Below are 115343 nucleotides of genomic sequence, written 5' to 3' on the forward strand. Positions count from 1 at the left end.
TCTACTGATTCCCAAACTGGATGCAAGTTGAGATTGTGATAACCCCTGACTTTCTCTTTTTCTTTTAATTTAATAGGTGAAAACATTTGTTCTCCTTTGTAAGTTTATTAACTAACAAAAGAATACCATAGCTGCTGGAAAAAATCAAGAGTTAATAAACCCCAAAGATTTAAAATAATCATAAACTGCGCTAAATTTGTACTTATATTGTTAGGAAATCATGACTGAAGAATGCTAAAACTTTTGAAAAAATATTAAGAACAAGAAGATAGAGAATATAAAAAAGGATCGTTATTTTTTAATTGACGATCCAATAGACTTTATTTTAAAAATCTAACTCTACAAACCATTTTGATTAGTTAAATCTTTCAATCTTTCTTCTCCAGATTTAAGCATCTCTTTCTCCACTTGATTCCATTCTCCAAATAGTAAATCATGAAGAACTGTTGCTGCTGAAGTTGTATTTTCTCCTGAATCATATACACAACTTCTATCTCGTTGGTAAATTTGAATTCTTTCAAAAATAGCTAGTTCTTCCAATTGCCGTGTATTATCAACTAGATGATTTACAATGAAATCATGATGTTCTTTTGGAGTTGCGCGTGCTTGATTTGGATTGATAGCGTACAGTTCTTCGTATCGGATAAGAGTGCTCAGATAGGACAGCTTAGGCTTTGTCGCAATCAAGGCTAATTGTACTTCATATCCCTTACTTTTCAAGAGTTGTGCCGTTTTCTTTGGAACGTCAACCGTTCGTAAAGTTCCCTCTATCAAAAGATTGTATCCCAAATGACTCAATTCTGTTACTAAAGACTCTACCATTTCTCCTGCAAAATATTTGGTGTATTCTACACTATCTTTGCCATATTCTTGCTGCAGTTCTAAATAGTGTGGATGTTGAGAGCGAAAACTATCGCCATCTATGATAACAATATTTCCTTGAAATTCTTTCTGTTTAATACGATGAATTGTAGTCTTACCAGCACCACTTTGCCCTCCAAGCAAAATCGCTATAGGTTGCTTACTGGACTTTTTTCCTCTTGTCAGAGAACGAAGATTCCGTGCTAGAGCATGTTTGAATTCACTATCAGTATAATCTTGGATTTCCATTAGGCTACCATCCGTTTTTCAGATATCTCTAACATGCGTTCAATTCCATCCAAATAGCCACTATATCTCTCTATTTCATCAAAAGTTTCTACCAAATAGATATTCGTATGAATCAAGTCAGATAGATCATCACTCATTAAAATCCAAGGATTAGATTCATCATCAACGCTAATTCCCTGACTATCTTGATAACGATAGAGTCGAGATAATAGATTAGCACCTCGTTCTTTCACAATTTCAATTTTTAAAGTCAATTCATAATCTTCAACAGGATTGAGCATTTTATCTTCTCCTACAATATCGACATAAGATACATTAAACTTCTGACAAATGATGTCTATTAATTCGGTAGAGACTGAACTCGTTCCATTTTCATAACGACTCAGACTATTTCGTGAAATACCTACAATCCGTGCAAATTCGGGTTGTGTTAAGTCATGTGTTTTACGTAAGGATTTTATGTTCTTTCCAATCATGACAAACTCCTTTATTTTTATAATACAATTATAGCATAAAAAAGCATAACGCACCAATTTTGGTGCGTTATTGACTATTTTTCCTAAATCTCTCTAAATTCTTCTCCAATTGTTCTTTATGAAGTTGGTTCTTAGCTTCCTTTAATGTGTCGTCCAAAGTTTCTTCTCTGTAAGCTGCTTCTGTTTTTAGTTGTTGTGATTCTTGGTTTGGAGTGAAAATGATATCTAGCAGTCGATCTATTTTTTCAAGATCTTGGACAGACATATCAGATAGTCTATGAATCAGCTTTTTAAATACATCACTATTGTCGTGATTTTTCTTAAAAAATGTTGTAAACATCTATAACCTCTCAAAAAAAGCAGCCTATCAGGACTGCTTAGTGTAATTCGGAAATCGCATCATAAATGGACTGCAATTTCTTATTGTCTTTATTCTTTGTGTCGATCAACGTATGTAGCTCTTCAATTTTCTTTTGACTACTTTGAATATCGCTATTGTTATCTGCAATCAGTCTTTTAAGATGTTGCTGATAACTTGTAGTGATATCTGTCTCTGTTCCTGTTCTAACCTCTGTAACTTTGGGTTTAGAACTAGGATTTGATTCTGTCACAGGTGTTTGTTTTCGCTTTTGAAAAGCTGCTTCATAATTTACATCATTACCTCCTTGATGATTTCCAAATAAGGCCGCAATTTTATCTGGATCTTCTTGATTTTCTGATTTACTCTCTAATGGTTGATTAAAATTCCAATCTTTTGTCATTCACTCATTTCATCCTTTCTAAATTCAGAATCATCGAATTGTCTTTCTTTACCAAAGGCATGGTCAAGAGCTTCTTCAAAACTCATGTGACTAATGCTTTGACGCCTTTTGAACGTCGCAAACATCGCTGTCTCCAGTTGCTCTTTGTAAGCAGCGAGTTTTTCTGTCTCTCTTGCTACCTTGCTTTCTTGCCTAGTGACCTTTTCTTCTAAGCGTTCAATAATGGTCATATACGATCCTCCTTCATTCTAATATTAGCTAAAACATCTTGATTTTGTTATCACAATTCTAAACATTGAGAGATTTGTCTTACTGGTTGATTCCCCAATGTCTCTTTTGCAGTCTCGATCATCAATTGTAAATCTGATTTCTTTTCTCTAAGGACATCATTCCAGTCTACTTTTTCTTTCCCTGATTCATTATCAGGGAAATCCAGGAAAACAGGCAATCCTGATTGAGATAACTTATCAGAAAAATCTTTTCCAGCATCATCACAATCTACCGCCAGTGTCAACAAATCAGGATGATTATCAAAATAGCTGGTGGTATCACGAATTGTATTGATCAAAGACAATAACTTTGAAGGTATTACTGTATCTAAAAATTCCAACTTCTGATTTTCTTCAGCTATCAGTCGTAAAGTTTGATAAGCAACAACAGACCTTTTTAATCCCTCCATAGATACCAAACGAACATCAGTTAGACTTTGTTGATGAAGTTCGTAATAGCTCATCAAGTCGATAAACGATTCACAAAAGACCAGTCTATTTGGTTTACCAATATCAAAGGATATTCCAACATGTCCATGGCTTCCTTTTAGAATCGTTTTTAACCTCTCTCTAGGAAGAGAGTGTTTCTTATATATCCCTTGTAAGCTTGCTGCCTGCAGCTTGTGACGATGATCAAAGCTTTTAAAAACAATAACAGGTTCAACAGTTTCATTTGTTTTCCAACTAGCTTGTGCTATCAAACCTTGTTGAATCATCTTTTCTATGATTTCTTCTGAGATTCCTCTACATTTTGTTAAGTAATATCTGGCCAGACTACAGTTAGAATCTTCTACTCTCTTTAAAGGATAATAAAATGGTCTCTCTCTTTTTTCTTGAACAGCTTCTTTTTGAAAAGGTTCTTCAGAAAGAAAAGCTAGAGCTTCTTTAAAGGAAATTCCCTTAACAAGTCGAACAAAATCAATAACATCACCTTGAATATCTCTTGAAAACCATTTAAAAGTATTGGTAGTTGAAAAAATTCGGAATGAATCGTGTTCAGGATGTTCATAGACACTGCTCGAAACTTGTTTAAAGGAGATACCTAAACGATTGGCTACATCAAGAATTGAAATTTGCTTACATTCTTCTATTTCCATGCAATATCATCATTTTGTCGTAGTGTTTGGCAGTGATGGAACAGATGAGGATTCTTCCAAAGTTTTGGGAGTGGCCTTATCCAAATCATCTAACCCAGATTTCCAAACCTGTACTTGGTTGACCAATAACTTACCTGGTAGTTTCGAATAAGACAACTTAACCGTTCTGGTTTCTGTCTGATTGGTCTTTGATTGGTTGGCGTTCTTTAAATCAGATACATAGGTTACATTATAAGAGACCATGGCAATGGCTTGATTCGTAGTCTGATTGACAAAGATATCTGCTTTTTCAAAATGATAATCCAAAATATAATCCTTATACACTTGGTTCATGGCATCATTTTGACTTGACAATTCTTGAGAATAAGCCGATTCAGTCATATAAGGTTGAATACGTGTATTATTTTCTCCGAGCTTTTCTTTCGTATAGTACTGCGTCAAAAATTCTTTTACAGTATCCGATGACAAAATGCTGGCTTTATCTTCTGCTTGTTTGTCCTCTACAAGTTTAGCTGCAGCCAATTCGATTTCTTTGCGATTTTGTTTAGCAGTAGAATGTTGACCAGCAGTATATCCCATCATGAGAATAAAGCTAGTTGCAGCCACTGCTCCAACACTAATTAAGGCTTTAGTTTTGACTTTATTTAACATCTTAGACCTTCTTTCTATAAAAACTAGGTCAAGAATAACAAAAACAACTTGTAAGTTTTATCACACCACAACGAAAGGTGATTCCTACATTTCAGGCGCAAAATCGTACAGTTCAGAGAAAAATATCAAAACCAGCTGTCTTCAGCTTATAATATAAACATGAACAAATTAAAAGAAGAAAATTTGAGAAGAGCTCTTTCTCATATTGAACGACATAAACGAGCCATAAATACAAGTAATAATAGTGATGATAATGATTTTCATAAATTATTACTCCAATTTAGCTATGAAGTATATGAAAGAATCATGGCTAATAAAAAACCTTATCCGAATTTAGATTCAGATAAAGTCTTTTAACTACCTAAAAAGTTCACATTTTTTCCTTATTCATTGAGTTAATGAAGCGCCAACTGAATCCTAGAACCAACATCAGATTGATGAAAAGGTACACAGCCGTAAAACTAGTTAAACCATGTTGTCTGATATCATCAAAATATAAACTAGGTTCAGTAAAGAACAAATAAATTCCATAGACCTCTACGAAAATAAGAAAACTGACAAAACCAATCAGGAAAAGTCCACTGGCAATAAGAAAGAGTCTCCATAAAAGAATGAGAATTCCTCCTACTGCTAAAAAAATTACTGGGATAAGGAGTAAATCATTCATGACTTTCTCCTCTCTAGTCAATCAATTGACGATAATGGGTGGCAAGAGAGGAATCAAATTCCTCTAGCTTTTGAACTAAGTCCAAATACTCCTCTTTTTCATGTTCTTCAAAGTCCACACCTCGATGATTCTGAAGAGCGATTTCCAATTGGCTAGTAAGTTCTCGTTTGGAAAAGCTGTAATCCCCTGTCACTTCCTCATAATGTTCCTTTAACTCCTTGTAGGCTTGATATTCTTCAGGTGTTTGAAATCCCTGTACTAAGGCCTCTTCTAACTGATAATAGGTATCTTCCATCATAATTGTTACCTCGTTTCTTTCTATCTTTATTCTACCGCGCTTTTCTTTTCTTGTCCGCTATTTATATCTATTTTTTAATCTAATTCAAAAGAAAGTTGTTCCTGCTTTTCATTTCCTTTTTCGTGGAATTGTCTTAAGGCCTGATCAATAATATCTAAATCCGTTTCTGTTTCGATCAATGGCGCGAGTACATCGTATTCGGCCTTTTTAGTTTGATAATCCTCTTCCTTTGGAAAATTTTTCTCAATTTCAACTTTAGCAGTAGTCCATTTATCCTTTAATTCATCCAATAAGTTCTGAGTTTTCACTTGGTCCTCTTTAATGTGATCAATCGTATGCTGAAGTCTTTGAATTGTTCCCAAAGGAGAATACAAATCTAAACTGACAGAATACTGATTTTCTCCTACAATCTTAACGGAGAAGGTTTCAGGAAGAGGTTGATTTGTTGGAAGACTAAGCATTTTAATGTCAAATCCTCGATAGCTTGCTAGGGTACGAAATTCTTTGCTGTCAGCTTGATTATGACGGATAAGACGGTGTAGGGATTCCCCTGCTTCAGATCGTTGGTCAAAAGCTTGCTTACCTACCGTCATAGAAAATGTCTGGTCTTTCGACATTTCAGACTGTTGAATGTCGCCTTCATACTTGCTTAATCGTTTCTTAAGAATGGGCATATTTTCTTCACAGTAAGAGATTGTATGACGATAGTGGTCCTTGCTGCGTTGAAAGGCGCGTCTTTGATTTTCTAATAGAGTTAGATCATTCTCTAGTTCCATCTTATATTTTAGATATGGATTACCTGTTGCTAGTGCCTTAAAATCAGAAGCTGTCATAGTCTGTTCATCAATGTCTTCTGCAGCACGAATCGGCTCCTTAGAAGTCATAATCTGCTTAATATAGCGGAGTTTGTTCTCCTGAGTTGCCCAAAGATAATTATCAAACGAACCTTTGGTAATATAGTGGTAAATATCCACTTCCTTGTTTTCATTTCCCTGTCGGATAATCCGTCCATTGCGTTGCTGAATGTCACTTGGTCTCCACGGTACATCCAGGTGATGAACTGCTTTCATCTTGCTTTGAACATTTAAACCTGTTCCTCCTTTTTCAGTTGAGGCAAGGAGAATCCGCACCTCTCCTGCATTGACCTTTCGAGACAAACTATTCTTCTTTTCATCACTATTGGCATCATGTACAAAGGCAATTTCCTTACTAGGAATTCCTCTATCAACTAATAAAGCCTTTATTTCAGAATAGACATCAAAGCCATTATCCTTTTTCTTAGGTGTGCCAATATCTGAAAAAATCATCTGAGTAGCCTTATTTTCCATTCCTTCACGATAAATTCTTTCAACATTATCCACTACCTGAAGCAGTTTATGATTGTCTGCTAGACTATAGCTAGAGTCCAATAAACGCATATCAATAGCTAGTTTCCGTGCCTCACCTGTTATCTTTAACATGTTATCCTGACTCGGATCAACTGTTCCACATTTGACCATATCTGACCTCATAACTAATTCTTCTAAATAGAGTTTCTGGTTTTCAGTTAACTCACTCTCAATAGGGATAATATGAGCTTCTGGAACAGGTAAATCCAACATATCTTGTGTTTGAATGTCGGCTGTTTCTTTATAGATTTTCATCAACTCAGGTAGATTGACAAACTTTTTAAATCGTTTCTTAGGTTGGTACTTATCCCCTGTAGGAGCTAATTCCATAGAGTTTTGAATTTCTCCAAAAGCACCTACCCAAGAGTCAAAATAATCAACTTGATAGCGTTTTAAGATATCTGGTTGAATGTAGTTCATCATAGTATATAACTCACTAATAGAATTGGAAACAGGTGTTCCTGTCGCAAAGACAATGTTTTTAAAATCATGTTCTTCCTGAATCTGTCGAACCTTCATTTCCATATCCACATTCTTCTTAGACGTTGTATTGGTAATCCCTGCTACATTTCCAAGTCCAGTAATTGGACGTATATTTTTAAAGTGATGTGCTTCATCCACAAAGAGAAAATCAATTCCTAAGTTCTCAAAATCAATAAAACTATCACGATTAAAGCGTTGGAGTTCTTCCAATTGTCTCTCAAGACCACTTATTGATTGCTCTGCTTCTTTAACGGTGTACTTATTTTCAGAATGTGTTTTAATCTCTCGTAGTTCATTGAGTTTGTCCTCGATATAATTCATCTGTCTTTCCTTACTGACAGGGATTTTTTCAAATTGAGAATCCCCAATGACAATGGCATCGTAATCTCCTGTAATGATACGTGACACAAATTGTTTTCTTCTCGCCTTCACAAAATCTTTCTTAGTGGTCACAAAGACTTTTTTAGTAGGGAAAAATTTCATGATTTCTTGGCCAAACTGAGCAGACAAACTAGAGGGCACCACATACAAGGGCTTATGAACCATCCCCAACTCCTTTAATTTAAACCCAGCACCAAGCATGGTCAAGGTCTTTCCTGAACCTACCTCATGAGCTAATAAAGCTCTTTTTTCTTCTACGATTCTTTGAATAGCATTCTCTTGATGAGGACGAAGACTGATGTTTTGTGCCAAGCCATCAATGACTAGATGGCTACCATCATACTCTCGACTAACTGTTCGATTATAAAGACGATTATAGCTTTCCTCAATGACCTGTTGGACTTCTGGATACCGTGAGACAAATTCTTGAAAGAGCTCTTGTAAATGCTGCTCTTTTGCTCTTAGAACAGAGGTTTTTTCCAAATCTGTGATAGTCTTTTTCTTTTCCCCTTCCGTAACAGTCATGGTAATCGTCGGTTGGTTCGAATTAAGTAAATTCTCAAAAATCTTTCTTCCTGTATCATAACGTGACCCACTAACTCCAAGACTACTATCTTTGGCACTTGGATAGCGATAAACAAATGATGTCCTTAAATGAACCTGGCCATCGACAGGATTCACTTCAATGACTTGTTCAACATCTGGCGAAGACAATTCAAATTCACGATTGGTAAAACATTCAAAGGCAAATTTACCATAAACGGATTGAGGAATCCAACGTGACCCTATTTTGAACTCAATATCTGCCAGATGAATCCGTGGAGGGCGAACAGATTCTAACAAATCTAAAGCATGAGACCAGTCAAATTCTTGGTTGTTTTCATCTACTAATAGTTGAACTACTTCTATCTTATTGAGAATATCTCCTGACAAAAACTGGTTCTTAGAAAGATATTTTCTTTCCCCTCTTAAATAACTTTCTGGATCCATTAAAACCTGGTCACCTAACTCATCTAAAATAGCAGCTTGGCTATGTTCGGGATAAATTGATACCATATAGTCTAAATCAACTCCTCTACCATCCGATAAACTGGAGTTTAAGGCATCTAAAGCCGTTGATACTCTTGTAATCTCTCTCTCTGGTCTAACCAATGCTTTCTCAAAGGCTAAAGATTTTTTATATTTTACTTTCTGGTCTTTAGAATCGATGTATTCATCTTCTAAACTTGCTAGTAAAGAATACTTATCGTCACTATCAAATAAGTTCCGATTGACTGAGGCATTCAAGTATCCAAATTGACTTACAAAGCGGTCATAGTTATGATTGAGTTTACTAAGTAACACCTGAAATTCTGTCCGACTATAATCTTGATGACGTTGAATTTCAATTAAGGATTGATAGGTCTCTCTCAAATCAACCATGCCCTTAATGCGACTAATATCCTTATCCGATAAGGGACTTTCATAAAAGACAGTTTTTTTGAACAGTCCCTTATATTTCCCTCTTTTACTCGCTTCTTCTGACTTGTAAACATCTAGTGCTTCCTCTTCTGTCAAATGAAGTTGCACGAATCGGTCTATTTTATGTTCAGACAAAGAACTGTCCCAAGCTTTAAAATCTCCCTTCTCATCTACATAATAACTAATTTCGTCTACTTTTGAACTTTTCCGAATGCCATGCGTATCTCGGTAATAAATTTGATTTCCCTCATATCCAAAAGAATAGAGCGCTAAGTCCTCACGTATACGACTTGGGATAGAATTATCCACTTCTTCTTGGATAAAAACAGGTGCTTTCAAAGAATTGTCAATTTGTTTAGGTGCTTCCACATTCTCGAATGCTTTCATTATTTCAGTAGCTAATGTTTCTGATTCCCCCTTAACATTGAGGGTTCCTCCATTAAAATTACGTACTTCATATTCACCCAAAACTTGTGTATTGTATTTCCCATCAAAATAAGGATTGATCCAGACACGCTTATCCTCCTCAAAGGGAATAGAACCACTAAAAACAAGTTCCTCTTCATTAAGATTCTTTGCTTGATTCTTTTGAAAGAAGAGGAGATCTGTGGTCACTCGAGTACCTGCAATCTTTTTAAAAGCCGTATCCGGCAAACGAACTCCCCCTAAAAAATGAGTGTTGGTTTTAATCTCTTGTAAGACATTATCTGTCCGCTTATCCATTGTCCCGATAGATGAGATAATCGACACTTGTCCTCCGTCTCTTACTAAATCAAGTGAGTGTTTGACAAAGTAATCATGAATCATATAAGGTTTATCATAGTTTTTATCGGCAATGCGAAAATTTCCAAATGGAACATTCGTTAAGACTAAATCAAAACTATTATTTTGATAGGGAACTTCTTCAAATCCTCGCACTTCAATGTGGACATTTGGATGGAGTTGTTTTGCGATTTCGCCTGTCACACTGTCTAATTCAACCCCATAGAGTTCTGATTTATCTCGTATACTTCTAGGCATAGCCGCAAAGAAGTTCCCAGTCCCCATAGAAGGATCTAATATCCTTCCTCCCTCAAAACCATCATCCAGTAATTTTTGCCAAATCTGGCGAATAATCATTGGGTCTGTATAATAGGCTGTGAGAGAACTTTGTTTCATGGTCGAGTATTCTGATTTACTTACTAAACTCTTAAGAGTTAAACGTTCTGCTTCATACTTTGGATTGAGTTCATCGAAAAATTCATTGGCAAGACCACCCCATCCAACATACTTAGCTAGTAGTTCTTGTTCTTCTGGATTCGCTTGTCGTCCCTCTTTTTCTAATCTTTTAACAAGGTCAATTGCAGCGATATTCGTTTCAATTTTTTCTCGATTTGTCTTAGGGTAAAAGTCCTCTAAATCATCTGGAAAAACGAAATCTTGAACAGGGATATCCAACTCTTCTATACTTGAAATAAGAGTTTCTGTTTCCTTATCCTTTTCATTTTCTTCTTCCAGATAGGAAAACAAATCTATTTCCTGACTTTCACTTGATGAATCAATCTCAATCTCTGAATCTTCTTTTTCAAGTTCTACAAGAGACAATACTTGTTCAATCTCTTCCAAACTGTTCAAGTATAAGATAGGATTTTCTTCAAATAACTGGTTGGAATCATTGAATAGCTCTAGGCGAACTAAGTCATTTAACTGGGCATTTTCAATCGAAACCAACTGAAATACTTGACCTTTATAACTTACTTGTGAACCGATTGGATATTCCCTCAAAGCTTCTTCTACAATTTTATCTACTTTAGATAGGGAATGAACTTCCACATTTTCTTCTACCTGGTCAATATTATCTAAAGGTAAGACCGCTTCCTCTACTTGCTTAGATTTTTCGCTTCTAGCCTTTACATCATCAAAATGAGTAATAATCTTCAGCTTTTGTGTCAGTGGTAGTTGTTGGTAGTTTCCTTCATGATGGACAAGATCCGTAACGGTATCTAAAGTAGCCATCAATTCTGAACCCAAATAGGCTAGAACATCTCCCTCTTTTTCTTCAAAATGAATCTCAAGAACCTCTTTTTCTAGTTCTTTGGAATCAACCATTAGAAGAAATTCCTCTATATCTCTACTAATGCGGTCAGATAGATTATTCGCAACCCGATAAACATTGACTAAATTGACCTCCTGATTCTGATGACATACAAGCTCACTTAATGGTGTTAGCTTTTCTTTTTCAGATTGGATGTAAAATCGAGTGGAAAGGTTATAGGTTGCGACTTCCAGAACTAAGTTTTTCTCAAAATTACTTAATTGAGATAATTTACCTAGACCCGCTTGCCCAAAATTTCTTGTGTAACTTTCTAAATCTTGGTCATTATTTTCAGAACTGGCCTCTAGGAAAGAAACAATATCTTGATGAAACGAATAGACATGAGGTATCTCTTCTATCTTACCCTCTTCAGCCAAAAAACTCTCTACCAAGTCCTGCCATTTCTCATCAAAATGTTGCGCTTGATATCGAAGAAATAGGTCCATTTTCTCCCTATCTTTTGGAATTGTTCCACGAAACATAGCCAATAATTGCATTACTTCCATACTCGCTCCTTTCATCTATACGAAAATAGGAGAATCACATGATTCCCCTACAACTCTATCTCCATTTCAACCTCTTGAGGACTGGTTTCTAAATCACTAGACAAAAGAGAAACGGTATCTGTTCTCATGTAGTAAGTATATAAGTCTTCTAGGTCTTGTTGATTTTCAATCCCTGTTTCAATACTAATCAGAGCCTGTATAAATTCCTTGTAGTGACTCTCCATCATATCTGAAATCTTTTGTTTCATTTCCATAAATACTGAGGATGGTTCAGTTAAACTTGTTTGGTTTATGTTTTGTAAATCCTTTTCTAAGGGATTTGTTCCTTCTTCTACTTCCACTAAATCTGAACGTCCATCACCATCAGAATCTGCGCTAAGAGGATTGGTTCCTAGCGCCAATTCTTGAGCATCAGTTAGTCCATCTTGATCCGAATCACGTTGATAAATGGCTTCCATATACTTCCTTCTTTCCTAGTTAATCTTTTTTCACTCCAATCCTACCAAATATTCCTTGAAAGAAGTATCACAACAAAAAAGAGAACGAGCCAAAACTGCGTTCTCCTGAAAATGATAAAACATTACTATTAAAATAGATTACATGTAAAACTCTAATCAGGCAGAGCCTGCTAACTCATGACAGAAAAAGATGTTTAGCCTATAGTGCTGGCATTAAAAAATCCTCACACATCACGCAAGGAAATCGCTAAATAAAACAGGCTTTGACCATGTCGGGATTAATTGCAGCACATTCCAAGGATCCAGCTTTTTCTTTTTTTATAATCGAATTTCCCAAAGAGTAAGCAAGATGAAGGCCGTCATTGCTTATGCTCATAAGATTCTCAGAATCATTTACAAACTACTTTCTGCCAAGCATACTTATCAAAAAGAGAAGGGGCTAGGACTGAGGAAACAGTTCTAACGCCAAAACTAAAAAATTTCAATTACACGCTAGTACAGGAATTGATTTTTTACGCTTTCTTACTGTTTTTTTAGAAAAAAATAGCATAAAAATCTAGTTATCCGCATAAAAACTGGACTTATCACACTTTATCAAGGTCAAAACCACTCAATTTACTACTAATTTACTACTTATGAATGAGCTTTGATACGACGATTTATCCTTGAAAAGTGAAGATATAAAGATACTTCCAATAAAATTTGAATATTTAATAGGTAGACACTTCAAAAAATGAGGTGTCTATTTTTTTACCCGATTTTGAAAGGAAGTGAACTTATGAAAACAAAAAATCAAGAATCAAAAGGTCGTTCCCCACTCTTTAAGACCATCAAACATTCATTCAGCCAATAAAAAAGAAAGGATAGGTAAAAATATGGAACTTAAATTTGTGATTCCCAACATGGAAAAAACATTCGGCAATTTAGAATTTGCTGGCGAGGATAAAGTCGTTCAGCGAAGAATCAACGGACGGCTAACTGTCTTATCAAGAAGCTATAATCTCTATTCTGATGTTCAAAGAGCAGATGATATTGTGGTGGTGCTTCCTGCTGAAGCTGGCGAAAAACATTTCGGCTTTGAGGAACGTGTGAAGTTAGTCAATCCACGTATTACCGCAGAGGGCTACAAAATCGGCACTCGTGGTTTTACAAATTACCTTTTACATGCTGACGACATGATAAAAGAATAAAGAAAGAGAGGAAAAATGATGAGATTAGCAAATGGCATTGTATTAGATAAAGACACGACTTTTGGAGAATTGAAATTCTCTGCTCTACGTCGTGAAGTGAGAATCCAAAATGAAGACGGGTCGGTTTCAGATGAAATCAAGGAACGTACCTATGACTTAAAATCCAAAGGACAAGGACGCATGATTCAAGTAAGTATTCCTGCCAGCGTGCCTTTGAAAGAGTTTGATTATAACGCACGGGTGGAACTTATCAATCCCATTGCGGACACCGTTGCTACTGCCACCTATCAAGGAGCAGATGTTGACTGGTATATCAAGGCAGACGATATTGTGCTGACAAAGGATTCTAGTTCATTCAAAGCTCAACCACAAGCAAAGAAAGAACCGACACAAGACAAATAGTCGCTAGGTAGAAAGGAGACTTTTTCGCATGAAACAGCGTGGTAAAAGGATTCGCCCATCTGGTAAAGATTTAGTCTTTCATTTTACGATAGCGTCACTCCTGCCTGTTTTCCTGCTGGTTGTCGGACTGTTTCATGTGAAGACAATCCAGCAGATCAACTGGCAGGATTTTAACCTATCACAAGCAGATAAGATTGACATTCCCTATTTAATTATCAGTTTCAGTGTCGCAATTCTTATCTGCTTGCTGGTAGCGTTTGTATTCAAACGGGTTCGCTATGATACGGTTAAACAACTTTACCACCGTCAAAAACTGGCAAAGATGATACTTGAAAACAAGTGGTATGAATCTGAACAGGTCAAAACAGAGGGTTTCTTTAAAGATAGTGCTGGTCGTACAAAGGAAAAGATAACCTACTTCCCTAAAATGTATTATCGACTTAAAAATGGCTTGATACAGATACGGGTGGAAATCACGCTGGGAAAATATCAAGACCAACTCTTACACTTGGAAAAGAAATTAGAGAGTGGCTTGTACTGTGAGCTGACGGATAAAGAGTTAAAGGATTCCTATGTGGAATATACTTTGCTCTATGACACCATAGCCAGTCGTATTTCTATTGATGAAGTAGAAGCTAAAGATGGTAAACTTCGCTTAATGAAAAACGTATGGTGGGAATATGATAAGCTCCCTCATATGTTGATTGCTGGTGGTACAGGTGGCGGTAAAACTTACTTTATACTGACACTGATTGAAGCCTTGCTTCATACAGATTCAAAACTGTATATTCTTGACCCGAAAAATGCTGACCTTGCGGACTTAGGTTCTGTGATGGCAAATGTCTACTATAGAAAAGAAGACTTGCTTTCTTGCATTGAAACATTCTATGAAGAAATGATGAAACGTAGTGAGGAAATGAAGCAGATGAAGAACTATAAGACTGGCAAAAATTATGCTTACTTAGGTCTCCCGGCACACTTCTTAATCTTTGATGAATACGTCGCTTTCATGGAAATGCTGGGAACAAAAGAAAACACCGCAGTTATGAATAAGCTGAAACAGATTGTCATGTTAGGTCGTCAAGCTGGCTTCTTTCTAATACTGGCTTGTCAACGTCCAGACGCAAAATATTTAGGCGACGGAATCCGTGATCAGTTTAATTTCAGAGTGGCTTTAGGTCGTATGTCTGAAATGGGCTATGGCATGATGTTTGGCAGTGACGTACAAAAGGATTTCTTCTTAAAGCGAATCAAAGGTCGTGGCTATGTTGATGTAGGAACAAGTGTCATATCAGAGTTTTATACTCCCCTTGTACCAAAAGGATATGATTTCTTGGAGGAAATTAAAAAGTTATCCAACAGCAGACAGTCCACGCAGGCGACGTGCGAAGCGGAAGTCGCAGGTGTGGACTGATCTTGCTGGCTGGTGTGGCAATAGCCACGCCAGCACTTAACCCCCCGTATCTAACAGGGGGGTACAAATCGACAGGAAACAGTCAAAAAAACATTAGAAAATCCTTTGGTTACAAGGGATTTACAAAATTTCAGCGTATGTCAAATGGGCTTTAAAAGTTGACATACGCCTTTTTGATTGGAGGGATTTTTACTGAATGAACAAACTTGGTTACAGCATTTAAAAGAAAAACGCTTGGCTTATGGACTATCTCAAAACCGTTTAGCTGTTGCGACTGGTATTACAAGGCAGTATCTAAGCGATATTGAAACAGGAAAAGTCAAGCCATCAGAGGATTTACAGCAGTCCCTTTGGGAAGCTCTGGAACGCTTCAATCCCGACGCTCCCCTTGAAATGCTGTTTGATTATGTAAGGATTCGCTTTCCGACAACAGACGTACAGCAGGTGGTCGAAAACATCTTACAACTGAAACTGTCCTATTTTCTTCATGAGGACTATGGTTTCTATTCTTATTCAGAGCATTATGCTTTAGGCGACATATTCGTCCTTTGCTCCCATGAACTGGACAAAGGAGTTCTGGTGGAATTGAAAGGTCGTGGGTGCAGACAATTTGAAAGCTATCTTCTGGCACAACAAAGAAGCTGGTATGAGTTCTTTATGGACGTTTTGGTGGCTGGCGGTGTGATGAAACGCCTTGACCTTGCCATTAACGATAAGACAGGGATTTTGAATATCCCTGTACTCACTGAAAAGTGCCAACAGGAAGAATGTATCTCCGTCTTCCGCAGTTTTAAAAGCTATCGCAGTGGCGAACTGGTACGCAAAGAGGAAAAGGAATGTATGGGAAACACCCTCTATATCGGTTCATTACAAAGTGAAGTTTATTTCTGTATCTATGAAAAGGACTACGAGCAGTACAAGAAAAATGATATTCCCATTGAAGACGCAGAAGTAAAAAACCGTTTTGAGATTCGATTGAAAAATGAGCGTGCCTATTATGCAGTCCGTGATTTACTCGTCTATGACAATCCAGAGCATACCGCCTTTAAAATTATCAATCGGTATATCCGTTTTGTAGATAAAGACGATTCCAAACCTCGTTCTGATTGGAAACTGAATGAAGAATGGGCTTGGTTTATTGGGAACAATCGTGAACGATTAAAACTAACCACAAAACCAGAGCCTTACTCCTTCCAAAGGACGCTGAACTGGCTATCTCATCAAGTTGCCCCGACCTTAAAGGTTGCGATTAAACTTGATGAAATCAACCAGACGCAGGTTGTAAAAGACATTCTCGACCATGCGAAACTGACAGACCGACACAAGCAGATTTTGAAGCAACAGTCAGTAAAAGAACAGGACGTGATAACAACAAAAAATAACTCAAATACAAATTCATTGAATATAGAGAGGAGAACATTTTTATGAATTTTGGACAAAACCTTTATAACTGGTTTCTATCAAACGCTCAATCACTGGTGCTTTTAGCAATCGTTGTGATTGGCTTGTATCTTGGCTTCAAGCGTGAGTTTAGCAAACTGATTGGCTTTTTAATTATTGCGATTATTGCGGTTGGCTTAGTCTTCAACGCTGCTGGAGTAAAAGACATTTTACTAGAGCTATTCAATCGCATTATTGGTGCTTAAATAAAACCGTTCTTTTGTGGAATATAAGTGGTTTTCTTATGTTCCGCAAAGGAATGGTACACCAAACGAAGTGCGGTAGGGATTTTTGAATCTCTACAAAGAAAGGACGTGAATATATGGACGATATGCAAGTCTATATTGCGAATTTAGGCAAATACAATGAGGGCGAATTGGTCGGTGCGTGGTTTACCTTTCCCATTGACTTTGAGGAAGTCAAAGAGAAAATCGGCTTGAATGATGAATATGAGGAATACGCCATTCATGACTACGAGTTACCCTTTACGGTTGACGAATACACTTCCATTGGCGAACTCAATCGACTATGGGAAATGGTATCGGAATTACCCGAAGAATTACAATCGGAGCTATCTGCTCTGCTCACTCATTTTTCAAGCATTGAAGAACTAAGCGAACATCAAGAGGATATTATCATTCATTCCGATTGTGATGATATGTATGACGTGGCACGCTACTACATTGAAGAAACGGGTGCTTTAGGCGAAGTACCAGCTAGTCTTCAAAACTATATTGATTATCAAGCCTATGGTCGGGATTTAGACCTTTCAGGAACGTTTATCTCAACCAATCATGGGATTTTTGAAATCGTCTATTAAATCTGTCGGTACATTACTACTGGCAGATTTTCTATTTTACGGGGTGGCTCAATCAGCTACCCCTATTTTTTATGAAAGGATTGATTACATGAAGAAAATACGAAGCTATACCAGTATCTGGTCTGTGGAAAAGGTACTGTATTCTATCAATGATTTTAGACTTCCGTTTCCCATAACCTTTACGCAAATGACATGGTTTGTCGTGTCACTCTTTGCAGTGATGATACTTGGCAACTTGCCCCCTCTTTCCATGATAGAGGGAGCATTTCTCAAATACTTTGGGATTCCTGTGGCTTTCACATGGTTTATGTCTACAAAAACTTTTGATGGTAAAAAGCCTTATGGATTTTTGAAGTCTGTCATTGCTTATGCACTGCGACCAAAGCTGACCTATGCAGGAAAAAAAGTAACGCTTGGCAGAAACCAGCCACAAGAAGCCATTACAGCAGTTAGGAGTGAATTTTATGGCATATCCAATTAAATACATTGAAAACAATCTCGTCTGGAATAAAGACGGGGAATGTTATGCTTACTATGAGCTTGTTCCTTACAATTACTCATTTCTAAGTCCAGAACAGAAAATACAAGTGCATGATTCTTTCAGACAGCTTATCGCACAAAATCGTGATGGCAAAATTCATGCTTTACAAATCAGTACAGAATCCAGCATACGTTCTGCACAAGAGCGTTCCAAAAATGAAGTCACTGGCAAGCTCAAAGCGGTTGCCTATGACAAAATCGACCAACAGACAGACGCTTTAATATCCATGATTGGCGAAAATCAAGTGAACTACCGTTTCTTTATCGGCTTTAAGTTGCTTCTCAACGATCAGGAGTTTTCTATGAAAAGTCTTACCGTTGAAGCAAAAAATGCTTTGTCTGATTTTGTCTATGATGTGAACCATAAGCTGATGGGCGATTTTGTTAGTATGAGTAATGATGAAATCCTGCGTTTTCAGAAGATGGAAAAGCTCTTAGAAAATAAAATCTCTCGTCGTTTCAAAATCCGCAGGTTAGATAAGGACGACTTCGGCTATCTGATTGAACACCTTTACGGACAGACAGGCACTGCCTATGAAGAGTATGAGTACCATCTATCAAAGAAAAAGCTGGATAATGAAACGCTGATTAAATACTATGACTTGATTAAGCCTACTCGCTGTTTGGTGGAAGAAAAACAGCGATATTTGAAAATCCAGCAGGAAGATGAAACCGTCTATGTAGCTTACTTTACCATTAACAGCATTGTCGGAGAACTGGACTTCCCGTCCTCTGAAATCTTCTACTACCAGCAACAGCAATTTACATTCCCGATTGATACGTCAATGAATGTGGAAATTGTAGCGAATCGTAAAGCCCTATCTACTGTCCGCAATAAAAAGAAAGAACTGAAAGACTTGGATAACCACGCTTGGCAAAGTGATAATGAAACCAGCTCCAATGTGGCGGAAGCTCTGGAAAGTGTGAATGAGCTGGAAACCAATTTAGACCAAAGCAAGGAATCTATGTACAAGCTGTCTTATGTGGTAAGGGTATCAGCAAATGATCTTGACGAACTCAAACGTCGTTGTAATGAAGTGAAAGATTTTTATGACGATTTAAGCGTAAAACTGGTACGACCATTTGGGGATATGCTCGGCTTACATGAAGAATTTTTACCTGCCAGCAAGCGTTATATGAATGATTATATTCAATACGTGACCTCTGATTTCCTCGCTGGTTTAGGTTTTGGTGCTACTCAAATGCTGGGGGAAAATGAGGGGATTTATGTTGGCTACAGCTTAGATACTGGACGCAATGTCTATCTGAAACCTGCTCTTGCCAGTCAAGGGGTTAAGGGTTCAGTAACCAATGCGTTAGCGTCGGCTTTTGTTGGTTCGCTGGGTGGTGGTAAATCCTTTGCGAATAACCTTATCGTCTATTATGCGGTGCTTTATGGGGCACAAGCAGTGATTGTAGACCCAAAAGCAGAACGTGGCAGATGGAAAGAAACCTTGCCAGAGATTTCCCATGAAATCAATATCGTCACTCTGACTTCTGATGAGAAAAACAAAGGCTTACTTGACCCTTATGTGATTATGAAAAATCCCAAAGATTCTGAATCACTGGCTATTGATATTCTGACATTCCTTACGGGGATTTCCTCTCGTGATGGGGAACGCTTCCCAATCCTTAGAAAAGCCATTCGTGCAGTAACCAATAGTGAAGTACGAGGGTTGATGAAAGTGATTGAGGAATTACGGGTTGAGAATACGCCACTAAGTACCAGTATAGCCGACCATATCGAAAGTTTTACAGACTATGACTTTGCACATTTATTATTCAGTAATGGTTATGTGGAGCAGTCTATCAGCTTAGAAAAACAACTGAACATTATACAGGTTGCGGACTTGGTACTTCCCGACAAGGAAACTTCCTTTGAGGAATATACCACTATGGAGCTTTTATCCGTTGCTATGCTGATTGTCATTAGTACCTTTGCTTTAGACTTTATCCATACAGACCGAAGCATTTTCAAGATTGTAGATTTAGACGAAGCATGGAGCTTTTTACAGGTAGCACAAGGAAAAACACTATCTATGAAGCTGGTTCGGGCTGGTCGTGCTATGAACGCTGGGGTATATTTCGTGACCCAAAATACAGACGACCTCTTAGATGAAAAACTGAAAAATAACCTCGGCTTAAAATTTGCATTTCGTTCCACTGACCTTAACGAGATTAAAAAGACCTTAGCCTTTTTTGGTGTAGACCCAGAGGACGAAAACAATCAGAAGCGATTGCGTGATTTGGAAAACGGGCAATGCCTTATCAGTGATTTATATGGTCGTGTCGGTGTGATACAGTTCCACCCTGTATTTGAAGAACTGCTCCATGCCTTTGATACCAGACCACCTGTGCGAAAAGAGGTGTAAATGTGAAACCATCAATAGTAAACAGAATAAAATCAAACTGGACGCTGAAACGTCTAGGTAAAGTGGCAATGACAGTGGCTTTCACACTTGTGATTGCCATTTTTCTTTTAGCCATGCTGGGAACGGTGGTTCAAGCTGCGGGCTTGGTAGATGATACGGTCAATGTGGCAAATGAATACAGCCGATACCCACTTGAAAACTATCAACTGGATTTTTATGTGGATAATAGCTGGGGCTGGCTTCCGTGGAACTGGTCGGACGGGATTGGAAAACAGGTCATGTATGGACTATATGCCATTACCAATTTTATTTGGACAATCAGTTTGTATGTTTCCAATGCGACAGGTTACTTAGTACAGGAAGCCTATTCCTTAGACTTCATTTCCGCTACAGCAGATTCCATTGGTAAGAATATGCAGACCTTAGCTGGTGTGAGTGCAAACGGATTTTCAACAGAGGGTTTCTATGTTGGATTCCTCTTACTCTTGATTTTGGTTCTTGGGGTTTATGTTGCCTATACGGGACTGATAAAGAGAGAAACCACAAAGGCAATTCATGCCATTATGAATTTTGTGCTGGTGTTTATCCTATCGGCTTCCTTTATTGCCTACGCTCCCGACTACATTAAAAAAATCAATGACTTTTCATCAGACATCAGTAATGCCAGTTTATCACTTGGCACGAAGATTGTCATGCCCCATTCCGATAGTCAAGGCAAGGACAGCGTGGACTTAATCAGAGATAGCCTGTTTTCCATACAGGTTCAGCAACCGTGGCTACTGCTTCAATACAACAGTTCAGACATTGAAAGTATCGGTATTGACCGTGTGGAAAGCCTGCTCTCCACCAGCCCAGATTCCAACAATGGCGAAGACAGAGAAAAAATTGTTGCGGAAGAAATTGAAGACAGAAGCAATACCAATCTAACCATTACAAAGACCATTAACCGTTTAGGTACAGTCTTCTTCCTATTTGTCTTCAATATTGGGATTTCCATATTTGTATTCCTATTAACAGGAATCATGATTTTCTCGCAGGTACTTTTTATCATCTATGCTATGTTTCTGCCTGTGAGCTTTATTTTAAGCATGATTCCATCATTTGATGGTATGTCAAAACGAGCCATAACAAAGCTCTTTAATACCATTTTGACACGAGCTGGAATCACATTGATTATTACGACAGCATTTAGTATTTCAACCATGCTCTATACCTTATCGGCTGGTTATCCGTTCTTTTTGATTGCTTTTCTACAGATTGTGACCTTTGCAGGAATCTACTTCAAGCTGGGCGATTTAATGAGTATGTTTTCTCTACAGAGTAACGATTCTCAAAGTGTGGGAAGTCGTGTGATGAGAAAACCTCGTATGCTTATGCACGCTCACATGCACCGTCTACAGCGGAAACTTGGACGTTCCATGACTACTCTAGGGGCTGGGTCTGCCATTGTTACAGGTAAAAAAGGACAGTCGGGTTCGGGGAGTTCTGCAAGGACACAAGCAGATCACTCCCGACCAGACGGAAAGGAAAAATCAACACTTGGAAAACGTATCGGTCAAACCATCGGTACAGTAGCTGATACCAAAGACAGAATGGTAGACACTGCTAGTGGTTTGAAAGAACAGGTTAAAGATTTGCCGACCAATGCAAGATATGCAGTATATCAAGGAAAATCCAAAGTAAAAGAGAATGTCCGTGATTTAACCAGTAGTATTTCTCAAACCAAAGCGGACAGAGCCAGTGGACGCAAGGAACAGCAGGAACAAAGGCGAAAAACCATTGCGAAGCGTCGCTCTGAAATGGAACAGGTCAAACAGAAAAAACAGCCTGCTTCTTCTGTTCATGAAAGACCGACTACAAGACAAGAACAATATCATGATGAACAGACCTCAAAACAGTCTAATATTCAGACTTCATATAAGGAATCTCAACAAGCCAAACAAGAGCGTCCAGCAGTTAAGTCCGATTTTTCAAGTCCAAAAGTGGAACGCCAAGGCAATACCGTTCAAGAAAAAACCGTTCAAAAGCCAGCAACTTCAACCACTACAGCAGATAGAACTTCACAACGTCCAATCACAAAAGAACGTCCGTCTACTGTTCAAAGAGTACCACTACAAAATACAAGAAGTAGACCACCAATCAAAACCGCCACCATTAAGAAAGTCGGTAAGAAACCATGAAGTTGAAAACTTTAGTGATTGGTGGTTCTGGATTATTCTTGATGGTCTTCTCACTGCTTCTGTTTGTTGCCATTTTATTTTCAGATGAACAGGACAGCGGAATTTCCAATATTCATTATGGAGGTGTGAATGTTTCCGCAGAAGTGCTGGCTCATAAGCCTATGGTAGAAAAATATGCCAAAGAATATGGCGTTGAAGAATATGTCAACATACTTCTTGCGATTATACAGGTGGAATCGGGCGGTACTGCGGAAGATGTTATGCAGTCCTCGGAATCCCTCGGTCTTCCACCTAATTCATTGAGTACAGAAGAATCCATTAAGCAAGGTGTGAAGTATTTCAGTGAATTATTAGCCAGTAGCGAAAGGCTCAGTGTAGATTTAGAATCGGTTATCCAGTCCTACAATTATGGTGGTGGTTTCTTAGGGTATGTGGCTAATCGTGGAAATAAATATACCTTTGAACTGGCTCAAAGTTTCTCAAAAGAGTATTCAGGTGGCGAAAAAGTGTCTTACCCCAATCCCATAGCCATACCTATCAATGGGGGCTGGCGATACAACTATGGCAATATGTTTTATGTGCAACTGGTAACGCAGTATCTTGTCACAACAGAGTTTGATGATGATACGGTACAAGCCATCATGGACGAAGCACTGAAATATGAGGGCTGGCGATACGTTTACGGTGGAGCTTCCCCGACTACTTCTTTTGATTGTAGCGGACTGACACAATGGACGTATGGAAAAGCTGGAATTAACTTACCACGAACCGCACAACAGCAATATGATGTGACCCAGCATATCCCACTATCGGAAGCACAAGCTGGCGATTTGGTTTTCTTTCATTCTACCTATAACGCTGGCTCTTATATTACTCATGTTGGGATATACCTTGGCAATAACCGTATGTTTCATGCAGGCGACCCAATCGGTTATGCCGACTTAACAAGCCCCTACTGGCAACAGCATTTAGTGGGAGCAGGACGAATCAAACAATGAGAAAGGAAGATTTAATGATGAAATTTAGAAAAAATCAGAATAAAGAAAAACAGATACCAAAGGAAAAGAAACCTCGTGTCTACTATAAGGTCAATCCTCATAAAAAGGTTGTGATTGCCTTGTGGGTACTTTTAGGGCTTAGTTTCAGCTTTGCGATATTCAAGCACTTTACAGCTATAGATACTCATACTATTCACGAAACAACTATCATAGAAAAGGAATACGTTGATACTCATCATGTAGAAAATTTTGTAGAGAACTTTGCGAAAGTCTACTATTCATGGGAGCAATCCGATAAGTCCATTGATAATCGAATGGAAAGTCTAAAAGGCTATCTGACAGATGAACTTCAAGCTCTCAATGTTGATACAGTACGCAAAGATATTCCTGTATCGTCTTCTGTAAGAGGATTTCAGATATGGACGGTAGAGCCAACTGGCGACAATGAGTTTAATGTAACCTACAGTGTAGACCAGCTCATTACAGAGGGAGAAAATACAAAGACCGTCCACTCTGCTTATATAGTGAGTGTCTATGTAGATGGTTCTGGAAATATGGTACTGGTTAAGAATCCGACCATTACCAACATACCTAAGAAATCAAGTTATAAACCAAAAGCCATTGAAAGTGAGGGGACGGTTGATTCCATTACAACCAATGAAATCAATGAGTTTTTAACGACGTTCTTCAAGCTCTATCCTACAGCGACAGCCAGTGAACTTTCCTACTATGTGAATGACGGGATATTAAAACCAATCGGAAAAGAGTACATCTTTCAAGAACTGGTAAATCCTATTCACAATCGTAAGGATAATCAAGTCACGGTATCGCTGACAGTGGAGTATATCGACCAGCAGACCAAAGCAACGCAGGTATCTCAATTTGATTTGGTACTTGAAAAGAACGGGAGTAATTGGAAGATTATAGAATAACAAATATTGGTACATTATTACAGCTATTTTGTAATCACGTACTCTCTTTGATAAAAAATTGGAGATTCCTTTACAAATATGCTCTTACGTGCTATAATTTAAGTATCTATTTAAAAGGAGTTAATAAATATGCGGCAAGGTATTCTTAAATAAACTGTCAATTTGATAGCGGGAACAAATAATTAGATGTCCTTTTTTAGGAGGGCTTAGTTTTTTGTACCCAGTTTAAGAATACCTTTATCATGTGATTCTAAAGTATCCAGAGAATATCTGTATGCTTTGTATACCTATGGTTATGCATAAAAATCCCAGTGATAAAGTATTTATCACTGGGATTTTTATGCCCTTTTGGGTTTTTGAATGGAGGAAAATCACATGAAAATTATTAATATTGGAGTTTTAGCTCATGTTGATGCAGGAAAAACTACCTTAACAGAAAGCTTATTATATAACAGTGGAGCGATTACAGAATTAGGAAGCGTGGACAAAGGTACAACGAGGACGGATAATACGCTTTTAGAACGTCAGAGAGGAATTACAATTCAGACAGGAATAACCTCTTTTCAGTGGGAAAATACGAAGGTGAACATCATAGACACGCCAGGACATATGGATTTCTTAGCAGAAGTATATCGTTCATTATCAGTTTTAGATGGGGCAATTCTACTGATTTCTGCAAAAGATGGCGTACAAGCACAAACTCGTATATTATTTCATGCACTTAGGAAAATGGGGATTCCCACAATCTTTTTTATCAATAAGATTGACCAAAATGGAATTGATTTATCAACGGTTTATCAGGATATTAAAGAGAAACTTTCTGCCGAAATTGTAATCAAACAGAAGGTAGAACTGTATCCTAATATGTGTGTGACGAACTTTACCGAATCTGAACAATGGGATACGGTAATAGAGGGAAACGATGACCTTTTAGAGAAATATATGTCCGGTAAATCATTAGAAGCATTGGAACTCGAACAAGAGGAAAGCATAAGATTTCAGAATTGTTCTCTGTTCCCTGTTTATCACGGAAGTGCAAAAAGTAATATAGGGATTGATAACCTTATAGAAGTGATTACGAATAAATTTTATTCATCAACACATCGAGGTCCGTCTGAACTTTGCGGAAATGTTTTCAAAATTGAGTATTCGGAAAAAAGACAGCGTCTTGCATATATACGTCTTTATAGTGGCGTACTGCATTTGCGAGATTCGGTTAGAATATCGGAAAAGGAAAAATAAAAATTACAGAAATGTATACTTCAATAAATGGTGAATTATGTAAAATCGATAAGGCTTATTCCGGGGAAATTGTTATTTTGCAGAATGAGTTTTTGAAGTTAAATAGTGTTCTTGGAGATACAAAACTATTGCCACAGAGAAAAAAGATTGAAAATCCGCACCCTCTACTACAAACAACTGTTGAACCGAGTAAACCTGAACAGAGAGAAATGTTGCTTGATGCCCTTTTGGAAATCTCAGATAGTGATCCGCTTCTACGATATTACGTGGATTCTACGACACATGAAATTATACTTTCTTTCTTAGGGAAAGTACAAATGGAAGTGATTAGTGCACTGTTGCAAGAAAAGTATCATGTGGAGATAGAACTAAAAGAGCCTACAGTCATTTATATGGAGAGACCGTTAAAAAATGCAGAATATACCATTCACATCGAAGTGCCGCCAAATCCTTTCTGGGCTTCCATTGGTCTATCTGTAGCACAGCTTCCATTAGGGAGCGGAGTACAGTATGAGAGCTCGGTTTCTCTTGGATACTTAAATCAATCGTTTCAAAATGCAGTTATGGAGGGGATACGCTATGGCTGTGAACAAGGATTGTATGGTTGGAATGTGACGGACTGTAAAATCTGTTTTAAGTATGGCTTATACTATAGCCCTGTTAGTACCCCAGCAGATTTTCGGATGCTTGCTCCTATTGTATTGGAACAAGTCTTAAAAAAAGCTGGAACAGAATTGTTAGAGCCATATCTTAGTTTTAAAATTTATGCGCCACAGGAATATCTTTCACGAGCATACAACGATGCTCCTAAATATTGTGCGAACATCGTAGACACTCAATTGAAAAATAATGAGGTCATTCTTAGTGGAGAAATCCCTGCTCGGTGTATTCAAGAATATCGTAGTGATTTAACTTTCTTTACAAATGGACGTAGTGTTTGTTTAACAGAGTTAAAAGGGTACCATGTTACTACCGGTGAACCTGTTTGCCAGCCCCGTCGTCCAAATAGTCGGATAGATAAAGTACGATATATGTTCAATAAAATAACTTAGTGTATTTTATGTTGTTATATAAATATGGTTTCTTGTTAAATAAGATGAAATATTTTTTAATAAAGATTTGAATTAAAGTGTAAAGGAGGAGATAGTTATTATAAACTACAAGTGGATATTGTGTCCTGTATGTGGAAATAAAACACGATTAAAGATAAGGGAAGATACTGAATTAAAAAAATTCCCCCTCTATTGTCCGAAATGCAGACAAGAAAATTTAATTGAAATAAAGCAGTTCAAAGTAACTGTGATTACAGAGCCAGACGCAAAGACGCAGAGCCGATAAAATGAGATTAATACAATCTCATTTTATCGGCTCTTTCCGTTATGTATGGATTCTTTTAATTAGTCTTCGATGTTTCTTGCTTCGTTGATACCGCTGGCTAAAGATTCCATTAAGGATAGTTCTTTGTCTGTAAAGCTATCCATGTATTTCTCTATCTGTAATCGTCGGGTGCTTTTTACCAAGTTATTAGCAGGTAAGAAAAATTCATCAACGGAAACATGAAGTAACGATACAAGGTCATAAAGAACTTGTATGCTGGGGTGTTGCCCTTTATTTTCAATATTAGTTAAGTACCGTGGGTCAATTTCAATCAATGCTCCCACTTGTTCACGAGTTAAACCTCGTTTCAATCGAGCTTCTTTAATGGCTAAACCAAAGGCTCTAAAATCATATTTATCTTCTTTTTTACGCATAGTAGACCACCTCTATACATTTTATTGTCCCTACTGAATTAAAAACAGGTATAGAAAAACGTGTTATATGGTTTATAGGTTTATATTTAATAAAAAGCACTACTAAACGCCAATAAAAAAACCGTTATATGGTAGTGCTATTTACGCTGTTAAAATATTGTATATTACTTCCAAATGGCGGTTTGTTGGAGGTCAACGTCGCCATGAAGTACATCATATACAATAAATTTCCTTACATTGGGTTCTTGTCAAAAAAAGTCGTCTATCTGCAATAGATAAGTACGTCCACCAATGTGGTTTTATAAATCATATAGATAGAATAACAGAAGCATGTAAACAGAGAAATAAATCTGTTTATATGCTTTTTTGGCTATTCAGAACTTTTTTACAAAGTTTATTTATCAGTAATGCAACAAATCCCCCTTTCACATTGGGACTAAGAGTGAAAGGAGATAAACGAGCAAGGCTCACTTCCTTTCCTAGACAGAAAGGGGGTGAGAAACATGAAACCATCTTCTTTTCAGACCACAATAGAAAATCAGTTTGACTATATCTGTAAACGTGCTATGGAAGACGAGCGAAAGAATTATATGCTTTATCTTTCAAGGATTGCAAAGCGTGAGGTGTCCTTTTCGGATGTTGGCGATTATCTTGTTAGCCAGTTTGCGACAACAGATAACTATTCAACTGACTTTCAGATTTTTACACTCAATGGGTTATCAGTAGGCGTTGAAAATGATTTGTTGAGTGAAGCATTACGTGAGTTGCCAGACAAGAAACGTGAAATTCTACTGCTGTTTTACTTTATGGACATGAGCGATTCAGAAATTGCAGACCTGTTGAAATTGAACCGTTCTACTGTCTATCGGCATAGAACCAGTGGACTAGCCTTAATTAAAAAGTTTATGGAGGAATTTGAAGAATGAAAACACAATATCCTATGATTCCCTTTCCTCTCATTGTAAAGGCAACAGATGGCGATACCGAAGCGATTAACCAGATTCTACATCATTACAGAGGGTACATAACGAAGCGTTCCCTACGACTTATGAAAGATGAATATGGCAATCAAAGTATGGTCGTTGATGAAGTCTTACGTGGAAGAATGGAAACCAGACTGATTACAAAGATTTTGTCATTTGAAATTAAGTAATATCCTCTCTCCTTTCGTGGAAGCGTGCTAAACCATTCCACGCTTCCCGAACAGGGAGGTTTGTTATTCCACCAAAGCATATTGAGCTTTCAATGTGTTTTGATAGGCTAACGAGCCATTGTTCTTTGAAAACTGAATAAAAGTAATCGAATACGTTTCGATAAGAAAAGAGCCAACGGAACTAACCGCCATGACCTATCTTATAAAGATAGCGAGCGATTCATGTTAGTGATCCGAGAAGCAATCTTTAGCAGGATTGCCTGCAACGACATTCTTATCGTGATAATGATACTCCCATACAGTCAATAGTCCGAGCGTGATAAAACCGTCGCAGGCAATGAGTATGGCTACATGAGAACCATGCAGGGGTGGAACTCCCGTGAGCTTTGCTAAAGCTGTTCGATTGCTGGTAAAACAACTTTTATGAAATCCAAATAAGTGATTTGGAAAGGAGGATTTTATGAAGCAGACTGACATTCCTATTTGGGAACGTTATACCCTAACCATTGAAGAAGCGTCAAAATATTTTCGTATTGGCGAAAACAAGCTACGACGCTTGGCAGAGGAAAATAAAAATGCAAATTGGCTGATTATGAATGGCAATCGTATTCAGATTAAACGAAAACAATTTGAAAAAATTATAGATACATTGGACGCAATCTAGCGTCGCCAAAGGGTCTTGTATATGATAAAATAGTATTAAGTCGTATCAAGGCTCTTTCCATAAAGGAAAGGAGCAAATGCCATGTCAGAAAAAAGACGTGACAATAAAGGTCGAATCTTAAAGACTGGAGAGAGCCAACGAAAAGACGGAAGATACTTATACAAATATATAGATTCATTTGGAGAACCGCAATTTGTTTACTCGTGGAAACTTGTGGCTACAGACCGAGTACCAGCAGGAAAGCGTGATTGTATCTCACTTAGAGAGAAAATCGCAGAGTTACAGAAAGACATTCATGATGGTATTGATGTTGTAGGAAAGAAAATGACACTCTGCCAGCTTTACGCAAAACAGAACGCTCAAAGACCAAAGGTTAGAAAAAACACTGAAACTGGACGCAAATATCTTATGGATATTTTGAAGAAAGACAAGTTAGGTGTAAGAAGTATTGACAGTATTAAGCCATCAGACGCTAAAGAATGGGCTATTAGAATGAGTGAAAATGGTTATGCTTATCAAACCATCAATAACTACAAACGTTCTTTAAAGGCTTCATTCTATATTGCTATACAAGATGATTGTGTTCGGAAGAATCCATTTGACTTTCAACTGAAAGCAGTTCTTGATGATGATACTGTCCCTAAGACCGTACTAACAGAAGAACAGGAAGAAAAACTGTTAGCCTTTGCAAAAGCTGATAAAACCTACAGCAAAAATTATGATGAAATTCTGATACTCTTAAAAACAGGTCTTCGTATTTCAGAGTTTGGTGGTTTGACACTTCCAGATTTAGATTTTGAGAATCGTCTTGTCAATATAGACCATCAGCTATTGAGAGATACTGAAATTGGGTACTACATTGAAACACCAAAGACCAAAAGTGGCGAACGTCAAGTTCCTATGGTTGAAGAAGCCTATCAAGCATTTAAGCGAGTGTTAGCGAATCGAAAGAATGATAAGCGTGTTGAGATTGATGGATATAGTGATTTCCTCTTTCTTAATAGAAAGAACTATCCAAAAGTGGCAAGTGATTACAACGGCATGATGAAAGGTCTTGTTAAGAAATACAATAAGTATAACGAGGATAAATTGCCACACATCACTCCACATAGTTTGCGACATACATTCTGTACCAACTATGCAAATGCAGGAATGAATCCAAAGGCATTACAGTACATTATGGGACATGCTAATATAGCCATGACGCTGAACTATTACGCACATGCAACATTCGATTCTGCAATGGCAGAAATGAAACGCTTGAATAAAGAGAAGCAACAGGAGCGTCTTGTTGCTTAGTAGTACAAATGAATTTACTACTTATTTACCACTTCTGACAGCTAAGACATGAGGAAATATGCAAAGAAACGTGAAGTATCTTCCTACAGTAAAAATACTCGAAAGCACATAGAATAAGGCTTTACGTGCATTTAAGAAAATATAAAAAGATAATTAGAAATTTATACTTTGTTTCAAATAAAAAAGATGACTTACTGAACCTGTAAGCCACCTAATCAGTCGGTTTATTCTGGTGTCTGCCACCGCTTGGCCCGTACGTCCAAGATTGCTATCGGATTTTGTTCTGGTGTCCGCCACCGCTTGGCCCTTATGTCCAAGATTACTATCAGATTGACCATGAGCCGACCACTCATTTATAGACATATTGTATCTTTAAATAGCTACAATTTCAAGTGTAAACTCTTCTATTTGGTCGTATAAGCAAAACTGATGGCACTATCTGCTTGAGAGATTTTTCTAAAGGTATAGTTTGGGTTGCCACCATAGTTGGTTTCGGACACGAGGAAAGAACCATCATCATAGACCTTCTCGACAAAAGCCACATGACCGTAGATAGCTGGTGTGCCATGTGTACCTCCTACAAAAGAAACAATAGCACCTGCTCTTGGTGTAGAGCCCGTTTCCCCACCAAGACTTGAAGCTGTCGCAACCCAGTCCTGACCATTTCCCATGGTATTAATGATTGAAATCTTCTCTCCATTACTTCCTTTTAATTTTAAGCCTAATTGATTCATACGAGCCGCCACACCCCATGTACATTGTCCATAGGCATAGGCCATACCATCTCCACCACCAGGAACAGAATGATCATACAAATCCCCACGAACACCTTCAAGGGATTGCGGGTCACTCTTTGCCTGTCCTCCATTTGTTTGGCTAAAGCCTTTTTCAATTTGGTAATACCATTCCGTTGCTCTGGTTTGTCTTTCCAGTAGTTTGTCACCAGAATTTCCCTCCCAATAGGTGAGGAAGAGTTGGGCTAGATTGGCTGCACTGCCCGTATTTCCAAAGAAATCCTTTAACCAACTTTGATAGTAAGGACTATCCCCATGAAGCATAAAATCAAGTTGGAGGGCTAAATCATACCACTTCTTATTTTTGCTATGTGCATAATTCAACAAGGCCGTGTGACGTGTTGACCCATCTGCGGTATCTGTCCATTGCCCTAAACCTAGACCTCTATGAAGAATATTAGGATAAGCACCACTATAAATGGCTGGACCTCCAATCGCTAACCAGCTTTCATCATCCCATGAGGAATCGGTAGCGCCAACTGGAGGAGATAAATAATCTCCCTCAGCTCGTTTAGGATTGATAGAAGACTCTACCGACCAATTTCCTAAAATAGCCGCAATGGCTTGGGGACTTGCCCCTTGAGATTTCAAAAACTCATAAATATGTTTTGCTCGTTCAAACTCATCCCCACCAAACTGACCAATGGCAGGTAAGATAGTGGTCTGAAGTTGAATGACTTTGGGAAAATAAAATTGCGGATTGACATACACCAATTTTTCTTTCTTGTTCTTATACTTTTGATAGGAAACTTTCAAACCTGTATCGTCTGGTGTTTCACCAATAATATCACCCGTTAGGACTCTTGTCCCCTCAATCGCACGGCCATTATGGATTGAATATAAGGTTAAACGACTCTCATTCTCTCCTTTTCCGTTAGTGAGAATTATATTGTCACCATCTAGTGATACGACCCCATCCATTGGTGCGACAATCGTTTGGTGAGCCTTCGCTTCTAGTAGAATGTACTCCTGAAGAGTAGGTTTTCCGTCTAAATCATAGTATCCATAACGATAAATCATGGTTAGACTATCTTCGTTGCTTTTCCCCTCAAATGGATTGTCCAATTCCTGCATGGAAGCATAGACACCTTCTTCTTTTAGTTCCTTCATTTCCTCTTGATCGTCTTTCGATAGTTTATACTTAGGAGTTTCATAAAGGTCTTGCATGGATTTCAAATCATCCCCATCGTTTAAATCATGCCACAAAGTAGACAGATAATCCTTGTAAGTTTCGGAACTAAATAAGTGAACTGGTTTGTTTAACTCATAGTCATGGAATTTAAAGTTCATATACCCCATCACATCATCAACTTTTGTGTAATAAGTAATTCCTTTGTCATTTGTGCGAGTATGTTCTGCATCTTCCCAAGTTAGGTGGGTATAAGCTTTTGTTAATTCAAATTCATCTTGTTGAATCAAACTAGCAGATGAAAATCCTAAAAAGAAGCTCATCATAAGTAAGAGAAGAAAGACTAATCCTCCAACTATCCATGTTGCAGGATTTCCAGCCGCAAATGTAAAGAAGGAAAAGGCTGCTTTTAGTTTTTGATAGATATTTCGGACACTTGTAAGACCTTGTTTCTTTAATTTTCGAAACCGATTCTTAAAGGAACTTGGGTTATCTTTCGCTAGTTTCCATCCTTTTCCATCCTTAAAATGATAGTATCGCTCTTTTGTGTTGGTCAGTCTTTTCTTGGTAAAACGACCTGTTGCTTGTCCTGTTTTGACACTAGCTTTCCCAATGTTATAAGAAAGCCGACTGTAGCGTTTCCCTTTTCTAATGGTCTCTTGAAGTGTGCGATAGCCTTCTAAATCTTCATTTTCTGAAGCTAACTCTCCTCCTTCACGTCCAAGGACATAAAGAAAAGTTTTGGCTTTCCTACTGACTTTTTTGGACTTATAGGCTTGTTTAGTAGATTTTAGATTCTCCTTTGCGGCCTTGACTTCTTTCTTAGCTTTTAATTCTTCTAAACTCTTCCCTTGAAAGAAAAAATTAGATTTATGTTTCAGTTCCTGACCATAGAGAAATTTTTGATTGGTTTTTCTTTCTTTACGACGCTCTTTTCTTTCTTCTTTTGACTGTGCCTTTGCTTCCTTAAACTGCTTCTTGGCTATTTTCATTCGTTTCCTAGCATGAGGCAACCGTCTGTCTCTTAATTCTTTCCGATTCAAAAAAGATGGAGGACTATTTTGAAGAATATGATTGTAGTCTTCATTTGCTTGTTTTACTCTAGCCTTTGAAGCTTCTCTCATCTCCTCTAGCTTTCCTTTTATCTCTTTTTTCCATGCTTTTTCATCCAGTACAGCGGAATCTTTTTTCTGTTTCTTCACCTCCTTCTTTCCTTGTTTCAAGAATTTCTTCTCATCTTTTAGGCTTCTTCTAAATGCCTTTCGGGCACGTATGATTTCTCTTTTATCCTTCATTTACCTTCCCCTTAATTAGAAGCCATTTTATCAGGATCCGTACTCATGATATCAAACAATTGAGTACCTTGAGGAATCTTATTTTTAAAGGGAACGACAACTGAACCAGCTTTTATTAGTCCAGCCCCTTTTTCTGGATTGACCAGGTATTTTTCGAGTTCTTTTGACAAACCTAAGAGTTGAACCAATTCTTCTCGGTCATTTTTTGCTTGCTTGAGGAGAATCATAAATTCACTATTGGCAATAATCCGTCTACCATTTGGATCTAACAATAAGGTTTCGACGTTTTGAGTTATTCCAGTCGGACTAGCTCCATATTTTCTGACACGACTCCACAATTTAAAGAAGAAGTCACTAGCATATTTATCTAATAAGAGAAGCTGCATTTCATCAAAATAAATCCAGGTCTTCTTCCCTAATTTTTGGTTCCGAACGACACGATTCCATATCTGATCAAAAACCACCATAAGGGCGATTTGTTTCAGCTCATCTCCTAACTTCTTAACGTTATAAATCAAGAAATTAGATCCTGTCTGAATATTGGTCTTATGAGAAAAAATATCAAGAGAACCTTCGACATATAGTTCCATATCAAGTGCCAAATTCTGCGCTTCTTCTTCTGGTTGTTGACTCAAGACAAAAACCCATTCTTCCAAAGAAGGCTCTTTAAATGACTGATAGGTCAGTCTGGTGACTCGGTCAATAATCGATTTTTCTCTTCCATCCATTTTCCTATCCAATAACTTGCCGATAAAGGATAAAAGAAATTCTGATTTTACCTTTACAGGATCTTCATCCATATTTTCTTCAGACAAGTCAAGGACATTGAGATAGGTTTGGGAATCTGGCGCAATATCAATCATTTCTCCACCAAAAGCTCGTCCTATAACACTGTATTCTGCTTCTGGATCCACGATGATAATTTCAGTATTTTCACCAGATTCCTTGATTTTGGTCGTGATAATTTCATGCTTGGTTGCCATCCCTTTCCCAGCTCCAGATGTTCCTAAAATCAGACCAGACGGTGTATTTAATAGGCTTCGATCAATGGTAATAATATTACTTGATATTTGATTGATACCGTAATATTTCCCACTGCGGTCTTGTAAGTCTACTGAAGTCCATGGAGAGTTCACTGCTACATTAGATGTTAATAAACTCCGTGATACCCCCTCTAAAAAATCACAACCAAATGGCAGCAAACTATTAAAGGCTGCTTCTTGCATATATGGAAGTTTATCAATCATTAGGTCATTTGAGCCGGCCACTTGTTGAATCGTATCTAGTGCTTGTTTGAGTTCTTCTTCATCCTGACCAAAGACCCCAATCAAGAAGACCGTTTGAAACAGTTTATCACCTGTCTCGGTCATGGTTTTTAAAAGTTCTTCAGCTTCATCGATATTACTTTCTAATACATGACCTACTTTTTCCAAATAGATACCTGTACGAGCTAGTTTTTGTTGTTCCCCAATCTTTTGGGATTCCATCAAGGTCTTCTTTGTTCGTAGTTTCTTCATGGCATCTGCCTTGGTCGAACTTTGAGCATGGAGGCTCACAATCAATTCCAAATCTCCTTGCATGAGGTCTCGAATAAACTGATCCCCTAATTCCATACCGTAGTCTCTCACATAGACAATTTGCAATAAGCGGTCATTGATTTGTATGTAATTCTTGTTTTTAAAATCCAAGAGATTAGGTGCTATGAAGTGACGAGTTGTCTGACCAGATCTCGTTAAATCACGGTAAGAAAAAGGAAGATGGTGTTCTCCTCTAAGCATATCCGCCAACAAGTTCACACGTTCTTCTCCAGCCAAGGATTCAAAGCGAGCGTCAATTTCTGAAAAGCCACTCTTGAAATATTCTCCAATTTGAGACAAGGAACGATAGGCTTGTTTTGGATTAGAATCCTTTCTACCAAAACTAATCAGTTTCACAGCTGAAAAGTTATTTTCACCACTGTCTAAATTCTGATTCATCATCCGATTCAATTCTTTACGATAGCTATCATACCCATCTTCTTTTTCCTCATACAAAACACTTTGTCTAAACTTTTCTAAATTCAATCTTTTATTAAAGATAGTCAATTGGAAGTTAGTTTGATCATCTAGGGAGTTAATCAAATCAGAATACTTCTCAATGATTGCGCCTTTATCTTCTAAACCAACGGTCTGGTAATTGACATCACCAAGTAAATAGCTTTGTGAGAAATAATCTTCTTTTACCTGCATTAGACCATTTTGATACAGGGCTTGATAAGAGAGAGTATTAGCCGTAGAGGGTAACACTTCCTCTTTTTTCCCTTTAACTTCTTTCTTTTTATTAGTCATTGAAGTTTTTTGTTTCTTTAATGTATTTGATTTTCTTTTCATGTTCAAGTCCTTTCTTTCCTGTAATTGTGCGTAGAGGAACCGTTAATTCAAAATGAAGACGGTATTTCAAATAATGTTCAAAATATAAATCATTGGGTTTATAGACTCCAAAAAGCATGAGGGGAATGGTAAAGGCAAACACAAAACCGTAAACAAACCAATCTCCAAATTGCCAGAAAAAGAGATTCAAGCCCAAAACAATAATTGTGACAATAAAGGCTGGTAAAACAAAGATGATTTGTCTTGTGGTGAAACCTAACCAAGCCCTGTGTTGGTATTTTGAGATGTCTTTAAAGACACGTGTATTCATGACTTTCCTTTCTAAAAAGGCTAAGAAGCAATCACTTCCTAGCCTTTATCTAATTACATACCTAAAATTGAGCGAGCCGTACGTTGAGAACCAACGAGGGCAATAATCAGTAAGATAGCTTGTACCAAACTACCAAACATAATCGCAAGTGATTGCAAGACTCCTGCACCATTTGAAACAGCTATTTTCCCAGCAGATTCAAACAAAGGAACAAGAGAAACAATCAGAAAAATAAGAACCCCTTGTACCGCATAGACCATAATATTTTTTAAATAGCCAATACCAATAGACTTCCATTCATCACTTAAAAATGTTGGAATCGTAAGAGGGGCAAATGGAATCATAAGGTAGAGTTGAATAAATCGAATAGATACCAAAAGATTGACCATGGCTGCACTTACTATCCGAACTAGCCAAATGAGGAGGGCGAAAAAGCCCACAATCATCCGGCCAATAAATCCTGAACCTTTTAATCCAGAGATTGTATCATACTTTGCCCCACCGTGAGCCACAATCGAGGCCACTTGTTCAATGGCGTGACTCGCAATACCGATGATAGCTTCTACAATGACGGTAGTGTTGGTAATTACAACTGCGACCATAATATAACTAATCAACATCGGCGCTAATGCTTCAAAGGTCATCGCTCCACCTGAGTTAGCAATTTTCTTTGCCATCTTCGAAAATTCTAAGATGAGAACAACTGATAAAATCGCAACTCCAAGAGGTTGCATGACACTTTTAGTAATACTAGACATATAAGTCCAAACGGTTGGATTGTAGCTAGATAGGGATTTAATCAGATCTACCGTAGATTGTAAATCCACATTAAATCCTTCAAATAAATTTTCAGCTGATATTTTTTCAGATGCAAGGTAAACAAAGGGTGAGACTAAACTAAGATTCATGTCATTGTTTATCCTCCTAAATTGAAATTTGAGTTACAAAGGCTCCAGCAGCCCCTACCATAACACCACCGACAATTTCCAGAATGGCATTCCGAACACCTGGTCCACCATCTTTAATGTTGGTTGCAAGGTTGACAATCCCCACAACAACGAGAAAGGCACCAACCGCAATCAATCCCTTCTGTAACAAAGACATAGCTTGTGCAAACATAGCACTTGCGTCTACTCCATAAACAAAACCTTTAAAATGCGTAATCATCTATTTCCTCTTTTCTATTTTTATTTTAAACTAGATTCAAAAGTTAGATCACGAATTCTAAGGCCTTCAAGATGATTTTCTTGTCTTTGATTCAAAGGATTGATTTGATAGTTCCACCACCGTTCATCTGTTTCTTGATTGGCTAGGTACTTCCAGTTTGGATGCTTAGTGGAATTGTATTTTTTGCTTTTAAAGACAGGCATATTGGCAATTCGAACCAAGCATTCATGCCGTTTCATATTTCCAACCTCATCGGGTGTCATTAAATCACGAGCAATCTTTTGATGAGAAAGGGAACCTGAACCTGTCTGGCCAAAGGAACGACTAGTATTTCGAACATCAATGGTTTGTTTACCGAGTAAACCACTCATAAATTTAAAGGTATCTTCATCATTACCACCTAAGTAGACTAAGCTGTCACAGTTCCCCAAAATGGTTTTCCAAGCTTCTTTTTCTTTATAGAGCCCTTGAAGTTGAGCAATATTTTGAAGAATAGGAACGAGACTCATATTTCGAGAACGGACTGTTGAGGTTTGTTCAGCAAAATCTGGGATTTCTCCGATATTTGCGAACTCATCTAAGTAAACTCTCACATGAAGAGGCAATTGACCCTTAAAATCAATATCTGCTTGTCTTGTTAGGGTTTGAAATACGGTTGAAAAAAAGAGGGCTGAAAGAAAGCGAAAGGTACTATCGTTATCTGGGATAACTAAGTAAACCATTGATTTTTCCTTTCCCCATGTCTTCATATCAAGGGTATCTCTTTTGGTCAAATCCATGACACTTTGAATATTGAAGAGGGCAAATTTAGCAGTGGTTACAGCTATAACAGAATCCAGAGTCTTATCCTTATAATTTTGAAAATCTGTCCAATTTCGCATGGTAAAATTTTCAGTTCCATACTTTTTAGCATAATTTTCAAATAGAATTTCTAAGACACTTTTTTCTTGGTTTTCACCCTTGGATAAGTGTTTAATGAGTTTTGAGATTTCAGCAAAACTTGGATAACGCCCTCGTTTTTTTCGCTCTTCCACTTCTTTTTTTTGACGTTTCAACAAGTTTTGGTATTCTTTTTGACTTAAACGACTTTCTTCTATGAGCTGTTCTCTTGTTTTGGGTGGATTATAGAAATCGACCAAGTAAGAGGCTAAAGCTCGTACCAAAGTCATAGAAGCTTCATCCCAAAATGGATCACTACGGGAGCCAGAGCCTTTAGTGTTATTAAAATAAACCGTCAGCATGCGATTCAAATCATTTTCTGTCTCTATATAGCGAAAAGGATTGAAGCCATCTGAGTTCTTCATATTGACTAAATCTAGCACCTTTACTTGGTAGCCATGTTCTAAAAAGAGTTTGCCTGTTTTTTCGGCCAAGTGATCTTTAGGATCCACTACAATATTAGAACTATTCATCTGAATCAGATTGGGTTTCACAAAGCGAAATGTCTTCCCACTTCCTGAACCTCCAATCACCGCAATATTCTTATTTCTATCATATTGGGGTGGTTTTTTATCTAATAATGTCAAACGAACATCTTGTGCTAAGATCGTATCATGAGAAAATTCCTTACCGTAAAAGAGCCTCTTTTCTTTTAGAGTTCCAAAACGGGCGCTCCCGTATTCTACCCCTTCTCGGTATTGTTTTTTACCAGTCTCTAGATAGAGATAAACCAGCAACATCATCACAAAACCTAGTAGAAAAAAAGCACTTGATTTTCCAGTAAAGGAAACATTCCATGGCGACTGAAGAACTTCATCTTGACCTTCCATCAGAAGATGAGTCCATTTATCTAATGTATTTCCAGTATAGGAATCATACAAAAGCGTCAAACGATGAAAAAGATAGCCTAGTAAGATACCTAACAGTGAGAATAGTAGGAATTTCTTTCCACTGTACATCATCTCACCATCTCTTTCTGTTTGACGGCCCCTTCTTGTCTAAAGGTAATTTGAGATTTAGCCTCATCAATTGCATCGTCTAATGACTTATCCATGGTAAAATCAGCTAATTTCTCCGGATCATTAACCATTTTTTCTAACAGATGATCTAAATGATTGTCTAGAATCGAACGGTCTTTCGTGTAGAAATGTAGAGAATCCCCTTGCCAAGCGATGGCTAAAGGAATCTCTTCTTTTTCTAAAAAAGCTTTAAATTTCTCTATATCAATTGGTTTGTCTAAGAAATCTTTTTTCAGATTAATCGTATCAATCGCATAGGGAGATTGTAGCAATTCTTCTAATTTCTGCACCCCTATCTTATAAGCGGAATCCTGTGCTAAAGCCTGACGTCTAGACCATTCTAGAATCTTTAAAAGACTTTTTACAGTAAATAAAAGACTACGCTCCGCATATTGAACTGCCATTCGTTCCTGTTGTTCAGAGGACATCTGAGGCCTCCTTCTTAACAAATAGCAGCTTTCCTTCTTTATAACGATAAGCTATCAATTTCTGACGTTGCTTAATCGACTTGACAACCTGCAGTAGATCTCTCGAATAAGGTTCTCGAAGAGTAACTTCTACTGCTTTTCCATCAAAGATACCAACACGTTTAAATTCAATGTAGTCTTTTTTGAGATGTCCTAAGCCCATACCAAAAGGAAAGTGATGAATCAATTGGATGGTACAACCACCTTTATTTCCCATTTGTTTCAAATCATACAAGTTTACTACCTTCATGATTAACTCCTTTATCTAGTTTGTCGCATCGTTTAAGTCTGGTAACGATAAACTCCGTGTCTGTTAGAAAATTCTCACACACGTCTTGTGCCAGTTGCCCTTCACAGGGAAATACTCTCAGTCCCTACTTACACAGGCACGCTAATCAAGACGGAGTGGATTCAATTTTCAAAGAACAGGTAGCTTTATTATAGATAAGAGTAGTTGAAATTTTTATCACATTTTTTATTTTTCTGTAGAGCTAAATTCATACTAATCAAAGAGTTTGAAATAAAAGACTAACATTGTTACATAACGTTAGCATTTCATTTCCCTAAAACAAGCTAATTTGGTCTAAAAAAGCAGCAAACTATAAACTAGTAGGTTCCACACTAAATGTAGCCCCATACTGCCCCATAAGTCCGATTTATAGCGTACCATCCCTAAAAACATCCCAAGTGAAACATATAAACACCAAGCTAGAATGCTTCCTGGATGATGTGCTAATGCAAATAAAACACTTGTCAAAGCAACTCGAATATCTAATTTTCTAACCAAGTTCCATAAAATTTCCCGATACAGAAATTCTTCAACCATACTCGCATTGATTAAGAACAATAAAAATGAAAACCAAGGAACTTGATGTTGAAGGCCAATTAAGTTTGCTTGATTCGTGCTTCCTTGAGCATGAATCAGACTAAAACATAGACTTATAATCAGTAGACTAACGAATCCAATACCAAGCCATTTTATCCTAGTTTTCATATTAAGCTTGACCACTTTTTTTCGTTGGCAATACACCCATAAAAAAGAAATGAGTGACGCACCATAGAGAATCTGTAGTATAGTTAACTCACCGATACAAAGAAATTTCAGTAAGTATAGAGATACCAATAGGACATTTACTTGTTGGAATAAATAAACTCGAATTATTCTTTTCATAGTTACCTCCGAAATAAATCTTCATAATCTAAATCTAATACCTGCACAATCCTTTCTACCCATGGACTTTGAGGCATTCGTTGTTCCATCTTATAGTGACGAATCTTTTGATACAAACGATTCAATTCACTTGGATAGTGAAACTCTCCCGCAAACATTTTTCTGGTTAACTCAATCCAGCTGATATTTCTTTCAGCCAAAATAATGGACAAGTTCTCCCAAAATCGTTCAGCCATATTGCTTCTCCTTTAGTTAGATAAATAATGTGTTTGTGCCATGTAAATCAATTGTTTCGTATCTCTTGGCAATAAAGCTCTAGCTTCCTCCAAATTTAGATTTGGATAAACTCTTTTATTCGAAACCGCAAGAGGAAGTCTGATGGTTAGTTCAGGATTTTTTAATATCATTTCAATGAAATCCGTTAATCTTAAATTGTCACGGTTCTTAAATCGTAATAAATTTGGAGATAAAAACTCAAAACAATCTGAAGAATAGCTCATCATCTCAATTAATTTATCCCTTGTCATTTCAGAAATCGAATGACAGGATACCTCAATGCCATAGTTTTGGAAGAATTCTAAAAGAAGTTGATTTCTTTGGCTATTTTTACTTAGATAGAGATCAATCATGGGAGACCTCCCAAAGATTCGGTTCCATTTGATATTCTGAGACGATTAAGGAATCTAATAAATTCGAGAAGTTAATTGATTTCTTGTCTTCATCATAAGCTTTTACAGTTACCTGGGTTGTAAGTATTCCCTCTTTTCCCTCGGCTCGATAGCCTTGCCCATATAAAACAAAACAAGATTATGATTATCATCTATAAAGGCATCAGCTCCATTCTTTATATCCTGACTTTCAAGGAATTCCATAATGTTTTGAAGATAGGATTCATAAAATAAGGGGTAATTGTGATTTTTATGGTAATAATCTAAAAATTTCACTTCAAACTCACATGGATAATTGGGCATCAAAAATATTTGTTCATCCAACTGCATCATTTCTGCATCATGTAATTCTGTTTCTAATTCATCACAATATAGTATTGACTCTTTATTTAACGCTTTCATCTTTTTCCTCTATTTCTTTTAATTTCTTTGCGATTGCGGCAATCACAGGTACGGTTACACTATTACCAGCTTGTTTATAGAGCTGACTATTACTAGAGACTTTTCTAGCAGCTTCAAAAGCCCAATCAGGAAATCCCTGCAGGCGGAAACACTCTTTAGGGGTGATTCGTCGTATTCTCAAACGGTAAAATTGTCCATCTATTAAGACACCGGCTACATGGTAAACTTGCTTATCTTCTCCTTCATAGCTAGCCACTACTACTCCCATTTGACCACTAGTTGTCAAAGTATTAGCTATACCTTTTCCAACTCTACCACGACGATACTGAGAACTTGGTCTTTCCAAATTGATTGAATCTCCTATTTCTGCTTGAGCATATCCTTTTTTCGTTGCCTCTCGGACTTTTAGAAATTGGATTGGTTCTGGAATCAGTATTTTGGGGATTTTATCTCCACCTTGCATCGTAGTCAGTGTTGGAGATAGCCCCTCACTTCCATAGACGCGACCAGTTTCCTTAAAGCTAGTTGGTAAATCTCCAACAACGACAATACCATGGCGATCCTGAGTATTTAAAGTAAACATTGGCTCTTGATTATCCTTGAAACTTCTACCCTTTTGTCTTTTTTCTAATCTGTCTGGTGTCATACAAGGAATCGCAACTTTAAATCCTTCTCCTTTTCCACGAACTAAGGTTGGCGCAAGACCTTCTGAATAATAGACTTTACCACTCATTCCACTTTTTGATGGATTCAAATTCCCTAATATTTTTAAAGTCTCAGAGTTAGTTGCTTGACCTTCTCGTCTGAAAGGAAATAAGAGTCTGGTACCTCTCTTTCTAGAATGTCCGATAATAAACACCCTCTCTCTGTTTTGGGGAACGCCAAAATTCTTACTGTTAAGCACCTGCCACTCAACATCAAACCCCAATTCATCAAGCGTGGTAAGGATTGTGGTGAACGTCCGTCCCTTATCGTGATTGAGTAGGCCTTTAACATTTTCAAGAAAAAGAAAACGTGGTTGGATTTGTTTGGCCGCTCGAGCAATTTCAAAGAATAAAGTGCCTCTAGTATCTTCAAATCCCAATCGTCTTCCTGCGATTGAAAATGCTTGACAAGGGAATCCCCCACAGATGACATCGACTTTCCCTCTAAGTTTTTTAAATTCGTCATCTGAAACATCTCGTATGTCATGAAATTCAATTTCTCCTTCCGTTTGAAAAATGGACTTATAAGATTCTCTAGCAAATTTATCAATCTCACAAAATCCAATACACTCATGTCCAACACTTTCCATTCCTAGTCGAAAACCCCCGATACCTGAAAATAAATCAATAAATCTCATTTCTTTATCACCCCTTTCTGATCGACTACCATTATCAAAACTGTCACTCCACTTGAAATGACAATAAGCATAACTAATATCCACTCGATTGGCGACATTTAACCACCTCCTTTTCTAACACGGTTATTCCAAACAGAATACAAGCCATTAAACACAAATTCAGCAAGTACTTCCGCTCGTCTAACAAAGTGAACATTATCTAGAGCATACTGATAGATTCTTTCAAAATCAGTCATAGCAATTTCACTGGCTGTTTCAGAAAAACCTTCTCGTCTAAATTGATCTTGTACCAATCCCCAAATATAATCTCGATCATATTTTGTGACCTTTTCTACTTTTCTTTTCAAAATAGGTTGAGTATTCCTATCCTCCTCATCCTCAATAAATAAAGAATCAGTCTCACTATATTTAGTCTCACTAACTTCAGTCTCACTAGGGGCTAAATGTGAGACGGGGGCCGTTTCATTTTCAACCTGCCCTAGTCTTTTTTTAACACTAGGCCTGTTTGAACTAGCTACTGGGGTAGAAGATAATTCCCCTAAATAAATCTTATTAGCAAGTCTCCCTTTCTCACTTGAAGACTGTTGAACTTCGTCAATTAAGTCATATTCTTTAAGAGTTTTTTTTATGGACAGTAATTTGGACTTCGAACAACCTAACAGCTTCATCAGTTTAGAATTAGAAAATACTAAATAGACCGCCCCTTCTTCATCTATCCATCCACGACTGAGAGATAATTCTAAACGATCTTTTAAAATAGAATAAGCTACCTTTACTTCTAGTTTCATATCCAAATATTTCTCGTCCTCAAAAAGAATTTTAGGTAATTTATAATACCGTTCTGAAGTTTGGTATTGATTTGCGGTAATTCGTTTCATAGCGCTCCTCCTAGCTCTTTGAGTATTAAATCTCCACTTGATTCCAATCGAACCAAGCCATTTTTTTCTAATTCAGCCATAAGAGAGATGGCTTCAACAATGTCAATTCCCATTTCACGTACTAAAAATGAAATGACAATATAGCGTGATGATTGTAATTCTTTTGTCATTTTCCCTCCTGAAAATAAAAAAAGGAGAACAATATATAATTGTTCTCTCTTTAGATAAATATTTATTGTTGTATTCATTTTTCCGATGCGCAAACGACATCTACAAATACATATACATCTATGTGCCTTTTTAGGACTTTTTTGACGTCAAAATTGCCTTTATCTACAAAGACAAAATGCTTGTAAAATAGCTTAAAATCAAGGATTTTCACCCTTTTTTTCGTTGTAGCAACACTACACACTCCACGTGATGCGTCTGCGGAAATAAATCCACTGGCTGGACTTTCTTCAGTTCATAGCCCTGTCCTTGATAGAGTTTGATATCACGCGCCATGGTGGCAGGGTTGCAGGAGATATAGACAATCCGCTGGGGTTCCATGCTGACACTGGAAGTGATAAAGCTCTCTGTCAAGCCCTTGCGCGGCGGATCGACTAGGATGACATCCGCCTTGACTCCCTGATTCAGCCAAGTTTGGATGGCTTTTTCTGCAGGGGCGCAAACATAGCTAGCACTGGTGATGCCGTTGAGCTCTGCGTTTCGCTGACTATTTTCCACGGCCTCAGGAATAACTTCAACTCCATAGACCTGCTGGACTCGGTCAGCCAGCGACAGGCCAATGGTGCCAATACCTGAGTAGGCATCCAGCACAATATCCTCTTTTTTAAAATCAGCAAAGTCAAAGGCCGTCTGATACAGCTTTTCTGCCATCTCAGTATTGACTTGGTAAAAAGCTGGCGCAGCAATCTGGAACTGCTTGCCCAGCATGCTGTCAGTAATGAAGTCTTGGCCGTAGAGTGTCCGAAATTCCCGACCGAAAATAGCATTGCCCGGCTGGTCGTTGATATTTTGCATGATAGACTTAATTGCTGGGAAAGCTTCTGTCAAGCGCTCAATTAACTGCTCCACTCGAAAAATCTTAGACCGGTTGGTCACCAAAATCACCATGATTTCACCCGAATTGTGGCCACGGCGAACAACCAGATTGCGGATCAGGCCAGTGCCCTCCTTCTCATCGTAAGGCTTGAGGGCAAAGCGGCGTAGCAAGTCACGTACAAAAACGATGACTTGGTCAATGATTGGATCCTGAATATAAAAGTCCTCAATCGGCAGGAGGTCATGGGAATTTTTACGGAAAAAGCCGGTTTCCAGCTGACCATTGACACGGCGAACTGGCACTTGGGCTTTATTACGGTAGGCCAGTGGCTGATCCATGCCCAGTGTTTCCAGCACTTCTACATCCGAAATGCCAGCGATTTTATAAAGGCAATCCTGCACCTGCTTGCCTTTAAAAGCTAGTTGAGCTGGGTAGGCCAAGTGCCCCAAATCAGCAATTCCAGTCCGCAGATAGGCCAAGTCGACATGCTCATTGCGCTGGTCAGACTTATTCACAAATTCCTCAACTCGGCCAAAGCCGATCTTTTTGTTGACCTTGAGGACACGCATGCGAATCACTTCACTCGGCAGGGCATTTTCAATGAAAAAGACGCGGCCGTCTACCTTGGCTACACCCGCTCCCTCATGACTCAGATCTACAATTTCTACTTCAATAATATCGTTCTTTTTTAACATTTCTTTACTTTCTAATCAATCCTGCACTCAACTACAATTATACTAAAGCAGGGAATCACAGGATTTCTACTGTTTATTTCTTTCTTCCTATTGGAAAATATGTTCACATTTCTGCTCTGCTATTTTCCAAAAAGAAAGGGAAGAGACAAAATCCGCCACTTCCCATTATATCATAAGAGCCCTATCTTAAGCCCATTTGTTTCAATCTTTCTTTATAGGCTTCAAAATCAATCAAGAGTCCTTGTCCACCATACATATCATAGGTATCCGTCCAGTCGCCCAGTTCTGGTACGGTGAGGCGCTCTATCCCATTGCGTGAATCGAGCACCAAGGATAAGCCTTGTGACCAAATAAAACTCTGAGGTACATTGGTCGAGGTCAAGGCAAAGACTTTTCCTAATGCTTCAGATCCTGTAAAAAGCTTCGTAGGGTCTTTTATCTGCTGCATGATAGCAGTCAAAACTTCTTGCTGGCGACGTGTACGTCCAAAGTCACCCTCATCGTCCTTACGGAAGCGGGCATAGTTTAAGAGCGTCCGACCGTCCATGTGCTGACGACCAACCTTGATGGTTTGAGTAGGAACCACTCCATCCTTCATGTTCAAATCATCTGGAACTTCCACTTCTGTGACTTTTTCCCCATCAATGGTCGAAAATTTAGCATCCATAAATACACCATTTGGAAAGAGGGTGTCAATTGCAGTCGCAAAGGTGTTAAAGTCCACTAGAGCATAGTATTTAATGTCAATATCAAAGTTATCTTTCAAAGCTTGACGAACTGCCTCAGCTCCACGATGATTGTCTTGTTCACCAAAAGTATAGGCGGAGTTCAATTTTTGATCATAATAATCATCATCCGTCGGCTCCGTGTAGGAATTGCTGACGCCGTCAATATGAATCAAGGTATCACGCATAAAGCTAACCAACTTCATTTTATGATCTTTATTGCCAACGTTTAAGACCATAATTGAATCGGTCCGAGTCTCCGTTGAATTTTCTCCAATTCGGCCATCCGTCCCTAAAACAAGAATATTGATCCCATCTCGAGCATCATGACCATCAAAGTACTCAACATCAGCCGCTTTAAGATTTCCTGGTCTCGCTGTATTTAAGCCTTTGAAAAACATAAAGAGCATGCCAGAAACAACCAAAAGCACAAAAATGAGGAGCCACATCAGCACGCGCTTCGGACGAATTTTTTTGTAGGTTCTCGGAGTTTTCTGAGTTGATTTTTTCGCTTCTTGCTTTGAAGAAGCTCGGGAATTCTTTTGACTTCTGCTAAGAGAACCTTTACCCGGGTATTTGGGTAACAAACCGGATGAATCCGCCATCGGATCTTCTGATAAAGCGTGCACGGTCTGCTTGGTAGACGCCTTTTGCGCAGCATCTGGCCGTCCTTTCGACTTTTGGCGGAGGTAATTATACTCCTCTTTTTCATGTTCGTTAAGATAGTAATAGTTTGTATGGAGATAATCCAGCCTTAACTGCTCGTGTCGACTCAGATTTTCTGTTTCTCTCATCTCTGCTCCAATCTATAATCCTGAATTTGAAAAACGGGATAACTGCCTAGAATTTTAAAGGTGATACCAAGTGTAGCAAGCTCTTGGTAAGCAAAATCCACTAATTCTTTCCGTTCATTATCAATATCAATAATAAAGAAATATTCCCCTAGGGCTGTTTTAAGAGGGCGACTTTCAATCTTTGTCAGGTCAATGCCACGCCAAGCAAAAGTTGATAGTGCCTTATACAATGCACCGGGCAGATTATCCGGTAAGGTCAGAGCCAAACTTTGCTTTTCCTCTTGCTTTACAAGCTTAAGAGCAGGGGTGGTTTGCCCTAAAATCCAGAAACGAGTGAAGTTTTCCTCCATTTCCTGAATATCCTGAGCCACCACTTGCAGACCATACTCAACTGCCGCGGTCCGCGTTGCAATAGCCGCAAAAGGTTGGTCAGGATGCTCTGCTACAAAGCGAGCCGCATAGGCTGTACTAGCTGTAATTTCTATTGCTGCTTCTGGATAATGCTGGCGAATATAGCCTTTTCCCTGAGCAAGCGCCTGAGGATGGGAAAAAACTTTCTCAATGGGCTTGTCCAAACTGGTCGCCAATAACTGCTGCTTAATGGGCTGAATAATCTCTGCTACCGCTTGAATCTCAGCCTGATGGAAAAGATAATCCAAGGTCTCATGGACACTTCCTTCAATCGAATTTTCCACGGGAACAACTGAATAATCCACCTCTTTCCCTTCATAGGCCTTCATCACTTCTGTGATGTTTTGATAGGGCACCAAGTCTGCTTGGGGAAAGGCTTCTTGGGCAACATGGTGGGAAAAAGATCCCTTGGGTCCTAAAAAGGCTACTTTCATTGAATTTCCTCAATAATTTCTTGTGGCGTTTTTCCTACCACGTCAATTGTTTGTGTCGCGACCGCCTCATAGAGAGCCTGCCGTTGTTCAAAAATCTCTTGCAAATCTGCCTTGCTCTTTGTCAGATACAAGGGGCGCTGATTTTCCTGATCTCCCTCAATCCGACGAAAGAGGGTCTCAAAGTCAGACTTCAGATAAATATTTTGGGGATTTCGGGCCAATAAGTCACGATTTTGGGAGCTCAAGACAACGCCGCCTCCCGTAGAAAGCACGACATCCTGCTGGATACACTCAGCCAAGACTTCAGCTTCAATTTTCCGAAAGGCTGGTTCACCATATTGAGCAAAATATTCTTGGATGGACATGCCGATTTTTTGGACAATCAGCTCATCCATATCCAGAAAATCTGCTGACAAGGCTCTCGCAATCGTTGATTTTCCCGCTCCCATGAAGCCAAGTAAAATCTTAGCCATTCACCAAGTCCTCCAAGTCTGAAAAGAAGCTTGGATAGCTGGTATTGATAGCCTCTGCCCGCTCCAGCTCCACCTCTCCATCCGAAACTAATAGGGCCGCAATGGCTGCCATCATTCCAATACGATGATCGCCGAATGTATTGATGGTTGCACCATGGAGAGGCGTTTTTCCATCGATAATCATGCCATCTGCTGTGGGAGTTATAGCTGCTCCCATGCTATTTAAAGCATCTGCGACAACCTGAATCCGATCGGTTTCTTTGACTTTTAACTCCTCGGCATCTCGGATCACCGTTCTGCCCTCAGCTTGAGTCGCTAAAAGGGCAATAATCGGAAGCTCGTCTATCAAGCGCGGGATAATTTCTCCGCCAATCTCCGTTCCCTTCAGCTCAGAAGTCTCAACGGTAATCGTAGCGGATTTAGCCACCTCATCTATATTAGAAAGGGTCATCTTACCGCCCATGGCCTTGATAACATCAAGAATCCCCGTCCGAGTGTCATTGATTCCCACATTTTCAAGGACGATTTTAGAATGGGGCAGAATCAAGCCTGCAACCAGCCAGAAGGCTGCGCTGGAAATATCACCAGGCACTCTCACTGCTTGCCCTGTAAAGGTCTGTCCACCCTGCACACGGATTTCCTTGCCCTTGACCTCAATCTGACCACCAAATTGGACAATCATATCCTCTGTATGGTTACGGGTGATTTCCTTTTCAATAATGACGGACTCGCCTTGAGCCTGTAAAGCTGCAAAAATCAAGGCTGATTTGACTTGAGCGGAAGCTACTGGCAGCTGATAATGGATAGGCTTTAAATCTTTTCGGCCATGAATGTGTAGTGGCGGTAAATCTCGTTCTGTCTGACCCCAAATATCCACACCCATTTGACTAAGAGGCAGGGTTACCCGATCCATCGGACGCTTGGACAAACTATCATCGCCAAACATCTCTGCTGCAAAATCCTGACCTGCCAAGACACCCGAAATCAAGCGGATAGAGGTTCCTGAATTTCCCATGTCAAGTTTATTGTATGGCGCCTTGAGACCATCAAATCCAACACCGTGGATCTTAACAGTCTTTCCATCATCCTCTATCTTGACGCCTAAATCGCGAAAGACCTGCATCGTAGAAAGGACATCCTCACCTCTCAAAATATCGTGAACCACTGTAAGGCCTTTGGCCAAGCTTCCGAACATAATCGAACGGTGACTGATTGATTTGTCGCCTGGCACACGGATGCGACCATTCAGGCCTTTTGCCTCTGTTCTTAACTTCATAGATGCCCCTTTCAATTGCTACTAACTTCTATTTTATCATAAAAATAGCAATTTTCTAAAAAATTCTTGTATTCATTCCGACTTCTTCCTTCTTTCTACTTTTCTACATGATAAAAGAGGCTGCGACAATCGTCTCTCAGCCCCCCTTTATTCCTTGTCAACCCCCCGAGAGTGCCAGATTCTCACTCTAGTCATTCTCTGATTTAGCCATTATTTGTGTCCTAAATGCTTATCAATCTCATCCATAATCCGCCCCATCACATAGCTAATCTGCAGATTGCGACCAATCAGAATGGCCCAGAAAATAGCCATCAGATAGTTCTCAGACATGATTGCTTCATTAAAAAAATATGTTTCTAGGGCTGTAAAAACCGCCATTACTATAAATTGTCGTCTATTCATTCTTCCATTATAGCATGAAAAATCATAAAAATCTAAATTCAATCATCTTGCACGGTGATTTTTTCCGCTAGAAAATCAAAGCCTTCTGGTATCAAACTTTCTTCCTGCTTTTCAGCTGCTTCTGCTTTATTGCCGCGACTTCTAGCTGAAAATTCTGCCCGAATCTGAGTCCAGTCCTCTAGGGAAATAGCCAGAATATCTGGTGAAAAGCCAGCAACATTACTCAGCAGATTTCCAAACATGGTATTGAGATTTTCTCTTTTCATGGTCTGCTCAGCGTTGAAATGAGACTCAAAGGCCAAAATGGCATGGTTTTCATTGGCTGCGACTGGTTGCGAACCAATGAGCAGCGCCTTGTCCGCTCCTGCCAGACTCTCGATAATTTCACCCCAAGCATTTTGCAGCTTAGTCAAATTGCTGCGAGCCAATTCAGGATTTTCCACTGCCTCTTCCAAGATAGCATTGACCTTATTGCGGTCTACTCGATAAGTCTTAGCCTTCTGAGATCGTGCCTCCGATTTCTTAGCTGCTGGAGCTGGCTGACTGCCGACATTGGCTAATTGTTGCTTAAGCTCTTGGATTTCCTGCTTGAGATTAGACAGTTCCTCTACCAAGTTGTCAGGAATCTGATCCGAGCTTGCTTTTTCCTCAGCCAGTCGAATGGTCATCATTTCTGTATAAATCTTAGGTTGCAGGCTATTCTTGATGTCTGCTAGACTCTTAGTCGCCGTCTTAATCATAGCAAAGAGAGTCTCCTGTGGTGTCTTAAGATTTTCCAGAAAGAGCTCGCTGGCATGAGTATTCTCCCCGCCAGTTTTGACAATAATCAAGTCACGCAGATATTGCAGGAGGTCCGTCACAAAACGAGCCATGTTTTTACCGCTATCAAAAATCAGATTGAGATTATCTAAGGCTGTGACTGCGTCATGCGCAATCAAGGCTGCTACATAGGCATCCAAGGCTCCCAAGCTGATCGAGCCTGTAATCTCTTCAGCAATGTCTGTAGTCAAACGATTTTCCTGAGTTAAGCTAAGAGCCTGATCGAGGATAGACAGGGCATCCCGCATACCACCCTCAGCTCGACGGGCAATAATCTGCACACCTTCTTGCTCAAAATCAATGCCTTCCTGCTCCAGAATCCACTCAATATGACCAATGATGTCCTGCGTCTTGATAGACTTAAACTCAAATCGCTGAACACGAGAAAGAATGGTCGCTGGAATCTTATGCAGCTCTGTCGTCGCTAGGATAAAGACCACATTTTCGGTTGGCTCTTCCAAGGTCTTGAGCAAGGCGTTAAAAGCACCTGTCGAGAGCATATGCACCTCGTCAATGATATAGACCTTATGCTTGGCCATACTAGGTGCATAGGTAGATTTATCCCGAATATCACGAATCTCATCTACCCCATTATTAGAAGCTGCGTCAATTTCGATAACATCTTCAAGGCTTCCCTCAGTAATGGCCTTACAAATATAGCAGTCATTGCAGGGCTCGCCGTCCTTTTGATTCGGACAATTCATAGCCTTGGCAAAAATCTTGGCAACACTAGTCTTCCCTGTTCCACGCGGACCAGAAAAGAGATAGGCATGGCTGATTTTGCCTTGCTCCACAGCCTGCCGCAGAGTGGTAGCCACTACTTGTTGCCCAACCAGCTGACCAAAGGTCTGACTGCGGTACTTTCGATATAAAGCTTGATACATTAGGCTTTTTCTCCAAACATTTCAAAATTCCAAGTCGTTTTTTCAAGCAAAATCTGGACGAACTTTTCCAGATATTCCTGATCTACCTTATCATAATCACCCGTCAAGGCTGAGTCCAAATCCATCACACCCAGTAGGCGACCGTCTTTTACCATGGGCACCACAATCTCGCTCTTAGCCCTACTATCACAGGAGATATAGTTGGCATGCTGGGTCACATCATCTACGATAATCGTCTGCTCTTTCTCAGCGGATTCCCCGCAAACACCCTTGCCTAGCGCAATGTGAACACAGGAAACACCGCCCTGAAAAGGTCCCAGAATCAGCTCGCTCCCATCAAAAAGATAGAAACCAGTAAAAACCGAATGAGGCAGGGCTTGATTAAGCAGGGCGCTAGCATTAGAAAGATTGGCCAAAGCATTGGTCTCGCCCTCCAACAAGGCTTCTAGCTGAGTCAATAACAGTTGATAATTTGAAATTTTTTCCCTTTTATTCATACTTTCTATTATATCAAAAAGCCCGTCCTACAGAAGAAAAAATCAAAACTTTTTAGCTTCTTTTCTAGTTCGAACTTCAAGTTGAAAAATATTTTCTTATTCTGACCGCCACAAAGGATAGTCCTAAGCTTCATCTTTCCTGCTCAAAATATAAGAGGCTGAGATTATCCATCCCAGCCTCTGATGCTATAGAAACGCAAGTCATGCTCAACTCATCTTTTTACAGCCATCCCATAAAGCGGATAAGGTACATATTTAGTCGCACCTGACGCGAATAGTAGTAATTTCCACCATTAATATAAAGCTTAGGTCCGTAAAAAATAGAAAGTATATTATAGTATGAATAGGTTTTTCCAGTCACATTGCCAAGACTCGGAGCAACCACTTCTTTTGAGTATTTTTTTGCAAGCTCGAGCGTATTCTCGCCGCCATTTTGCGCAACATAGTCGATATAAGCCTGGCCGAAATTGTAGGCCTGAACTGCCGTCCAGACATCCACCTTTTTCTCGCTGGCCAACTCTAGATTGTCCGATAAAGTCTGAATACCTTGCCGGACACTTTCTTTATTGTCTGTAATCGAATTGATTTCGCCTGTTGCACTCTCACTAGACTGCATGAGGTCGTTGTTTCTTCCCTTGGTTTCTGTGTAGATCATGGCTAGGACTAGCTCTTCATTGGCCGCCGTATCCTGCTCGTCCAGTACTTCTCTAACCAAGTTTTGATAGGTCATAACCTGCTTAACATCACGATGGACTTGATAGCCTTTTATCGCAATGGCAGCCAGAATGATGACCAAAATCAATCTTCTGATAAATTTAAACATTATTTACTTTGTATATCCTCGATATTTTTGATGAGAATAGAATAGGTCCCGTTGTCGTTCTGGATAAATTCCACGGATTCAGCATCCTGATAAACATTATTGGGAACGATTAGCTCTATTCCATTAGAGAGGGATAATTTTTGATTTTCGAACTTCTTTTTCTGGCGACTGCTGTCAATCTCATCAAACTTGATTGGCTCTGGCACAGTTTCCTTAACTTGGTCAATAAAGGTAAGTCTGGCTGTCAGATTGCTGTCAAACAGCTCGTCCGCCAACTTTTCAGGAGACAATTCGTCGTTTTCTTCCAGATTTTTGAAAATGCTGGATTTGACCTTAGACTGGAACTGAAAGTCGTCTGTGTTAAAGCTTTCAGCAATCTTTTGAGCCGTTTTTTCCAGAGTTTTGATAGATTTTTTTGGTGAAATCTTGGGACTGACCTGCAAGATATTGTCAGAAAAATAGTTGAGGAAGGCACCATTGTACTTGATACGCTTTTCAATCAGATGGTACTTGCGAGACTGGAGATTGATGACCAAAGCCTCGTCCGCCCCCGTACCAAAGCCAGGCAGATTGTTCTGCGTCAGCTTGATAGGATTGTCTACCTCGCCACCCAAGTGGGTCAAGGTTTCCCGCAGCGCAATCCGCAGAAAAGCAAAATGCTCCACGCCTTCCTTGTCAAACTGGACGAAAATCAGATCGTTGGTTTTCTGGTTTTCACTGACCGAAAACTCCTCCTGCCAAAGCTTAGCCACTGTCACGGATGTTTCCAGTAAGTCGTCTGAAAGCTGGGCTAAAAAGACATTATCAGGTTCGAAAATGCCTGTTTTAGCCTCGTCTGAATAGACCCGTTCGATTTTCTTACGCAAGTATTCCTCAATCTTTGGAGTAATGTTGAGAAACTTATCCGCCAGCAGCAAGTCCGTATCAGCTGGACTGAATTGATGAATGATGGCCTTTTTTATGTAAATGTCCATCTTAGTTCAAACCTTCATAGAGCGGAAAAGCATCCGTCAATTCACGAACTTCCGCTCGCACTTGGTTCAGCACCGCTTCGTTTTCAGCGTTTTCCAGAGCCTTGATAATAAGCTCAGCCACCTTGATACTTTCTGTGACACCAAAGCCTCGAGCTGCAATGGCTGCTGTACCGATACGAATGCCACTGGTCTTGAATGGTGACAAAGTCTCGTAAGGGATGGAGTTTTTATTGAGCGTAATGTTGACCTCATCCAAGAGATTTTGCGCTACTTTCCCATTTTCTACAACCTTAGTAACATCCACCAAGAAAAGGTGATTTTCAGTACCATCAGAAATCACGCGGAACTTGTCATGCTGACGGAAGACCTGCGCCATAGCTTGAGCATTATCCAAAATTTGCTGAGCATAAACCTTGAAAGCTGGGGCAAGCACTTCTTTAAAGGCCACTGCTTTGGCTGCAATGACGTGTTCCAATGGTCCACCCTGAATACCTGGAAATATAGCTGAATTGATTTTCTTAGCCAAGTCTTCATCATTTGTCAAGATCAAGCCACCGCGAGGGCCGCGCAAGGTCTTGTGGGTTGTCGTAGTTGTGATGTCCGCATAAGGCACAGGGCTTGGATGGAGACCTGCAGCAACCAAACCAGCTATGTGAGCCATATCGACCATCAGCTTGGCATCGACCGCATCAGCGATTTCACGGAATTTTGAAAAGTCGATGATATGAGAATAGGCTGAAGCCCCCGCCACAATCAGCTTAGGCTGAACTTCTTTGGCTTGCTTGAGGATAGCATCAAAGTCCAGTAATTCTGTTTCTGGATCAACGCTATAGGATACAAAATTGTAGGTTTGACCAGAGAAGCTGACTGGAGCACCGTGAGTCAAGTGACCGCCCGCAGACAAATCCATGCCCATCACTGTGTCGCCTGGCTCAATCAAAGCCATATAAGCTGCACAATTGGCCTGACTGCCTGAGTGAGGTTGCACATTGGCAAATTTGGCACCAAAGATTTCCTTGGCGCGCTCAATAGCCAAGCTCTCCACAACATCCACTACGTCTGTTCCACCATAATAGCGACGACCTGGGTAGCCTTCAGCATATTTATTTGTCAAAATAGAACCTTGAGCCGCCATAACAGCTTTAGAAACGACATTTTCTGAAGCGATCAGCTCGATATTATGTTGCTGACGCTCTTCCTCATTGGCAATGGCATCCCAGAGTTTTTGGTCAAATGCTTTGTAGTCTTCTTGGTCAAAAATCATAAAGTGTCTCCTTCTTTTGAGAAAATAGGGCGCTAGGCTCCTAATAGTTAAAATGTTATATCATTTACTTGGGCGAGAATATCCTCGCGAGTGATGGCACCCTGACGCAGAATACGTGCCTTTTCTCCAGATAAATCCAGAATAGTTGAATCCTGACCTGTCAGAGCAGTATCATCTTCTACTCCCGAGACCTCCTCTTGAAAATCCATCATAATCTGCTGGAAAGAAGTTCCACTAGCTTTTCCAGAAAGATTGGCGGATGGACCAATCAAGGGACCGTACTTGCGAATCAAGTCCAGCGTAACTGGATGCTTAGGAATCCGAAAACCTACGGTTTCCATACCTGAGTTGATCCAAGCAGGCACTCGATCATTGGCTTGGAGGATAATAGTCAGCGGCCCAGGTAGAAAGGCTTGATAGACTTGTTCCAGATAGCTGGGCTGGTTCTTGGAAAAGGCATAAATATCTTCCAAGCTAGCCACATTGAGATTGAGAGCTTTGTCACGCGGTCGTCTTTTTAATTCGTAGACTCGCTCAACCGCCTCTTCATTCAAAGCCTGTGCAAAGAGGCCATAAACAGTTTCTGTCGGCAGGACAACTGCTCCGCCTGCTGCCAGAGTATTTTCTATCTTATCCATTGTCCATCGCCACCATTCTATCTTTGCCAAATTGATCTTTCAAGACTCGGATTCGTTTTTGGGGAAAAGATTTTTTCAGCAATTCCCTGACGCCATCTCCTTGCTTGTAACCAATTTCCAGATAAATTTTTCCTTTTTCTGTCAGATAGTCTCCTGCCTGCTCTGCTATTTTCCGATAGACGGCATAGCCATCTTCCTCCGCAAAGAGGGCCATATGAGGCTCTGAGGTCAAAACATTAAGTCCAACTTCATCCTTATCTGCTTCTGAAATATAGGGTGGGTTGGACACGATGATGTCAAATGTCCCGCTAATCGCTTCCATGCAATCGGATTGGACAAAGGCAAGATCAAGCCCACAGGACTGGGCGTTTTCTGCCGCCAAGGCAAGAGCATCTTCTGAGAGGTCAGAAGCAGTAATCTGCCAATCTGGACGGCTATTTGCCAGCGCAAGAGCGATGGCTCCGCTACCCGTTCCGATATCCAAGACTGACAAGGATTTTTCAGGATTCTCCGACAAAATCAGCTCCACCAGTTCCTCTGTCTCAGGCCTTGGAATCAGAACTCGCTCATCAACCTTGAGAGTCAAGCCGTGAAAGTCACTGCTCCCAATGATATACTGGGCTGGCTTATGAGCGAGCAGCTGCTCATGAATTGCTTTCAGCTGGTCACGATCTTCCTGATTAACCTCTGCCTGAAGCTTGAGAACAAAATCGGTAAAGGAGAGCTCATTGAGAGCTCGATAAACGAAAGACAGGCTTTCCGCTTCTTCTCCCGCTACTACCAGCTCCTGCTCTAGCTCAGCTAAATATTGAGCTAGGGTCATTATTTATTCAGCTCTTCTAGTTTTTGCGTTTGGTCATAGAGCACCAAGGCATCTACAACTTCATCCAATTTACCAGACAAGATGGTATCTAGCTTTTGCAGGGTCAAGCCGATACGGTGGTCTGTGACACGGTTTTGTGGGAAGTTATAAGTACGAATCCGTTCTGAACGGTCACCAGTACCAATGGTTGACTTACGCTCCGCGTCTTGCTCGTCTTGGGCAATTTGCGCAAAGTGGTCAGCCACACGCGCACGGATAATTTTCATCGCCTTCTCACGGTTCTTCTGCTGGGTACGTTCTTCCTGCATCTCCACCTTGATATTGGTTGGTAAGTGAACGATACGAACGGCAGTCGCAACCTTGTTGACGTTCTGTCCACCAGCACCAGATGCGTGGTAGATGTCCACACGAAGGTCTTTGGGATCAATATCGTATTCTACTTCTTCGATTTCTGGCATGACCAGAACTGTGGCTGTTGAAGTATGAACACGGCCTTGACTTTCTGTCACAGGGACCCGTTGCACGCGGTGAGCACCTGATTCATACTTGAGTTTAGAGTAAACAGATTGCCCTGAAACCATGGCCACTACTTCTTTGAAACCACCGACACCGTTCATTGAGGCTTCCATGACTTCAAAACGCCAGCCTTGGGCTTCCGCATACTTCTGATACATCGTCAGCAAATCTCCAGCAAAAAGCGCCGCTTCATCTCCACCAGCTGCTCCACGGATTTCAAGGATGATGTTCTTGTCGTCGTTTGGATCTTTTGGAAGGAGCAAAATTTTCAGTTTTTCTTCGTATTCTTCTTTTTCAGCCTTGGCATCTTTGAGTTCTTGCTTGGCCATTTCTTCCAAGTCCGCATCTCCGCCAGATTCCTTAATCATCTCTTCGGCATCAACGATGTTTTGAAGGACTTGTTTGTACTCACGGTAAGCTGTTACCGTATCACGAGTAGAAGCCTCTTCCTTTGAAAGTTCCATGAAACGCTTGGTGTCTGAGACCACATCAGGGTCACTGAGCAATTCTCCAAGCTCTTCATAGCGGTCTTCCACTGCCTGTAACTGGTCATAAATATTCATCTTTGTAATCTATCTCCTTGATTTTCTAATTCATTCTACTTAATGGGTGGATTGAAATAATGCTTGCGGCAAACAGAAATATAGGTCTCATGGCCACCGATTTTAATCTGTTCGCCATCATAGACAGGTTTCCCATTATCCGTCCGCAAAACCATAGTTGCTTTTTTAGAGCAATATTGGCAAATAGTCTTGATTTCGTCAATCTTATCAGCCAGGAGCAAGAGATGCTTGGAACCTTCAAAGAGTTCATTGCGAAAGTCATTTTTCAGACCAAAAGCCATGACTGGAACATCCAGCTCATCCACCACCCTAGCCAAATCATAGACATGATGACGTTTCAAAAACTGAGCCTCATCAATCAAAACGCAGTAAGGCTTTTCAGGCAGGCTTTGAATATAGCCAAAAATATCTGTCTGGTCCTCGATTGCCATCGCAGCTCGCTTCATGCCGATACGGCTGGAAACAACGCCAAAGCCATCACGTGTATCGACAGCTGAGGTCATGATTACTACGCTTTTGCCCTGCTCTTCGTAGTTGTGGGCCACTTTCAAAATTTCAATGGTCTTGCCCGAATTCATTGTGCCATATTTATAATATAACTGAGCCATTTATTCTTACATTCTCTCTAAGTATTGTCTTTCTAGGACTTTCAGCACTGTCCACAAACTCTGCTGGAAAGACCGACCGTACTTCCTATTATTTTACCACAATTCACTATTCTTTAAAACCTAATTTGTGATAAAATAAGATTAGCAAAAGAAAAGGAGAAATCATATGCCATTTGTAAGAATTGATTTATTTGAAGGCCGCAGCTTGGAACAAAAGAAAGCTTTGGCTAAGGAAGTCACCGAAGCCGTTGTCAGAAATACTGGCGCACCTCAGTCTGCTGTCCATGTCATCATCAACGACATGCCAGAAGGCACTTACTTCCCTCAAGGTGAAATGCGAACAAAATAAAATCAAAAGGGCTGAGATAATAACTCAGCTTTTTTGATTTTATGATGAAAACGCTCAGCGTCGCTTCTTTTGGATATAATTCAATCGCAGTTGGTAGAGGATTGCACTCACGACCAAACTCGCAATCAGTCCAATCCAGTAACCATACGGTCCCAAGTCCGTAGCCTGATCTAAAAACAAGCCCAGGGGCAAGGAAACGCCCCAGTAAGCTAGCAAGCCTAAGTAAAATGGTGCCTGAGTATCCTTATAACCTCGCAAAATTCCTTGCAAAGGAGCGGCAATCGTATCAGCCAATTGGAAAAAGAGGCTAAAGGTCAGAAAGATTGAGGTCAGACGAATAAACTCTGGATCAGAGCCATAAAGACTGGCAACCTTGTCTCGGAAAATATAGAGAAAAATCAAAGTAAAGACCGCAAACCCAGATGCTACAATTCTCCCCAAAGTGCAATACTTTTTCACATCGTCAAGTCTTTCAGCCCCCAGCTCATAAGAGACGATAATGGCCATAGCTGTAGAGATACTCATAGGAAAAGCATACATTAAGTTTGAAAAATTCATGGCAGCCTGATGGCTAGCAATAATCAAAGAAGAAAATTTTGACATCACTAGTCCGACGATTGAAAAGATGACAACTTCGGCAAAGACTGTCCCTCCTATTGGCAAGCCTAAGCGAAAACCTTCAGCCAAACCAGCTTTACTCAAGGGACGAATTTTCCAGAGTTGGTATTGGCGAACTTTAGGATGTTTGATGGCTAATAATAATGATATAAGTAATAAAACCCAATAAGCTAAAGAAGTGCCTAGTCCCGCACCAGCTCCGCCCATTTCCGGAAAACCAAAAGCTCCATAAATCAACACATAATTAAAGCTAGCATTCAAAGGTAGGAGCAAAAGCATCAAATACATAGAAAGCCGAGTCAGCCCCAAAGCGTCCAAGAGAGAGCGAATGACGCTAAAGAGCAAGAAGGGAATGATACCGATGGACAAGTACCAAAGATAATGCTGGGCCACATCTTTTACCAAAGGGTCTAAGCCTAGACGCTGCAAAACCAAAGGAGCACCCACAAATACCAGCGCAAATAAAATCAGCGATAAAGCCAAAGAAAGATAGATGAACTGATAAAAATCTGATGCAATTTTTTCATCTTTCCCCTGTCCCAAATGATGACCGATGATCGGTACCAAAGCAGACACAATCCCTGTTAGAAAAGAGAAAAATGAACCCCACAGACTGGTCGCCATAGAGACACCTGCCAGATGCAAGGTATCGTATTGGCCCGTCATGGTCGTGTCAACAAAGGAAGCCGAGAAATTTGCCAGCTGATAAATCAGGATGGGAAGAAAAATTGAGACAAACAAGCTTAGGCGTTGTTTCAAATGATAAGTCTGATACATGTTGAAGTCCTTTTTTTAATCTTCTTTTTTAACTATACTACAAGCCAGCTGAATAGTCAAAAGAGGCTGGGACAAAAGTCCTAGCCTCTCAATTGTCTTTGGATTGTCGAGCAAGACGCAGTGGTTGAGTGGGCTCTACTACGCTGATTTCATCAGCTTTTACAGCCCTACTCAACTGTGCGGAGGTGGGACGACGAAATCGAATTTTAACGAATTACCGATTTCTGTCCCACTCTCTTTCTTATTTATTTTTGCGATTTAAGATCGCGTTTAGGACAATGGCAATCAGACTAGCCATGACAATTCCGTTTGAGAAGAACATCTGAAGGCTGGTCGGTAAGCTGTTGAAAAGACTGCTACCATTGAGTCCGACACCTGCTGAGATAGAAATAGCTGCAATGAGGAAATTATGCTCGCTGTGCTCAAAGTCAACACGCGCTAAGATTTGCATCCCCTGAACAGACACAAAACCAAACATAACTAGCATGGCACCACCAAGAACTGGACTTGGGATAATTTGTGCCAAGGCTCCGAATTTTGGCAAAAGGCCGAGGAGAATCAGGAAGCCAGCCGCATAGTAAATCGGCAACCGCGTCTTGATACCAGATAATTTGACCAAGCCAACATTCTGAGAAAATCCTGTGTAAGGGAAAGTATTGAAGACACCACCCAGCAGGACCGCAAGTCCTTCTGCTCGATAACCATTTCGTAGGCGGGTGCTGTCAATTTTATCTTTCGTAATGTCAGAAAGCGCTAAGTATACACCCGTTGACTCTACTAGAGAGACCGTTGCGATGATACACATCATTACGATAGAAGAAAATTCAAACTTTGGTGCTCCGAAATAGAAAGGGGTTGGCACATGGACCAGCGGAGCCTGTGCGACGGGCGTCAAATCCACCAAGCCCATAGCACCTGCAATGCCCGTACCGACAATCAAACCAATCAAAATAGAGATGGATTTGATAAAACCTTTGGTAAAAATGTTAATCAAAAGAATAATCAGCACCGTCACAGCTGCTAGAATCAGACTTTGGGCGGTTGGCTTGTCTACATTATTTCCCATATTGCCAATGGCCACTGGAATCAAGGTCAGCCCAATGGTCGTAATGACCGAACCAGTCACAACTGATGGAAATAGATTAGCGATCTTTGAGAAAATCCCAGCGATCAGAACAACATAAATCCCGGATGCAATCAAGGCACCAAACATGGCACCACTACCGTGGCTCTGCCCAATGATAATCAAAGGAGCAACAGACTGGAAGGCTACGCCCAACACGACTGGCAGACCGATACCAAAATATTTATTTAATTGAAGCTGCAAGAGAGTTGCAACACCACACATAAAAATATCTGTCGAAATCAGGTAAGTCAGCTGCTCAGCCGAGTATCCCAGAGCCCCAGCAATCATAATCGGTACCAGAATGGAGCCTGAGTACATAGCCAACAAATGCTGCAAACCTAAAATGGCTGCCTGTGAATGTTTTTCTTCATTATAGTTCATCTTATAGATCTGCCTCTCTAAATACAACTTTTCCATTTTCAAATCGGTCAATTCGAGCCAAGGAAAGAACTGTTTGTCCTTGAGCCTCTAGCAAGCTTCGACCGTCTTGGAAGGATTTCTCAATCACGATTCCAACGGCTGCTACCTCAGCACCAGCTTCTTCAATGATTTTAATCAAGCCCTTGGCTGCCTGACCATTTGCTAAGAAATCATCAACGACCAGGACCTTGTCACTTGACTCCAAAAACTTACTAGCGATGGAGACAGTCGAAGTGACCTGCTTGGTAAAGGAATATACTTCCGCCGTTAAAATCCCTTCAGTCATGGTGATGTTCTTAGACTTTTTGGCAAAAATCATTGGAACACCCAAGGCTTCCGCCGTATAGACAGCCGGTACAATCCCTGAAGCCTCAATCGTCACAACTTTTGTAATGCCTGCATCCCTGAAATGCTCGGCAAATACTTGTCCGATTTCTTTCATAAGCGAAAAATCAACCTGATGGGTCAGGAAAGAGTCAACTTTGAGAATATTTTCTCCTAAAACGTTGCCGTCTTGCAGAATTCTCTCTTCTAATTTTTTCATGTATCTCCTCTTAACATATCTTGGTTCAATAATGAAGAAAGGACCTGCCACGATAAGCAAGTCCTTTCTTTTAATGACAAATAGCCTGACACTAAAAGTACCAGAAAGTCATTAGACTCACTTATTGTTAGATGTTTGGCATCTTGTAGAGACCTTGCCCCAATCATTAGCAAGATAAATAAGTTATTCTATTTCATTAATGAGCATCGCCATTCCAGATGGAATTTTTAACGATGACATAGTCCACACGAGTTAGGCTATGCAAATCGCGACCTCCTGCATAGGAAATCGAGCTCTGCAAATCCTGCTCCATTTCAGTTAATGTGTCTTGCAAGTGACCCTTGGCCGGCAGCAAAATCTTCTTGCCTTCGACATTTTTATAAGCACCTTTTTGATACTCGGATGCAGAACCATAGTATTCTTTAAACTTATCACCGTCTACTTCAATGGTTTCCCCTGGGCTTTCAATGTGCCCGGCAAAGAGCGAACCAATCATGACCATGCTGGCTCCGAAGCGGATTGATTTGGCAATATCGCCATGCGTCCGAATCCCTCCGTCCGCAATAATAGGTTTGCGGGCAACCTTTGAACACCAACGAAGAGCAGATAACTGCCAGCCTCCTGTACCAAATCCAGTCTTGACTTTGGTAATACAAACCTTGCCTGGTCCAATGCCGACTTTAGTTGCATCCGCGCCAGCATTTTCCAGCTCCCGCACGGCTTCTGGAGTTCCGACATTTCCAGCAATGACAAAGGTCTCTGGTAGTTCTTTCTTGATGTGTTGGATCATTTGAATCACGCTGTCTGAGTGCCCGTGTGCGATATCTATGGTAATGTATTCAGGTGCATCATCTTTAAGGCTACTAACGAAGTCATACTCATAGTCTTTCACACCGACAGAGATCGATGCAATCAGGCCTTGCTCATGCATTCGTTTAACGAATGGTTTGCGCCCTTCCTCATCGAAACGGTGCATAATGTAGAAATAGCCTCCTCGAGCAAGCTCTTCAGCGACAGATTCGTCAATAATCGTCTGCATATTGGACGGAACGACTGGCATCCGAAACGTATGTTTACCGAATTTCACACTGGTATCAGCCTCTGAGCGACTTTTCACAATACATTTCGCTGGAATTAGTTGAATATCTTCATAGTCAAAAACCTGAAAATCATTGAGCATGGAAAACTCCTTATCAATACTTAAAAATGACCTACCTATGCTCTTCGGCATCGCTACATCTATCCAGACGTTTCCAGAAAAAGTATATCACAAGGTACAGATTTTGTAAAATATTTCAAGTATATTATTGATAATGTTCGGAAATTAAGAAAAACACGGTCGCCCGTGTTTTAATCTTTCTTATTTTTATCTGAGTTGGAGTCTTCTGCTCCTCCGTCAACTGCCTTTTTAAACTCTGAAAACATTTTTCCAATAGACTGCCCTAGCTCTGGCAAACGTTTTGGTCCAAAAATCAGTAAGGCACCTAGGACGATAACAATAAGCCCTGGTAGTCCAATGTCTTTTAAAATTCCCATTACGATGTTCTCCTTTTCTCAATCATTTTACTCAGTAGGATACTAACTTCATACAGCAAAATCAGTGGCACTGTCATTGACAAGTCACTGATGAAATCAGCCGGCGTCAAGACAACTGCTAATACCAATAAAACGAAATAGGCATAGCGTCTATATTTTATCAAAAATTGCGGTTTGAGCAAACCGATTGATGTCAGAAAGGCCACAATGACAGGCAATTCAAACAAGCAAGCAATCGGAATGGTCGTGTGAAACAGAAAGGACAGATAGTTCTGCGCTGTCATCTGGACAGCAAATAAACCATCACCTAAAGAAAGCAAAACTTGCAAAATAGCAGGGCTGACAAAGTAAAAACCAAAGGCCAAGCCCAAGACAAAGCTGAAAAATGTGGCTGGTATGTAAGCAAAAATCGCCTTTGCCTCACTATTTCTCAGAGCAGGTCGGATAAATTCCCAAATCTGATAGACCATAAAAGGCAGGGTTAGTGAGAAAGCCACAAGACTAGCCAAGCTAATATAAATCCAAAGGATGTCATCTGGTCCCAATACAATCAGCTTCTGCTCAAAAGAAGCGGTCAGCCATTTGTAAATATCCGCTGCAAAAAGCAGACTGACCAGAAAAATCAAACCGAACCAGATTAAGACAGCAAGGAAGCGCCATCTAAATTCCGTCAGGTGTTCAACAACGGTCTGTTCCTTATTAGGCATCTGCTCGCTCCTTTTGCCGATTTCTAAAGGTCACATAAAGAACAACGACAAGAAAGATGGCTTGACTCAGTACTACTTCTAAGCTCGGATAAATTCCCAGCCAATCAATGGTTGGAAGATGAGACAGCAAGTGACTAGGAAAAATGGCTGTTAATTGCAGGGCATGAATGCTGACACCTAACATTTTAAAGGCCAAGGCATAAATCAGCCAGGTCAGACCAAAGAAAATCCGATGAGGCCGAATGAGACTGCTAGCCTTGGTCATTAGAATTGCAAGCAAAACTAAAACCAAAATAGCAAGTCCCAATCCTAAAAAGAAATCTAGAGCAGTAATGCGAGGTAAAATTCCTGCGTAGAACAAGATGGTCTCCGCTCCCTCACGGAAAACAGCGAGAAAGCTCAGGGCAAACATGGAAATAAAACTACCACTGGCTGTCACTGCCTGCATCTGACTTTCCATGAAGTCATTCCACTTCTTGACAGAGGACTTGCTGTGGAGCCAAATGCCGACCAAAATCATCATGACAACTGCAAAAATCCCCACTGCCCCCTCAATAATTTCACGATTGGAGCCAGAGGCAACGGCTGGAAAAAGAGTTTGCAGCAAAATAGCAATGGCCGCACTGGCTAGTACGCCCAAGCCAGCACCAGTATAAACCCATTTGAGGCCTTTTTTCATCTTGGAGGCTTTGAGCGTCGTAACAAGTGCCATCACAATCAAAAGAGCCTCAACGCCCTCACGCAGCAAAATCAGCATGGCATCAAAGAAAGTATAAGATCCGCTGGTGTCAATCTGTTCTAGCTCACTGATTAAGGACTCGAGCTGGTCTTGATAGTCCTTATCCTTGCCCTTCACCATGATGACAGGCGACTGGCTTTCTACTTTGGTATAGAGGGAGGGATTTTTAGTGCTGACATCTCCTTCAACGCTTGGCCAAATCGTGATAAATTTCTTCATCGCAGCCTTGCCCTGCTTTTCGTCTCCTTTTTGGAAAGCAAGCAGAGCCTTTTTCAGAAGGCCAATACCATCCTCCAATGTAAGATTCTCACTGCTAGCAGATGCCTCTTCTCCCTTGACAAAGCTATCAATCGCTGCTCTCAGGTCATCATAAGAAGTTTGAATAGCTTCAAAATCCGTTGTCTCCGTCTCAATGGCACTCCGTAAAAAGGAAATGGCCGTCTCCACTTTGCCATAATGAGCCGTGCTATGATCCCGCACCACTCCTTCATTGGCGGTCCAAGTCGAATTCATTTTTTTATAGGCTTCACGAATCTTTTCAAGATCCTTGCTCTTAATCGCTGCCTGAAGAGCTTGAAATTTTGATTCTAGTTTATTGACCAGCTTGGTTTTTTCCGCCTCGAGATCAACGGGATTCTGCTCCTTTTCAAAAGCCAAAAGAGCAGCTGAAACCTTGGTTAGCTTGTCCTCTGTTACATCGCCTGAGATAGTCAATGCCTTGCTGACTTCTTTCCCTGCAGCCGAGTCATGGTTGCTTAAAGCCGCAAATTCTGTCTGGATTTCCTCCAGCAATTCTTTGGCACTAGCTTGGTCGCCTTTTTGAACGGCTGTGCTGGCATCCGTAATCTTGATAAAGAGACTGCTATAAGAATCCTCAGCCGATACAGGCTGAGCTAGGAGTACGAGCGCCAAAAGTAAAAACAGGATCTTATTCAAATAATTTCTGACCAAGATATTCTCCTTCTTTGACACCACCGAAGCAAGCAAACAAGCCACTGCCCACATGGGTGATATATTCATTCATCTTATCCTGTGCTCCAAGATTTGTCTGGACTTTGATAAAACTGTCGGGATCCTTTTGGAAAGAGATAAAAAGGAGGCCTGTATCAAATTGACCCGTTGTTTCGTCAATACCATCCGAATAAGAATAGGAACGACGATAGAGAGGCTTGTCGACTTCCTTGGCTAGTCGCACATGTGCATCAACTGGAAGCAAATCCAAGTCTACCTCGTCAAATTCATTCTTCTTGCCAAAGGGCGCTCCGCTCTCCTTATAACGACCAAAGGTATTTTCTTGCTCTTGCAGATTGGTCCGATCCCAAGTCTCAAGAAACATCTGGATTCGGCGGACAGCCATATAAGAGCCACCCTTCATCCAGTCCTTGCTGTCACACCAAACCACCTTGTCAAAATCTTTCTCCTTGGTGACATTGGCCGTACCGTCTTTAAAACCAAATAGATTGCGGGGAGTAGACATACGATCGCCAATAGCAGCAAAACCAGCCTGGCTCCATTTCATAGTGACAGCATTTCGCGCTTTACGAACTAGATTGCGAACGGCATGAAAAGCCACCTGCTCATCATCTGCACAAGCTTGAATGACAATGTCACCGCCAGTATATTTCTCTTTTAGTTGTTCCTTAGGGAAAGGAGGCAGGTCGCGAAATTCCTTAGGCTTTTTATTCTCCAAGCCCATTTTTTTCAGGAAAGAGGCGGAGACGCCAAAGGTCAAGGTCAGTCGGTAAGGGTTGAGTCCGACCGTTTCTCCAGTATCCGTAGGCGGCAAGAGGGCATTAGAACCATCTTTTTTAACTAGCTCCCCATTGACCAACTTTTCACTGTAGGCGGTCCAGTCCTTGAACATCTGGATAATGGTCTCTTTATCCGTCGTATGCAAGTCCAGAATGACAAAATAGATATTCTTTTGCATGGCTGTTGTAATGCCAGCTTGGTGCTCACCATAAAAACTGATTTCTTCATCGCCGTCAGCCAATTTTTTGTCTTCTTTCGCTTGATTAGCGAAAAAAGCAGATGCACTGGAGACACCAAGTGCTAAGCCTGCGCCTCCAATCCCTGCTTTTTTAAGAAATTCCCGACGATCCATTTTTTTATTAAACCATTTTTCGTCCTTGGTCATCTTCTTACTTCCCATCTAGGATGATACCCATTTGCGAGAGAGGCTCGCCTAATTTTGTGACAGCTTCTCCTAGCTCTTTAGTATCTTCCTTGCTCAATTCGGTATAAAGTTTATAATTCTTAGAATCAGTCATGTGCTTGTCTAGCAAACTATTGACATTCTTGAACTCAGTTTCTATACTTTTTACCAGTTTTTCATCTTTCTTCTCAATCAAAGGTTTAAAGAGTTCGAAAATCTTTTCTGCCCCTTGAATATTGGCACGGAAGTCATACAAATCCGTATGTGAAAAGATTTCTTCTTCACCAGTAATCTTGCTGGTCGCCACTTCGTTAAGGAGATCGACTGCACCAGTCAGCATGATATCTGGCGTAACCTCAACAGTCGCGATTTTAGCCTTTAATTCTTTGATGTCATTGACCAACTGGTCTGCATATTTCTCTGTACCAGTCGTTGTATTACTTTCCCACAGAATTTTTTCAATCCGGTGGAAGCCTGACCAGCCTTCTTCAGTCTTATTTTCATCCACATAGTCAGCTAAGCGGAAGTCAATCTTCACATCAGACTCTCCGAAGCTTTCGGCAATCGGCTCTGAACGCTCGTAGCTCATGCGAATTAGCGGATACATTTTCTTGGCTTCATCAAGCTTGCCTTCTTTGAGCGTATCTCTGAATTTCTCCGTATCCGTCAATAATTGATCAATTTCTTTCTGTACAAAGGCTTTATACTCTGCTGTTGCCTTATCCAAAGCTTTCTGGTCAGAGGCCGATAGACTTGTTTTCGCTTCCGAACTGCTGGCACTTGTATTCGATTTTTGATTAGCAGCACAGCCAGTCAGTAAAATAGCTGTTGACAATAAGACAATTCCAAGTTTTTTCATCTTGACTCCTTTATTTTCCCTAAAAGGGGCGAATTCATATAAATTATAACAATTTATTTCTCATATTTCAATAAATTGTCAGATAATTATAATAAAACTCTTCTTTCTGAGTCAAGAAACAAGTATTTTAAAGCAAAATATCTTTAATTTTGCCAATTTCCGTTTTCTTAACGACTACATAAATCGTATCTCCTAGGTAGAGACGACTGGCTCCGTTGACCGTCTGAGTCTTGCCCTTATGGATATTCATCGTGATTAAAACGCCATGCGGTAGCTCCAATTCATGCACCTGCCGACCTGCGATCTTTTCTGAAACAGGAATTTCAATCAGGGTTGTTTCTCCGTCATCTTCAATCCGATCTGGCAGCATTTTTTCAAGCATGGCTTCATAGACAGGCGCTCCCTTCAGAAGATCCATGGCAATATAGGCCATCAGAGTGACCAAGCCCAGTGGCATAAGGTTTCGAATATCTCCCACCATCTCCGTCACGAGAATCATAGCTGTTAGCGGAGCTTTGGAAATGGCGCCAAAATACCCACTCATTCCCAAGATGATAAAAATTGGAAATTGTTCCTGCGTGATAAAGCCAGCCTCCACACAAAGGGCTCCAATTGCTGCGCCTAGTAAAGAACCTAAAGCCAAAATGGGCAGAAAAATGCCACCAGGAAGACCGCTACCATAACTAATCATGCTCCATACAAAACGGAGTAAGAAAAAGAGAAGCAAGGTTCCAACTGTGTAATGAGCACTCGTCAGAGACAAAATCAGCTGGTTCCCACCACCCAGCAAATGAGACAGCAAATAGCCAATCGGAATGATTAAAACAAAGGCAAAAATCGGATAGTAAGCTTTGGGTATTCTAAAAAATTTGCCCAGAGCTTCATAAACCAAATGAATATTGAGAACTGCTTTTTCATAGAGAAAGCCAGCCAATCCTAAAAACAGGCCCATCAAGATATAGATCCAGTACTGATTCAGCCCCATGAAAGGAATATTATCCGGCATATCCAGAACGGGAGTCAAGCCAAATATAGACAGCGAAATAAAATTTGCCACCAAACTTGCAGCCAAGGTTGAAACCCAAAAGAAGCGGGAGAAATGATGGTACACTTCCTCAACAACAAATAGCAAACCTGCAATTGGCGCATTAAAAGCCGCAGCCAAGCCCGCAGCTGCACCGCTGGCAATCAAGGTCCGCTCCTCTACCGGACTCAAGTTCAGCCACTTAGATATGCCTTTTCCACTCATCGCTCCTAGCTGAATACTCGGTCCCTCACGTCCCAGCATCAAGCCACTGGAAATCGCTAAAATACCAACTAAGAATTTTTTCCAGAGAATGCTCCACCAAGAAAGTGACATCAAGCCTTTCAACTCAGCCTCAACCTGCGGAATCCCTGAACCCTTTATATCCTTTTCTGTAGCTACCAATCTAGCATTAATAAAGACAATGAAAGCATAGAAGAAAAGCAAGGCTACTAGCCAAATCCACTCGCTCCTGCCCCTCACATAAGTCGCTTGCACCAAGTGAAAACTTTTCTCAATCAAAAAACGAAATGCTCCCACTACTAGTCCAGCAAAAATGCCTACCAGAATCCCCCTGAACACTTGGGAAATAATAGAGCTGGATATAAAATTAAATTCTTTTCTCGTATCAGAAATCTGTTCTTTTTGTTTGATCATAATCTCTCTCCAAAAGATCTTATAGCAACATTTTAGCACAAAATATAGGCCAGAAACAAGGCGATAGCCATGAACATTTTGCTTTTGGACATAAATTTTTTAACATCAACTTTATCAGATTTAAAAGAATGCCAAAAATGCAGTTTGGACATCAAAAAACGACCTTGAAGGTCGTTTCGTGTTTAGATTGACAAATCTTCCTGATCAATCTTGTGTGCTGTTCGATAAGCTTGGTAGAAAATGAAGACAGCCACAGCAGTCATGATAGGAACGATGACTGGGATATCCGTTTCAATAGAAGTCAATGGAGAGTTCCAGAGGAAATGGAGAACAAAAGCTAATAAGAAATAAAATAGTCCAGCTTTAAAGTAGACCTTTTGCGTTTTAGCAAATCGGAACATCAGAGCTAATCCAATAGTGGTCAAAGCGGTATAGAGCCAGTGAGAAGCTACCCCACCTGTGATACGCCCTAAAATGCCAGAGATAGTGAAGGAAAATCCTTCAGGAAGATCGGAAAGGATGTAAGAAAAGTCCTCACTAATCTGAAAACCTATGCCAGCTGTAATTCCCAACAGTAAAAAGCCTTTAAGTTTTTTGACTGGCACTAGATAGACAGCGAAAGCAACTGCCAAAAGCTTAAGCGGCTCTTCAACCAGCGGAGCTGCGAGAGCATTCTCCAGATAACTGATCACTGTATTTGGAAAGCTCGTACTAACCCACTCGTGAATATAAGTATTGGCTAAGCCAGACGTCCATCCAGAAATGAATAGCCCACCTAGCAGAGCAAGCCCAAGGCTAAATGCAGGTGTCTGCCATTTTTTACCCAAGCTGCGGATCAAAAGCAGAGCTGGGATGATATAGAGCAGGGCCAAAAGGGCTGACAGTCCGACAATTCCATAACCAGTACCTGACATACTGCCAGTAGTATAAGCTTGCGTCTCGTATTCCAAGCCAATCGCACTCAGAAGGAGAAAAATGAAAAGAACAATATTTTTCTTCATAAGTAACTTTCTAAAATTTTATTTTCATCTTAGTATAACAAAAAAATCTAAAATAGAACTAATTTTAAGACTCATTAGAATGATTCTTAATTAGCATTCTAGTCGATATTACTATAATATTTTTATTTATCTTGTATTCTCATATTCAGCTATTCTTCTTGTTCCAAATTGTATTGACAATTCAACTTGATAGAACAAGCGACAAAAAAGTCCCTCATCGGGACTTTTCATGTATTATTTTTCAGCTGTTAGTGCAGCCATAGTGATGTAGTTGTATGGTTTGTTAAAGTGTGGCAAGAAGAAGAGATCTGTCAAGGCCAACTTGTCAATTGTTACATGCTCTTGGATAGCAAGTGAGAACATGTGGATTCCCATGCTGATTGCAGAGTCACGAGACACCATTTGCGCACCAAGGATTTCGCGGCTGTCTTTGTCAAAGACAATCTTGATGGCAACTTCGTGGTTGTCGTGTTTGATAAATTCTGGTTTTTGAAGATCGTTAAAGCCAGTTTCAGTTGCGTTATAGCCTGCAGCTTTGGCTTTTTCAAGAGTCAAACCAGTTGAAACCATGTGAAGACCGTAGATAGAGATACCATTTGATCCTTGCACACCGATTCCTTCCAGTTCATGACCACAAGCGTTATAAGCACCCACAATACCAGTACGTACAGCGTTAGATGCAAGGGCGATGTAGCTAGTGTCTTTACGTGCATTGTCATAAACAGTCGCACAGTCTCCAACAGCGTAGACACCTAGGATAGATGTTTCTTGTTTCTTGTCTACAAGGAATGCACCGTTGCGGAAGAGTTCAATCTTGCCGTCAGCAAGAGCTGTGTTTGGACGGAAACCAACTGCAAGAACCACCATATCCACATCAAATGTTTCTTTGTCTGTTACCAAGCGTTCAACTTTACCATCACCTTGGATTGCTTTAACTGTTTGACCAAGTGCCAAGCGGATGTTGTGGTCTTCCAAGTTCTTCGCCATCATTTGAGTGAAGTCTTTGTCGTAGTAGCCGTTCAAAACAGTGTCTACGATATCCACAAGCACCACTTCTTTTCCAAGACGCTCGAAGGCTTCAGCAAGTTCTACACCGATGTAACCACCACCAACAACGGCAATACGTTCAAGGTGTTTGCTCTTGTCCTCAAGTTTTTCAATAACTTCTTCAGCATTTTGGTACAATTTAACGAATTGGACGTTTTCAAGAGTCGCTTTAAATTCGCGGTTGCCCTTAACGATTTCCACACCTTCGATTGGAGGCAAGATTGGAGTTGAACCAGTTGCAAAGATCAATTTATCATAAGACTCTTTGTGCTCTTTCCCTTCAACTTCTGCAGTCACAACTTTGTTATCGTAGTCAATTGAAAGAACTGGTGAGTTCATGTAAACTTTAGCGCCTTTAGCTTCCAATTTTTCTTTATCAGAATAGAAGAGACCTTCTGGACCATCGATTTGTTCCCCGATCCAAAGCGCCATTCCACAACCAAGGAATGAAATATTTGAGTTTTGGTCAAATACCACAATTTCATTTTCATGACCAAAGTTGTCCAACATCGTATTAATACAAGCTGTACCAGCGTGGTTAGCACCAACTACAATGATTTTACTCATAGAATAATCCACCTTTAAATTTAATTTACCAAACTAGTATACCATGTATCTGTTAGCGTTTACAAGATATATGCTCAGAATTATTTTAAAATTTGACAAATAACTTTGATTTTGGACAAAAAATTTCAATTTTTCTGAAAATATTATATATTTACAATTGTGAAAACGGTATCTTTCTGTTATACTAATAGAGAAGATTAAGAAATTTAATAGGGAAGGTTGTGATAAAAGTGGATCTTATTTCTAGATCCATCCATTTAATGGGATCGACTATCACTATTTCGATTCTCCATGAAAATGCCGACAGTCTTTTAGACCAGGTATTTTCTCTCCTAAGATTGTATGAAAAGCGCTTTAGTGCAAATGATGACAGCTCTGAGCTCATGCAAATCAATCACGCTGCCGGTAAACATCCCGTTTGTGTCCATCCTGATTTGTTTGAGTTGATTGAGTTGGGAAAAAAACATAGTCTCGCTCCGGACAGTCATCTCAATATTACCTTGGGACCCCTGATTCAAACTTGGCGAATTGGCTTTGCAGATGCAAAAGTTCCCAGTCCAAAAGAAATCAAGCAAGTGCTATCACTCACTAACCCTGAGTGTATCGAGTTAGATGCAACCGCCTCCAGTGTTTTTCTGACAATGGAAGGCATGAAAATCGACTTAGGCGCCCTTGCCAAAGGTTATATTGCGGATAAAATCGCTGCTTTTTTAAGAGGACAAGGTGTCACTTCTGCCCTCATCAATCTTGGTGGAAATATCTTAACCATCGGTCTAAATGAAAAGAATAATCGTTGCTGGCGGATTGGCATTCAAAATCCAATCTTGCCACGTGGAAACAACCTAGCTCTTCTGTCCGTTCAGAATCAGTCTGTCGTAACTTCAGGAATATATGAAAGAAAACTGCAGGTAGATGGCAGGGTTTATCATCATATTTTTGACCGCACCACAGGCTACCCAATTGACAATCAACTAGCTAGTCTCACGATTGTTTCATCAAAGTCCGTCGATGGTGAAATATGGACGACCCGTTTATTTGGGGAGAGCCCTACTTCCATCTTAGAGAAAGTCGAACAAGAAAATGGAATCGAAGCCTTCGTTGTTACAGAAAATCATCAAATTTTTTATTCATCTGGTCTCAGCCCAGAAATCTTATCCTAAATCCAGAAAGGAACCTACTATGTTAAAATTTATCGGTCTAGTTGGTACAAACTCAAAAAAATCAACCAACCGCCAACTCCTTCAGTACATGCAAAAGCATTTCGCTGATAAAGCAGAAATCGAGTTGATTGAAATCAAAGATATTCCTATTTTCAACAAACCGTCTGATATGCAAGTTCCAGAGATCGTTAAAGAAATCGCTGCGAAAATCGAAGCTGCTGATGGTGTTATCATCGGAACGCCTGAATATGACCACTCTATTCCTGCTGTACTTATGAGTGCCTTGGCTTGGTTGTCTTACGGTATCTATCCATTACTTGGTAAACCAGTGATGATTACAGGAGCCTCTTATGGAACTTTGGGTTCATCTCGCGCCCAACTACAACTCCGTCAAATTTTGGATTCTCCAGAGCTCAAGGCTTCTGTTATGCCAGGTTCTGAATTCCTACTTTCTCACTCACTTCAAGCCTTCGATAAAAATGGAGACTTGATTGACCTCGAAACCATTCAAAAATTGGACGCTCTTTTTGATGACTTCCGTTTGTTTGTTAAAATTACAGAAAAGTTATCAAGTGCCCAAGCACTTCTTCATCAAGAAGCTGAAAACTTTGACTGGGAAAAATTGTAAGAACTAGAAGGGAAAGAATCACATGAAATTTGTTGGACTTGTCGGCTCAAATGCAGACCAATCATACAACCGTAAATTACTAGAATTCATCAGAAAACAATTTAAACTGAAATTTGAATTAGAAGTTTTGGAAATTGATGAAGTTCCGCTCTTTAATCAAGATGAGAAATGGGACGAATCTTTCCAGCTGCGCCTTTTGTACAACCGCATCACGCGCGCTGATGGTGTCATCATTGCCACTCCTGAGCACAACCACACCATTACAGCAGCTCTCAAGAGCGTCCTCGAATGGCTTTCTTATGAGGTTCACCCATTTGAAAGCAAGCCTGTCATGATTGTAGGAGCTTCTTACTACGACCAAGGAACGTCTCGTGCCCAAGTACATTTGCGTAAGATCTTGGATGCTCCAGGTGTCAATGCTTATACTTTACCAGGAAATGAATTCCTTCTTGGTAAAGCGAAAGAAGCCTTCGATAATGAAGGCAACATCACAAACGAAGGAACTGTTAAATTCCTTGAATCTTGCTTAGATAACTTTGTTAAATATGTTGAGGTAGTCTCAAAATTGAAAAAACCTAAACCAATTGCTCCTGAAGACTTAGATGTCACGAACCCAATCGCAACAACCATCACAGAAGTTGACCCTGACGATCCAGAATGGGTAGAAAAAGCTGCAAAAGCTGTCGGTGCTGTTTCTGGCGATACCTATGTCAAGCTTGACCATGGTATCCTGACTGTTAACCAAATCGACATGTTCTTAAAAGCTATGCCGTTTGAGTTGACTTACGCAGATGATAACAACCAGTTCCTTTACTATAATAACGCTCATCAAGATCCTGACACTATGTTTGCCAAACGTGTACCATCCCAATCAGGTGGTCGTCTCTCAACTCTACACAACTCTCTTCCTGCTGCTCGCATGAAGAACGTGGAATGGGTGGTTGGTGTTCTTCGTAATGGTGATCAAGAGTACGTTCGTACAATCGTGCCGGGTTCACCAGCAGGTGTTATCAATACCCACAACTACCAAGCAATGTACTATCCTGATGGATCTTACGCTGGTATCAACGAAATCGTCTTCAACTTCCAGCCTTGGCTAGATTGGTATCTAAAAACAACTGGTCAACGCTTGGTTGGAGGAAGTGGTCCTTTTGCTCCTGCAGCTGCAGCAGCCGATGCCACTTCTGGTGCTTCAGATACTGGCGGTGGTCACGGCGGTGGAGATGCCGATGCAACATCTGGCGCTAGTGCTTAATCAGAACAAAATGAAAAGAATGGATTTTCAAATCCATTCTTTTTCTTTATTTTATTTCATCTCCTTGAAGGCCTTTTCTGCTTCTTCGTTGCTGATTGCTCCAAATTGAATCTTCCCAATTTTTCCTTGGCTATCAATGAGGATTTCAGTTGGAATACTGCGAACCTGATAGGCTTGGAAGATTGCACCAGACGTGTCAAATAGGACGGGAACGTCCTTATAGCCTTGTTCTTGATACCATTTTGGGAAGTCCTCAACAGACTTCTCTCCTTGGAGACCCGGTGCTACAATAGACAATATTTCAAAATCACGGTCTTTTTTACCAGCTAACTCGACCAATTCTGGCATGCTTCGCTTACAAGGTCCGCACCAAGAAGCCCAGAACTTCAGATAGACTTTTTTTCCACGGTAATCAGAAAGCTTGACAGTTTTTCCATCCATCGACTGGAGAGTGAAGTCCGGTGCCTCCTGGCCAACTGCAACCTGCGATTGGACACTTGTATTGGACTGGCTTTGACTATCCATCCCCTTTTCATCAGATGAACAAGCTGATAGTGTCAGAAAAGCTATCGAAGCAACAACTAGCGAAAGAATTTTTTTCATCTTTTTCTCCTTTTATCCAAAAATTCCTGATAAAGCATTTAACTGCCCGAGCATGAGAAGGATTCCCATGAAAATAATCAAGACTCCTCCAATTTTTTTCATTAGCCCCATATAGGGTTTGATTTTTGAAAAATACCGCATAACGAAGCTAGAAGCTAAAGCTAAGATGAGAAATGGTAAGGCCATTCCCAAAGTATAAACCAGTGTTAAAAGCGCTCCTTGGATAGCTCCATTTCCTCCAGAGGCAGCTAGAGCCAGAACCGAACTAAGGACAGGGCCAATACAAGGCGTCCAACCAAAACTGAAACTAATACCAAGCAAAAAGGCTGACAGAAAATCATTCCGACGACTGTTCTTCTTAAATTCCACATTTTTCTGGAATTGTAACTGCCTGATATTAATCAGCTCCATCTGGTGAATTCCGAGCAAAATGATGATAATCCCCATCAGATAACGGAATTTCTCATCGTAAATCACTCTGCCTAAGAATCCTGCACCAAAGCCTAGTAGGAAGAAAACTAAAGAAATTCCAGCAATGAAACACAGGGTCTTGATCAGACCAGTCCAAGCGATCTTTCTGCCTAAAAACTTGACTTCTCTAGGCTCTTCTTCATCCAGCAATATCCCTATGTAGACTGGTAACAAGGGAAAGATGCAAGGCGAGAAAAACGAGAGAATTCCAGCCAAAAAGACCGAAACAAAAAATAAACCAGACTCCATCCCAACCTCCTTTAAGATGTGTTTTCAATATTATTATAACAAACGATTTAAATTTTTCCACATTTTGCTACACTATCCTCATTTTTGTATCATTTATCGGAGAAGCCGTCTGTAAAAACACTATTTTGCTCCTAAACAAGAAAAAAAGCCGAAAATTTTCCGGCTGGAGTACTGAAGGATAGCGAACTCAATCATCTGAATCTAGTGGCAAATAAAGACTAATCTGGGTAAATTTATCTGGTTCGGACTCGATTTCCATATGGTAGTCTTCTCCGAACTGTAATCTTAAGCGTTGATCAACATTTTTCAGACCGACACCACCTAAGCGAGGGAGAGCCTTGTCCACTGAATTTTGGAGATCAAAGCCGCGGCCGTTATCATAGATAGACAGTATCAGTTGCCCCTCTTCTGCTTTCGACGTCACCCGAATCATGCCCTGTCTGTCAATTTCCTTGATTCCATGGTAGATGGCATTTTCAACCAAGGGCTGGAGTACCAGCTTGGGCAATTTATAATCAGCTAGAGATTCATCCTCTTCAATCTCATATTGGAGCTTATCACCATAGCGCTGCTTCTGGATAAAGAGATACTGACGAACGTGATCGATCTCATCTTTAAGAGCAATCTGTTCGTGTCCTTGATTGAGTGCCAATCGGAAATACTGAGCGAGTGATTTTGTTACCTCAACAACACGTTTGCTGTCATTAAACTCAGCCATCCAGACAATCGTATCCAAGGTATTATAAAGGAAATGGGGGTTGATTTGAGCTGAGAGAGCTCGGAGCTCATAGCGGCGGACATTTTGTTCTTCAGTCTTGACAGCTTCCATCAGCTGTTCGATTTGGTCCAGCATTTTATTGAACTGCTGAGCCAAGTCAACCAACTCTGGAGAACCCTTTGCTTCTGCTCGCAGGTTTGAGTCACCTGCCCCAATCTTTAGAATAACAGCCTGTAGATTCTGCAGAGGCTTAATCCACAAACGCAGGACAAACCAAATACCAGTCAAGCATATCAGGAGTGCTAAAACGCCCAGTCCCATAAAAGAATAAAGCATCTGTGACTGAAGCATCTGCAATTGCTCTAATGAAGCAACGCCAATTAAAGTCCAGTCGCTGTCTGCGATATCAATTTGATAGACAAAAGCTTGTTTCTGGCCTGCGTAACCATCCTTGACTGAAATATAGGGCTGCATAGCTTTCATTTCCTGACTGGAGGAATAAACACTCTTCTTGGGATGGTAGACAAATTCATGCTGGCTATTGACAATAAAGCTAAAACCCTTCTTTCCTAGCTGAAGCCGATCCAGATAGGCTTTGAGACTGTTATAGCCGATATCCAAACGTAAAACACCGAGATTCTGCCCTGCTCCATCCACTACTTCCTGAGTGACAGAAACAACCCACTTCTCCTTCTCAGATGACAGGGACTCTTTGCGAGCAGGAGTCAAGACAGGCATGGCCCGGGTATGGATAGCTTCCTGATACCATTTTTCATTCATCATATCAGAAGATGTCTGCATACTGATTTGAGAATCTGTCGAGATCACTCGCCCGTCCTTGGTAACCAATACTGCTGACACCAAATCCGGATCTGTTTCAATGATGGTTTTCATCAAAGCCTGAACTGACCTTTCGCTGCTTTCTGGATTCTGAGCAAACTTTCGAATCGTTTCTTCCTTACTCAGTGTAGAGGTGGTTTGTTTTAATTTTTGCAAATAGGAAGCAATAAACTGCCCACTTTGCTCCATGCTATTGCGCGTCGTTCGCTCTGTCAGCTGCCGAATAGTCTGCGAGCTAGTCTGATAGTAGAGACTCCCAACAGACCCCAAAAGTAAAAGGACCAGCAGAAAAATATAGACAATCAACTGGATAAGAAGCGGATATCGTTTCATTTCTCCTCTCCTTTTTTAAACTGCCGAGGCGTCAGCCCGACCACCTGCTTGAAGCGCTGAGAAAAATAGTTCATATCGTCAAAACCCACCTGCTCTGCTATTTCATAAATCTTCAAATCTGTGGTCAGGAGTAAGAGTTTAGCTTTTTTCATCCGCTCTTGGATCAGATAATCCTGAAAAGGCAAGCCTAATTCTTTTTTGATAAGAACACTTAGGTAGGACGGACTAAATCCCAATTGGAAAGCCAAACTTTTCAAGCTTAATTCTGAATCAGCTAGACGCGCGTGAATAGCCTCTTCCAACTCAGAGTGCTGTCCCTGATCGACCAAGTTTTGAATCTGGGCTTTTTTACGTTCCTGATCAAGTTTAGTCTGCACCTTGGCCAACATCTCCTCGACATCATCCTTGGAAAATGGCTTAAGAAGATAGTCATCTGCACCTAGCTTAATGGCCGTCCGAGCATAATCAAAGTCATCATAGCCCGTCAGAAAAACGATATGACACTTAGGAGCTTGGTCTCTGACTAGCTTGGCCAGTTCGAGACCGTTCATCTGTGGCATATTGATATCGGTCAGCAGGATGTCAGCAGGATTTTCCTGAAATTTCTGCCAAGCTTCTATTCCATTTTCAGCCTGGGCAATAACTTGCATACCAAACTGTTCATAGTTTACCAAGGACGCAATCCCCTGTCTTACCAGATACTCATCCTCTACAATCATAATTGAATACACAAGATTCAACTCCTTATTTTTACTGGATTTATTATAGCAAATTTTCAATCAAAATGCTCTTAAACATAATCCAACAGATAACCGTAGCCCTTCTCCTCCATCTCAGCTTTTGGAATGAACTTAATGGACAAACTATTGATGCAATAACGCAAGCCGCCCTTGTCCTTAGGACCGTCTGTGAAAACATGGCCCAGATGTGAATTTCCAACTCGGCTACGAACTTCCGTCCGTGTCATGTTGAAGCTCTTATCTTCTTTGTAAGTCGCAACATCAGGACTGATAGGGCGTGTGAAACTCGGCCAACCGCAGCCTGAATCAAATTTATCCTTTGATGAAAAGAGAGGCTCTCCAGTCACCACATCCACGTAGATACCAGCATCAAACTTATCCCAATAGCGATTAGAAAAAGCCCGCTCTGTGTCATTCTTTTGTGTAACTGCGTATTCTTCTGGCGAGAGCTTGGCCTTAATCTCTTCATCGCTAGGCTTTGGATAGCGACTAGCTTCAATAACAGGATAAGCAGCTTGATTAACATCGATATGGCAATATCCATTAGGATTCTTTTTTAGGTAATCCTGATGATAATCTTCTGCCTTGATAAAGTTTTTCAGAGACTCTTTTTCAACAGCCAAAGGCTTATCATATTTCTTTGCGACCTCATCAAAGACCTGATTAATAGTCTCAAGATCAGCTTCGTCCTTATAATAAACACCTGTTCGATATTGAGTACCCTGATCATTTCCCTGCTTGTTTTTAGAAGTTGGATCAATGATGCGGAAATAATGCAGCAGAATTTCTTTTAGCGAAATTTTCTTGGCATTGTAAGTGATGTGAACAGTCTCGGCATGGCCAGTTTGGGAGACCAATTCATACTTGGTCGTGTCGCCCTTACCATTTGCATAGCCTGATACTGCATCTATTACACCTGGCACGCGAGAAAAGTACTCTTCTACTCCCCAGAAACAGCCGCCAGCCAGATAAATCTCCCGCTTGTCCTCTTCCTTGACATCTTCTTTCTTTTGTTTGGTCACTTCTGTCTTGCTCATAGAGGCTTTCTTGATTTGCTCAATATTGGCCTGAGATGAGTTAATAGACATGGAGCCCTTGATTAAGAAAAATAGACCAAAACAGGCAAGCAAGCCAATCAAAATCAGAAATACCTTCCATTTGCCTTCCATGTTTATTGCTCCTTTCTACTTGATTTCTTTCAGTGTTTTTTCAATATCTTCCTTGCTCATATAGCCCACATGAGTTTTAGCAAGTGAGCCATCACTATTGATAAAGAGAGCAGATGGATACGAGCGAATACCGTATTCTTTCAGCAATTCTCCCTTGGTATCCATGAGAACTGGGAAGTCTTTGTAGTCCAAAGACTTGTACCATTTCTTAAAATCATCTGCTGACTTTTCTCCATTAAAGGTCGGAGATACCACTGATAAGACGACATAGTCCTTCCCTTCCTGCTCCTTAGCCAAATCATTGGTATCTCCAAGAGTGGATAGACAGATAGAGCACCAAGAAGCCCAAAATTTTAGATAGACTTTCTTGCCTTTGAAATCAGACAACTTGTAGGTCTTGCCGTCTACTCCTTGTAGACTAAAGTTCTTAGCCATTTTTGTAGCTTGATTAGAATTTGCCTTACTAGTCATGGAACTTTTATCATTTTTAGAAGCTTCCGAATTCATTTGCTGATTTGAGCAAGCTCCCAATAAACCGACACAAAGCAGACTAGCAGTCAAAATCGATAGTTTCTTTATCATTTTCTTTCCTTTCAAAATAAGGAGAAAGCCGACAAAACTGACGACTTCCACCCTTATTGATAATTTTATTTTTCAGATGACATTTCGGATGAATCTTTCATGTCATCCTTCATGCTTGAATCGCTTGATTTCATATCATCTTTCATGTCAGACTTACTTTCGGATATCATAGACGAGTCCTTCATGTCATCCTTTTTCATCTTATCATCAGACATGCTAGAGTCTTTCATATCCTCCTTCTTCATGTCGTCTTTTTTCATATCCTCTTTCTTCATCATGCTGCTGTCATCCATCTTTTTCATGTCTGAATTTGACTTTTGACTGGAGCAAGCAGCCAAGGCAAAGATACTAAGAGTAGCCATTGTAAGGGTAGCGATTTTTTTCATGATATTTCTCCTTTAATTATATAATATTTATCCAAATAGTGACGCTAAAGCGTTTAGATTTCCGAGCATAAGCAGAATTCCCATGAGAATGATGAGTGCTCCACCGATTTTTTTAAGTGTTCCCATATGAGGTTTGAGTTTGGCAAAGCGCTGTAATACCCAGCCAGAAGCCAAAGCCATGGCTAGAAAAGGAAGGGCTAAGCCAAGTGTATAAACCAACATAAGCAAGCCTCCCTGAAGAGCGCCGTTACCGCCAGAAGCAGCAATTGCTAAAACAGAGCTCAGAACAGGTCCCACACAGGGCGTCCAACCAAAGCTAAAGGTGATACCCAAGAGAAAAGCGTTAAGAAAATCACTTCTTTTACTATTCTTTTTAAGTTGGATGCTCTTTTGCTTTTGCAGCTGCTGGATATTGATGATTCCCATCTGGTGGATTCCCAGTAGAATGACAATCCCGCCCAGAACATAGCGAAACCAAGGGGCATAGAGGACTTGCCCTAGAGCGCCAGCTCCGTAGCCCAAAACCAAAAATACAGTAGATAGACCTGCTATAAAGCAGAGCGTCTTAGCTAGACCATACAAGGAAATATCTTTTCCCATAAACCGAACTGTTTTCGGCTGATCCGAATCCAGCAAAATTCCTACATAAACCGGCATCAGCGGTAAGATACAAGGGGAGAAAAAGGAAAGAATCCCCGCCAGAAAAACAGAAATAAAGAACAAAAAACTTGTTGCCATTTCAAAAACCTCTCGATCATTTTTCTGACTCTAGTATAAAATAAAAATCCCCCTAAAAATAGGGAGATCGATTTGAAAAAACTTGAATTTGGTTTTATCTTTGCTAAATCAAGAATTGAAAACGTATACCAATTGCTGTGGATTTATGTTAAGTTGAGAGTAAATGTAAAAGTGCTTCCTAGGCCACATTGACTTTCGACCGTTATTTCCCCACCCAGCTGATGAGCTAACTCACGCGCAATAGCAAGACCCAGACCATGCCCGCCTGTCTTCATATTACGAGATGTTTCCACACGATAAAGGCGTTTGAAAATCTTATCCAAATCCTCAGGAGCAATACCTTGTCCTTCATCTTTTACACTTATTGTCAAGATTTGCCCAGTTAATTGAGCCACGACCTCAATTTTAGTTCCAGGGTCTGAATACTTAAAGGCATTATTTAGCAAGTTGACCAAGATACGGGAAAGTTTATCGTAATGGCTCTTAATTTTCGCTGACTCAGGAGACACTTGAATGTAGATGTCTCGCTCCTCTTGCTCAATCAATAGTTGAAATTCACTCATGACCTCAATCAATAGCTGGTCTAGAAAGACTATTTCAGCTTCTCCATCTGATTCTATTCGAGGCTGGGCATTAAGAGTCAAAACATCCAATTCTTCCACCAGTTTATTCAAACGCTCTGTCTGACGGCTAATCGTGGTCAAGTAATGAATCTGCTCCTCTTCTTCGATCACTCCATCTAAAATCCCCTCCACAGTCGCCTGAATAGAGGTAATGGGAGTTTTAATATCGTGAGAAAGCTGGGCAATCATCATCCCCTTTTCTCGCTCACTTTCATCAAGCGATTCAAACGTTTCTTGCAAATTATGCGACATATCGTTAAAAGCCTGACCTAACTCTTGAAATTCGATAGGGCCCTTGGCGTCAATCTCTGTACTAAAATCCTTGTCAGCTATATTCTGAGCCTGTTTTTTCAGATGCCGAAGGGAAGAAAATACTGGCGATAAAAGAAAGAGACTGGCTGCCGCTCCTATAAAACTAGCAATCAAGGTCATTCCAACTAGGAAATAAATCTCACTTTTTACAATCAACATTCGCTGGACTGCCCAGAAAACGAGTAAAATCGTTAGTAGGCTAGAAATTAGGTACCCCACCAGAATGTAACTTTTTAATTTCATTTTATACCTCGTGCTCCTTCCATTTTATACCCCAGACCCCAGACAGTTTTGACGGCAGGAGTGTCTGAACTGGCATACTTGGTCAATTCCTGTCTCAGAGCATGTATATGAACATTAAGGGTATTGGTATCATCTACGAAGTCTTCCTGCCACACCTTTTCGTACAGCTCCGTCTTTGAAAAAACTCTCTCAGGATTACTAGCTAAAATCCAGAGCAGTTCAAAGGATTTCACTGTTAATTCCAAAAAATGCTCTCCGATGCGAGCCTCATGAATCACATGATTCATCACCAAATCACCGAGCTCAATTTGTTCGATCTCGCCTCCACGATGAAGTCGGCGCAAAATATTATTGACTCTTAGCACCAGCTCACGCGGACTAAAAGGTTTGGCTATAAAATCATCTGCTCCTAAGCTCAAACCGTAAATTTTGTCTTGATCGCTAGTCTTAGCCGTTGTAAAAAGAAAAGGCTGATCAGGTGCTATATACTGAACCTCACTGATAAAGTCATAACCGTCCATATTCGGCATCATGATGTCCGTGATGATCAGGTCAACAGATTTCTTTCTGAAAAGATCCAACCCCTCCACGCCATCTCGAGCCACTAAAACATGGTAGCCTTCCTGCATAAGATAGCGCTTTTGAATATCTAGAATATCCATCTCATCATCAACGAGTAAAATTGTCTTTCCCATTTGCCAATCTCCTGATAAAAACAGTGTTATACTGGCTTTAGTATAACACTATTTTTAGTAATTTTTAAATGATTTGAACCTTAATCTTTTTGTTTTTCTTTCAAACCTAGAAGGCTAAGAATTCCTGCCAAAGCTAGTCCTAAGAAACCAATGGTAGCTGTAGCTGTTTGAGCTTCACCAGTTGTGGGTAACGTAGGCTTATCATTTTTTTTCATCGTATCTGCCATCGGCTTAGAAGTTGGGTGTTCCCCCTTCACATCAGTCATGCGATGATCTACTTCCTTCGTACCCTCAGCTGTACTCATAGAATCTGTTGCAGAAGGCTTCTTATTCATCTGGTCTTCTTGAGATGGTGTTGTAGAAGGTTTTATATTCATTTGACCTTCTTGAGATGGTGTTGTAGAAGGTTTCATATTCATTTGACCTTCTTGAGATGGTATTGTAGCCATTTCTTTTCCACGAAGCTGAATCGTTACTTGACGAGTCGCGATAAGATTTGTCAAATCTGGTTTTCCATCTTTAGCACCATAGACTTTAACAGTCGCTTGGTAAGCATATGTGCCATTAGCGCGAAGTTGGTCGAGAAGGGCTTGCCCGTCTTTACCTGTAGTATTGCCGTTCAAATCCACTTCGTAGAAGTATTGACCTTTCGCCAAGCCTTCAAGTGGCAAGAGAGCTGGATTTTTAGCTGTTCCATTGTCTGACCATGGGGCTTTGTCTGAGGCTTTTAACAAGAGGCGAGTCAACATACCATCTCCACCGAAAGCTTCATACGGAATGACTTGATTAACACCTGCCAAGAATGGACCGGGAACGTTCGCTTTTTCTAAATAGCTGGCCGGAACGTCGATATGGTCTTTAATATTTTTAGTGACTGAATCTTTGACTGCTTCTTTTGAAATAAGGCCATTCATGTCAACCGTCACATTTTTTGTCGCAACAAGATTGCTTAAATCTGCTTTTCCATCTTTGGCACCATAGACCTTGACAGTCGCTTGGTAACTGTGAGTTCCATTAGCACGAAGTTGGTCAAGAAGGGCTTGCCCGTCTTTACCTGTAGTATTGCCGTTCAAATCCACTTCGTAGAAGTATTGACCTTTGGCCAAGCCTTCAAGTGGCAAGAGAGCTGGATTGTTAGCTGTTCCATTGTCTGACCAAGGTGCCTTGTCAGAAGATTTGAGCAAGAGACGCGTCAACATACCATCTCCACCGAAAGCTTCATACGGGATGACTTGGTTAACACCAGCCAAGAATGGACCAGGAACATTTGCTTTTTCTAGGTAGCTGGCTGGAACGTCGATATGGTCTTTGATATTTTTAGTGACTGAATCTTTGACTGCTTCTTTTGAAATAAGACCATTCATGTCAACCGTCACATTTTTTGTAGCTACGAGATTGGTTAAATCTGCTTTTCCATCTTTAGCACCATAGACTTTGACAGTAGCTTGATAACTGTGAGTTCCGTTAGCACGAAGTTGGTCGAGAAGAGCTTGTCCGTCTTTACCTGTAGTATTGCCGTTCAAATCCACTTCGTAGAAGTATTGACCTTTCGCCAAGCCTTCAAGTGGCAAGAGGGCTGGATTGTTAGCTGTTCCATTGTCTGACCAAGGTGCCTTGTCAGAAGATTTGAGCAAGAGGCGCGTCAACATGCCGTCGCCACCGAAAGCTTCATACGGGATGACTTGGTTAACACCCGCCAAGAATGGACCGGGAACATTCGCTTTTTCTAGGTAACTAGCTGGGACATCTACTGTATCTTTAGTATTCTCAGCAACACCTTTTTTAACTTCGTCTGGAGTTGTTACTGATTGAGGAGTAGTCGCTTCACGGTCTTGTTTTGAAACTGCATCAGGAGTTGCCACTGGCTTAGCTTCTTCTTCTTTTGGTTTGTTAACTTCCGACATAACCTTTTCTTCTTTTGGTTCGTTAACTTCCGACATAGCCTCTTCTTCTTTTGGTTTTGCAACTTCTTCCTTAGGAGCTAGGCTAGACTTGTCTGTAGAATTAGTCTCATCGACCACTTCCTTTGGAGCTGACTGATTTTCAGGAAGAGTTGAATCCACTCCTTCTTTTAAAACTGTCTCTGGCAACTCATTCTTTTCTAGTGATGATGAATCTGTTTGAAGAACTTCAGTCGGAGTCGTAGTGAGAACATCCGCATGTACGGTATTTGGTTGACCAACTAGCAAAAAGAAACCACTGGCAACTACAACGGAAGCCACACCTACGCTTAAACGGCGGATTGACCAGCGAGTATACTTTTGATTTGGATTGAATTTCATAAGATTCTCCTTTAGGTTTGTTTTTTGATAACTTTAGTATAATCTCCTAAGATTAAATGGGGATAAGAAAGAATTAAAATTTTTCTTAAATCTATCTTATAAAATCCTTATATTGTCTTATTCTTCATAAGAAACAACTTGAGTTTCTTCACCAAACATTCCCAGTCTTAAACTTAAATCACCTACTACAATTGACAATGAGTCAAAAAAATCCACCACACTGTGGTGAATTTTCTTCTTATGCTTCAAATTCAAATGCTTCACTTTTTTGCTTGTTTGGCAAAAGGAGTGAGAGCAAGATTCCAACCAGCGCCGGCAGCAACCAAGGCAGAGAAGCTTGAGCAAATGGCAGAGCATTAACCAGATTGAGAATGGCAGTTAGCTTGAATTGTCGTCCCAAAATGCTAGCAAAAGCAATCAGCGTCACTACTGCGATGGTCAACTGCATACCTGGTTTAGAAAGTGGCAAAAAGCGATTAACCATGACAATCATCACAATCGTAATGGTAATAGGATAAAGAATTTCCAGAGCTGGAACTGAATACTGAATAATAGCATTCAAACCAAGATTTGCAATAGCAAAACCAACTAGCGTAAAAATGGTCGCATACACCTTATAAGATACTTTCGGGAAAGTATTATGGAAAAATTCGCCAGTTGAGACGATAAGTCCAGCTGTTGTTGTAAAACAGGTCACCGTTACCATAATCGCTAGGAAAATTTGAGCCATCGGCCCAAAGATAGCCTGAGTTGCAGAAGACAAAACAGAAGCCCCTACATTTGCTCCTTTCGGCAAATTCGCTAGATTAAGTGGGAAGTGATTTCCAAGAAAGGCAAGACCAATATAAAGAACGCTAAAGCCTAGCGCCACAAGGATACCCACGATCCAAATGGTAGAAATGTATTCTTTTTTATTCTTGAAACCGAGCTGGTTGAGTGTCGTCACGGCAACCACACTAAAGGCAACTGAAGCTAAGGCATCCAGAGTATTGTAACCTTGAAGAAATCCTGCTCCGAAAGCTGAAGCAGCATATTCCGCTGTTGCTCCTTGAGGAGCAGTGGAACCATATTTGGCAGCTCCTAATACAACTAAAACTACAATCAATAAGGCAAAGATTGGCGTTAAATAACGACCAATACTATCAAGGATTTTCGATGGATTAAGTGCAATCAGATAGGCAAAGGCAAAATAAACCAGCGTAAACCCAAAAAGCCAAATGGCATGAGAACCTGCAGGCAACATGGGCTCAATCCCGACAGAAAATGCAGTGGTCGCCGTCCGAGGAATGGCAAAAAAGGGACCAATTGCAAGATAAAGGGCTACCAAGTAAACTACCGCAAACCAAGGGGCAATCTTTTTCGAAATTTCATCAATATAGCCCTTGGGATTTAAAGTACCTATAATCAAGGTTAGAATAGCAATACCAACACCCGATAGGACAAAACCTCCAATAGCTGGCCAGAAATTTTGACCAGATTCCAAACCCAATTGAGGTGGAAAAATCAGGTTACCGGCTCCGAAAAACATTCCAAATAAAAGCAAACCGGTCAAGGATCCTTTTTTAATCATCGTCATCTCCAGTCTTTTTAAGATTTTTCCATTATACCGATAAACACCACTCATTGCAAGGATTTTGAAATAAAAATTGCCTTTTCTTAACCCAATAAAATCACGAAATTTAATTCGATTTATTACAAATTACTCTTATTTGTTTTCGATTTATATCATATGCATAATTCCTTTTTTATTAGATGGACTTATGCTATACTAGTTATAAGTTCATTTGCGAGGTTTTAATATGTTACTTCATCTAATCTGGCTCATTCCTGCTGCTATCTTTACTTTTTTAGTCTATCGGGAACCTAGAAGTTTATTCAATGCTTATCTCCTGACCTTCACTCTTATAATGATGGGCATTGTTTTAGCTGGGCTTACGATTGTTAGTCTTGAGCGATTTATTGGTTATACACCAGCTATGATTAGCTTTTATATCCTGCTTTTAGCAATTCCTATTAGTATTTTCGCTTCTACTGCCTATTTGATTTTTAATGGTCGCCAAATGCTACAGCTAGAGGGGCTCAGATTAGCCAATCTACTATCGCTTCTCTACGGCCTAGCAATCGTGGGACTTGCTTTACTGCATTTTCTTGCCCCTCGGTCATTTCTTGCAATTTTGATTTCCTTCGCTGATTTACTACTATTTTACGGAACCTTTCTCTATCTTTCCTATATCATCTACGCATTCTTTTTAAATATTTTTCCAGTTAAGAAAGAGCCTCAGACTATTATTATCCTCGGTGCAGGATTGTTTGGAGACAAGGTGCCTCCCCTGCTGGCTCAGCGCTTGGATAAAGGGATAGCCATCTATGAGAAATTTAATCGGAAGCCAGTCATCATTGTCTCTGGCGGTCAGGGAGACGACGAGTGGATTTCCGAAGCAGAGGCTATGGCAGGTTATTTGATGGAAAAAGGAGTCCCAGCTGACAGTATTTTCCTCGAAAATAAATCTCGCACTACGCTTGAAAATCTCATATTCAGTAAAGAGCTTATGCTATCACAAGGACTGGAGCAAGATCGAGTTCTCCTAGTCACAAATTCTTTCCACGCGCTACGTGCGGGGATCTATATGAGACAAGTAGGTCTCAAAGGCCGCAGTATCGGTTCTCGCACGGCCTTCTATTTTCTTCCTTCTGCATGGATCCGAGAAACCGCTGGCTTAATCCGTATCTACTGGAAATGGCATGCGTTTATCATCGGAATTCTACTGCTTCCCTTCCTTTTCTCCTTATTCCACGCATATTTTTCATTGTGAAAAGCCCTTGAAAAAGGTATAATGATGGTAAGAAAAAAATGGAGGTCCGTCAAAGATGAAATTTACCATTGATAAAAGTTTAGCAGAACTTGGCATCACAAGCGTCGTCCTTGGCATTGCTAGAAACGTCGATCCCCAAGCACCTTTATCAGAAGCCTTTCTCCAAAAACAGAAGGAAGCAGAAAACTGGGCCTTGAACTGCAATCTAGCAGAAATCACTGACCATCCGACTATCCAAGGCTACTGTGATTTGCTGAAAAAAGTAGGGCGCAGTGTTAAAAAGAACCCGCCAACAGTGCCAGCTCTGATCTGCAATATCCAACACCGCGGCTCCATTCCAAGGATCAACAGCATCATTGATATCTATAATGTAGAATCCTTGCATTCTCTTCTAGCTATCGGTGGGCATGACCTCGATAAAATCAGTGATGAGATTGAATTTACTGTCAGTCAGAAGGATGATATTTTCCTCCCTATCTTATCCAAGGAAAAGCACGTGGCTCCGACCGACTATGTCTATCGAGATGGAAAAGGCATCCTTGCTTGGCTTGATGTTCGTGACAGTGACCTTTATAAATTTGATGATAGCACCAAAAATGCCATTTTCATTATCCAAGGAAATGCCCATACATCTATTCAAATGCGTCTAGAAGCGCTTGAACGCATCCACCAGGATTTAACAGCAGCCATGCCAAATCTCGAATTTGAAACCCATGTCATTCAAGTAGAAGATCTTTAAGCAACTTTTCACTCGACAAGTTTTTGAAGTAAAATTCCATCAATTATAAATCAAAAAGGAAACTCAGCTGAGTTTCCTCTTTTTGTATGTCTAGGCTTCTTTCTTATCCGAAAATTGGCTCATATACAAGTCATGATAGAAGCCCTTGTCAGCCAGCAGTGATTCATGATTGCCCTGCTCGATGATTTGTCCATCCTTGAGCACCAAAATCTTGTCCGCTTCTTGGATAGTGGACAAGCGGTGAGCAATAACAAAGCTCGTCCGCCCCTGCATCAGAGTTTTCATGGCCTTCTGAATCAACAGTTCCAAACGAGTATCCACTGAGGATGTCGCCTCATCCAAAATCAGAATCTTAGGATCGGCCAAGAGAGCCCGTGCGATCGTCAGAAGTTGTTTTTGACCCAGCGAAATATTGCTAGACTCCTGATTCATTTCCATATTGTAGCCACCCGGCAAGGTACGAATAAAGTGATCCACATTGGCTGATTTGGCTGCTTCCACAATCTCCTCATCGGTAGCATCAAGGTTACCAAAGCGGAGATTTTCCTTGATAGTCCCTTCATAAAGCCAAGCGTCCTGCAGAACCATACCAAATTGCTTGCGGTAGTCTTGACGGGACAGCTGACGAATATCGTGGCCGTCCACGCTGATAGAGCCCTTGGTCACATCGTAGAAACGCATGAGAAGATTGATCAAGGTCGTCTTACCAGCTCCAGTCGGCCCAACAATAGCCACCATTTCACCTGGCTGGACTTCCAGATTAAAGTTGCGAATCAGCGGCTTGTCTGCCACATATTGGAAATCCACATCTTTGAAGCTGACTTGACCAGTCAAGTCCTTGTCTAGCTGGACGGTATTATCCATGACTTCATCTGGCTCATCCAAAATTTGGAAAATCCGATCCAGCGAAGACTTGGCACTCTGGAGCTGTCCTGCCAGCTGGGTGAGGTTTTGAATAGGCTGATTGACCTGCCAGACGTACTGGACAAAGGCCTGCATATTCCCGATGGTCAGCTGACCAGCAATAACCTGTAAACCACCAACCAGAGCCACAATGAGATAAGTCAAATCTGAAATCCCATTGAGGACGGGCATCATGAGCCCCGAGATAAAGCTAGCTTTAAAGCCGACTTCCTGTAGATTTTGAGTAATGGCTCGAAAATCCTCAGCCGAGGTCTCTTCCCGACCGTAAAGTTTGAGCACATTGAAGCCTGACAGATTTTCTTGAACAAAGCCATTCATAGCACCCAAAACATCTGCCTGTTGCTTAAAATAGGGCTGAGATTTTTTAAGAATAAATCTAGCTCCCAAATAAGTCAGAGGAATGCTGACGATAACGATCAAGGCCAGCTGGATATTCAGATAAAGAACCATTCCGATGACCAAAATCAGGGTCATAACGGCATTGACCACCTGCAAAAAGCTTTGTTGGAGAGCATTTGAAACAGTCTCCACATCGCTGGTGAAGCGCCCAATCAGATCACCGAACTGGTGCTTGTCAAAGTAGGAAACAGGAATTCGATTGATTTTATGACTGAGCTCATTGCGCATATCGCGAACGGTGCTCTGCACAGCATTGGTCATAAAATAGTTAGAGAAATAAGCACTAATCTCATAGATGAGGGCACGAATAAAGTAAAGCAGCATAATCCAAGCCACATAGCTGCTATTGATGGCTGCACCGGGTACTCCCTTGGCCATATCCAGCAGATTTTGTGTCAGCTCTGTGATAGCAAGCCCTAGGACAAAAGGCTCTAGGACACTCATGACCACACTGACAATCTTGAGGAAGACTGCAAGAAGCACGGCAGCTTTATAGACTTTTAGATAGCCCCATAAACGGACAAAACTATTTTCTTTCATCTCTTCCTCCTATTCTTCTGTTAATGATTGGCTGTTGAGCTGGGAATTGGCAATTTCACGATAGATGGCATTATTTTCCATCAGCTCCTCGTGCCGGCCTCGACCCACGATCTCACCCTTGTCTAAGACAATGATTTGATCCGCATCCATAATAGTTCCGACCCGCTGAGCCACGATAAGAACCGTTGCATTCTGCGTCACTTCCTTGAGTCGGCGGCGCAAAGTCGCATCTGTCTTGTAGTCCAGGGCCGAGAAGGAATCATCAAAGATATAAATATCTGGCTCCTTAACAACCGCACGCGCAATAGACAGACGTTGCTTTTGACCACCAGAAAGATTGCTGCCACCTTCAGCCAAATGCGTCTCGAAGCGCTCTTCTCTGCTCTCGATAAAATCCCGAGCTTGAGCCACATCTGCTGCTTGATTGAGCTCCTCAGAGCTAGCATCTTCCTTACCATAGCGGATATTTTCAGCGATCGTCCCGGTAAATAGCAGAGCTTTCTGCGGAATAAAGCCAATCTTCTGACGGAGGGCCTTTAGATTATAGGCTCGGACATCCACACCATCCACCAAAATCTTGCCCAAGGTCACATCATAGAAACGCGGAATCAACTGAACCAAGGAAGACTTCCCAGAGCCTGTTGAGCCGATAAAGGCGATCGTTTCCCCCGGCTTGGCCTTGAAGGAAATATTATGTAGGACAGGATTTTCCGTCTCACCTGGATAGGCAAAGGTTACATTGTCAAATTCCAGATAGCCACGAGTCGCAGTTTCCGTGATCCCATTCTCATTTGGATCGATGGAAATCGGCATATCCATGACTTCCTTCAGCCGCTCGCTAGAAACCGCCGTCCGTGGATACATAGTAAAGAGACTGGACAGGAGCAGGAAGGACAGAAGGGCATGAAAACTGTACTCGATAAAGGCAACCAAATCCCCGATTTTCAGCTCGCCGCTGCCCAATGGCTTAAGAGCAAACCAGACAATGGCCACAATCATAGCAATGATAATCTGCACAAAGAGAGGCTCCGTCAAACCCGTCAGCTTAAATAGACGGTTGGAATTCTCCGCATAGATTTCATTCTCATTAGCAAAGCGCTCTTCCTGAAATTCCTCACGGGCAAAGGCTCGAATGACCCGCAGACCGGTCAGATTTTCCCGAGCATACTGGTTGATCTTGTCCAGCGTCTTCTGCTGCTTTTCAGACAGGGGTCGCGTCTTGACTGCCACATACCAGACTACGATTGCCAAAAAAGGCACTGAAATCGCCACAATCCAAGCCATGGACGGACTGGTCAGGAAAATCATAAGGATGGACGACAGCATCATGATAGGCGTGATAGCTCCCATCTTGAGCGTTTGCTCAGCAAACTGCATAAGGACAAAGGCATCACTGGTAATCCGCGTCACTAGCGAAGAAACGCCAATCTGCTCGTACTCATGATGGGAATACTCCTGCAGCTTGTCATAGAGATCATTCCGCATATCCCGCACCGTGCTGGTCGTTAGTTTCCCAGCGGCATAGGAAAGGACGATCCGCCCCAAAATCCCAAGGATAATAACCAGCAGCATGATAAAGCCCCAGAAATACAGGCGTTCCTGATCGCCCTGGTTAATTCCTTCGTCAATCATGCGCGCCAAAACCGTTGGCAGCCCTAGATTGACCACTACAAAAAAGATGGCCGACACAAAATCTAGCACCAACCACTTGGGGTAGCGTTTCAAATAAGACCAAATGTAAAGCATAATCCCTCCATTTTCTATAACAATAAAAAAGCACTGAAGAGTACTTTTAGACAGAAAAGAGCGCGCAAATGCACGCCTTATTAAAAATATTATAGCAGAAATATGAAAGAGCGTAAAGACTTGTCAGGATATCTTTTCTTCGATTTTGTATTATATTTTAAGAATACATTATTTAATACAAATTGTTACAACTTGAATAATTACAAAAAAACCAAGTCGAAAGACTCGGTTTTTTTAAAATTGGATACTATATTACTTAAGAGTAACAGTTACACAATGCCTATAAACGCTGATATAATCAGTTTTTTCTTATCCTTAGTTAGTTTAGTGGGGTCTTGGTGGGGTTTGACGATACCCCAAATTTATAAAGGGCTTGAGTTATCTCTCTTCCACCAGTCGCTTTTTGACTATCATACAAATGGGAATAGGTGTTAAGCGTTGTTGCCTTATCAACTCTTCCAGAGCGTTGCGACACATAAAGAACATCTTTCCCTAATACATTTATCAAAAAACTATCGTGGGAGTGTCGTAATCCTTTTCCAGTAATTACTTCAACTCCTGCCTTTTTCGCTTGTCTTTTTAGAATACGACTTAGTGTGCATTTGCTTAACGGTTTGCCAAATCGTGCAAGAATATAAGTGTTATCGCCATTTTCTACTTGCACCTTTCTCCACCGTTGTAACACTTCAACTGTTTCATCATCAAGCTCAATCCACCTAAAACCCGCTTCTGTCTTCGTTTGATTTTTACGAGTATAAACACCTTTACCTTCATACTCTAGTGTACTCTGAACATGGAGCAATTTTCTATCAAAATCAATATCAGACCATATCAAACTTAGCCCCTCAGATACTCGAAGACCCGTGAAGAAATAAAGCCAAATCGCTGTAAATCTATGCAGTTCTTCGTAATCTGTTAAGTCAAAGGTTGCAATAACTTTTCTAAAATCGTCCAATGTCCAAAATTTTGTATCTGGTCTTGAACCTTTAGGATTATCTAACATCTTACACGGAAATTCTTCAATGATTTGCAGACGTTCAGCATAACCCAAACATTGCTTAAAGCGAATCCACACACCTTTAGCATAATTGGGGGAGTATGTATCAATCAAATGTACTCTGAATTGCTCACAATCCCTAACGGTTATAGCTGATAACCTCTTTTGTCCGAAAACTTCAATAAACATTTTATGATGAGTTAGAGCCGTTTTGTAAGTCACCGATTGGACTGTTTGCCTGTAATAAGGAAGATAAATTTCTTCCATATAATCAGCAAAGGTCATATAATCTCCGTTCCTATTTTGAGACATTTGAAATTCTGCTCTTACTCGACACAATTCATCATAAGCTTGCTTTTCACTCTTAAACGGATTTCCAAACTGGTCTTTATAGCTTTTCTTGCGTTGTCGCTTGCCAGTTAAGTCGTTAGCCTTAAACTCTGTTTGATAGTAAATTCTTCCTTGTTTATCACGAGATACACCACGATATTTTTTACCTACCATTTTCAGTTCCTTTCTATTCATCAAAAGGTAACTGAAAACCTAGCAAATCTTCTACGATATAAGTCGGAGCAAGGTCAAGTCTTGAATTATCAAAGGGCGATTTTCTTAATTCTACCAAATTATCTGAAGAATTTCTAGCATTTTCAAATTTTGCTACTGCTATCGCCTTAGCCTTTCTTATAATATCCCTTGCTGTGTGTTTTGGAAAACCAAGTTCCATAATATCCTTATGATTAACTGTCTTCATAATCTTAACCTTTCTATGATATAATGGAATTACCAAAAGGTATTCCATATCTTTTGTTATTCATTTGGCTTGTCGGTTGCTCCGCTAAAAGTATCTGACAAGCTTTTTACTTTGTCGTAAAACTCTGTAGTATATTCTTTTATTCCATAGGGTGTTTCATGTGTTGTTGTCTTAGAAAAATTGGGTGGCCTATAAATTTTAAAAGCTTTCAGCAATTCTCCTTTGGTTGCTGTTATTTCTAAGGGTTTCTCTATTCCTCTACTAGTTCGATAGATTCTAATCCCTTTAGGATACATGTATAATCTTGCACCTTTAACAATTGCCTTGCTATTTGAATCATCATTTCCCAGTTGAAGATTTGATAAGTATGATATTAGATAATTTCCAATCTTATCCGCACTTTTCAATCTCTTCGTCTTAGTAAAACCTCTTCCCCACAAGTCTGCAAGAATAGCATTCGGAATCATCAAAATTGAATCATTCTTCATCAATACATGTAAATGCCATCGCCCACTTGCTTGTGGTTCAATTACTGCAATATAATCAATGCGACCATACTTTTTACGAACTCGCCTAATGAAAGCTTTAAAGTCTTTATAAACCTTTTCTGCTTCAGTAACATGCTTTCCATAAGTCAGTGTCACCCAAAGTTGGTTCATACCTCCTTTAAAATTATGAGCCACCAGTCTTCTTAATTTCTTCATCGTTTGTTGAACAGATTTCAAATTATCAGACCGTGTACTATTTGAAGTCTGCATGTCATGAATCTCTCCAGTTTCAAGATTTACATAGCGCCGGCCACTGATAACTTTAATTTTTTGTTTTTGTTGACCATTTGCGGTAGTAATTTCAACTGTATCTCCATAGATATAAGATTTTACAATTTTTGCATTGCTTATTTCAGTCATACAATCCTTATCCTTCTCTAATGTTTGACGCTTATCAAGTTAATAGCAAGCAGAAGCAAGCTTCTGCTTGCGCACATCTTATCAAGCGAAGAAAGACGAACACTCCATTTGCTTTAGCTCTCCGAGCCAAGCATCTCTATTCTTCGCTTTCAAAGATGTTACCCGTATAATAGTCTTCTAGCTCGGCTATAAAATCAAAATCATCATCAAAAAAAGGTGTTTCAAAATAGATAGGCTCAGTTGTTTGACCTGTAATTGAAATGTAGCCACTACCAACACTGACTGAATCATAGTAATTAAAATCAGCAGTATCAAAAATCATTCTATAGCCATCTTTTGACATCTTCCCAAGCGCTACACGGCACCCTAATTGGTCTCGGATTGCCCCATCTAAAATTTCAGCATCTGCCCTTTGCATACTTAACTCAATAAAACAACCTGCTTGACGTCCTTTCATAATGAGAGCGTATAGATATTCCTTAGCTTCTGTAAGTACCTTTTTATCAGCGGTTTTCATAAATGCTGTTACTTCATCAAAAAATATGACAATTGGGGGTAAATCAAAATCAACAAATTTTTTTCCAAAGGCAGTTTTATCTGAAAAATATTGTTCATATCTCTGCTCCATTTGTTCATTCACTAATCGCAATATTTTACAAATTTGAGCATGTGATATACCAATATGAGAATTGGGAAACCCTTCAACATATTGAATCAAACTTAAATCAGCATTTTTAGGGTCACAAATAAATATGTCAGCTTTCATCTTAGCATAAGCTAAGATTTTTGAATTAATAAACATAGTCTTACCAGAACCAGTTGAACCAACAGTCAATCCATGACTTACTTTTGAAATATCATACCTGATTTTTTCTGTCAATTGGACTACCGTATTATTAATGTATTTCTGTCTCTGTGAGTTTGAAAAAATTAGACGGTTATCAGAGCTAAGTTCAAAGACATAATCAGTCTGAAAAGCTTCGTCCTTTGTTCTAATTAGTTTCAATTTAAAAAATGCTTGAAGACCCTCGCCGATTTCAGTGACTAAACTGTCTATTGAATCACCATTTTTATAAGCTCTTATTACTATGCAGTCTTTTTTATCTATCCAATCTAGTTCTAGAGAATCTGTTATCACTTCTTTACCATTGAATGTTTTTTCTGTTTCATATAAATGATTTTTCAAAATGAATTCCTTTAACTTTTTTCGGTTTATATAGACTTTATGTCTATATAAACCGAAAATGTGAAGTAAGGTTAAGATTGCTACGATACTGTAGAAAAAGAGATTATAAGTATTTCCGAAAAAATTAATAAAAATAGGGTTAAAATACTTATAAATTAGAAATAATATGATAGATGAACAAATCATGAATGAGAAGCTTGCCCAAAACGGGTAGCTCCAATTTGCGCTTACTCTTCTCATTTCTTATCTCCCTCAGCATTTGCAGCTATTACATCAGCGTGAATTGATAGTTGATTTTGATACTCTCCAAAAATCGTCGCTTTGACAACATTTACTATCTTACACTCAGTACGCAACGATTCAAATTTTTCAAAATCAGCTAGAGATTTGTTTGCTACAGTTATAACAATTTGCTCTCCTAGATTATTATTAGAATTTTTATAATCTGTTTTATCTTCTAAAATTAACAGTGTTACTTTTACAGCTCCACCTTCAATTTCTTTTGCATTTAAGAAGAATAATTTCTTCTTTTCAAAAAAATCTTGATGTTTAAAAACTAGAAAACTACGTAAATTTTTTAGCATATTATTTTACCTTTCAAAATCGAAGTAAGAAACAGCAATTTCTTACTTTATAGATTTAGAATGATTTGCAACTCATTCTGACAACCATTGAAATTTTGCTGAACTTCAATTCATAAATAGTTTATCAAAGAAAAAATTCATCAATTCTATATTCTTAAAGATTTTGGGATTTTTTGATATAATTAATATATGAAAAATATTTTTGAAGAAAAATTAAGCTCACTACTAAAGATAATTAAATGTGAGGTGGGTATAACTGCAAAACAGATTACAACTGAACTAGGATTTTCTAAAAACACCCTAACAAATTGGAAAAATGGGACAATACCTAAAAAATCTAAACTGATTAAATTTCTTTCATATGTTGAAAGTTTACAAGATAGAATAGGAGATAATGAGGAATTAGAGGATTTTTTGATTTTATTTACACCAGATGATGAGATAGAACAACAGAAGAAATATAATAAAACGAATATACAAAAAAATAAGGAAACTTTTAAATCAAACTTTAATAACTTAATAGACTTTCTTAATAGTGGTCTAAATTTTCACTCATCTATCTATAATATAACTGATTTACAAAAGCAAGAATTAGAATCAAATTTACCAAATAAATATGAAATAGACTCTATCCAAAAATGGTTAGCATCTGAATTGAAAGTTAGTGAATCTCAAATTTCTAATTGGAAAAATGGAAAGACCTTTCCGACTTTAAAGAATCTACAAAAAATTCATAATTTCTGCAACCTTCAAAGTGATACTACCTTTATTTTAGTTGATATTCCCAAAAAAGACTTTCGCCCTCTATTTTTAAAAAGTCTAGAATACGAAAGACACTTAACAGAATTTAAACAGAATTATTTAAAGTTTATAAAAGAACTTATTATAAAATCGCAGCATATTGGTGATTTCAGCTCTGCCATTGAACAAAATCACTGTTTACTAACTAATAAATATAAAGCTCTGGATAATATTCGAGATGAAATTTTTGCTAAAAATATAATTTTTCTAAACAAGGCTTTTAATAAATGTTTAACAAATAATTCTATTTCTTTTATAGAATGGTTATTCCAAAAAATTGCTAAATATAGAAAATTTGATTCACTTTTAAATGAAGAATTTGAAGATGTTAAGGATTTAAAGGACATTGCAGATAAAATTGAGTATGCTTTTAAAATACTAGATAATAATAGAACATCAGAGTTAGAAAAATGGTTAGAATTCTCTTCTTTCCTAAAATTAGTTGTTAAGTACTTAAAACAAGAAGAATTATGCAGTGAAGAAGAAGAAAAAGAAGAAATTAAAAAATATGTAAATGACCATCTAAATATAGAGCATGATAATCTAAACAATTTATTCATTGAGTTACATTTTGAAAATGATTATTATGCTTTTGAACAATTCTTTAAAGAATTCAGGGACTTATTGTTATATAGGGATTATTCTCCTAAATATCTTGAAAATTTAATTCCCACATCCCTATCCCTGGAAACAGACGTTATATCTCAACAATTACAAGCCAATTTTCAACTATTGTCAGATTTTATTGAAAATTACATCATTGGTAATGAAGTCGAATTAAGCTATCTAAATTTAGCAACCCCTTTATTTAAAAAACTACTAAATATAGATAATATTCAAAATTGGAATATTATGCTAAAAACCAAACTAGATTTTTCATTATTAGATGAGTATCAGAAACTGTATGCTGAAATACTTGAATTGTAACGAACAATAAATGTATGAATGAAAATATCACAAAAACAGCTCTATAAATTTATAGAGCTGTTTTAGTAAGTCTTTAATTAGTATAGATAGTTATTTTTTCTGTAAGGTCACTGAACCAAATCCACCACCCCGAACTGTTAACGAATTTCCCGAAACAGAGTAGTATAATTGTGAATCTTCTCTACCTGCAAAATTAAATGTCTTACTTTCCCTATCAATAGTAAATTCTATATTATTTAAAGCAAGATTTAGTGCAGCGTTATCATCGCCAGCCTGAATTTTCACACGCCCCTTGTTCCCGTTAATTGTAATCATCATACTTGCTCCGTCTTCTTTGTAGGTATAAGTCCCATCTAAATCGCTTTTAGATGAGCAGGCAACTAAAAAAATCGCCATCAGCATTGTTACCACAAATACTACTATTTTCTTGAAATTATTCATTCTCTACAGCCACCTTTATTTTATTCTTTATTATCTGAATGTCCTACTTGATAAAAGCTAACATTTTTTGGTTTTTTAACATACGTATCTACCGTTAATTCCATATTATTTTCTGGTTGCTTAGTCACAAAAGATAGAGAAGCAGTACCTACAAATCCCATGAAATTAGTATTACCTACCTTTTTTGTAGCAAGCGGTATTTGATTTGTAGTTAAGTTAAATCTGTCTTCTTTTATCATAAAGTCATCATAAACTTTATTTTCATAAATTAGATTATAAGTTTTAAACTGTAAAACTTCATACTCTGTCTTCTCAAAATCTTCATCAGTGTAAGATTCTAACAAATATTCGTCACCTTTTTTATTGACAAGTCTCTCCTCTAACTGACTTAATTTTTTTAACGCATGAGTTTTATCAGAACCATCTGTTAAAGTCTGCATCTCTAAATTAATTTTAGCTCTTAAAATTGTATAATGTATCTTTGCACTCTCTATTTTTTTCGCTAGATTAATAATCTCTGAATCTGAGGATTTTGCGACTTCAGCAAGTGTCAAAGCATTTATTGATGGCACTTGAATAACACCATCTTGATTTCCATCTTCTGTATCGTATTTCTTTATAACATCTATTAAATTATCCATCGTAATTTTAGTGATGGTATCAGTCTCATTGAAATCATCTAATAAACCTTGCGCGATATTTCCTGAAGAATAAAGATTCCTTCCTAGATAATCTTTTTCATAGTCCTTCGCAGATATTGATGAGAGACTAGTCTCTGTAGACGTATTGTAATAAGTTGTCTTTCTATCTTGTACTAAAAACAATTCCTTCACTTTCCCGTCTTGAGAAACACTATCTACTGCATACCAGATTTGTGCTTCTTTATCACTTTGGTTCAGATATTCACCCAGACCTACTTCTTTCTTTTCTACAACCTTCTTTTCAGTGTTTTCAGTAGTTTTACTTTCTGATTTTTCTTTACTATTTGAACATGCTCCCAACAGCAGAGAAACCGAGAGTAGGGCTAGACTTGCGGTTACTATTTTGTTTTTCATAAAAACTCCTTTTTAAAATCTTTTTCATAATTATACTCAATAAATTGAGTATAGTCAATAGATTGGTTGTGATATTGTCTTTATATAATAAAATTATTATATGCGAGAGTAACTATGGCAATTTCTTACAAACCTTTTTATCAAACATTACTACGAAAAGATGTGAGTGAGTATTATCTCATTAAAATAGAAAAAATATCTGCTAACACACTTTATAGAATGAAGCATGGAGAATCTATTACGACAAAAACCATTGATAGATTATGTGAAATATTGGAGTGCGATGTTGAAGATATAATTGAATACATTAATACTGAGGAATAAAAAAAGAGGAAGTCAACAAAACACTGATTTCCTCTTTTCATTGTTGCAAATTGGTTTACTCCGCAATCTAACCTTTGATGGTTATAAATAAACCCCACCAAGAATAAATCTTAGTGGGGTTTTGGTGGGGAATGAAACTATTTCCCCACTATTTTAATCGCCCTAAGCGACTTGAAAACCTTGATTTACTAGGCTTTCGCAATCAAATTGCGTACCCTTATTATTTAAGAGTAACTGAAGCTCCAGCTTCTTCCAATTTAGCTTTGATTTCTTCAGCTTCTGCAGTTGGAACGCCTTCTTTGATGACACCTGGTGCACCATCAACAAGTTCTTTAGCTTCTTTAAGGCCAAGACCAGTGATTTCACGTACAACTTTGATAACGCCAACTTTTTTGTCACCAGCAGCTGTCAATTCAACGTCAAATGAATCTTTAGCAGCACCAGCGTCAGCAGTACCAGCTGCAGCAACAGCTACAGGAGCAGCTGCAGTTACACCAAATTCTTCTTCGATAGCTTTTACAAGGTCGTTCAATTCAAGGATTGAAGCTTCTTTAATTTCAGCAATAATGTTTTCAATGTTCAATGCCATTGTTATTTCCTCCAAATAAGTTTTTATTTTTATAATAATGTTTTGTAGCTAGGCTACGCTGCGTAGCTTAAGATTAAGCTGCGTCTTCTTTGTTGTCTGCAACTGCTTTGACAGCAAGTGCAACGTTGCGAACTGGCGCTTGAAGTACAGAAAGGAGCATAGAAAGAAGTCCTTCGCGGTTTGGAAGAGTTGCAAGTGCAAGAATCTCTTCTTTTGATGCGACAGCGCCTTCAATAGCACCACCTTTGATTTCAAGTGCTTCTGCATTCTTAGCAAAATCGTTCAAGATTTTCGCTGGTGCGATAACATCTTCGTTAGAAAATGCTACTGCAGATGGTCCAACAAATACTGATGCAAGATCTTCAAGACCAGCTTTTTCAGCTGCACGACGTAAGATTGAGTTTTTAATTACTTTGTACTCAACTTCGCTTCCACGAAGCTCACGACGAAGAACAGTATCTTGCTCAACTGTCAAACCACGAGCGTCCACAACAACGATTGATGCAGCAGCTTTCATTTTCTCAGCTACTACGTCAACTAATTCTGCTTTTTTAGCAATAATTGCTTCACTCATTTAGTGTTTCACCTCCGTAATTATTTTGCTTGGGGAATTTTCTAAAAGAAAAACGCGCCCAAACCTAGACACGAAAGTACAATACGCTTCTTTTATATGATACGTTTTGTCCTCGGTAGGATTTTTATGAGTCGAGCTCCCCTACTGTCTTAGGCAGTTTTTTCAAACCATTGATAATTATAGCAAAAGAAAAAAAGATTGCAAGCTTTTTGTGCAATCTTTTACTTTTTTTATGCATTTTTAGGAAAAGTCTTGTCAAGCAAGGCTTTACTAGCATCGTCAGTAGGCACCCAACCATCAGTGAAAACTCGGTCTTTTATCCAAAGACGATTATAGAAAAAGGCCCAAAACAAGTTGTAGGCAGTTCCTACAGGTCTCAAGAAATCATCTGGGATAAGAAGTGTTGCAATCACAGCAAATACAAACAGTGATCCAAGCATGATCCCAAAGTATTTCCAGTCTTTACGAAAAAGAGGAACGAAAAAGTTAAATAGCAAGGTTGTAATAGAGTACATAGGTGACAAAGTTTTAACATTGCTACCATCTGGTGCTTGAATAGTAAGTTTATTCATCAAGATCTCCTTAAATATAAAAATATTAATAAAGTTTAACAAAATTTTATATGTTTGTCAATTTAGGCAGATCTAGACGGAAATCAGAGCGTCACCTCTTCAAAAAAATGTAGCCCCAAGGCTACATTTTAATCTACATAATGTTCTTCTTTTTTATTGAACCAAGCATATGGCAGACCGATTAGAAGACCACCACCAATCAGGTTTCCTACGAAGGTCACAGCCCAGTGCCGCAGGATATTTCCAATACCAAAATTTGCCACCTGTGACGCAGCTGAGCTAAATTTGACGATAGCAAAAGAAGCAAAGTTAGCTGCCAAGTGTTCGTTGGTTAAGAAAACAAACATATAAATAGCTGAAATAACCAAGAAAAGCTTAGCTGTACTATCTTTCACCAAGACGAAGGAAAGAATCGCAATATTAACAAATACATTGGCTAGAATTCCCTCAAGTAAAATAAGTTCATTGGAGCGGGCAAGCTTCATCTGCACAACACCAGCAATGAAACTTTCCTTGCTAAGTCCCGCATAAGCCGCCGAATTAGCAAAGAGCCACCCAGCAATCAGAGCCCCAATCAAGTTAAAGAAAGTACAATAGAACAAAATAATCAATGCTTTTTTCCAGTCAATCTTCTTCAAGAAAGTGCCAGCTGTCAAAAACATCATGTTGGAAGTCACCAGCTCAGCATTCAGAAAGACGATGTAGGCCAATCCCCAAGCAAAGATAAAAGGGAAGAGAAAACGACCCGTTCCTGGGACAATCTTATTTGTCAGGTCTGCCGCAATGGCTCCTGCTCCTGTACTGAAAGTCAGAAAGGCCCCCGCAAAGATAGAGCGAACAGCATACTTCCCTTTACTTGTGTCGAACAAGCCTTCTTTCTTACGGCAAGCTGCTTCTATTTTTGGAATAAATGTCGATTCGACCATAATAATTCTCCTCTAAGTTAAACTATGTACAGTATATCACAAACTTTTATTTTTCGAAAGCGTTTTCTGTAAGTTTTTTTCTAAATTTGAACTTGAAATCGGAAAACTACATTTCAAGTTCTTAGTTCGCCTGCTAGCCGCCTTATATCTTCTGGCCTAGTTCGACAGCAACCGCCAAAAAGCTGAACGCCCTGCTTCTTCCAAAGATGGCTGTAATCAGTTAAACAGAGCTGCTGCTCAGGATTGTCCTGCCAAGTATTCGTCACCCCATTATAGATTTCTCCAGAATTTGGATAGGCTAGTAAGGGCTTATCGCACACCTGTTTCAACTTTTCTAATAAAGGAGCAATCAAATGCGGAGCTGTGCAGTTAAAACCGACAGCTAATACTTGTGGACTCGACTGAGCCAAGCGTCCAACTTCTTCTATCAGTGTTCCATCCGAAATCGCTGATACCGTTTGAGCGGTAAAAGATAAATAGGCTTCCACCTGCGGAAATTCTTCTGATAGTAAATGAACAAGCGCCTCGGTTTCTGCTCCGTTAGGAATCGTTTCAAGTGCCAATAAATCACAACCCGCATCCAGCAAGGCTTGTATCCGCGGACGATGAAAGTCTTTAAATTCCTCCTCACTCAAGTGATAGGCTCCTGTATACTCCGAACCATCAGCCAGATAAGCAGCATAAGGCCCGACCGATCCAGCTATCAAAGGATATGAACGCTGCTGCTCATCTAGCGATAATCCCTGCCAGACATTTTTAACAGCTGCCTGTGCCAAAAATACCGTCTCTTTGAAGAGCTCATAAGCCTTATCTAAACTCAATCCTTCTTCGACAAAAGCTGGAATGCTGGCCTGATAACTGGAAGTGGTGATAATGTCACTGCTAGCCCGAACATAGTCCTCATGCAGGCCTTGGATAATCTGAGGATTCTCAAGCAAGTACTTGGCTGACCAAAGCCGACCAGAAACATCATAGCCCTGCCTCTCCAGCTCTGTCCCCAAAGCACCATCTAGAATTATTATTTCTTGCTTTTCAAGTAAGTCTTTAAATGCTCCCATTCTTGCTCCTCAAGCTTTTTCTAAAATAACAGCTTAGTCAGTTTTGCTAAAGATAAATAAGTTTGCTTATTTGAAATGATCGTCTACTTCATTAGTAAAACACAAAAAAGAGATTATTACAATCTCTTTTTTTCTTATCTAGTTATGTGATGCCCATGCTTGGTCTGTTTCCAGAACATCTTGAGTCGTGTATTGTCCACGGTAAGGATTGTAAACCATATTAGACGCTCCTGTCTGATAGCTAGGCGAATCAAACTGAGTCAGATTGTATGCTTCAATCAGATAGTTCAATTTTGCATAGTAATGACTATCCGTTGCATATACACCTGTCAAGGCAGCTGTCGCATCTTGATAAGTCGGTGCATTACTCTTCCAAGCCCCCGCAAAGTGACTTTGTCTTAATACATAGACATAATCCTGAAGGGATTCGGCGTAGCTTGAGTAAGAGCGGAATTGATCGTTGATTGCGTAGGTATTGCCCTGACCATCTTCTTCTAAGGTCTCCATCGTCGCTGACTGACCAGCATAAGCTCCTTTAATCCCGAATAAATTATAGTGAGGATATCCTGACAGACCAGACTGGCCAGAACCACTCTCTAAAATAGCTTGTGCAATCATCACAGAAGCGTATAGATCATTATCCTGGGCCAATTGGCGAGCTGGCTCACTAATTTGTGAAATGAAATATTCTGTTTGGTTCAATGGTTGCTGAACAGCATCATTTGCACTTGCTGGCTTGATTTGCTTTGACAAAGCCAGACCAAAGACAACGGTTGAGGCCATTACTGCCAAACCTATCAAAAGTTTTTTCTTTCTTTTGAAATTCTCTTCTTCACAGTCTTTCTCCTAAATACAATATTTATTCTACTATTGTAACATACTAAAAGCAAAATAACATTAGCAATAAATTACAAGTATATGACATTTTTTATGTCTTCCACAAATATAAGTTTCACAAGCCACGATTGTTCCATTCAAAACTTTCTCGTTCGACTTGCATAATGAGCCTTATCACTAAGGTATACAGGCTGAACTGAAGATGAAAATAACCTGACTCCAACCCATACGGAATCAGGCTATGATCTTAAACTCTGAAAGTTCAACTATCATTCCGATACAATCTAACATCTAGATCTTGCCCAAAATAGCATCCCAGGCTTGATCAAGACCAGTTTTATCAACTGAAGAAAAGATGATAAAATCATCAGTTTTGTCAAAGTCCAGCTTTTTCTTAATGGCACTCTCATGCTTATTCCACTTACCACGTGGAATTTTATCAGCCTTGGTAGCCACAACAATAACTGGAATTTCATAGTATTTGAGGAATTCATACATTTGCACATCATCCGCACTAGGATCATGGCGTAAGTCTACTAGACTCACGACCGCTCGCAGATTGTCCCGACTGGTCAAGTATTCCTCAATCATTTTGCCCCATTTAGCGCGCTCCGTTTTCGAAACCTTGGCATAGCCGTAGCCAGGAACATCCACAAAACGGAGCTTGTCATCGATATTGAAAAAGTTCAACAACTGCGTTTTACCAGGCTTACCCGAAGTCCGTGCTAAATTTTTACGATTGAGCAGAGTATTGATAAAACTAGATTTACCAACATTGGAGCGACCCGCCAAGGCGATTTCTGGGATATCATCCTGAGGGTAATGCGATTTATTGGCTGCGCTCAGTAAAATCTCAGCATTATGTGTATTGATTTCCATAAGCTTCCCCTAGGCAGTTTCTAAGATTGGCTTGTCTGTGCCGTCCACTGCTTCCTTCGTGATACGAACCAGTTTGACATTTTCCTGACTTGGCACTTCAAACATGACATCCATCATGGTTTCTTCAATAATTGAACGCAGTCCACGCGCACCTGTCTTGCGTTCGATAGCTTTTCTAGCAATGGCTTGCAAAGCTTCCTCGTCAAATTCAAGCTCAACATCATCATAAGAAAGCAAGGTTTGGTATTGCTTCACTAGTGCATTTCTCGGTTCACTCAAAATGCGAACTAAATCATCAACGGTCAGCTGCTCTAGAGCTGCAAAAACTGGCAAACGACCAATCAACTCAGGAATAATCCCAAATTTTTGAATATCGTCAGCGACAATGGCCTGCATATAAGACGCACCCTCGTCGATTGCCTTATTGTTTTGACCGAAACCGATAATCTTCTCACCAAGACGTTGCTTGACAATCTCTTCGATACCATCAAAAGCACCACCAACGATAAAGAGAATGTTCTTGGTATCAACCTGAATCATTTCTTGCTGTGGATGCTTACGACCACCTTGAGGAGGCACGCTGGCAACTGTTCCTTCAATAATCTTCAGTAAGGCTTGCTGAACACCCTCACCTGAAACATCACGAGTGATAGAAACATTTTCGCTCTTCTTAGCAATCTTGTCGATTTCATCCACATAAATGATGCCGCGTTCTGCCCGTTCAATATTGAAATCAGCTGCCTGTAAAAGCTTGAGCAGGATATTCTCTACATCTTCACCAACATAGCCAGCCTCAGTCAAGGCTGTCGCATCCGCGATAGCAAAAGGAACATTGAGACTGCGCGCCAAGGTCTGAGCCAGGAATGTTTTCCCAGATCCAGTTGGACCAATCATGAGGATGTTGGATTTTTGTAGCTCCACATCATCCTCTTCGCGACTGTCATGAAAATTAATTCGCTTATAGTGATTGTAAACGGCAACTGCCAAAGCCCGCTTGGCCCGATCTTGACCAATCACATAGTGGTTCAAAATATTGAGCAATTCTTGCGGTTTTGGTACTTCAGAAAGATCAGCTAAAACTTCCTCAGCTAATTCTTCTCGAATAATTTCCTGCGCCAACTCGACACATTCATTACAGATAAAGGCATTGTTGCCCGCAATAATCTTTTGGACTTCGTCCTGATTCTTTCCACAGAAAGAACAATATACCATCATCTCATTATTACGATTTGTAGGCATTGTTTACTCCCATTCTAAATTCTAATTCAATTTTATTTACATTTTAAAAGAGGGTCATATAAAAAGCATGGATGGAATTAACAAGATTTGTAAAAGCATTTAACAAAAATAAAATAGCCAATCCAAAACGTTTTTTACGAAAAGTCTGAAAAGAACAAATCAGACAAATTGCACATAAAAAGGCCGTAAAAAACCAAAAACACTTCTTTCCATTCCTATGAACCCTTTCTTTTGAGGATTTTTACGGTGAAATCATACTCATTTTTTTCATCTTTTGGTCGAAAACGACTGCTTACTTCATCAAACTGTGTCAAATCAAAGTCTGCTGGGAAATAAGTATCACCTTCTAAGCTAGCATGGATTTCTGTCTTAATCACCTCATCCAATTCATGCTCGAATAAAGAAAAGATTTGACCGCCACCGATAATATAAAGATTCGTCTCTTGCTCTTGGTACCATTTCAATACTGCTGAAAGCTCATGAAATACCAAAACACGCTCATCTTCAATCTGGTAATCCCTATCACGTGTCAAAATCAGAGTCTGTCTATTTGGCAGCACGCGCCGATGCATCCCATCAAAAGTCACTCGCCCCATTAAAATCGCATGCCCAGTCGTAATTTCCTTGAAATGTTTCAACTCTGCTGGTAAATGCCATGGCAAGCTTTGGTCTTTTCCAATCAAACCATTTTGATCCTGTGCCCAAATCGCCGCAATCTTTTTCGTCATTTCTCTATCCTTCACATTGATATTTCTATTCTATCAAAATTTATTAAAAAAGACTTGTTTGGACTATCACTTCTATCTATTTATTTTTGTCAGCTGATCCAGATAAAAAATCGATAACCCAAAAGATTATCGACTATTCGTTTGCTAGGCAAATTACTCTTTCTTCATCTTTTTGATAAAGACAAATCCTACAACAGCAGCTACAAGGCCAAACAAGGAAACGTTCAAGAGCGTTGAGTCTGCCTTTTTAGGCTCAGCAGTGGTAGCCTCTTTTTTATCCGCTAGGGGATCAATATCACATCCCTCTCTTTTGACTGACTTACCTTCAGTTGAAGCATCAGCATTGCTTTGCTCGGTCCCTTTGTTTTTAGGGCCTTTTCCATGACAAAGCAAATCAATCGTATAGGATTTCTTTCCCTGATTTGCCCCATCCGAACCTTGGTCTACAAGCTGCAGAAAGTCATCTTCTTCCATTGAAGAATCCGCAATTTGCTCAAGTTGGGACTCTGCCTGCTGGACTTCATCCGCACCCACAACAGCCATCGGTGTCACAGAAACCGATAGACCAAGCAAAAATGAACAAATGCCCAGACTAAAGAGTTTTCTCCTGCTTCTATGTGTTAAAAAAATTGCTTCCATATCAATACCTCCGAGATAGGCACTAGCGAAACACATATATCTATTGTCATTATAGCACTTACAAAATAAATTTCAATCATTTGCTCTTGAAAATTAAAAAACCTACTGACTGTCATTCAGTAGGAAAAATACAATCAAATCGCCAAATCAAACTTGAGTTGAGGTTTGACCGGATCATAGTTTAATAACTCAAAATCTTCTGCTTTGATATCAAAGAAATTGGTTCCATTCGGCACATTTAAAACGAGTCGAGGTTGGCAGTCGCTAGGCTCTCGACGCAATAGCTCCTCCGCCTGCTCGAACTGATTGTCATAGATGTGCAAGTTATTGATAAAGTAAAAGAACTTGCCGACCTTCCAGCCAAAATGCTTGGCAATCATCATCTGCAGCGCCACATATTGCATAGCGTTGATATGGTGAGCCACCAGCATATCATTTGAGCGCTGGGTCAGAGTCGCATCCAGATAAATCTCCCCATCCACACGCCGAACGTCAAACATGGTTTGAAAAGCGCATGGCAGCAGGCCGTCTGTTTCTTCAAACGCTTCATAATCCCAGAGAGAGATGATATTGCGACGGTTCCAAGGATTGGCTTCCAGCTGTTGGAGAATTTTATGGATAATATCATGCTTCTTGACAACAGCTCCGTAGCGCTGGCCAATAGTACCCGTATCGCCAACTTCCCAATCATTCCAGTAGTGAACATGATACTTGTCGTTGAGCAATTCCAAGCTATTAGACTGGTCTTGATAGATCCAAAGAACTTCCTTGATAGCGGACTTGATGGCAATAGGGCGCAGAGTCGTTATTGGGAACTCGCCCTTGCTCAAATCGTATTCTGCGAAAGAACCAGTGATATATTTAGAGTTGGCCACATTTCCATCCTTGTAGCGCGGACGGGCATTCTCAGAAAAAACACCTTGCTCCATAATCTTTTTTATATTTTCTTTGAAAATCGTATCTGCTAACGTCATGATTTCTCCTTCGTTCAGTGAGCTTTTTCTAGTATAGCAAATTTTCCATAAAAATTCTCCTGCCAAGTTTAGCAGGAGAAAACCTTATTTGACCCATTCATCTGGATGATTGAGCTTATTCGCATCCTTTTCTGATAATCTCAAGGTAATATCTGACACAGCAGGAATATTTGAAAGAGTGACATAGGGGTAGTTTTTGTAGGTCGTAAATTTGACACCACTTTCTCCCTTTTTTCCACTAATATTGTAGATGTAATTAACCTCTGCATCATCAGGTAAATCAACCCAGGCATCTTCATTATCTTCCTCAGACTCTACCAGATCTAGAATATCTGCAAATTCATCCAAGGTTTTGGTGTTTCTTGTCTGATAAATCTGCTGATTCTGACTATTCAATATGGTCAGAAAACCTTCTGTCTTTGATTTGCAAGCGGATAAGATCAAAAGAAAAATGGGAAATAATATTAGAAAATATGCAACTTTTCTCTTCATTTTTAGCCCTCCTTATAGCTATGCTAAGAGAGGAAGTAGTTAGAACTATTGAAGTACCAGCGAAGCTGCTCCAATTACGCCAGCATCATTTCCAAGTGTAGCCAGCGCCAATTTAGTTGAAGTGCGTACTTGCGGGAATGTATTTTCTTCATAAACTTTACAAACACCCTCAAGTAGGAACTCTCCTGCTGCTGACACTCCACCACCAATAACGATCGTTGATGGATTAAGGGTTGAACCGATATTGGCACAAGCAATCCCCAAGTAACGTGAGAAGTTACGATAAACGATCAAGGCAAGGTTGTCGCCTTCTTTTGCCAAATCAAATACAGTTTTAGCAGTTACTTCTTCTCCGTCATCAATCAAGCGTTTCAAAGTTGCGTCGCCTTCATATTCATCAGCGTAACGACGAGTCAAATTGACAATCCCTGTTGCTGAAGCCACTGTCTCAAGACAGCCCTTTTTACCACAGGTACATGCGATTGGTTGGTCGAAGTCAACAGTGATGTGGCCCAACTCACCTGCTGCACCAGCTACACCGTGAAGAAGTTTACCTTCTGCAACGATACCGCCACCAACACCAGTACCAAGCGTCATAAAGACAACGTCTGGTTGGTTTTCACCAGCACCCATCCAACGCTCACCAAGCGCAGCTACGTTGGCATCATTATCGATGAAGAATGGGATACCCAAGGCTTTTTCGATTTTTTCTTTAATTGGTTGGAGGGTTTTCCAGTTGAGGTTGTAGGCACCGATAACAGTCCCTTTCTCACGGTCAACCACACCCGGTGATCCCATGCCAATTCCGATAAAGTTCTCTGCTGATAGATTTAAGAGCTCCAAGCGATGCTGGATAGACTCAATCATATCGTCTACAATATGGCTTCCCTCGTCCAAAATATTGGTTTTAATAGACCATTTTTCTTGGATTTCGCCCTCTTGCGTCAAAATAGCAAATTTGATAGAAGTTCCGCCTAAATCAATCCCAATAATTTTTTTTGACATGATATTCTCCTCTGTATTCGTTCTCCCTTTCATTATAGCAAATTTTTTCAGCGTAGAAAAGGTTTGCACAGTATTTTTTGCTTTTCGTTTGTGCTTATTTCACTCAAAATAAAAATCGGCATCTCTTGAGATACCGATAGGTCTATTGAAGCACATAAATCATCCTAGCTGCTCACTTCAAATGGATCATATTATTTAAATCATGTTTATCTAAGGCTCACTCTGCCAGTGCGATAATCAAGGACTATTCCTGACTGGACATTGGGAACGAAGACATTGAATTCCAAACTTCCATCGCTGGACTTAGCTTCTAAATGCGAGCCAGATGGCACCAGATCATTTTCTGAAGCATAGATCAACGTGACACGATAGCGGACTCGCTTATTCTGGTCCAAAGCACGACGAATCTGAGTTTCATAGTAATTCTGGCCCGTCGAATTGTCTTTATTGGCCTGATTGGCCCAGGCTGTTTGGACTGCGATATTGGCTGGATTGCTAGTAGAGGCGTCGAATCCCTTTAAACCACCGATAAGAGAGTAAGCCAAAAGATGCCCGCGATCCACTGCATGGTTGTATTCACCTGATAGATATTTGACTTGGTGCCAACCAGCAGGAACCCAAGAAGTGGAACCATTTCCCGTTTCTTCCCTTGATTTATATTGACGGGTCGATTTGGCAAGCAAGGCATTGGCAACTGTTGGAACAGTCTGCCCCTGAACCATCTTCGTTTTATTATCCGCATAAGGGGCACTCGACACTTTGGCATCTAAGTTCGTTTGATTCCCATTGATGATGAAAGCTCCAGCTCCATTCCACTCGATTTTTCCACCAAGTTGAGAACGCACCGAGTCAGTGAGAACACTCTCAGCCAGTGCTTGATCTGGTGTGCTGGTATCCCTATTTTGACTAATGGCTGACGATGTATTTACCGCTGGTGACTGATTGCCATTTCCAAAAAAGTAGGCTCCCAGTGATAAAGTCAGAGCAACCAGAAGCCCAGCTATAGTCTGAGTAGATTTAGTGCTCTTTTTTTGTAATTTCTTTCTTTTTGGCATCTTTCCTTTTCCATTTAAAAGGACTGCGCAAAATTCTGCACAGTCGGTAAATTTTCGGACATCTTAGCAGATCAATGACCAGTGAACTTAGAAACAAGTTCATTCCAAGTATCTAGCGATAAGATAGACCAAGGATTGTCTGCATTTCCAATCACGCCATATCCGATAACCAGACCAAGACAAAAAATGATAAAAGCGACTACCAGCACCAAGGCAATGATGCCTAGTTGTCTAGCCAAATATTTCCAATTTTCACTCATCATCTTCTTCCTTTACGCGTTTGATGTTGGCACCAAGAGCCGCCAGCTTTTCGTGAAATTTATAATAGCCACGGTCCAAATGGACTAACTTGCTAACCTTTGTTTCCCCTTCAGCAATCAAGCCCATCAAAATCAAGGTCGCACTAGCCCGGAGATCTGTCGACATCACTTCTGCTCCTTGCAGGCTGCTACCACCCCAAATCCGAGCGGTATCCCGCATAATATCGGAGTGAAGACCCATCCGTCGCATCTCTTCTAAGTGCTGGAAGCGGTTTTCAAAGACCGTCTCAACCATGACAGACTCTCCTTGGGCTATCGCCATCAAGGCAGTAAACTGAGCCTGCATATCTGTTGGGAAACCTGGATAAGGTAGAGTTTTGACAGAAACAGCTTTTAACTTTGAAACATCTGAGCGGACGCGAATTCCTTCGTCTTCTTCCGTCACTTCTACTCCCATTTCTTGCATTTTTGATAAAAGCGGACGATTGTGTTCCCAAATCGCATTCTCAATCAGCAAATCACCACCCGTCATGGCAGCGGCAACCATAAATGTACCAGCTTCGATACGGTCTTGCACGACATTGTGCTCAGCTCCATGAAGTTTTTCAACACCGATGATTGTTATATTCTCCGTTCCTGCCCCTCTGACTTTAGCGCCCATTTTATTTAACAGTAAGGCCAAGTCGACAATTTCAGGTTCTCGAGCAGCATTTTCAATAACAGTTGTACCTTGAGCTAAAGTTGCCGCCATCATAATATTCTGTGTCGCACCAACACTTGGGAAGTCCATGTAAATATGCGCCCCCATCAAGCGGTCTGCCCTAGCTTCAATGTATCCAGCAGTCTGCGTAATCTGAGCACCCATTGCCTCCAAGCCCTTCAAATGAAGGTCGATAGGCCGGCTACCAATCGTACAACCGCCCGGCATGGACACTTTAGCATGCCCATTACGAGCAAGAATGGGACCCAATACAACAATCGAAGCCCGCATCTTGCTGACATACTTATAAGGAGCCTCTTCGGTCAATGGTTTAGTCGCATCTACAACTACAGTATTTTCATCTTGGTCAAAGTCTACCTGCGTATTCAAGCCGCGAACAACATTGTTCATGGTAAAAACATCCGAAAGGACTGGCA

The 115343-nt window shown here is 39.9% G+C and carries 116 protein-coding genes, 3 pseudogenes, 1 riboswitch and 1 other annotated feature (2 of these 121 cut by a window edge); of the genes and pseudogenes, 27 read left to right on the forward strand and 92 right to left on the reverse strand.

Annotated features, from left to right (window positions below; translation table 11 throughout):
* The 8 genes from HMPREF9960_RS03745 to HMPREF9960_RS03780 form a co-directional block, all read right to left on the reverse strand.
* Positions 1-69, reverse strand: the start of a protein-coding gene (locus tag HMPREF9960_RS03745) for a LexA family transcriptional regulator (protein ID WP_037586146.1). 597 nt of this gene lie to the left of the window's left edge; only the first 69 of its 666 coding nucleotides appear in the window; its start codon is at positions 67-69; its stop codon lies beyond the left edge, outside the window.
* 270 nt (positions 70-339) lie between these two features.
* Entirely contained in the window at positions 340-1110 is a 771-nt protein-coding gene (gene pezT, locus HMPREF9960_RS03750) for a type II toxin-antitoxin system toxin PezT (RefSeq protein WP_005590083.1), read from the reverse strand.
* Complete coding sequence (gene pezA / locus HMPREF9960_RS03755) at positions 1110-1586, reverse strand: type II toxin-antitoxin system antitoxin PezA (protein WP_005590082.1); 477 nt, start codon at positions 1584-1586, stop codon at positions 1110-1112. The genes pezT and pezA overlap by 1 nt, the downstream gene beginning before the upstream one ends.
* Positions 1587-1653: 67 nt before the next feature.
* Entirely contained in the window at positions 1654-1926 is a 273-nt protein-coding gene (locus tag HMPREF9960_RS03760) for a hypothetical protein (RefSeq protein ID WP_005590080.1), read from the reverse strand.
* Between the two features lie 37 nt (positions 1927-1963).
* Positions 1964-2347 (reverse strand): DUF5945 family protein, encoded by a 384-nt coding sequence (locus HMPREF9960_RS03765; protein WP_005590078.1) that lies wholly within the window; start codon positions 2345-2347, stop codon positions 1964-1966.
* A complete protein-coding gene (locus tag HMPREF9960_RS03770; RefSeq protein ID WP_000152419.1) occupies positions 2344-2577 on the reverse strand; it encodes a DUF5965 family protein in 234 nt (77 codons plus the stop codon). The genes HMPREF9960_RS03765 and HMPREF9960_RS03770 overlap by 4 nt, the downstream gene beginning before the upstream one ends.
* 50 nt (positions 2578-2627) lie before the next feature.
* Entirely contained in the window at positions 2628-3713 is a 1086-nt protein-coding gene (locus tag HMPREF9960_RS03775) for a toprim domain-containing protein (protein WP_005590072.1), read from the reverse strand.
* Positions 3714-3722: 9 nt separating this feature from the next.
* Positions 3723-4364, reverse strand: coding sequence for a hypothetical protein (locus HMPREF9960_RS03780; protein WP_005590071.1), 642 nt, complete (start codon positions 4362-4364; stop codon positions 3723-3725).
* A 159-nt stretch (positions 4365-4523) separates the two neighbouring features.
* On the opposite strand from HMPREF9960_RS03780, the gene HMPREF9960_RS09980 reads away from it, so the two are divergent.
* Entirely contained in the window at positions 4524-4721 is a 198-nt protein-coding gene (locus HMPREF9960_RS09980) for a hypothetical protein (protein ID WP_005590070.1), read from the forward strand.
* Between the two features lie 13 nt (positions 4722-4734).
* On the opposite strand, the gene HMPREF9960_RS03785 is transcribed toward HMPREF9960_RS09980, so the two are convergent.
* From HMPREF9960_RS03785 to HMPREF9960_RS03800, 4 genes are all read right to left on the reverse strand, one after another.
* On the reverse strand, positions 4735-5031 hold the full coding sequence (locus tag HMPREF9960_RS03785) for a DUF5966 family protein (RefSeq protein ID WP_005592253.1): 297 nt from the start codon (positions 5029-5031) through the stop codon (positions 4735-4737).
* Positions 5032-5044: 13 nt separating this feature from the next.
* A complete protein-coding gene (locus HMPREF9960_RS03790; protein WP_000969640.1) occupies positions 5045-5329 on the reverse strand; it encodes a DUF5962 family protein in 285 nt (94 codons plus the stop codon).
* 74 nt (positions 5330-5403) lie between these two features.
* The gene (locus HMPREF9960_RS03795) at positions 5404-11622 is read right to left on the reverse strand and encodes a helicase-like domain-containing protein (RefSeq protein WP_005592224.1); all 6219 of its coding nucleotides are present in this window, start codon (positions 11620-11622) and stop codon (positions 5404-5406) included.
* 47 nt (positions 11623-11669) lie between these two features.
* A complete protein-coding gene (locus HMPREF9960_RS03800; RefSeq protein ID WP_000387512.1) occupies positions 11670-12080 on the reverse strand; it encodes a thrombospondin type 3 repeat-containing protein in 411 nt (136 codons plus the stop codon).
* Positions 12081-12955: 875 nt separating this feature from the next.
* Here HMPREF9960_RS03800 and HMPREF9960_RS03810 point away from each other — a divergent pair.
* The 14 genes and pseudogenes from HMPREF9960_RS03810 (at position 12956) to HMPREF9960_RS10005 (ending at position 26948) form a co-directional block, all read left to right on the forward strand.
* Complete coding sequence (locus HMPREF9960_RS03810) at positions 12956-13270, forward strand: YdcP family protein (protein WP_000420682.1); 315 nt, start codon at positions 12956-12958, stop codon at positions 13268-13270.
* Positions 13271-13285: 15 nt separating this feature from the next.
* Positions 13286-13672: a YdcP family protein gene (locus tag HMPREF9960_RS03815; RefSeq protein WP_000985015.1), complete on the forward strand. Its 387-nt coding sequence runs from the start codon at positions 13286-13288 to the stop codon at positions 13670-13672.
* A 28-nt stretch (positions 13673-13700) separates the two neighbouring features.
* A complete protein-coding gene (locus HMPREF9960_RS03820; protein ID WP_000813488.1) occupies positions 13701-15086 on the forward strand; it encodes an FtsK/SpoIIIE domain-containing protein in 1386 nt (461 codons plus the stop codon).
* A gap of 177 nt (positions 15087-15263) precedes the next feature.
* Positions 15264-16514, forward strand: coding sequence for a MobT family relaxase (gene mobT / locus HMPREF9960_RS03825; RefSeq protein WP_001825267.1), 1251 nt, complete (start codon positions 15264-15266; stop codon positions 16512-16514).
* Positions 16511-16732, forward strand: a complete 222-nt coding sequence (locus tag HMPREF9960_RS03830; protein WP_001009056.1) for a hypothetical protein — start codon at positions 16511-16513, stop codon at positions 16730-16732. Before mobT ends, HMPREF9960_RS03830 begins: the two co-directional genes overlap by 4 nt.
* A 116-nt stretch (positions 16733-16848) precedes the next feature.
* Entirely contained in the window at positions 16849-17346 is a 498-nt protein-coding gene (locus tag HMPREF9960_RS03835) for an antirestriction protein ArdA (RefSeq protein ID WP_000342539.1), read from the forward strand.
* An 88-nt stretch (positions 17347-17434) separates the two neighbouring features.
* Positions 17435-17827, forward strand: coding sequence for a conjugal transfer protein (locus HMPREF9960_RS03840; protein WP_000723888.1), 393 nt, complete (start codon positions 17435-17437; stop codon positions 17825-17827).
* Positions 17811-20258 (forward strand): conjugal transfer ATPase TcpF, encoded by a 2448-nt coding sequence (gene tcpF, locus HMPREF9960_RS03845; RefSeq protein ID WP_000331160.1) that lies wholly within the window; start codon positions 17811-17813, stop codon positions 20256-20258. The genes HMPREF9960_RS03840 and tcpF overlap by 17 nt, the downstream gene beginning before the upstream one ends.
* Positions 20259-20260: 2 nt before the next feature.
* Positions 20261-22438 (forward strand): CD3337/EF1877 family mobilome membrane protein, encoded by a 2178-nt coding sequence (locus HMPREF9960_RS03850; protein WP_000804748.1) that lies wholly within the window; start codon positions 20261-20263, stop codon positions 22436-22438.
* On the forward strand, positions 22435-23436 hold the full coding sequence (locus tag HMPREF9960_RS03855) for a bifunctional lytic transglycosylase/C40 family peptidase (protein ID WP_000769868.1): 1002 nt from the start codon (positions 22435-22437) through the stop codon (positions 23434-23436). Before HMPREF9960_RS03850 ends, HMPREF9960_RS03855 begins: the two co-directional genes overlap by 4 nt.
* Positions 23433-24368, forward strand: coding sequence for a conjugal transfer protein (locus HMPREF9960_RS03860; RefSeq protein ID WP_001224320.1), 936 nt, complete (start codon positions 23433-23435; stop codon positions 24366-24368). Before HMPREF9960_RS03855 ends, HMPREF9960_RS03860 begins: the two co-directional genes overlap by 4 nt.
* 289 nt (positions 24369-24657) lie before the next feature.
* On the forward strand, positions 24658-24747 hold the full coding sequence (locus HMPREF9960_RS11115; RefSeq protein ID WP_438270153.1) for a hypothetical protein: 90 nt from the start codon (positions 24658-24660) through the stop codon (positions 24745-24747).
* Positions 24744-26662, forward strand: a pseudogene (gene tet(M) / locus HMPREF9960_RS10775) (tetracycline resistance ribosomal protection protein Tet(M)). Before HMPREF9960_RS11115 ends, tet(M) begins: the two are co-directional and overlap by 4 nt.
* 118 nt (positions 26663-26780) lie before the next feature.
* Entirely contained in the window at positions 26781-26948 is a 168-nt protein-coding gene (locus tag HMPREF9960_RS10005; protein ID WP_000336323.1) for a cysteine-rich KTR domain-containing protein, read from the forward strand.
* Between the two features lie 59 nt (positions 26949-27007).
* Here the strand turns inward: HMPREF9960_RS10005 and HMPREF9960_RS03875 are convergent, their stop codons facing one another.
* Positions 27008-27361, reverse strand: coding sequence for a helix-turn-helix transcriptional regulator (locus HMPREF9960_RS03875; RefSeq protein ID WP_001227347.1), 354 nt, complete (start codon positions 27359-27361; stop codon positions 27008-27010).
* 503 nt (positions 27362-27864) lie between these two features.
* Here HMPREF9960_RS03875 and HMPREF9960_RS03880 point away from each other — a divergent pair.
* The 4 genes from HMPREF9960_RS03880 (at position 27865) to HMPREF9960_RS03895 (ending at position 30477) form a co-directional block, all read left to right on the forward strand.
* Entirely contained in the window at positions 27865-28287 is a 423-nt protein-coding gene (locus HMPREF9960_RS03880) for a sigma-70 family RNA polymerase sigma factor (protein WP_000804885.1), read from the forward strand.
* Positions 28284-28514: a helix-turn-helix domain-containing protein gene (locus tag HMPREF9960_RS03885; RefSeq protein WP_000857133.1), complete on the forward strand. Its 231-nt coding sequence runs from the start codon at positions 28284-28286 to the stop codon at positions 28512-28514. Before HMPREF9960_RS03880 ends, HMPREF9960_RS03885 begins: the two co-directional genes overlap by 4 nt.
* A 460-nt stretch (positions 28515-28974) precedes the next feature.
* A complete protein-coding gene (locus HMPREF9960_RS03890) occupies positions 28975-29178 on the forward strand; it encodes an excisionase (protein WP_000814511.1) in 204 nt (67 codons plus the stop codon).
* Positions 29179-29259: 81 nt separating this feature from the next.
* Positions 29260-30477, forward strand: a complete 1218-nt coding sequence (locus HMPREF9960_RS03895) for a tyrosine-type recombinase/integrase (RefSeq protein ID WP_001291561.1) — start codon at positions 29260-29262, stop codon at positions 30475-30477.
* A 404-nt stretch (positions 30478-30881) separates the two neighbouring features.
* Here the strand turns inward: HMPREF9960_RS03895 and HMPREF9960_RS03900 are convergent, their stop codons facing one another.
* From HMPREF9960_RS03900 to HMPREF9960_RS04040, 30 genes and pseudogenes are all read right to left on the reverse strand, one after another.
* On the reverse strand, positions 30882-33695 hold the full coding sequence (locus HMPREF9960_RS03900; protein ID WP_005589914.1) for a phage tail tip lysozyme: 2814 nt from the start codon (positions 33693-33695) through the stop codon (positions 30882-30884).
* 11 nt (positions 33696-33706) lie between these two features.
* Complete coding sequence (locus HMPREF9960_RS03905) at positions 33707-36064, reverse strand: VirB4-like conjugal transfer ATPase, CD1110 family (RefSeq protein ID WP_174263564.1); 2358 nt, start codon at positions 36062-36064, stop codon at positions 33707-33709.
* The gene (locus HMPREF9960_RS03910) at positions 36015-36374 is read right to left on the reverse strand and encodes a PrgI family protein (RefSeq protein ID WP_005589911.1); all 360 of its coding nucleotides are present in this window, start codon (positions 36372-36374) and stop codon (positions 36015-36017) included. The genes HMPREF9960_RS03905 and HMPREF9960_RS03910 overlap by 50 nt, the downstream gene beginning before the upstream one ends.
* A 53-nt stretch (positions 36375-36427) precedes the next feature.
* Positions 36428-37282: a VirB6/TrbL-like conjugal transfer protein, CD1112 family gene (locus HMPREF9960_RS03915; RefSeq protein ID WP_001054257.1), complete on the reverse strand. Its 855-nt coding sequence runs from the start codon at positions 37280-37282 to the stop codon at positions 36428-36430.
* Between the two features lie 16 nt (positions 37283-37298).
* The gene (locus HMPREF9960_RS03920; RefSeq protein WP_000627865.1) at positions 37299-37541 is read right to left on the reverse strand and encodes a hypothetical protein; all 243 of its coding nucleotides are present in this window, start codon (positions 37539-37541) and stop codon (positions 37299-37301) included.
* A gap of 20 nt (positions 37542-37561) precedes the next feature.
* Entirely contained in the window at positions 37562-39439 is a 1878-nt protein-coding gene (locus HMPREF9960_RS03925) for a VirD4-like conjugal transfer protein, CD1115 family (RefSeq protein ID WP_005592162.1), read from the reverse strand.
* On the reverse strand, positions 39439-39927 hold the full coding sequence (locus tag HMPREF9960_RS03930; protein ID WP_000093674.1) for a hypothetical protein: 489 nt from the start codon (positions 39925-39927) through the stop codon (positions 39439-39441). Before HMPREF9960_RS03930 ends, HMPREF9960_RS03925 begins: the two co-directional genes overlap by 1 nt.
* Positions 39917-40216, reverse strand: coding sequence for a hypothetical protein (locus HMPREF9960_RS03935; protein WP_000869753.1), 300 nt, complete (start codon positions 40214-40216; stop codon positions 39917-39919). Before HMPREF9960_RS03935 ends, HMPREF9960_RS03930 begins: the two co-directional genes overlap by 11 nt.
* A 333-nt stretch (positions 40217-40549) precedes the next feature.
* Positions 40550-41137, reverse strand: a complete 588-nt coding sequence (locus tag HMPREF9960_RS03940; RefSeq protein ID WP_005589898.1) for a CPBP family intramembrane glutamic endopeptidase — start codon at positions 41135-41137, stop codon at positions 40550-40552.
* 2 nt (positions 41138-41139) lie between these two features.
* Positions 41140-41373 (reverse strand): hypothetical protein, encoded by a 234-nt coding sequence (locus tag HMPREF9960_RS03945; RefSeq protein ID WP_000840776.1) that lies wholly within the window; start codon positions 41371-41373, stop codon positions 41140-41142.
* Positions 41374-41385: 12 nt separating this feature from the next.
* A complete protein-coding gene (locus HMPREF9960_RS03950) occupies positions 41386-41766 on the reverse strand; it encodes a thioredoxin domain-containing protein (protein ID WP_005589856.1) in 381 nt (126 codons plus the stop codon).
* A pseudogene (locus HMPREF9960_RS03955) lies at positions 41759-42207 on the reverse strand (hypothetical protein). The gene HMPREF9960_RS03950 and the pseudogene HMPREF9960_RS03955 overlap by 8 nt, the downstream one beginning before the upstream one ends.
* Positions 42191-43549, reverse strand: coding sequence for a DNA (cytosine-5-)-methyltransferase (gene dcm, locus HMPREF9960_RS03960; RefSeq protein ID WP_005592215.1), 1359 nt, complete (start codon positions 43547-43549; stop codon positions 42191-42193). The pseudogene HMPREF9960_RS03955 and the gene dcm overlap by 17 nt, the downstream one beginning before the upstream one ends.
* Positions 43550-43647: 98 nt before the next feature.
* Positions 43648-44427 (reverse strand): replication initiator protein A, encoded by a 780-nt coding sequence (locus HMPREF9960_RS03965; protein WP_005589850.1) that lies wholly within the window; start codon positions 44425-44427, stop codon positions 43648-43650.
* A complete protein-coding gene (locus tag HMPREF9960_RS10400) occupies positions 44424-44597 on the reverse strand; it encodes a hypothetical protein (RefSeq protein WP_000159601.1) in 174 nt (57 codons plus the stop codon). The genes HMPREF9960_RS03965 and HMPREF9960_RS10400 overlap by 4 nt, the downstream gene beginning before the upstream one ends.
* A 208-nt stretch (positions 44598-44805) precedes the next feature.
* Positions 44806-46167 carry a 23S rRNA (uracil(1939)-C(5))-methyltransferase RlmD gene (gene rlmD / locus HMPREF9960_RS03970; RefSeq protein WP_005589846.1) on the reverse strand — a complete coding sequence of 454 codons (1362 nt, stop codon included), beginning with the start codon at positions 46165-46167 and terminating at the stop codon, positions 44806-44808.
* Between the two features lie 181 nt (positions 46168-46348).
* Positions 46349-47686 (reverse strand): LCP family protein, encoded by a 1338-nt coding sequence (locus tag HMPREF9960_RS03975; RefSeq protein WP_005589845.1) that lies wholly within the window; start codon positions 47684-47686, stop codon positions 46349-46351.
* Entirely contained in the window at positions 47683-48531 is an 849-nt protein-coding gene (gene pheA, locus HMPREF9960_RS03980; protein WP_005589843.1) for a prephenate dehydratase, read from the reverse strand. The genes HMPREF9960_RS03975 and pheA overlap by 4 nt, the downstream gene beginning before the upstream one ends.
* The gene (locus HMPREF9960_RS03985; RefSeq protein WP_005589841.1) at positions 48528-49004 is read right to left on the reverse strand and encodes a shikimate kinase; all 477 of its coding nucleotides are present in this window, start codon (positions 49002-49004) and stop codon (positions 48528-48530) included. The genes pheA and HMPREF9960_RS03985 overlap by 4 nt, the downstream gene beginning before the upstream one ends.
* Positions 48997-50280: a 3-phosphoshikimate 1-carboxyvinyltransferase gene (aroA, locus tag HMPREF9960_RS03990; protein WP_005592249.1), complete on the reverse strand. Its 1284-nt coding sequence runs from the start codon at positions 50278-50280 to the stop codon at positions 48997-48999. The genes HMPREF9960_RS03985 and aroA overlap by 8 nt, the downstream gene beginning before the upstream one ends.
* Before the next feature lie 210 nt (positions 50281-50490).
* Complete coding sequence (locus HMPREF9960_RS03995) at positions 50491-50682, reverse strand: DUF3272 family protein (RefSeq protein WP_005589839.1); 192 nt, start codon at positions 50680-50682, stop codon at positions 50491-50493.
* A 38-nt stretch (positions 50683-50720) separates the two neighbouring features.
* Entirely contained in the window at positions 50721-52385 is a 1665-nt protein-coding gene (gene dnaX, locus HMPREF9960_RS04000) for a DNA polymerase III subunit gamma/tau (RefSeq protein WP_005589838.1), read from the reverse strand.
* Entirely contained in the window at positions 52385-52882 is a 498-nt protein-coding gene (locus HMPREF9960_RS04005; protein WP_005589837.1) for a GAF domain-containing protein, read from the reverse strand. Before HMPREF9960_RS04005 ends, dnaX begins: the two co-directional genes overlap by 1 nt.
* 220 nt (positions 52883-53102) lie before the next feature.
* Complete coding sequence (locus HMPREF9960_RS04010; RefSeq protein ID WP_005589835.1) at positions 53103-53705, reverse strand: lysozyme family protein; 603 nt, start codon at positions 53703-53705, stop codon at positions 53103-53105.
* Positions 53705-54679, reverse strand: a complete 975-nt coding sequence (locus tag HMPREF9960_RS04015; RefSeq protein WP_005589834.1) for a nucleoid-associated protein — start codon at positions 54677-54679, stop codon at positions 53705-53707. Before HMPREF9960_RS04015 ends, HMPREF9960_RS04010 begins: the two co-directional genes overlap by 1 nt.
* 1 nt (position 54680) lies before the next feature.
* Positions 54681-55943: a serine hydroxymethyltransferase gene (gene glyA, locus HMPREF9960_RS04020; protein ID WP_005589833.1), complete on the reverse strand. Its 1263-nt coding sequence runs from the start codon at positions 55941-55943 to the stop codon at positions 54681-54683.
* A gap of 47 nt (positions 55944-55990) precedes the next feature.
* Complete coding sequence (locus HMPREF9960_RS04025; protein WP_005589831.1) at positions 55991-56581, reverse strand: L-threonylcarbamoyladenylate synthase; 591 nt, start codon at positions 56579-56581, stop codon at positions 55991-55993.
* Positions 56574-57404, reverse strand: coding sequence for a peptide chain release factor N(5)-glutamine methyltransferase (gene prmC, locus HMPREF9960_RS04030; protein ID WP_005589829.1), 831 nt, complete (start codon positions 57402-57404; stop codon positions 56574-56576). The genes HMPREF9960_RS04025 and prmC overlap by 8 nt, the downstream gene beginning before the upstream one ends.
* On the reverse strand, positions 57404-58483 hold the full coding sequence (gene prfA / locus HMPREF9960_RS04035) for a peptide chain release factor 1 (RefSeq protein WP_005589827.1): 1080 nt from the start codon (positions 58481-58483) through the stop codon (positions 57404-57406). The genes prmC and prfA overlap by 1 nt, the downstream gene beginning before the upstream one ends.
* A gap of 35 nt (positions 58484-58518) precedes the next feature.
* Positions 58519-59091, reverse strand: coding sequence for a thymidine kinase (locus HMPREF9960_RS04040; protein ID WP_005589825.1), 573 nt, complete (start codon positions 59089-59091; stop codon positions 58519-58521).
* A gap of 160 nt (positions 59092-59251) precedes the next feature.
* On the opposite strand from HMPREF9960_RS04040, the pseudogene HMPREF9960_RS04045 reads away from it, so the two are divergent.
* Positions 59252-59440: pseudogene (locus tag HMPREF9960_RS04045) on the forward strand (4-oxalocrotonate tautomerase); the annotation flags it as partial.
* Between the two features lie 54 nt (positions 59441-59494).
* Here HMPREF9960_RS04045 and HMPREF9960_RS04050 read toward each other — a convergent pair.
* The 12 genes from HMPREF9960_RS04050 to nox form a co-directional block, all read right to left on the reverse strand.
* Complete coding sequence (locus HMPREF9960_RS04050) at positions 59495-60835, reverse strand: MATE family efflux transporter (protein ID WP_005589821.1); 1341 nt, start codon at positions 60833-60835, stop codon at positions 59495-59497.
* A gap of 241 nt (positions 60836-61076) precedes the next feature.
* Entirely contained in the window at positions 61077-62342 is a 1266-nt protein-coding gene (locus HMPREF9960_RS04055) for a nucleobase:cation symporter-2 family protein (protein ID WP_005592204.1), read from the reverse strand.
* 1 nt (position 62343) lies between these two features.
* On the reverse strand, positions 62344-62925 hold the full coding sequence (locus tag HMPREF9960_RS04060) for a xanthine phosphoribosyltransferase (RefSeq protein WP_005589818.1): 582 nt from the start codon (positions 62923-62925) through the stop codon (positions 62344-62346).
* A 104-nt stretch (positions 62926-63029) separates the two neighbouring features.
* Positions 63030-63127, reverse strand: a riboswitch (purine riboswitch).
* Positions 63122-64105 (reverse strand): GMP reductase, encoded by a 984-nt coding sequence (gene guaC, locus HMPREF9960_RS04065; protein ID WP_037586165.1) that lies wholly within the window; start codon positions 64103-64105, stop codon positions 63122-63124. Its footprint overlaps the riboswitch before it by 6 nt.
* A gap of 170 nt (positions 64106-64275) precedes the next feature.
* Positions 64276-64461 (reverse strand): twin-arginine translocase TatA/TatE family subunit, encoded by a 186-nt coding sequence (locus HMPREF9960_RS04070; protein ID WP_005589816.1) that lies wholly within the window; start codon positions 64459-64461, stop codon positions 64276-64278.
* Positions 64461-65168, reverse strand: coding sequence for a twin-arginine translocase subunit TatC (tatC, locus tag HMPREF9960_RS04075; protein ID WP_005589815.1), 708 nt, complete (start codon positions 65166-65168; stop codon positions 64461-64463). The genes HMPREF9960_RS04070 and tatC overlap by 1 nt, the downstream gene beginning before the upstream one ends.
* Positions 65161-66858: an FTR1 family iron permease gene (locus HMPREF9960_RS04080; protein ID WP_005592240.1), complete on the reverse strand. Its 1698-nt coding sequence runs from the start codon at positions 66856-66858 to the stop codon at positions 65161-65163. Before HMPREF9960_RS04080 ends, tatC begins: the two co-directional genes overlap by 8 nt.
* Positions 66836-68044 (reverse strand): iron uptake transporter deferrochelatase/peroxidase subunit, encoded by a 1209-nt coding sequence (gene efeB, locus HMPREF9960_RS04085; RefSeq protein WP_005592139.1) that lies wholly within the window; start codon positions 68042-68044, stop codon positions 66836-66838. Before efeB ends, HMPREF9960_RS04080 begins: the two co-directional genes overlap by 23 nt.
* 4 nt (positions 68045-68048) lie before the next feature.
* Positions 68049-68921 carry an iron uptake system protein EfeO gene (gene efeO, locus HMPREF9960_RS04090; protein ID WP_005589812.1) on the reverse strand — a complete coding sequence of 291 codons (873 nt, stop codon included), beginning with the start codon at positions 68919-68921 and terminating at the stop codon, positions 68049-68051.
* Positions 68922-69048: 127 nt separating this feature from the next.
* Positions 69049-70602 (reverse strand): ClC family H(+)/Cl(-) exchange transporter, encoded by a 1554-nt coding sequence (locus tag HMPREF9960_RS04095; RefSeq protein ID WP_005589811.1) that lies wholly within the window; start codon positions 70600-70602, stop codon positions 69049-69051.
* A 182-nt stretch (positions 70603-70784) separates the two neighbouring features.
* Positions 70785-71603 carry a PrsW family glutamic-type intramembrane protease gene (locus HMPREF9960_RS04100; protein ID WP_005589807.1) on the reverse strand — a complete coding sequence of 273 codons (819 nt, stop codon included), beginning with the start codon at positions 71601-71603 and terminating at the stop codon, positions 70785-70787.
* A 234-nt stretch (positions 71604-71837) separates the two neighbouring features.
* Complete coding sequence (gene nox / locus HMPREF9960_RS04105; RefSeq protein ID WP_005589805.1) at positions 71838-73217, reverse strand: H2O-forming NADH oxidase; 1380 nt, start codon at positions 73215-73217, stop codon at positions 71838-71840.
* A 230-nt stretch (positions 73218-73447) separates the two neighbouring features.
* Between nox and HMPREF9960_RS04110 the strand changes: the two genes are divergently transcribed.
* The 3 genes from HMPREF9960_RS04110 to HMPREF9960_RS04120 are packed head-to-tail and all read left to right on the forward strand — an operon-like array spanning position 73448 to position 76260.
* Positions 73448-74377, forward strand: coding sequence for an FAD:protein FMN transferase (locus HMPREF9960_RS04110; protein ID WP_197711782.1), 930 nt, complete (start codon positions 73448-73450; stop codon positions 74375-74377).
* Positions 74378-74396: 19 nt separating this feature from the next.
* A complete protein-coding gene (locus HMPREF9960_RS04115) occupies positions 74397-75005 on the forward strand; it encodes an NADPH-dependent FMN reductase (protein WP_005589803.1) in 609 nt (202 codons plus the stop codon).
* A 22-nt stretch (positions 75006-75027) separates the two neighbouring features.
* Positions 75028-76260: an NAD(P)H-dependent oxidoreductase gene (locus tag HMPREF9960_RS04120; RefSeq protein ID WP_005589802.1), complete on the forward strand. Its 1233-nt coding sequence runs from the start codon at positions 75028-75030 to the stop codon at positions 76258-76260.
* A 51-nt stretch (positions 76261-76311) separates the two neighbouring features.
* Here HMPREF9960_RS04120 and sdbB read toward each other — a convergent pair whose 3' ends face one another.
* The 12 genes from sdbB to brnQ all read right to left on the reverse strand — a co-directional run bounded on the left by sdbB (position 76312) and on the right by brnQ (position 88814).
* On the reverse strand, positions 76312-76863 hold the full coding sequence (sdbB, locus tag HMPREF9960_RS04125) for a thiol-disulfide oxidoreductase-associated lipoprotein SdbB (RefSeq protein WP_005589801.1): 552 nt from the start codon (positions 76861-76863) through the stop codon (positions 76312-76314).
* A 12-nt stretch (positions 76864-76875) separates the two neighbouring features.
* Complete coding sequence (gene ccdA2 / locus HMPREF9960_RS04130) at positions 76876-77583, reverse strand: thiol-disulfide oxidoreductase-associated membrane protein CcdA2 (protein ID WP_005589800.1); 708 nt, start codon at positions 77581-77583, stop codon at positions 76876-76878.
* Between the two features lie 187 nt (positions 77584-77770).
* On the reverse strand, positions 77771-79474 hold the full coding sequence (locus tag HMPREF9960_RS04135; RefSeq protein ID WP_005589799.1) for a cache domain-containing sensor histidine kinase: 1704 nt from the start codon (positions 79472-79474) through the stop codon (positions 77771-77773).
* Positions 79471-80205: a response regulator transcription factor gene (locus HMPREF9960_RS04140; RefSeq protein ID WP_005589798.1), complete on the reverse strand. Its 735-nt coding sequence runs from the start codon at positions 80203-80205 to the stop codon at positions 79471-79473. Before HMPREF9960_RS04140 ends, HMPREF9960_RS04135 begins: the two co-directional genes overlap by 4 nt.
* A gap of 59 nt (positions 80206-80264) precedes the next feature.
* Positions 80265-81383, reverse strand: a complete 1119-nt coding sequence (gene msrB, locus HMPREF9960_RS04145) for a peptide-methionine (R)-S-oxide reductase MsrB (protein ID WP_005589797.1) — start codon at positions 81381-81383, stop codon at positions 80265-80267.
* Between the two features lie 15 nt (positions 81384-81398).
* Positions 81399-81962 carry a TlpA family protein disulfide reductase gene (locus tag HMPREF9960_RS04150; RefSeq protein WP_037586209.1) on the reverse strand — a complete coding sequence of 188 codons (564 nt, stop codon included), beginning with the start codon at positions 81960-81962 and terminating at the stop codon, positions 81399-81401.
* 68 nt (positions 81963-82030) lie between these two features.
* Entirely contained in the window at positions 82031-82351 is a 321-nt protein-coding gene (locus HMPREF9960_RS04155) for a hypothetical protein (protein WP_005589795.1), read from the reverse strand.
* Between the two features lie 27 nt (positions 82352-82378).
* Entirely contained in the window at positions 82379-83089 is a 711-nt protein-coding gene (ccdA2, locus tag HMPREF9960_RS04160) for a thiol-disulfide oxidoreductase-associated membrane protein CcdA2 (RefSeq protein ID WP_005589794.1), read from the reverse strand.
* 143 nt (positions 83090-83232) lie between these two features.
* Positions 83233-84267, reverse strand: coding sequence for a HAMP domain-containing sensor histidine kinase (locus HMPREF9960_RS04165; RefSeq protein WP_005589793.1), 1035 nt, complete (start codon positions 84265-84267; stop codon positions 83233-83235).
* Positions 84264-84962: a response regulator transcription factor gene (locus tag HMPREF9960_RS04170; RefSeq protein WP_005589792.1), complete on the reverse strand. Its 699-nt coding sequence runs from the start codon at positions 84960-84962 to the stop codon at positions 84264-84266. The genes HMPREF9960_RS04165 and HMPREF9960_RS04170 overlap by 4 nt, the downstream gene beginning before the upstream one ends.
* A gap of 80 nt (positions 84963-85042) precedes the next feature.
* Complete coding sequence (locus HMPREF9960_RS04175) at positions 85043-87244, reverse strand: SSURE domain-containing protein (RefSeq protein ID WP_005592244.1); 2202 nt, start codon at positions 87242-87244, stop codon at positions 85043-85045.
* Positions 87245-87482: 238 nt separating this feature from the next.
* Positions 87483-88814, reverse strand: coding sequence for a branched-chain amino acid transport system II carrier protein (brnQ, locus tag HMPREF9960_RS04180; RefSeq protein WP_005592192.1), 1332 nt, complete (start codon positions 88812-88814; stop codon positions 87483-87485).
* Positions 88815-89043: 229 nt separating this feature from the next.
* On the opposite strand from brnQ, the gene HMPREF9960_RS04185 reads away from it, so the two are divergent.
* Both HMPREF9960_RS04185 and HMPREF9960_RS04190 read left to right on the forward strand, forming a co-directional pair.
* Complete coding sequence (locus tag HMPREF9960_RS04185) at positions 89044-90057, forward strand: YdcF family protein (RefSeq protein WP_005589786.1); 1014 nt, start codon at positions 89044-89046, stop codon at positions 90055-90057.
* 55 nt (positions 90058-90112) lie between these two features.
* Entirely contained in the window at positions 90113-90796 is a 684-nt protein-coding gene (locus HMPREF9960_RS04190; RefSeq protein WP_005589784.1) for a B3/B4 domain-containing protein, read from the forward strand.
* A gap of 90 nt (positions 90797-90886) precedes the next feature.
* Here HMPREF9960_RS04190 and HMPREF9960_RS04195 read toward each other — a convergent pair whose 3' ends face one another.
* The 7 genes from HMPREF9960_RS04195 to HMPREF9960_RS04225 all read right to left on the reverse strand — a co-directional run bounded on the left by HMPREF9960_RS04195 (position 90887) and on the right by HMPREF9960_RS04225 (position 98831).
* A complete protein-coding gene (locus tag HMPREF9960_RS04195; RefSeq protein WP_005589783.1) occupies positions 90887-92659 on the reverse strand; it encodes an ABC transporter ATP-binding protein in 1773 nt (590 codons plus the stop codon).
* 9 nt (positions 92660-92668) lie between these two features.
* Positions 92669-94405: an ABC transporter ATP-binding protein gene (locus HMPREF9960_RS04200; RefSeq protein ID WP_005589781.1), complete on the reverse strand. Its 1737-nt coding sequence runs from the start codon at positions 94403-94405 to the stop codon at positions 92669-92671.
* Positions 94406-94724: 319 nt separating this feature from the next.
* On the reverse strand, positions 94725-95906 hold the full coding sequence (locus HMPREF9960_RS04205) for a tyrosine-type recombinase/integrase (protein ID WP_005592196.1): 1182 nt from the start codon (positions 95904-95906) through the stop codon (positions 94725-94727).
* Between the two features lie 13 nt (positions 95907-95919).
* Positions 95920-96156 carry a DUF3173 family protein gene (locus HMPREF9960_RS04210; protein WP_080553380.1) on the reverse strand — a complete coding sequence of 79 codons (237 nt, stop codon included), beginning with the start codon at positions 96154-96156 and terminating at the stop codon, positions 95920-95922.
* Positions 96157-96209: 53 nt separating this feature from the next.
* The gene (locus HMPREF9960_RS04215) at positions 96210-97061 is read right to left on the reverse strand and encodes a rolling circle replication-associated protein (RefSeq protein ID WP_005589778.1); all 852 of its coding nucleotides are present in this window, start codon (positions 97059-97061) and stop codon (positions 96210-96212) included.
* 136 nt (positions 97062-97197) lie between these two features.
* Entirely contained in the window at positions 97198-98247 is a 1050-nt protein-coding gene (locus tag HMPREF9960_RS04220) for an FtsK/SpoIIIE domain-containing protein (RefSeq protein ID WP_231913443.1), read from the reverse strand.
* A 236-nt stretch (positions 98248-98483) separates the two neighbouring features.
* On the reverse strand, positions 98484-98831 hold the full coding sequence (locus HMPREF9960_RS04225) for a hypothetical protein (protein WP_005589775.1): 348 nt from the start codon (positions 98829-98831) through the stop codon (positions 98484-98486).
* 189 nt (positions 98832-99020) lie between these two features.
* On the opposite strand from HMPREF9960_RS04225, the gene HMPREF9960_RS04230 reads away from it, so the two are divergent.
* Positions 99021-100559, forward strand: a complete 1539-nt coding sequence (locus HMPREF9960_RS04230) for a helix-turn-helix domain-containing protein (RefSeq protein WP_005589773.1) — start codon at positions 99021-99023, stop codon at positions 100557-100559.
* A gap of 90 nt (positions 100560-100649) precedes the next feature.
* Here the strand turns inward: HMPREF9960_RS04230 and HMPREF9960_RS04235 are convergent, their stop codons facing one another.
* On the reverse strand, positions 100650-101000 hold the full coding sequence (locus HMPREF9960_RS04235) for a hypothetical protein (protein ID WP_005589772.1): 351 nt from the start codon (positions 100998-101000) through the stop codon (positions 100650-100652).
* A gap of 20 nt (positions 101001-101020) precedes the next feature.
* On the reverse strand, positions 101021-102055 hold the full coding sequence (locus HMPREF9960_RS04240) for a hypothetical protein (protein ID WP_005589771.1): 1035 nt from the start codon (positions 102053-102055) through the stop codon (positions 101021-101023).
* Between the two features lie 114 nt (positions 102056-102169).
* Here HMPREF9960_RS04240 and HMPREF9960_RS04245 point away from each other — a divergent pair, with 114 nt between their 5' ends.
* Positions 102170-102379, forward strand: coding sequence for a helix-turn-helix domain-containing protein (locus HMPREF9960_RS04245; protein WP_005589770.1), 210 nt, complete (start codon positions 102170-102172; stop codon positions 102377-102379).
* Between the two features lie 220 nt (positions 102380-102599).
* On the opposite strand, the gene rplL is transcribed toward HMPREF9960_RS04245, so the two are convergent.
* From rplL to murA, 16 genes are all read right to left on the reverse strand, one after another.
* Positions 102600-102968 (reverse strand): 50S ribosomal protein L7/L12, encoded by a 369-nt coding sequence (gene rplL, locus HMPREF9960_RS04250; protein WP_005589769.1) that lies wholly within the window; start codon positions 102966-102968, stop codon positions 102600-102602.
* Positions 102969-103041: 73 nt separating this feature from the next.
* The gene (rplJ, locus tag HMPREF9960_RS04255) at positions 103042-103542 is read right to left on the reverse strand and encodes a 50S ribosomal protein L10 (RefSeq protein WP_001287273.1); all 501 of its coding nucleotides are present in this window, start codon (positions 103540-103542) and stop codon (positions 103042-103044) included.
* Between the two features lie 37 nt (positions 103543-103579).
* Positions 103580-103714 (reverse strand) — a sequence feature (ribosomal protein L10 leader region).
* Between the two features lie 58 nt (positions 103715-103772).
* Positions 103773-104114 (reverse strand): hypothetical protein, encoded by a 342-nt coding sequence (locus tag HMPREF9960_RS04260; protein WP_005589765.1) that lies wholly within the window; start codon positions 104112-104114, stop codon positions 103773-103775.
* A 128-nt stretch (positions 104115-104242) separates the two neighbouring features.
* A complete protein-coding gene (locus HMPREF9960_RS04265) occupies positions 104243-105040 on the reverse strand; it encodes a formate/nitrite transporter family protein (RefSeq protein ID WP_005589763.1) in 798 nt (265 codons plus the stop codon).
* 113 nt (positions 105041-105153) lie between these two features.
* Positions 105154-106098 (reverse strand): homocysteine S-methyltransferase, encoded by a 945-nt coding sequence (mmuM, locus tag HMPREF9960_RS04270; RefSeq protein ID WP_005589761.1) that lies wholly within the window; start codon positions 106096-106098, stop codon positions 105154-105156.
* A gap of 138 nt (positions 106099-106236) precedes the next feature.
* Complete coding sequence (locus tag HMPREF9960_RS04275) at positions 106237-106881, reverse strand: glucosaminidase domain-containing protein (RefSeq protein ID WP_005592174.1); 645 nt, start codon at positions 106879-106881, stop codon at positions 106237-106239.
* Between the two features lie 345 nt (positions 106882-107226).
* The gene (gene yihA / locus HMPREF9960_RS04280) at positions 107227-107814 is read right to left on the reverse strand and encodes a ribosome biogenesis GTP-binding protein YihA/YsxC (RefSeq protein WP_005589759.1); all 588 of its coding nucleotides are present in this window, start codon (positions 107812-107814) and stop codon (positions 107227-107229) included.
* Between the two features lie 9 nt (positions 107815-107823).
* Positions 107824-109053 (reverse strand): ATP-dependent Clp protease ATP-binding subunit ClpX, encoded by a 1230-nt coding sequence (gene clpX / locus HMPREF9960_RS04285; RefSeq protein ID WP_005589758.1) that lies wholly within the window; start codon positions 109051-109053, stop codon positions 107824-107826.
* 215 nt (positions 109054-109268) lie between these two features.
* Positions 109269-109781, reverse strand: a complete 513-nt coding sequence (locus tag HMPREF9960_RS04290; protein ID WP_005592247.1) for a dihydrofolate reductase — start codon at positions 109779-109781, stop codon at positions 109269-109271.
* Positions 109782-109934: 153 nt separating this feature from the next.
* Positions 109935-110420, reverse strand: a complete 486-nt coding sequence (locus HMPREF9960_RS04295; RefSeq protein WP_005592214.1) for a hypothetical protein — start codon at positions 110418-110420, stop codon at positions 109935-109937.
* A 134-nt stretch (positions 110421-110554) separates the two neighbouring features.
* Positions 110555-111394, reverse strand: a complete 840-nt coding sequence (locus HMPREF9960_RS04300; RefSeq protein WP_005589754.1) for a thymidylate synthase — start codon at positions 111392-111394, stop codon at positions 110555-110557.
* A gap of 84 nt (positions 111395-111478) precedes the next feature.
* The gene (locus HMPREF9960_RS04305) at positions 111479-111886 is read right to left on the reverse strand and encodes a hypothetical protein (RefSeq protein ID WP_005589752.1); all 408 of its coding nucleotides are present in this window, start codon (positions 111884-111886) and stop codon (positions 111479-111481) included.
* A 45-nt stretch (positions 111887-111931) separates the two neighbouring features.
* Positions 111932-112891, reverse strand: coding sequence for an ROK family glucokinase (locus HMPREF9960_RS04310; protein ID WP_005592184.1), 960 nt, complete (start codon positions 112889-112891; stop codon positions 111932-111934).
* A 206-nt stretch (positions 112892-113097) separates the two neighbouring features.
* On the reverse strand, positions 113098-113946 hold the full coding sequence (locus HMPREF9960_RS04315; protein ID WP_005589748.1) for a DNA/RNA non-specific endonuclease: 849 nt from the start codon (positions 113944-113946) through the stop codon (positions 113098-113100).
* Positions 113947-114017: 71 nt separating this feature from the next.
* Entirely contained in the window at positions 114018-114206 is a 189-nt protein-coding gene (locus HMPREF9960_RS04320; protein WP_005592154.1) for a DNA-directed RNA polymerase subunit beta, read from the reverse strand.
* On the reverse strand, positions 114199-115343 hold the 3' portion of the coding sequence (gene murA, locus HMPREF9960_RS04325) for a UDP-N-acetylglucosamine 1-carboxyvinyltransferase (RefSeq protein ID WP_005589744.1). Its footprint extends 136 nt past the window's final position; the window shows 1145 of its 1281 coding nt (coding positions 137-1281); its start codon lies off the right edge, out of view; the stop codon is at positions 114199-114201. Before murA ends, HMPREF9960_RS04320 begins: the two co-directional genes overlap by 8 nt.

It is taken from the genome of Streptococcus cristatus ATCC 51100 (assembly GCF_000222765.1).
GTDB lineage: Bacteria > Bacillota > Bacilli > Lactobacillales > Streptococcaceae > Streptococcus > Streptococcus cristatus.

Excerpts from the sequence above, each read along its gene's own strand:
- pezT (WP_005590083.1), bottom strand. The coding sequence starts at position 1,110 with ATGGAAATCCAAGATTATACTGATAGTGAATTCAAACATGCTCTAGCA.
- pezA (WP_005590082.1), bottom strand. The coding sequence starts at position 1,586 with ATGATTGGAAAGAACATAAAATCCTTACGTAAAACACATGACTTAACA.
- HMPREF9960_RS03760 (WP_005590080.1), bottom strand. The coding sequence starts at position 1,926 with ATGTTTACAACATTTTTTAAGAAAAATCACGACAATAGTGATGTATTT.
- HMPREF9960_RS03765 (WP_005590078.1), bottom strand. The coding sequence starts at position 2,347 with ATGACAAAAGATTGGAATTTTAATCAACCATTAGAGAGTAAATCAGAA.
- HMPREF9960_RS03770 (WP_000152419.1), bottom strand. The coding sequence starts at position 2,577 with ATGACCATTATTGAACGCTTAGAAGAAAAGGTCACTAGGCAAGAAAGC.
- HMPREF9960_RS03775 (WP_005590072.1), bottom strand. The coding sequence starts at position 3,713 with ATGGAAATAGAAGAATGTAAGCAAATTTCAATTCTTGATGTAGCCAAT.
- HMPREF9960_RS03780 (WP_005590071.1), bottom strand. The coding sequence starts at position 4,364 with ATGTTAAATAAAGTCAAAACTAAAGCCTTAATTAGTGTTGGAGCAGTG.
- HMPREF9960_RS09980 (WP_005590070.1), top strand. The coding sequence starts at position 4,524 with ATGAACAAATTAAAAGAAGAAAATTTGAGAAGAGCTCTTTCTCATATT.
- HMPREF9960_RS03785 (WP_005592253.1), bottom strand. The coding sequence starts at position 5,031 with ATGAATGATTTACTCCTTATCCCAGTAATTTTTTTAGCAGTAGGAGGA.
- HMPREF9960_RS03790 (WP_000969640.1), bottom strand. The coding sequence starts at position 5,329 with ATGATGGAAGATACCTATTATCAGTTAGAAGAGGCCTTAGTACAGGGA.
- HMPREF9960_RS03795 (WP_005592224.1), bottom strand. The coding sequence starts at position 11,622 with ATGGAAGTAATGCAATTATTGGCTATGTTTCGTGGAACAATTCCAAAA.
- HMPREF9960_RS03800 (WP_000387512.1), bottom strand. The coding sequence starts at position 12,080 with ATGGAAGCCATTTATCAACGTGATTCGGATCAAGATGGACTAACTGAT.
- HMPREF9960_RS03810 (WP_000420682.1), top strand. The coding sequence starts at position 12,956 with ATGGAACTTAAATTTGTGATTCCCAACATGGAAAAAACATTCGGCAAT.
- HMPREF9960_RS03815 (WP_000985015.1), top strand. The coding sequence starts at position 13,286 with ATGATGAGATTAGCAAATGGCATTGTATTAGATAAAGACACGACTTTT.
- HMPREF9960_RS03820 (WP_000813488.1), top strand. The coding sequence starts at position 13,701 with ATGAAACAGCGTGGTAAAAGGATTCGCCCATCTGGTAAAGATTTAGTC.
- HMPREF9960_RS03830 (WP_001009056.1), top strand. The coding sequence starts at position 16,511 with ATGAATTTTGGACAAAACCTTTATAACTGGTTTCTATCAAACGCTCAA.
- HMPREF9960_RS03835 (WP_000342539.1), top strand. The coding sequence starts at position 16,849 with ATGGACGATATGCAAGTCTATATTGCGAATTTAGGCAAATACAATGAG.
- HMPREF9960_RS03840 (WP_000723888.1), top strand. The coding sequence starts at position 17,435 with ATGAAGAAAATACGAAGCTATACCAGTATCTGGTCTGTGGAAAAGGTA.
- tcpF (WP_000331160.1), top strand. The coding sequence starts at position 17,811 with ATGGCATATCCAATTAAATACATTGAAAACAATCTCGTCTGGAATAAA.
- HMPREF9960_RS03855 (WP_000769868.1), top strand. The coding sequence starts at position 22,435 with ATGAAGTTGAAAACTTTAGTGATTGGTGGTTCTGGATTATTCTTGATG.
- HMPREF9960_RS03860 (WP_001224320.1), top strand. The coding sequence starts at position 23,433 with ATGAGAAAGGAAGATTTAATGATGAAATTTAGAAAAAATCAGAATAAA.
- HMPREF9960_RS11115 (WP_438270153.1), top strand. The coding sequence starts at position 24,658 with ATGGTTATGCATAAAAATCCCAGTGATAAAGTATTTATCACTGGGATT.
- HMPREF9960_RS03875 (WP_001227347.1), bottom strand. The coding sequence starts at position 27,361 with ATGCGTAAAAAAGAAGATAAATATGATTTTAGAGCCTTTGGTTTAGCC.
- HMPREF9960_RS03880 (WP_000804885.1), top strand. The coding sequence starts at position 27,865 with ATGAAACCATCTTCTTTTCAGACCACAATAGAAAATCAGTTTGACTAT.
- HMPREF9960_RS03885 (WP_000857133.1), top strand. The coding sequence starts at position 28,284 with ATGAAAACACAATATCCTATGATTCCCTTTCCTCTCATTGTAAAGGCA.
- HMPREF9960_RS03890 (WP_000814511.1), top strand. The coding sequence starts at position 28,975 with ATGAAGCAGACTGACATTCCTATTTGGGAACGTTATACCCTAACCATT.
- HMPREF9960_RS03895 (WP_001291561.1), top strand. The coding sequence starts at position 29,260 with ATGTCAGAAAAAAGACGTGACAATAAAGGTCGAATCTTAAAGACTGGA.
- HMPREF9960_RS03900 (WP_005589914.1), bottom strand. The coding sequence starts at position 33,695 with ATGAAGGATAAAAGAGAAATCATACGTGCCCGAAAGGCATTTAGAAGA.
- HMPREF9960_RS03905 (WP_174263564.1), bottom strand. The coding sequence starts at position 36,064 with ATGAAAAGAAAATCAAATACATTAAAGAAACAAAAAACTTCAATGACT.
- HMPREF9960_RS03910 (WP_005589911.1), bottom strand. The coding sequence starts at position 36,374 with ATGAATACACGTGTCTTTAAAGACATCTCAAAATACCAACACAGGGCT.
- HMPREF9960_RS03915 (WP_001054257.1), bottom strand. The coding sequence starts at position 37,282 with ATGAATCTTAGTTTAGTCTCACCCTTTGTTTACCTTGCATCTGAAAAA.
- HMPREF9960_RS03920 (WP_000627865.1), bottom strand. The coding sequence starts at position 37,541 with ATGATTACGCATTTTAAAGGTTTTGTTTATGGAGTAGACGCAAGTGCT.
- HMPREF9960_RS03925 (WP_005592162.1), bottom strand. The coding sequence starts at position 39,439 with ATGTACAGTGGAAAGAAATTCCTACTATTCTCACTGTTAGGTATCTTA.
- HMPREF9960_RS03930 (WP_000093674.1), bottom strand. The coding sequence starts at position 39,927 with ATGTCCTCTGAACAACAGGAACGAATGGCAGTTCAATATGCGGAGCGT.
- HMPREF9960_RS03935 (WP_000869753.1), bottom strand. The coding sequence starts at position 40,216 with ATGAAGGTAGTAAACTTGTATGATTTGAAACAAATGGGAAATAAAGGT.
- HMPREF9960_RS03940 (WP_005589898.1), bottom strand. The coding sequence starts at position 41,137 with ATGAAAAGAATAATTCGAGTTTATTTATTCCAACAAGTAAATGTCCTA.
- HMPREF9960_RS03945 (WP_000840776.1), bottom strand. The coding sequence starts at position 41,373 with ATGGCTGAACGATTTTGGGAGAACTTGTCCATTATTTTGGCTGAAAGA.
- HMPREF9960_RS03950 (WP_005589856.1), bottom strand. The coding sequence starts at position 41,766 with ATGATTGATCTCTATCTAAGTAAAAATAGCCAAAGAAATCAACTTCTT.
- dcm (WP_005592215.1), bottom strand. The coding sequence starts at position 43,549 with ATGAGATTTATTGATTTATTTTCAGGTATCGGGGGTTTTCGACTAGGA.
- HMPREF9960_RS03965 (WP_005589850.1), bottom strand. The coding sequence starts at position 44,427 with ATGAAACGAATTACCGCAAATCAATACCAAACTTCAGAACGGTATTAT.
- HMPREF9960_RS10400 (WP_000159601.1), bottom strand. The coding sequence starts at position 44,597 with ATGACAAAAGAATTACAATCATCACGCTATATTGTCATTTCATTTTTA.
- rlmD (WP_005589846.1), bottom strand. The coding sequence starts at position 46,167 with ATGTTAAAAAAGAACGATATTATTGAAGTAGAAATTGTAGATCTGAGT.
- HMPREF9960_RS03975 (WP_005589845.1), bottom strand. The coding sequence starts at position 47,686 with ATGAGAGAAACAGAAAATCTGAGTCGACACGAGCAGTTAAGGCTGGAT.
- pheA (WP_005589843.1), bottom strand. The coding sequence starts at position 48,531 with ATGAAAGTAGCCTTTTTAGGACCCAAGGGATCTTTTTCCCACCATGTT.
- HMPREF9960_RS03985 (WP_005589841.1), bottom strand. The coding sequence starts at position 49,004 with ATGGCTAAGATTTTACTTGGCTTCATGGGAGCGGGAAAATCAACGATT.
- aroA (WP_005592249.1), bottom strand. The coding sequence starts at position 50,280 with ATGAAGTTAAGAACAGAGGCAAAAGGCCTGAATGGTCGCATCCGTGTG.
- HMPREF9960_RS03995 (WP_005589839.1), bottom strand. The coding sequence starts at position 50,682 with ATGAATAGACGACAATTTATAGTAATGGCGGTTTTTACAGCCCTAGAA.
- dnaX (WP_005589838.1), bottom strand. The coding sequence starts at position 52,385 with ATGTATCAAGCTTTATATCGAAAGTACCGCAGTCAGACCTTTGGTCAG.
- HMPREF9960_RS04005 (WP_005589837.1), bottom strand. The coding sequence starts at position 52,882 with ATGAATAAAAGGGAAAAAATTTCAAATTATCAACTGTTATTGACTCAG.
- HMPREF9960_RS04010 (WP_005589835.1), bottom strand. The coding sequence starts at position 53,705 with ATGTTTAAATTTATCAGAAGATTGATTTTGGTCATCATTCTGGCTGCC.
- HMPREF9960_RS04015 (WP_005589834.1), bottom strand. The coding sequence starts at position 54,679 with ATGGACATTTACATAAAAAAGGCCATCATTCATCAATTCAGTCCAGCT.
- glyA (WP_005589833.1), bottom strand. The coding sequence starts at position 55,943 with ATGATTTTTGACCAAGAAGACTACAAAGCATTTGACCAAAAACTCTGG.
- HMPREF9960_RS04025 (WP_005589831.1), bottom strand. The coding sequence starts at position 56,581 with ATGGATAAGATAGAAAATACTCTGGCAGCAGGCGGAGCAGTTGTCCTG.
- prmC (WP_005589829.1), bottom strand. The coding sequence starts at position 57,404 with ATGACCCTAGCTCAATATTTAGCTGAGCTAGAGCAGGAGCTGGTAGTA.
- prfA (WP_005589827.1), bottom strand. The coding sequence starts at position 58,483 with ATGAATATTTATGACCAGTTACAGGCAGTGGAAGACCGCTATGAAGAG.
- HMPREF9960_RS04040 (WP_005589825.1), bottom strand. The coding sequence starts at position 59,091 with ATGGCTCAGTTATATTATAAATATGGCACAATGAATTCGGGCAAGACC.
- HMPREF9960_RS04050 (WP_005589821.1), bottom strand. The coding sequence starts at position 60,835 with ATGTATCAGACTTATCATTTGAAACAACGCCTAAGCTTGTTTGTCTCA.
- HMPREF9960_RS04055 (WP_005592204.1), bottom strand. The coding sequence starts at position 62,342 with ATGAACTATAATGAAGAAAAACATTCACAGGCAGCCATTTTAGGTTTG.
- HMPREF9960_RS04060 (WP_005589818.1), bottom strand. The coding sequence starts at position 62,925 with ATGAAAAAATTAGAAGAGAGAATTCTGCAAGACGGCAACGTTTTAGGA.
- guaC (WP_037586165.1), bottom strand. The coding sequence starts at position 64,105 with ATGCTCAATGATTTTCAGGTTTTTGACTATGAAGATATTCAACTAATT.
- HMPREF9960_RS04070 (WP_005589816.1), bottom strand. The coding sequence starts at position 64,461 with ATGGGAATTTTAAAAGACATTGGACTACCAGGGCTTATTGTTATCGTC.
- tatC (WP_005589815.1), bottom strand. The coding sequence starts at position 65,168 with ATGCCTAATAAGGAACAGACCGTTGTTGAACACCTGACGGAATTTAGA.
- efeB (WP_005592139.1), bottom strand. The coding sequence starts at position 68,044 with ATGACCAAGGACGAAAAATGGTTTAATAAAAAAATGGATCGTCGGGAA.
- efeO (WP_005589812.1), bottom strand. The coding sequence starts at position 68,921 with ATGAAAAAACTTGGAATTGTCTTATTGTCAACAGCTATTTTACTGACT.
- HMPREF9960_RS04095 (WP_005589811.1), bottom strand. The coding sequence starts at position 70,602 with ATGATCAAACAAAAAGAACAGATTTCTGATACGAGAAAAGAATTTAAT.
- HMPREF9960_RS04100 (WP_005589807.1), bottom strand. The coding sequence starts at position 71,603 with ATGAAGAAAAATATTGTTCTTTTCATTTTTCTCCTTCTGAGTGCGATT.
- nox (WP_005589805.1), bottom strand. The coding sequence starts at position 73,217 with ATGAGTAAAATCATTGTAGTTGGTGCTAACCACGCTGGTACAGCTTGT.
- HMPREF9960_RS04115 (WP_005589803.1), top strand. The coding sequence starts at position 74,397 with ATGTTAAAATTTATCGGTCTAGTTGGTACAAACTCAAAAAAATCAACC.
- HMPREF9960_RS04120 (WP_005589802.1), top strand. The coding sequence starts at position 75,028 with ATGAAATTTGTTGGACTTGTCGGCTCAAATGCAGACCAATCATACAAC.
- sdbB (WP_005589801.1), bottom strand. The coding sequence starts at position 76,863 with ATGAAAAAAATTCTTTCGCTAGTTGTTGCTTCGATAGCTTTTCTGACA.
- ccdA2 (WP_005589800.1), bottom strand. The coding sequence starts at position 77,583 with ATGGAGTCTGGTTTATTTTTTGTTTCGGTCTTTTTGGCTGGAATTCTC.
- HMPREF9960_RS04135 (WP_005589799.1), bottom strand. The coding sequence starts at position 79,474 with ATGAAACGATATCCGCTTCTTATCCAGTTGATTGTCTATATTTTTCTG.
- msrB (WP_005589797.1), bottom strand. The coding sequence starts at position 81,383 with ATGGAAGGCAAATGGAAGGTATTTCTGATTTTGATTGGCTTGCTTGCC.
- HMPREF9960_RS04155 (WP_005589795.1), bottom strand. The coding sequence starts at position 82,351 with ATGAAAAAAATCGCTACCCTTACAATGGCTACTCTTAGTATCTTTGCC.
- ccdA2 (WP_005589794.1), bottom strand. The coding sequence starts at position 83,089 with ATGGCAACAAGTTTTTTGTTCTTTATTTCTGTTTTTCTGGCGGGGATT.
- HMPREF9960_RS04165 (WP_005589793.1), bottom strand. The coding sequence starts at position 84,267 with ATGAAATTAAAAAGTTACATTCTGGTGGGGTACCTAATTTCTAGCCTA.
- HMPREF9960_RS04170 (WP_005589792.1), bottom strand. The coding sequence starts at position 84,962 with ATGGGAAAGACAATTTTACTCGTTGATGATGAGATGGATATTCTAGAT.
- HMPREF9960_RS04175 (WP_005592244.1), bottom strand. The coding sequence starts at position 87,244 with ATGAAATTCAATCCAAATCAAAAGTATACTCGCTGGTCAATCCGCCGT.
- brnQ (WP_005592192.1), bottom strand. The coding sequence starts at position 88,814 with ATGATTAAAAAAGGATCCTTGACCGGTTTGCTTTTATTTGGAATGTTT.
- HMPREF9960_RS04185 (WP_005589786.1), top strand. The coding sequence starts at position 89,044 with ATGTTACTTCATCTAATCTGGCTCATTCCTGCTGCTATCTTTACTTTT.
- HMPREF9960_RS04190 (WP_005589784.1), top strand. The coding sequence starts at position 90,113 with ATGAAATTTACCATTGATAAAAGTTTAGCAGAACTTGGCATCACAAGC.
- HMPREF9960_RS04195 (WP_005589783.1), bottom strand. The coding sequence starts at position 92,659 with ATGAAAGAAAATAGTTTTGTCCGTTTATGGGGCTATCTAAAAGTCTAT.
- HMPREF9960_RS04200 (WP_005589781.1), bottom strand. The coding sequence starts at position 94,405 with ATGCTTTACATTTGGTCTTATTTGAAACGCTACCCCAAGTGGTTGGTG.
- HMPREF9960_RS04205 (WP_005592196.1), bottom strand. The coding sequence starts at position 95,906 with ATGGTAGGTAAAAAATATCGTGGTGTATCTCGTGATAAACAAGGAAGA.
- HMPREF9960_RS04215 (WP_005589778.1), bottom strand. The coding sequence starts at position 97,061 with ATGACTGAAATAAGCAATGCAAAAATTGTAAAATCTTATATCTATGGA.
- HMPREF9960_RS04225 (WP_005589775.1), bottom strand. The coding sequence starts at position 98,831 with ATGCTAAAAAATTTACGTAGTTTTCTAGTTTTTAAACATCAAGATTTT.
- HMPREF9960_RS04230 (WP_005589773.1), top strand. The coding sequence starts at position 99,021 with ATGAAAAATATTTTTGAAGAAAAATTAAGCTCACTACTAAAGATAATT.
- HMPREF9960_RS04235 (WP_005589772.1), bottom strand. The coding sequence starts at position 101,000 with ATGAATAATTTCAAGAAAATAGTAGTATTTGTGGTAACAATGCTGATG.
- HMPREF9960_RS04240 (WP_005589771.1), bottom strand. The coding sequence starts at position 102,055 with ATGAAAAACAAAATAGTAACCGCAAGTCTAGCCCTACTCTCGGTTTCT.
- HMPREF9960_RS04245 (WP_005589770.1), top strand. The coding sequence starts at position 102,170 with ATGGCAATTTCTTACAAACCTTTTTATCAAACATTACTACGAAAAGAT.
- rplL (WP_005589769.1), bottom strand. The coding sequence starts at position 102,968 with ATGGCATTGAACATTGAAAACATTATTGCTGAAATTAAAGAAGCTTCA.
- rplJ (WP_001287273.1), bottom strand. The coding sequence starts at position 103,542 with ATGAGTGAAGCAATTATTGCTAAAAAAGCAGAATTAGTTGACGTAGTA.
- HMPREF9960_RS04260 (WP_005589765.1), bottom strand. The coding sequence starts at position 104,114 with ATGAATAAACTTACTATTCAAGCACCAGATGGTAGCAATGTTAAAACT.
- HMPREF9960_RS04265 (WP_005589763.1), bottom strand. The coding sequence starts at position 105,040 with ATGGTCGAATCGACATTTATTCCAAAAATAGAAGCAGCTTGCCGTAAG.
- mmuM (WP_005589761.1), bottom strand. The coding sequence starts at position 106,098 with ATGGGAGCATTTAAAGACTTACTTGAAAAGCAAGAAATAATAATTCTA.
- HMPREF9960_RS04275 (WP_005592174.1), bottom strand. The coding sequence starts at position 106,881 with ATGGCCTCAACCGTTGTCTTTGGTCTGGCTTTGTCAAAGCAAATCAAG.
- yihA (WP_005589759.1), bottom strand. The coding sequence starts at position 107,814 with ATGGAAATCAATACACATAATGCTGAGATTTTACTGAGCGCAGCCAAT.
- clpX (WP_005589758.1), bottom strand. The coding sequence starts at position 109,053 with ATGCCTACAAATCGTAATAATGAGATGATGGTATATTGTTCTTTCTGT.
- HMPREF9960_RS04290 (WP_005592247.1), bottom strand. The coding sequence starts at position 109,781 with ATGACGAAAAAGATTGCGGCGATTTGGGCACAGGATCAAAATGGTTTG.
- HMPREF9960_RS04295 (WP_005592214.1), bottom strand. The coding sequence starts at position 110,420 with ATGGAAGCAATTTTTTTAACACATAGAAGCAGGAGAAAACTCTTTAGT.
- HMPREF9960_RS04300 (WP_005589754.1), bottom strand. The coding sequence starts at position 111,394 with ATGACGTTAGCAGATACGATTTTCAAAGAAAATATAAAAAAGATTATG.
- HMPREF9960_RS04305 (WP_005589752.1), bottom strand. The coding sequence starts at position 111,886 with ATGAAGAGAAAAGTTGCATATTTTCTAATATTATTTCCCATTTTTCTT.
- HMPREF9960_RS04310 (WP_005592184.1), bottom strand. The coding sequence starts at position 112,891 with ATGTCAAAAAAAATTATTGGGATTGATTTAGGCGGAACTTCTATCAAA.
- HMPREF9960_RS04315 (WP_005589748.1), bottom strand. The coding sequence starts at position 113,946 with ATGCCAAAAAGAAAGAAATTACAAAAAAAGAGCACTAAATCTACTCAG.
- HMPREF9960_RS04320 (WP_005592154.1), bottom strand. The coding sequence starts at position 114,206 with ATGAGTGAAAATTGGAAATATTTGGCTAGACAACTAGGCATCATTGCC.